The sequence below is a fragment of the Sinorhizobium medicae genome (assembly GCF_007827695.1).
Taxonomy (GTDB): domain Bacteria; phylum Pseudomonadota; class Alphaproteobacteria; order Rhizobiales; family Rhizobiaceae; genus Sinorhizobium; species Sinorhizobium medicae.
Genome location: NZ_VITA01000004.1, coordinates 282,945 through 398,287 on the forward strand (window position 1 = coordinate 282,945; position 115,343 = coordinate 398,287).

Here is a 115,343-nt window from a genome sequence, read left to right on the forward strand (position 1 = left end):
GCCGCCATGAAGCGCGAAGGCAAGCCGGTGATCATTCTCGGCGCCGGCGAGCCGGATTTCGACACGCCGGACCACGTGAAGCAAGCCGCCTCGGACGCGATCCATCGCGGCGAGACGAAATATACCGCACTCGACGGCACGCCGGAATTGAAGAAGGCGATACGCGAAAAATTCCAGCGTGAGAACGGGCTAGCCTACGAGCTCGACGAAATCACGGTTGCCACCGGCGCCAAACAGATCCTGTTCAATGCCATGATGGCGTCGCTCGATCCCGGCGACGAGGTGGTCATTCCGACGCCCTATTGGACCTCCTATTCGGATATCGTCCAGATCTGCGAGGGCAAGCCGATCCTGATTGCATGCGACGCATCTTCCGGCTTCCGCCTGACGGCGCAAAAGCTGGAAGCGGCGATCACGCCTCGGACGAGGTGGGTGCTCCTGAACTCGCCCTCGAACCCCTCCGGCGCCGCCTACAGCGCGGCCGACTACCGGCCTCTGCTCGACGTGCTGCTCAAGCACCCGCATGTCTGGCTGCTCGTCGATGATATGTACGAGCACATCGTCTATGACGCTTTCCGCTTCGTCACGCCGGCTCGGCTCGAGCCGGGCCTCAAGGATCGGACGCTCACCGTCAACGGCGTCTCGAAGGCCTATGCGATGACGGGCTGGCGGATCGGCTATGCCGGGGGCCCGCGCGCGCTCATCAAGGCGATGGCCGTCGTCCAGAGCCAGGCGACCTCCTGTCCCTCTTCGGTAAGCCAGGCGGCTTCGGTCGCGGCGCTCAACGGACCGCAGGACTTTCTGAAAGAACGGACCGAAAGCTTCCAACGCCGCCGCAATCTCGTGGTCAACGGGCTGAATGCGATCGAAGGGCTCGACTGCCGCGTTCCCGAAGGCGCCTTCTACACCTTCTCCGGCTGTGCCGGCGTGCTCGGCAGGGTGACGCCATCAGGCAAAAGGATCGAGTCGGACACGGACTTCTGCGCCTACCTTCTGGAAGACTCCCACGTCGCCGTCGTCCCGGGCTCGGCCTTCGGCCTCTCCCCTTATTTCCGCATCTCCTATGCGACCTCGGAGGCGGAACTGAAGGAAGCGCTTGAACGCATTTCGGCAGCATGCAAGCGGCTGTCATAAGTCTACACCGCGTTTAAGAGGACTCGGGCGGCGCGGCTCCTATCCGATGCCCGGTGACTTGAAACGACCCCTCATCCGGCCCGCCGGCCGGTTGAGGGGCATTCACACCCCGACTTCCATCAAAACGTCGGCGGCGTACAGGCGCTGATCACTTCGCACGGCACCGGCCCGACGCAGCGGAAGCGGTGCGGCCGCCGGCTCTCGAAATAATAGGCGTCCCCCGGACCGAGAATGCGTCGCTCGTCCTCGACAGTCACTTCCAGCCGCCCGGAAAGCACGATCCCGCCCTCCTCGCCCTCATGCACCAGCGGCACCTTGCCTGTGTCCGCGCCCGGCTGGTAGCACTCCTTCAGAATCTGCAGGCTGCGGCCGAACAGATTGTCGCCTATCTGACGATAGGAGATCGGCCCCTTGCCGATTTCCACCAGCTCCTCCGCCGCATAGAAGGCCTTGCGCGGCTTCTCCGGCTCGAAGGAGAAAAACTCCGCCAGCCCGATCGGGATACCGTCGAGGATTCGCTTCAAAGCACCGACCGAGGGGTTCGAGGAATTGGATTCGATCAGGGAGATGGTGGAGTTGGTCACCCCCGCCCGCTTGGCGAGTTCGCGCTGGGAGAGATTGTGCCTCAGTCGCACACGCCGCAACCGGTTGCCGATATCGACACTCATCGCAAACTCCGGTGTTGTCGTTGTTTGATATTTCGCAATTCTAGCAACGTCAATCATGTAAATACAATTACTTAGAGAACTCCAGAAAAGGACTTGTTCGGAAATTCAAATCATGGCGTCAATCAGCCAGTGACAGGAGGATGCCATGAACGCCCACAACAAGCCCAACGCTCCGGTTCTCGACAGCTACTGGATGCCCTTCACCGCGAACCGCCAGTTCAAGGCGGCACCCCGGCTGCTCGCCTCCGCGGAGGGCATGCACTACACCAGCGTCGACGGTCGGACGGTTCTCGATGGTACCGCCGGTCTCTGGTGCGTTAATGCCGGTCACGGCCGCCGGCAAATCGCCGCCGCCGTCGAGCGCCAGCTTTCGACCATGGACTTCGCGCCGTCCTTCCAGATGGGCCATCCGATCGCCTTCGACTTCGCCGAGCGGCTGGCAGAGATCGCGCCCGGCCCTGGGGGCGCCAAGCTCGACCGGGTCTTTTTCACCGGCTCGGGCTCGGAATCCGTCGACACGGCGCTCAAAATCGCGATCGCCTACCAGCGATCGATCGGCCAGGGCACCCGCACGCGGCTCATCGGCCGTGAGCGCGGCTATCATGGTGTCGGCTTCGGTGGCATTTCCGTCGGCGGCATTGTCAACAACCGCCGCGTCTTCCCGCAACTCCCGGGCTCCGACCATCTGCGTCACACCCATGACCCGGCGAAGAACGCTTTCGTCAAGGGACAGCCTGAGCATGGTGCCGAACTTGCCGACGATCTCGAAAGGCTCGTGGCGCTTCACGGCGCCGAGACGATCGCCGCCTGCATCGTCGAGCCCGTCGCCGGCTCGACCGGCGTGCTCATCCCGCCGAAGGGCTATCTCGAGCGTCTGCGCGCCATCTGCGACAAGCACGGAATCCTTCTGATTTTCGACGAGGTGATCACCGGCTTCGGCCGCCTCGGCGCGGCCTTCGCGACAGATTATTTCGGCGTCACGCCCGATCTCGTCACCGCTGCCAAGGGGCTTACCAATGGTGCGATCCCGATGGGCGCGGTGTTTGCGAGCCGCAAGGTGCACGACGCGCTGATGCACGGGCCGGAAGGTCAGATCGAACTCTTCCACGGCTACACCTATTCCGGTCATCCCGCCGCCTGCGCCGCGGGCATCGCCACGCTCGACATCTATCGTGACGAAGGCCTGATGACCCGCGCCGCCGAAATCGAGGGCGACTGGCATGAGGCGATGCATTCGCTCAAGGGCCTGCCGCACGTCAACGACATCCGCACCATTGGCCTCATCGCCGGTATCGAGCTCAATTCGCGTGACGGCGCGCCCGGCGCCCGCGCCTATGACGCCTTCGTCGATTGCTTCGAGCGCGGCCTGCTGATCCGCGTCACCGGCGACATCATCGCCTTCTCGCCGCCGCTGATCGCGGAGAAGAAGCATTTCGGCGAGATCGTGTCGATGCTCGCCGATGCTCTGAAACGGGTGAAATAGCGAGCCAGTGCTGTCAGGCTGCCCTCCCACCAGTCCAGTGGGAGGGGCAACCCCCGCCCGACACGCCATCCTCTCTCGAGGAAGCAAACTCAGCGGATCAACACTGCCCGCAGATCATTGACGTTTGTCCCGGTCGGGCCTGGTACGAAGAGGTCGCCGCTTGCCTTGAAGGCGGTCCAGGCATCGTGGCGGGTAAGGTGCAGGCGGGGATCCACGCCGGCACCCCGCATCCGAGCGATGCTCGCCCCGTCGGCGAAGGCACCGGCATTGTCCTCGGACCCGTCGATGCCATCCGTATCGGCAGCAAGCGCATCGATGCCATCGGCGCCGTCGATGTCGAGCGCCAGCGACAGGAGAAACTCGCTGTTGCGCCCGCCCCTGCCGTAATCCTTGCCGGAGATCGTCACGGTCGTTTCGCCGCCGGAAAGCAGCACCACGGGCCTGGCAAACGGATGGTTATGCAAGGCCACTTCGCGCGCCAGCGCCGCATGCATACGGCCGATGTCGCGCGCCTCGCCCTCGATCGCGTCCGAGAGGATCGCCGCCTCGATGCCGCTTTCCCGCGCCCTTGCCGCCGCCGCTTCCAGTGAAACACGCGCCGAAGCGATGACATGGACCTCGTTGCGGGCGAACACAGGATCGTCCGGGCTCGGCGCCCGTGCGGCATCGGCGGAGAGATGCGCCGCCACCCGCTCGGGCAGGGCCATTGCGTAGCGGGCGACGATTTCGCGCGCCTCTTCGAGGCTCGAGCGGTCCGGCACAGTCGGGCCGGAGGCGACGAAGGCGGGATTATCTCCCGGAACGTCGGAGACGACGAGGCTGACGACCCGCGCCGGCGCAGCGGCAAGCGCAAGCCGGCCGCCTTTGACACGCGAGACGTGCTTGCGCACCACATTCATGGCCGAGATCGGCGCGCCCGAGGCAAGGAGAGCCCTGTTGACGGCAATCTCGTCCTCCAGTGTCAAGCCGCCGGGCGGCGCCGGAAGCAGGGCCGAGCCGCCGCCGGAGATGAGCGCGACGACGAGATCGTCTGAAGTCAACCCCTCGACCATTTCGAGGAGTGCGGACGAAGCCGCGAGCCCCGCCTCATCCGGCACCGGATGGGCAGACTGAAAGACCTTGATCCGTTCGCATTTTTCAATCGGTCCGTGGCGGGCCACGACGGCTCCGTCAAGCGGCCCTTCCCAGAGCCGCTCGAAAGCGGCGGCCATCTGGCTTGCGGCCTTGCCGGCACCGACCACGATCGTCCGCCCTTTCGGCCGCGCCGGCAGATGCGCCCGGATCGCGGCGTAAGGATCGGCCGCGAGAACGGCCGCCTCGAAGAGGGAGATGAGGAAGGGACGCGGTTCGATCGAGGCCATGAAACAGTCCGGGATTTCGTGTTGGGGAGACGAAGCGCCACCATGCAGGCTGAACGCTTCCGTCGCAATGATCTTTCGAGGCGTCAGACTGTTGCGGTGCCAGATTGCCCCTCACCGAACCTCCGTCCGCGCCCGCGGCCGCATATCGTTGCGCTCGTGCTGGAAGACGGCAGGCGGCAGCGGCGGCAGGCTGCGGATAATGTCGGCCCCCTTCTCGCCCATCATAATCGTCGGGCCATTGGTATTGCAGGAAGGTACCCGCGGCATGACCGAACTGTCGCAGACACGCAGTCCGTCGATGCCGCGAACTTTGAGCTCCAGATCGACGACCGCCGAAGCATCGGTGCCCATCCTGCAGGTCCCGACAGGGTGGTGGTCGGTCTTGGCATTGGCACAGCCATAGTCGAAGAGCTGTTCCTCGGTCCGGATTTCGTCTCCCGGCAAGCGTTCAGCCAAGACAAAGGGCTTCAATGCCGCCTGCTGCATGATCTCGCGCGCGATTTTCAGGCCTTCCAGCGACATTTTGCGATCGTGCGGGTCCTCCCAATAGTTCGGGTCGATCAGCGGTGCGGCCGCCGGATCGGCGGAGGAGAGCCGCACGGTGCCGCGCGAACGCGGATGCAGATAGGCGGAGTTGAGCGTGACGCCGGCGTTCTTGAGCCGGGCGACGCCGGCCTCGATGCCCGAACCGAGACCGAGATGAAACTGGATGTCCGGCGAGCGGGCATTCGGATCGGCATACCAGAAGCCGCCGGTCTCGAAGAGCGACGAGGCCACCGGGCCGGAGCGGAAGAGCACATATTGCAGGCCGGCCCAGAAAGTGCGGTGCAGCCGGGCGACGCCGTCATAGGTGTGATCGCCGGTGCATTCGGCAATGACGAAGAGATCGAGGTGATCCTGGAGGTTCCCGCCAACGCCGGGGAGATCGTGCCGCACCTCGACGCCGACGGAGCGCAGATGATCGGCCGGGCCGATGCCGGACTGAAGGAGCAGCTTGGGCGAGCCGATCGCGCCGGAGGTGACCAGCACTTCCCGGTTCGCACGGATGATTTCGCTGCCTTTCCCCGTTACCACCTCTACACCGACCGCGCGTTTTCCTTCGAGGACGATGCGGGCTACGCGAGCGCCGGTGCGCACAATGAGGTTTTTCCGGTCCCTGACCGGAGAAAGGTAGGCCAGCGAAGCGGAGGAACGGCGGCGATCACGCTGGGTCAGTTGATAAAAGCCGACACCCGCCTGCTGCTTGCCGTTGAAATCGTGATTGTAGGGAATGCCGAGCTCCTGCCCCGCGCGGATATAGGCGTCGCAGATCGGCAGCGTCGAAACCGGCATGGAGACGCCGAGCGGCCCGCCATAGGCGTGATAATCGTCGGCGAAACGCTGGTTGTCTTCCGCGCGCTTGAAATAGGGCAGCACGCTGCGATAATCCCAGCCGGTGCAGCCATCCTCGCCAGCCCAGAGGTCGTAATCCGCCGCGTTGCCGCGCGTATAAAGCTGCGCATTGATCGAGGAACCGCCGCCGATCACCTTGGCCTGCGTATAGCGCAGCACCCTGCCCTTCATGTGCTTCTGCGGCACTGTGTGCCAGCCCCAGCTTGCGACTCCCTTCGTCATCTTGGCGAAACCGGCCGGCATGTGGAAAAGCGGGTTCCAATCGCCACCGCCTGCCTCGAGAAGCAGCACCTTGACGGCCGGGTCCTCGCTCAGGCGGTTTGCGAGAACGCAGCCCGCAGGACCTCCGCCGGTAATGATATAGTCATAGCTCATTCGCATCGTCCTCAAGTCAAGTGCCGCGTGTCGCCCCCAACCGGCTGCCGCCCTTTCCCGCGCGTCAGCCACGTCCCCTCTACCCGCGACCGGGGAGAAGGCTAATTCTCGGGTTGAACCCGAGGAGAGGGGAAAATCTCACAACCGGAGAGGGCAGTTTCACAGCCGACCGATCGATAAACCCCCATCAGCCTGGATGACCGAGCCGGTGGCGAAGCCGAATTTTCCGCTGGCGAGGCCCGCGACGATATCCCCGATGTCGCCGGGCTCCCCCCAGCGCCGCATAGGCACCAGCCCGTCCGCAATCAGCCCGTCATATTTGCTGGAAACGCCAGCCGTCATGTCGGAGCGGATGATGCCGGGGCGGACCTCGAAGACGGCGATGCCTGTCTCGGCGAGCCTCAGCGCCAAGCCCTGGCTGAAGGAGGCGAGCCCCGCCTTGCTCATGCAGTAGTCGAGCCGTTCGGGCGATGTCATCGCGGCGGAAACCGAGGTGATGTTGACGATCGAACGCGGCGATTGAGCCTCGCCCGCCAGCATGGCCTTCAGCACGACCTGCGTGAAAAACACCGTGCCGCGCAGATTGACGCCGATGATCGTGTCGAAGTTCTCCGGCTTCAGATCGAGAAAATCGCCGCGAACGACGGGAGCGATCCCGGCATTGTTGACGAGGCAGTCGATCCGGCCGAATTCGGCGACAACCGCATCTAAGGTCGCCTGATGGCCCGAAAGGTCGGCTAGGTCGGCGCGCTGGAAGATCACCCGGGCGCCGAGCATGCCAAGTTCGGCGATTACGGGAGCGACACCCTCCGCATCGCCGATGCCGGTGATGGCGATGTCGAAGCCGCTCACCGCGAGCGCCCGGGCAATGCCGAGCCCGATGCCTCGGCGGCCGCCGGTGACGATCGCGACGGGGCGTGCCTTCTCGGTCATGATCGCAGGTCCTGTTTCACGATATGGTCCGCAACGCGCAGCGCCTGGGCCGCGACCGTCAGCGCCGGATTGACGGCGGCCGAGGTCGGCAGGCAGCTGGCATCTACGACGAAGAGGTTCGGATGATCGAAGGCGCGGCAATAGACGTCGAGCGGCGCCTGTGCGGGATCGATGCCGATACGCACCGTGCCGCATTGATGCGACGGCGTCCGCTTGTCGAAGGCTCGCGCGACCACGATCGGGAAACAGGCTTTTTTGAGCACCGCCTTCAGCTTGGCGACGAGGTCGAGATGCGCCTGCCAATTCGTGCGTACCCATTTCAGCACGACACGCTCCCCATCGACCATCACGCGGCTTTCCGACGAAGGCAGATCCTCGCTCATGGCGTAGAAGTCGATGCCGCGCGCCGATACCTGGTTCAGGAGCCATTCCGGCAAGCCGGGCATGTTCGCCTTCAGGATCGCGCCGGAGATGCGGCCGAGGAGCTGAATATTGCCGAGCGGCGGCCCGCCCTGCCCGTCGGATAGATAGAAATCATTGAGACCGAAGGTCTTCTGATAAACCGAATCGTTGCGGTACCAGGGGCTGAGAGCAATGACGGCGCTCGAATTGTGGTTCATGAAATTGCGGCCGACCTGATCGGAACCGTTGGCAAGCCCCGACGCATTGCGGTCGTCCGCCGAGCGCAGAAGCAGGACTGCCGACTGAACCGCGCCTGCCGAGAGAACCACGAGCTTCGGCGAGATGCGGTGCTCCGTCCCATCCTTGACGTAGTGAACAGTCTCGATTGCCTTGCCGTCCGGCGCGGTTGCAAGCCGCGTCACCCGAGAGCCGGTCTGGAGGTGCACGTTCGGATGCTCGAGTGCTGTCGCCAGAGCTGCCGTCTCGGCATCCATCTTTCCGTCGAAGGCGTTCGGATGCGCGTCCCAGGGCGTCTTGCCTTTGGCGAGCCATCGGTCGATATCCACCCCGAGCGGCAGCGAATAGGGGTGCATCCCAACCTCCGCCAGGCGCTTGCGGACCTTGGCGATCGCCGGTTCGTCCGGCACCGGACCATGAGGGTAATCGCGCGAATGAACGGGCTCGGTCGGATCTTCGCCGAGCCGGCCCCGCACCTGATAGAGCTCTTCCGCCTTCGAATACCACGGTTCGAGCTCCTCATAGGGAAACGGCCAGGCGGGCGAAACACCGTCCAGATGCTGCATCTCCTCGAAATCCTCACGACGGTAGCGGGTGAGCACCGCCCCGTAGAATTTCGAATTGCCTCCGACATTGTAGTAATTCCCGGGATTGAAGCCGGGACCACCCTCTTCATACCAAGTTTCCTTCGGTCGGAAGTGGCCGCGCTGGAAGATCGCCCGCTGGTCGCGATTTACCGGCAGGTCCTCGATGTGGTGGCCGGCTTCGAGAATGAGGATCTCGGCGCCGGAGGCGGCGAGCCCGGCAGCAACCGTCGCGCCGCCGACGCCCGAACCGATGATGACGATGTCCGGTTGGCTCTTCATGCTCTGGCTCATGCGATCCGCTTCTCGCTTTCGGTGTCGAAGAACACCGCTTTGTCGAGATTGAAGGCGAGCCGCGCGGTCTGGCCGGGCGCGATGCGGGCATCGGCCCTGAGGCGCGCAATGATTTCCTTGCCGCCGAGCCGCGTGACGGCGAAGGTGTCCGATCCGGCTGGCTCCACCACCTCGATCAGGCATTCGCCTTCGGCTACGAATTTGGCATTGCGGTCGGCGCCGTCCGGATCCGTCAGGGCTTCCGGACGAATGCCGAAGATCACCTCTCTGCCGGCATAGGCCGAAAGCGCACCATTATGCGGCACGGCGAGTTTCAAGGGTTCGGCATTCGGCCTGGCGAGGGTCACCGCGACCTGCGAGTCCGCCGCCTCGATCCGCGCCTTGACGAGGTTCATCGCAGGCGAGCCCATAAAATCGGCGACGAACATGTTCGCCGGATCATTGTATATCTCCGCCGGGGTCCCGAACTGCTGCAGCACGCCGTCCTTCAGCACGGCGATCTTGGTCGCAAGCGTCATCGCCTCGATCTGGTCGTGCGTGACATAGACGATCGTCGTCTTCATGCGGTGATGCAGCCGCTTGATCTCGGTGCGCATATCGACGCGCAGCTTGGCGTCGAGGTTCGAAAGCGGCTCGTCGAACAGGAATACCTGCGGCTCGCGCACCAGCGCCCGGCCCATGGCGACGCGTTGGCGCTGGCCGCCGGAAAGCTGGCTCGGCTTGCGCTCGAGCAGATGACCGATCTGCAGCATGTCTGCGACCTGGCGGATCGCCTTCTCGCGCTCTTCCTTCGGCACGCCGCGGATCTCCATGCCGAAGGCGATGTTGCCGGCGACCGTCATATTCGGATAGAGCGCATAGGACTGGAACACCATGGCGATATCGCGCTTCGACGGATGCAGCCCCGCAACCGAGCGGCCGTTGATGGCGATATCACCCGAGGTGATCGGCTCCAGTCCGGCGATCGTGTTCAAAAGCGTGGACTTGCCGCAGCCGGAAGGGCCGACGAGTACCAGAAAACCGCCTTCGTCTATCTCCAGATTGATGTCCTTGAGGATTTCGAGAGCGCCGTAGGATTTGCGTAGATTGGTGATCTTCAGGAATGACATGGGCTTATCCTTTCACGGCGCCGGACATCAGCCCGCGGACGAAGTAGCGGCCGGATACGATGTAGACGATGAGCGTTGGCAGAGCGGCGAGGATCGCACCGGCGAAATGGACGTTGTATTCCTTGACGCCTGTCGACGAGCTCACGAGGTTGTTGAGCGCCACCGTCATGGGCGTCGAATAAGGACCGGAGAACGAGGCGCCGAACAGGAAATCGTTCCAGATATTGGTGAACTGCCAGATGACCGAGACGACGATGATCGGCCCCGAAGACGGCAGCAGGATCCGCCGGAAAATCTGGAAGAAGCTCGCACCATCGATCTGCGCCGCCCGCACGAGCTCGGTTGGAAAGGCCTCATAGTAGTTGCGGAAATAGAGCGTCGTGAAGCCGATGCCGTAGACCACATGGACGAGGATCAGACCCCAGATCGAACCGGCGATACCGAGGATACCGAGAATCCGCGCCATCGGGATCAGGACGATCTGGAACGGGATGAAGCAGGAAAGAAGCAGCATGCCGAAGACGATGTTGGCGCCGGGGAACCGCCACTTGGTCAGTACATAGCCGTTAAGCGCGCCGATTATCGTTGAGATCGCCACGGCCGGAACGACCATCAGGATCGAGTTGATGAAGAAGGGGCGAAGGCCCGTCGGCTCAACGCCGATCTGCGCCGTCGACCACGCGGAGAGCCACGGTTCGATGGTCCAGGTCCGGGGCAGGTTCAACATGCCGCCCTGACGGATCTCTTCGAGGGGCTTCAGGGAATTCACCACCATCACGTAAAGCGGCAGCAACGAATAGAGTGCGAAAAGGATCAGCGCCGAATAGATCAGCGCCCGCGTCAGGCGGTTGTGCGAGATGACGTTCTCGGGACTGGGAGCGCCCATCAGCCTTTTCCTCCCCGGATTTCGGAATAGAGATAGGGGACGATGATCGAGAAGATCATCACCAGCATGATGATCGCCGACGAGGCGCCGATCGCCATCTGGTTGCGGGTGAAGGTGTAGGAATACATGAAGGTCGCCGGGAGTTCGGTCGCCTGCCCAGGCCCGCCGCCGGTGAGCGCAATAATCAGGTCGTAGGCCTTGATGGCGAGATGGGCGAGAACGACGAAAGCGGAAAGAAAGACCGGTCGCATAAGCGGGATGATGATCCGCCGGTAGATCGTCGGCGTCGTCGCTCCGTCGATCTGTGCGGCCTTGATGATCTCGTTGTCGACGCCGCGCAGCCCCGCGAGGAACATAGCCATTATGAAGCCGGTGGACTGCCAGACGGCGGCGATCACGACGCAATAGATCGCGTAATTGCGGTCCTTGATCCAGTTGAAGGAGAAACTTTCCCAGCCCCAGAGGTGCATCGTGTTTTCAAGTCCGATGCCGGGATCGAGGAACCATTTCCACGCCGTGCCGGTGACGATGAAGGACAGCGCCATGGGGTAAAGATAAACCGGCCTCAGAAAACCTTCGGCCCGGATCTTCTGGTCGAGCAGGATCGCGAGCGCCAGACCCAATACCGAGCAGATGGCGATGTAGAGCGTCGCGAATATCGCAAGATTGCTGACGGCACGCCACCAATGCGGCAAGGCCCAAAGCCGGCTGTAGTTGCTTAAACCCACGAAATTGTAGGACGGCAGCATCTTGCTGTCCGTCACCGACAGGAAGCCCGTATAGGCTATGAAGCCGTAGACGAACACCAGGACTATGAGAAAGCTTGGGGCGAGCACGAGCTTGGGCAAAAGCTCCTGCAGCCGGCTGCGGCTGTCCATATTTTTACCACCTATGTTTCGCTTGTGGAGGGCTGCCCCTCATCCGCCTGCCGGCACCTTCTCCCCGCAGGCGGGGAGAAGGGAGATGCCGCACCACCTTCGTCCCCTCTCCCCCGCGGGCGGGGAGAGGGTCAGTCCTCGGGTAGAACCCGAGCAGAGGGGCCGCACGCCTTACTTCGCGCCTTCGACAGCAGCGACGAGTTCCGTGACTGCCTCCTCCGAGCTGAGTTCGCCGTTGAACTGGCGCGTGACCACGTCGTAGATCGCATTTTTGACAGACGCCGGATTGGCATGACCATGCGCCATGGATCCAAAGAGCGTGCCGTTGGTATTGGCTTCCGCGAGGTCCTTGATGCCCTTCTTGCCGCAGGCGTCGAAATCGGTATCGGGAACGTCGGTGCGGGCGGGAACAGACCCCTTGACGACATTGAACGCCGACTGGAAGGCCGGGCTCTCGATCGCCGTGGCCATCTGCAGCTGCGCCGGGACCTTGTCCTCGGAAACCTTGAACATTGCGAACTGGTCGGAGTTGAAGGTTACGGAGCCTTGAGTCCCCGGGTAGCGCATGCAGACGAAATCGGTGCCGGGCACCTTGTTCGCCTTCAGGAATTCGCCCTTCGCCCAGTCCCCCATGAACTGAAGGCCGGCCTTGTTCTCGATGACCATCGCCGAGGCGAGGTTCCAGTCGCGGCCGGAGAAGTTGTCGTCCACATAGGAGCGCAGCTTCGTCATCCGGTTAAAAGCTTCCTTCATCTTGTCGCCTCCGAGCGCTGCCGGATCGAGGTCGATGAAGGCCTGCTTGTAGAAGTCGGTGCCGAGCGAAAGAACCACAGCGTCGAAGATCGTGGCATCCTGCCAGGGCTGCCCGCCATGAGCGATCGGGGTGATGCCCTGCTCCTTGAACTTGTCGAGCAGTGCGATCAACTCTTCCCAGGTCGTCGGCTCCTTGGCGCCGGCCTTGTCGAGCGCGGCCTTGTTGATCCAGACCCAGTTCGTCGAGTGGACGTTCACCGGCGCGGCAATCCAGTGGCCGTCGAATTTCGAGAACTGCTGCAGGGCGGCGGGGATGACCTTGTCCCAGCCTTCTTTGGCGGCGACCTCGTCCAGATTGCCGAGTGCGCCTTCTTTTGCCCAATCGAGAATGTCGAAGCCGAGCATCTGCACGGCCGTCGGTGCATTGCCCGCTGTGACACGGGCACGAAGCACCGTCATGGCTTCGGTGCCGCCGCCGCCGGCGACCGGCATGTCGGTCCAGCTGATGCCTTTGCTCTCCAGATCCTTCTTAAGGACGTCGAGGGCCGCGGCTTCGCCGCCTGACGTCCACCAGTGCAATACTTCCACATTCTCGGCAGCGCGCGCGGCCGTAGCCGCCAGCATCAATGCTGCAACAGCAGTCGTCGTCATGAACTTGCGCATCGTATCCTCCCGTTTGCAAGTTACTGAGGCGGAACCTCCTCCGCCCTTCCTGGATCATGATGATTTCAGGTCGGAACGACATGAAATCATGACCGAGATCTTTCCAAAAGCAGTCCGCTCTTCATCATTCGCCTCGCTGTCTCAGCGCGGCATCCACCAGTTGGTCCTCTGGCCGATATGCATGTTGAGCGTCTTCGTTTCCGTATAATCCTCGACCGCATGGCGTCCGAGTTCGCGGCCGAGCCCCGATTGCCGGTAGCCGCCGAAGGGCAGCTCCGATGCGCCGTCCATGAAAGTATTCATCCAGATGGTCCCGGCGCGCACGCGCCGCCCGATCGTAAGGCAGGTGTCGAAATCACGGCTCCAGACACCGGCCGAAAGTCCGTAGTCGATCGAATTGGCGATGCGGATCGCCTCCTCCGTCGTTTCGAAAGTCAGCACAGAGAGAACCGGGCCGAAGACTTCCTCCCGCGCCACTGCCATTTCGGGTCTGACCGCAGAGAGGATGGTCGGAGCCATGAACTGCCCCATGCCGAGATCGAGCTCCATGCCACCATGGGTCACCCTCGCACCTTCGTTCGACGCCGACGAGACATAGCCGGCGATCTTCTGAAGATGCTGCGGGGTGATGATCGCGCCGACCTGCGTTTCAGGATCGAGCGGATCGCCCACCTTCACCTTTGCCGAAAGGCCGGCGATGCGCGCCGTCACCTCCTCGGCAATGTCGCGGTGAAGGATCAGCCGTGAGCCGGCATTGCAGCATTCGCCGGCATTGAAATAGGCACCAAAGACGGCCGCATCGATGAATTCATCCAGATTGGCGTCCGGAAAGACGATCTGCGGGTTCTTGCCGCCGAGTTCCAGCGAGACTTTTTTCAGGGTCTGCGCCGCATTCGCCATGGTCAGCCTGCCAATGCCGGTGGAGCCCGTGAAGGAGACCATGTCGACATGCGGGTGCGTCGTGAGCGGGGCGCCGGCCTCCGGTCCCGTGCCGACGATGATGTTCACGGCGCCTGCGGGCACGCCTGCAGCTTCCAGGATCTCGCCGAGCACCAGCGTCGAGGCGGAGGTGAGCTCCGACGGTTTCACCACGGTCGTGCAGCCGGCGGCGAGTGCAAAGGGGAGCTTCTGGCTTACGATCAGGAAAGGGAAATTCCAGGGCGTGATGATTGAAACGACACCGATCGGCTCGCGCAGCACCACGCCGAGCGTCCCCTCCCCGAGCGTGTTGTAGCTTTCGCCGGAGAGATCGCGGGCAAGTGCCGCAGCATAGCGCCAGATGTCGGCGGCACCGGCCAGTTCGCCTTTTGCCTGGCTGATCGGCTTGCCGGATTCGACCGCGTCGAGAAAGGCGAGTTCATCCGCGCGCGCCGCGACCATGTCGGCGACCTTGAGCAGGATCAGCGATCTCTCCGCGGCGGTCATGCGCGGCCATGGGCCCTGGTCGAAGGCGCGCCGCGCCGCGGCGATCGCCCGCTCGGCATCGACCTTCGTAGCGGCCTGATAGCGGCTGACGACGACGCCGTGCCCGGGTGCCACGCGCTCGATCGTCCGGCCCTCGGCGCTATCGACCCACTGGCCGTCGATCAGCATTCGGAATTCACGGACCTTGTATTCGCCGAGCGCCTTCGGCCTTACGAGTACCGTCATCACCATTCTCCCTTGAAGCATGCTTCGCGCTTTTCACTGAAAGCCGCCACGCCTTCCTTGAGATCGCCGGTCTTGGCGACGAGAATCGAACCCAGCGCTTCCACCGCCGCGCCCTTGTCCTCGCCGCTTGCCGAGGCGATCATCAGTTTCGATATTTCCAGTGCCGCGGGGCCGCGGCTGGCGATCCGCCTGCCATAATCAAGCGCTGCGTGCATGACCGTGCCGGTCTCGACGACGGCGTCGACCAGCCCTTCGGCCTCGGCTTGTGCCGCCGTGAACATCTCGCCGCCAAGCACCATGCGGCGGACGATCTGCGCGCCGAACCGGGCCACCAGGCGTTGCGTACCGGACCAGCCGGGAACCATGCCGAGGCTCGTCTCCGGCAGGCCGATCTTCACATGTTTTTCGGCCAGGCGAATATCCGCCGCCGCCGCCAGTTCCAGACCGCCGCCGAGCGCGTGGCCGTTGAGCGCAGCGACGACCGGCATGCGCAGCGTGGCGAGCCGCTCGAAAACACGGTGACCGAACCGAACCCAGTCATGGCCGAAGGAGGCTGGCTCCATGCCGCCCCAGGCCTTGATGTCGCCACCGGCGGAAAAGGCCTTGCCCTCGCCGGTAAGGATGATAACGCGCACGTCGCGTTTCGCCTCCACGGTATCGCAGGCTGCGCTGAGCGCTCTCAGCATGTCGATGTCGAAGGCATTGAGCTTTTCCGGCCGCGAAACCGTCAGGGTCGCGATCGGACCGTCGAAATCGAGACGGATTCGTTCGTCAGCCATCGACACCTCCCGCCAGCCGGCGCTGGCTTTTCATGGGCAGCGCCAGCCCGATAGGCGCTTCACCGAAGAGTGCCGAATCCATGAGCTTGAGTTTGTCGGAGACCATCAACGGAAATTCCGACTGGCGGAGAATATGCGTTTCGAGGTCGACGCCCGGGGCGATCTCAGTGAGAACGACACCCTCCGGCGTCAGCTTCATCACGCAACGCTCGGTCACATAGGTGATCTTCTGCCGCTGCTCGACGGCCCGGCGGCCGGAGAAGGTGACGTGTTCGACCTGATTTACCAGCTTCTTGAGCTTGCCTTCCCTGTGGATGACGAGCCGGCCATCGGAAACTGCGAGCTTGGCGCCGGCATTGAACATGCCGGAGAAGACGATCTTCTTCGCCCGCGCGGTGATGTCGACGAACCCGCCTGCTCCCGCCGTCACATGGGGGCGGAAGCTGAGTTGCGAAACATTGACGGAGCCGGTGCGGTCGATCTCCAGGAAGGAGAGCAGAGATGCATCGAAGCCCGCCCCCTGGAAATAGGTGAACTGATAGGGCGATGGCATGAAGGCGTCCGCATTCGAGGCGCAGCCGAAGGCGAAATCGAGGAGCGGCACACCGCCGACGGCACCCTGTTCGATGACCCAGGTCACGGCACCGTGCAGCCCTTCTTCGATGAGAATACGCGGGACGTTGGCGGAAATGCCGAAGCCTAGATTGACGGCACTGCCTGCTTCGAGTTCCTGCGCCACACGCCGCGCGATCACCTTTTGAATATTGAATTCCGGCAGTCGGAAACTGTCGAGCGGCCGAAAGATCTCGCCGGAAATGGCCGGGTCGTAAAGCGTCTGCGTCGTCTGCTTCTGATCGGGATCGACGACGACATAATCGACCAATACGCCCGGCACGCGCACGTCATGAGGCTTCAGCGAGCCTTCCTTGGCTAGTCGCTTCACCTGGGCAATGACGATGCCGCCATTGTTGCGGGCTGCGAGGGCCTGATCGAGCCCGCCGAGATAGGCACCCTCATGCTCATAGGTGAGATTGCCGCGTTCGTCCGCCGTCGTGGCCCGGATGATCGCCACCTGGGGCGCGATCGCCTTGAAATAAAGCCAATCCTCCCCCTCGAAGGCGATCTTCTGGACGACCGGTTCGGATGCTGCGGACGCGTTCATGGCGCAGCCTTCGCGCGAAGGGTCGACGAAAGTGTCGAGCCCGACCTTGGTCATTACGCCGGGACGCTTCGCCGCCGCCTCACGATGCATGTCGAAGAGAATGCCCGATGGGATGTTGTAGGCCGCCACCTCGTTCGCGCCGATCATCTGCCAGATCAGGGGCGGCTCGGCGCTCGATGGTCCGGAGGGATAGGAGCCGCCGATGATTTTCTTCAGCAGGCCCTTCCTGGCGATGTGGTCCACGCCCTTGATGCCGCTCATGTCGCCGGCGGCGATCGGATGCAGAGTCGTCAGGTCACGCGGGTGCCCGGTCGCCTCGAAACGCTCGCCGATCGCCTTCAGCATCAGGTCCGGGCAGCCAAGGCCGCTGGAGGAGGAAACCGAAACGATCGCCCCGTCGGGGATCAGACCGGCTGCTTGCGCAGGCGAGATGTGTTTGCCCGTCGTCATCGCGTCAGAGTCCCGTTTCGATCTCGACGGCCGCGCCAGTCGCCGCCGCTTTGACTACCGCCAGACCGGTGGCGAGCGACCAGACCCCATCCTCGCCGCTGGCCGACGGACGGCCCTGACCCTCGATCGCGGAATGGAAGGCGGAAAGCGCCGTCTCGTAGAGATTGCGATGGTCGAGCGGCAGCTCGCTCTCGCCTTCCTCATTGCGGAGCACGACCGTACCGACGGGTCGCTGCGTCATCACATTGCGGCCGATAAGCGATCCTGCGGTTCCATGCACTTCAAGCCCCGTCTCGGCATATTTCGTGGTGAAGGCGTCGTGGAACTGGGCAATGACGCCGGAACGGAAACGAAGCACACCCATGACGCCGTCCTCGAGCCCCTCCTTACCCATTCCGGCACTGTGGCTGATCGCGACGGCCTCGATCGGATCGTCGTCCAGCACGAAGCGCAGCGTATCGGCATCGTGGACCGTAATGTCGAGGATGACACCGCCTCCGGCCTCGGGCTTGTCGAGCCGCCACCCCTGCAGGTGCGGCGGCAGATGGACGGCATGGAATACCCGCGCTGCGATCGGCCTGCCGATCTTGCCCGCCGCGATCGCCTCCCGCATCGCCCGATGCGTGGCGGCATTGCGCAAGTGATGGTTCGTGCCGAGCACGACACCGGCCTCGCAGGCCTTGAGGACCATTTCGCAGCCGTCGTTGAGGCTCATCGCCAAGGGCTTCTCGCAGAGCACGTGCTTGCCGGCGCGGATTGCCGCAAGCGCCTGTCCGTGGTGAAGCTCATTTGTGGTCGAGATGTAGACGGCATCCACGTCCTGGTCGCCGACAAGCTCGTCCAGGCTCGTCACGGATCTTCCAATGCTGTTTTCCGCAGCGTAAGCCCGTCCCCGCTCCGCGCTCGAACTCATCACCGACACGACCTCGCCACCTGATGCGCGGATGGCGCCGATCACCCATTCACGCGCAATGGTGCTCGCACCGATCAATCCCCAGCGAATCATGACGAAATCTCCTTCATCCTGCGTCCGACGGCTGCGCCGCAGCTCTGGCGGATGGCGAGCCGTACCGGGCTGACGATCGCTTCCGGCTCGACACGGCCGCTATTGATCTGTTTCAGAAGCAGCTCCGCCGCCCGCTCGCCCATGCCCTGCGGATCGACAGAGACCGTGGTCAGCGCCGGCACCGCGGTTTTCGCTTCGATCACGTCGTCGAAACCGATCACCGCGAAGTCTTCGCCGGGCTCCAGCCGACGCGCGCGCAAGCCGTCGCAGACACCGAAGGCGACGGCATCGTTGAAGCAGAGCGCCGCGGTCGGCCGCTCCTTCAGCATCATCGCCTGCTCTATTGCCGTGACACCGCCGGCGCGAGACGGCGCCGAGCCGATGGTCAGAGTCTCGGAGGTATCCAGACCCGCCTCTTGCAAGGCATCGCGATAGCCGCGCATTCGCGCTTCGAAAACCGCTGTATCGGCAAAGCCGCCCAGGAAGGCCACGCGGCGATGGCCGCGCTCGACCAGATGCCGCACGGCGGCAACGGCGCCAGCGTGATTGTCTGATATCAGCGACGACACATCGGCTCCGGGAATGTCGCGCACGACGAGTACAACCGGAATCCCGGCGGCGCCGAGCGGTGCGAGATCGCCGACTTCCGTGCCGCGCGCCGGCGATATGATGAGGCCCGACACGCCGTGCTCGCGCATAGAGGCGATGACCTCACGCTGGCGCTCCAGCTTCTCGCTGGTATTGGCGAGAAACTGCACGAAGCCGGCGGACTGCACGACCTCGTCGACGCCGACCGCGAGCTCCGCAAAGAAACTGTTCGTGAGATCGTTGACGACGATGCCGATGATCTTCGATCTCGCCTGGCGCAGATTGGCGGCGCTGCGATTATAGACATAGCCAAGCTCGCGGATCGCCGCATTGACCTTTGCCCGCGTCGCTTCATTGACGAGCGGACTTCCCTGCAGGACGAGCGACACGGTCGATTTCGACACGCCGGCGGCACGCGCAATGTCGACAACCGTGACCCGCTCCTTTCCCATGGACATCCTCCAACTGGCTTTGCGCCTCTCGCATCCTTATTAATTGGATCGTTCCAATTTCGTCAAGAGGCCTGCTTTCATTTTTTTCTCAGCGTCTTGCCGGCGAGATCTGCCCCGAAAGAACCCCGCCATTGGTGTAAGGCGCTGAAATAACTAACCCCGCTGGATTATAATCCTTAAGGATCGCCCCAGCGCAAGTCGACCTGCCACTCCAAGCAATGAACTGGCCGTCACATTCAGTCTTGAAATTTGGAACGATCTAAATTATCCGATACGACGAAGCAGAGGAGGATCTCAATCCAATGACCAGCATTTTTCTTCCGTGCCAGGACGGCTCGCTCGAAGAATACCGGCTCCAGGGAATGCCTATCGCCCGTCCCGGCGCCGTTCCGGCGTTCAGCCGTATCGCCTATGCGGCTGCGCATGTCGTTTCCGATCCGCTCCGCGACGCAGACCCCTGGGGCAATCCTGCGATCGACTGGGAGGCGACGATGGCCTTCCGGCATCATCTGTGGGGCCTCGGCTTCAGGATTGCCGAAGCAATGGACACCGCGCAACGCGGGATGGGCCTTACATGGCCGGCGGCCCGGCAACTGATACGCCGCTCGCTCGCCGAAGCACGCAGCGTTCCGGGCGCCGATCTTGCCTGCGGCGCCGGCACCGACCATCTTGCGCCCGCGGACGCGCGATCCATCGAAGACGTCATTGCCGCCTATGAGCAGCAAATCGGCTTCGTCGAAGCCGAGGGCGGCCGTGCGATCATGATGGCGAGCCGGGCTCTGGCCCGCGTGGCGCGCTCCCCCGCCGACTACCGGCGTGTCTACGGCCACATCCTGTCCCAGACGAAAGAAAAGGTGATCCTGCACTGGCTGGGCGACATGTTCGACCCGCAGCTTCGAGGATATTGGGGCTCGGAAAACTTCGAGGAAGCGCTCGAAACCGTTCTGGCGATCATCGGCGAGAACAGCGCCATGGTTGAGGGCATCAAGATTTCACTGCTCGACAATGCCAAGGAACTGGCCCTGCGCAACCGGCTGCCCGAAGGCGTGCTTTGCTTCACCGGCGACGACTTCAACTATGCGGAACTGATCGAGGGAGACGGCACGAAATACAGTCACGCGCTGCTCGGCATATTCGATGCGGTCGCACCTTCGGCGTCGAAGGCGCTTGCGGCGCTCGCGAGCGGAGATCTCTCAACCTTCCGCGGCGTCATCGAACCGACAGTACCCCTGTCGCGCAAGATCTTCGAGGCGCCGACGCAATATTACAAGGCCGGCGTCGTCTTCCTCGCCTGGCTGAACGGTCATCAACGGCATTTCACCCTGCCCGCCGGCCTTCAGTCGGCTCGCGGATTGCTCCATTATGCCGATATTTTCCGCCTGGCAGATCAGGCCAATGTGCTCGACAAGCCGGAGCTGGCTGTTGCGCGGATGCGCAATCTGCTTGGGGTGCTGGGAGTGGAGCAGTCGTGAATCTGCTCCGATCGGCGGCCTCTTCTGGGTGAACTTTGCCCCTCCCGCTGCCGCGACCTTCTCCCCGCAAGCGGGGCGAAGGGACAAGCGGCACTCGCTTTGCCCCTAAACACCGGCCGTATACTCGGGGCGAACGGGCGTCGCGCGAGTCCCTTCTAAGCCGCAAGCCCCCTCTTGCCCAGCATCGCTTCAGGGCTCGGCAGCTTGCCGCGGAAAGCCTTGTAGGCGTCTTCCGGATCGACGGAGCCGCCGACCGAATAGATGTTGTCCTTCAATCTCGCCGCCGTCGCCGGGTCGAAGGGATCGCCGGTCTCCTCGAAGGCTGCAAAGGCGTCGGCGTCCAGCACCTCCGACCACATGTAGGAGTAATAGCCGGCCGAGTAACCGTCGCCGGAGAAGACATGCAGGAAATGCGGGCTGCGGTGGCGCATCACGATCGATTTGGGCAGGCCGATCTTATCCAGCGTCGCCTTCTCGAGCGCCATCGGATCGCCAACCCCTTCCGTCGTGTGATAGGCCATGTCGACGAGCGCCGAAGCGGTGAACTCGACGGTAGCGAAGCCTGAATTGAACGTCCTTGCCGCCAGCACCTTGTCGAGCAATGCCTGCGGCATGGGTTCACCGGTCCGGTAATGCACCGCATAGGTCCGCAGGACCTCCGGCACCGTCAGCCAATGTTCGTAAAGCTGCGACGGCAGTTCGACGAAATCACGTGCGACACCGGTGCCCGAAACGGACGGATAGGTGACGTTTGAAAGCATGCCGTGCAGCGCATGACCGAATTCGTGGAAGAGCGTGCGGGCGTCATCGATCGAGAGCAGAGCCGGCTTGCCTTCTGCGGGCTTCGCGAAGTTGCAGACATTGTAGACGATCGGGATCTCGCCGGTTTCGCCATTCTTGAGCGCCAGCCTGTGCTGCGACTGAAATGAGCTCATCCAGGCTCCGGAGCGCTTGGAGGGACGCGCGAAGTAATCGCCGAGGAAAAGCGCCGTAAGCTTGCCGGAGGCGTCGCGGATCTCGTAGACGCGCACATCGGGGTGATAGGCGGGAATGCCCTTCTTCTCGACTGCGGTGAGGCCGAAGAGGCGCTTGCCGATAGCGAAACAGGCATCGATGATCTTCTCGAGCTGCAGATAAGGTTTCAGTTCGCTTTCCGAAAAGCTGAACCTCTGCGCCCTGAGTTTTTCCGCATAGTGGCGCCAGTCCCAGGGCATGACCTCGTGGTTGCGGCCCTCTTCCGCGATCAGCCGGGCGAGGTCCGCCTCCTCTTCCCGGGCACGCGCCACGGCCTTTTCCCAAACCTGCATCAGCAGGCCGTTCACGGCGTCGGGAGTCTTCGCCATGGTGTTGTCGAGCTTCAGTGCCGCGTAGTTCTCGTAGCCGAGCAGCTCGGCCTTCTCCGCCCGCAGAGACAGCGTTTCGCCGATGATGCCGCGATTGTCGGTTTCGCCGCCATTTTCGCCGCGCGCCGCCCATGCCCTGAACGCCTGCTCACGCAACTCTCGTATTTCGGAGAAAGTCAGGAAAGGCTCGATAATCGAGCGAGACAGCGTGACCGCATACTTATCTTCCTCGCCGCGCTCGCGCGCCGCAGCCGCCATAGCATCACGCAGAAAATCAGGAATCCCTGCCAGTTCCTCTTCGCTCGACAGCAGCAGCGCCCAGGCCTTCTCGTCCGCGAGAACATTCTGGCCAAACCGCGCCCCGAGGCTGGCGAGCTTCTCGTTGATTGCCGCGAGGCGGTCCTGATCGGCCTTATCGAGCTTGGCACCCGACTTGACGAAGCTCTTCCAGTGCCGCTCCAGAACGCGCATGGCCTCGACATCGAGCCCGAGGTCTTCCCGGCGCTCCCATAGCGCGTCGATCCGGCTGAAGAGGGCTGGGTTTGTGCCGATTTTCGAATAATGACGCGACATCTTGGGCGCGATCTCGCGCTCCAGTGCCTGGATCGTTTCGTTCGTGTGGGCTCCCGCCTTGCTCCAGAAGAGCGCGGAGACGCGAGACAGCTCATCCCCGGCGATTTCCAGCGCCACGACGGTATTCCCGAAACTTGGGGGTTCCGCATTACGGGCGATAGCGTCGATCTCCGCCTCATGGGCGGCAAGCGCCGCATCGAAGGCAGGTCCGAAATCCTCGTCCCTTACCGCCTCGAACCGGGGCAGCCCCTCATGTCCGGTCCAGTTCACGAGGGCGGGGTTGAGCGAAGCGATGTCGTTCATCAAGTTTCCTTTCGAAGGCGGACGAGCGGCGGAGAACCGCAAGGCAGGCGCTTGAAGTGGTCGCTCGGAACAGGAGCGTCAAGCTTGCGCGGACAGAATTTCCGGCTGAGCGCAGTCATTCGAGCGCGGGAACACGATTCCGTCAAGCGCAAACGGGCAGACCTTCGAAGGCGCGGCGCGCACAAATCTTTCGCAAACGCAATTTCCCTCGATACGAAGTTGCGCTAAGAACGGCGCCTGCAGCACCGTGCGTCCCGTTGGACGCACGCAGGTCGCTGCAGCAGTTTTCCCGCTGGAAGGACTATCCATGACTGTGCGCAATCTCTTCCTTCTGCCCGGCGACGGCATCGGCCCGGAAGCCATGGCGGAAGTCCGCAAAATCATCGCTTACATGAATGCCGAGCGCGACGCGGGCTTCGTGACGGATGAGGGGCTTGTGGGTGGTTCCGCCTATGACGCTCACGGCGCTGCGATCTCCGAAGGGGACATGGCGAAGGCGCTTGCCGCCGACGCGGTGCTTTTCGGCGCCGTCGGCGGACCGAAATGGGATGCGGTGCCATATGAGGTGCGGCCGGAAGCCGGCCTCCTGCGCCTGCGCAAGGACCTCGAGCTTTTCGCCAACCTGCGGCCGGCCATCTGCTATCCGGCGCTGGCCAATGCGTCATCGTTGAAGCCGGAACTGGTGGAAGGCCTCGATATCCTCATCGTGCGCGAGCTGACGGGCGGCGTCTATTTCGGCGAGCCGAAGGAGATCGTCGATCTCGGCAACGGTCAGAAACGCGGCATCGATACGCAGGTCTACGACACCTATGAGATCGAGCGCATCGCCGGCGTCGCCTTCGAGCTTGCCCGCACCCGCAACAACCGCGTCTGCTCGATGGAAAAGCGCAATGTGATGAAATCGGGCGTCCTGTGGAACCAGGTCGTGACCGAGACGCACAAGGCGAAATATTCCGACGTTCAGCTCGAGCACATGCTGGCGGATGCGGGCGGGATGCAGCTCGTGCGGCAGCCCAAGCAGTTCGACGTGATCGTCACCGACAACCTCTTCGGCGACATGCTGTCCGACGTCGCCGCCATGCTGACCGGTTCGCTGGGCATGCTGCCATCCGCTTCTCTCGGAGCGCCCGACGCCAAGTCCGGCAAGCGCAAGGCGCTCTATGAACCGGTGCATGGCTCGGCACCCGACATCGCCGGCAAGGGCATCGCCAACCCGATCGCCATGATCGCCTCCTTCGCCATGTGCCTGCGCTACTCCTTCAACCTCGTGACGGAAGCCGACAATCTGGAGAAGGCGATCGCCAACGTTCTCGACCAGGGCATCCGCACCGGCGACATCATGGCGGACGGCTGCCGCCAGGTCGGTACCACCGAGATGGGCGAGGCGATCCTCGCCGAGTTCAAGACCCTTTCGGCCTGACGGCTGACCCGGTTAGGCCCGGATGAATGGCACCTCCGGCTTTGCCGGGGGTGCTTTGCGTTTTGCGGGGTCTTGATTTTACCGGCCGCGTCTTCACATCCATAAGGCGAAGGAAAGGAGCAAAATGAACCGTCCACTTTCACTGACCGCCTGGATCTGGCTGATGACCATCGTTCTCGTCGTCGCCTTCATGCCCTTCGATCCGCACCTTTCGCGATGGGCGCAAGCTCTGCCGGAGGAGATCATCGGCTTCAACCGCGCCATCACCGATGTCGGCACTTTTGCCTGGATGATATACACCTCTGCCACTCTGCTGCTGATCGCCTTCGTGATCAGGCGAGCTTCGGCGCGCGACACCCTGAGGCAGAGGGCGCGCGCCGCACGCAATCTCTCCGCATACTTCCTGCTGACGATCGGCACGGCGAGTGCGCTGGTGCACGGCTTGAAGTTTCTGATCGGCCGCGCCCGTCCCGAACTGCTTGCCGATTACGGTCCGTACAGCCTTACGCCCTTCACCGGCAACACGGTTTTCGAAAGCTTTCCGTCCGGCCATTCCACCGCCGCCGGGGCCTTCTTCGGCGCCTTCGCGATGGTGATGCCGCAGCTTCGGCCCCTTTTTCTGCTGCTGGCCCTGCTCGTAGGGATCTCGCGCGTCGTCGTCGGAGCGCATTATCCGAGCGATGTCGCCGCCGGCCTGCTGCTCGGGCTTTGGGTCGCACTGATGATGGCGTTCGTCTTCGCCCGGCAGGACTGGGTCTTCAAGCCGGGCCCATACGGCTGGCCGGTGCTGCGGCATGCGACGCCCGAGAGCAAATAAAAAGCCGGCGCGGAAGCCGCGCCGGAGTCAGGAGATATGTGGAGTAGCCAAGCGGCTCACTCCATCGTGTGGATATCCCGGTCCTTCGTTTCGGGCAGGAACAGAAGGCCGATGACCAGCGTGATGCCCGCAAATACGATCGGATACCACAGGCCGTAGTAGATATCGCCCTTGGCCGCGCTCATCGCGAAGGCCGTTGCCGGAAGCAGCCCACCGAACCAGCCATTGCCGATATGGTAAGGCAGCGACATGCCCGTGTAACGGATGCGTGTCGGGAAGAGCTCGACGAGCAGTGCCGCGATTGGGCCGTAGACCATGGTCACATAGATGACGAGCACGGTCAGCACGGCGATGATCACCGTCCAGTTGACGCGAGCCGGGTCGGCCACCATGGTGAAGGCGCCGCCCTTGTCTATAGAATAGACGGCCATTTCGGTGGCGCTGCCGACCTCTTCCTGCGTGAGCAGCTTGTCTGCAACGAGCTTGTCGGCCGGGACCATGGTCTTTTCGCCGGCGCGTACGGCAGCCGCGTCGAGTGCAAGCTCCGGATTAGCCGCGACGAAAGCGTCGAGCTTCGATTCCGGCACCTTGGCGGCTCCGCGCACCAGCGGATAGCCCGAGGACTGCAGTGCCATGTTGATCTGTTTGCCAAAGGCCGCTTCCTCGGCCTTTGCCTTGTCGCCGGCCGCGATCGCGTCATAGCTGGTGATCGTCGTTTCGCCGATCTTCACCGTCGCCGGCGTCCCTGCAGCCGCCGAGGTCACGACGTCGTAGGGAACGGAGTTCCTGGTCAGGAACGCGGTCGCTATATCGCACGACGTGGTGAACTTCGCCGTACCGGTCGGGTTGAACTGGAACTTGCAGTCGCCCGGAGCCGCGGTAACGGTTGCGCGGACGCTCTGCTGCGCTTCCGCAAGTGCGGGATTGCCGGCCCAGGTCAGCGCTTTGAACAGCGGGAAGTAGGTCAGCATGGCAAGCAGAAGGCCCGCCATGATGATCGGCTTACGGCCGATCTTGTCCGACAGCCAGCCGAAGAAGACGAAAAAGCCCGTGCCGAGCAGGAGCGAGGCGGCGACCATCAGGTTTGCCGACTGGCCGTCGACCTTTAGTATGCTCTGCAGGAAGAACAGCGCGTAGAATTGGCCGGAATACCAGACCACGGCCTGGCCGACGACAGCGCCGAAGAGAGCCAGAAGGGCGATCTTGGCGTTGCGCCAATGGCCGAATGCTTCCGTCAGCGGGGCCTTCGAACCCTTGCCTTCCTCCTTCATCTTCTTGAAGGCAGGCGATTCGTTCATCTTCAGGCGGATCCAGACGGAAACGCCAAGAAGCACGAAGGATAGGAGGAACGGTATGCGCCAGCCCCACTCGGCGAAGGCTTCCTTGCCAAGCATATATTGGACCAGAAGAATAACGACCAGCGAGAGGAAGAGACCGAGCGTCGCCGTCGTCTGAATCCACGACGTGAAATAACCGCGCCGGCCATGCGGCGCATGCTCTGCAACATAGGTTGCAGCACCGCCGTATTCACCGCCAAGCGCGAGGCCCTGCAGGAGTCGGAGCGCGATCAGGATGATCGGCGCAGCGATGCCGATCGAGGCCGCACCGGGCAGAACGCCGACGAGGAATGTCGACAGACCCATGATCAGGATCGTGACGAGGAACGTGTATTTGCGCCCGACGAGATCGCCCAGGCGGCCGAAAACCAGTGCGCCGAACGGCCGGACCAGGAAGCCGGCGGCGAAGGCGAGCAGCGCGAAGATGTTGCGCGTTGTCTCCGGATACTGGCTGAAGAAGGTTGCACCGATATAAACGGCAAGTGAGCCGTAAAGATAGAAATCGTACCATTCGAAGACGGTACCGAGCGACGAGGCGAAGATGACCTTCTTCTCCTCGCCGGTCATCGGGCCGGCTTTTGTGCCGCCCGCTGTCACGACGTTTGCCATTATGATATTCCTCCACTCCAAAATATATATTGGAGCGCCCATCTCCCGGTCCGGACATTCCTCCCTGAACGTCGGGGTCCCCTTTGACGCCCGGGCATGGTGCGCCTCGTATCAAGATGTCAGAAAAGAGGCGCGCGAGGCAGAGATGCTTTGGGCTTATGACTTTCGTCTAAGACGGTCGTCGTGCCGCCGCTCCTGATGGAGGCGGCTTGAGGACGCGACGGCGATGCGCACCGCTGAAGGCGTTAAGCAAATTCGAAGTGCCGGCGAAGCCCGCCCACGACCCGCGGCGACTTGACTCTTCCCGAAAAGCCGGTAAGAGCAGCGGCGAACGAGGAAACCGTCATGCGACCGATCGGTCCGTCCATCGCTGGGCTTCATCTGCCGGCCTGCATCGCCGGGCGGATCAGCCATTTCTCGCTCGCTAGCAAAACCACGGCCAAAACGACGACGAAAACCGTCTGACGTCTCTGGCCTCCGCTCTCTCCCCGGTACGGCCGGGGACAGGAACTTCGCGGTCGGACCGCGCGGTTTCACCCTCCACCCGATGAGGAGAGACAGAAAGAGAGCTTAGATCATGGGTTTCAAAATTGCTGTCGCAGGCGCCACCGGCAATGTCGGCCGGGAGATGCTGAACATTCTTTCCGAGCGCGGTTTCCCGGCGGATGAAGTGGTGGCGCTCGCCTCCTCGCGTTCGGTCGGCACCGAGGTTTCTTACGGCGACAAGACGCTGAGAGTCACGAATCTCGACACCTATGATTTTTCCGATACTGATATCTGCCTGATGTCGGCCGGCGGCGCCGTCTCGCAGAAATACTCGCCGAAGATCGGTCGGGAGGGCTGCGTCGTTATCGATAATTCCTCGGCCTGGCGCTATGACTCCGAGGTTCCGTTGATCGTGCCGGAGGTGAACGCGGATGCAATCTCGATGTTCTCCAAGAAGAACATCATCGCCAATCCGAATTGTTCGACGGCACAGCTCGTCGTCGCGCTGAAGCCGCTGCACGACCGCGCCAAGATCAAGCGCGTCGTCGTTTCCACCTATCAATCGGTTTCCGGCGCCGGCAAGGACGGCATGGACGAGCTCTTCAATCAGACGCGCGCCGTCTTCGTCGCCGATCCGATCGAGAGCAAGAAATTCACCAAGCGTATCGCCTTCAACGTCATCCCGCACATCGACGTTTTCATGGAGGATGGCTATACCAAGGAAGAATGGAAGGTTCTGGCCGAGACCAAGAAGATGCTCGACCCGAAGATCAAGGTGACCTGCACGGCCGTGCGCGTACCGGTCTTCATCGGCCATTCCGAATCGGTCAATATCGAATTCGAGAACGAGATCACTGCCGATGAAGCGCGCGAGATCCTGCGTGAAGCACCGGGTTGCCTCGTCGTCGACAAGCATGAGAACGGCGGCTATGTGACGCCTTACGAATGCGCCGGCGAGGACGCAACCTATATCTCGCGCATCCGCGAGGATGCGACCGTCGAAAACGGCCTGAACATATGGATCGTCTCCGACAACCTGCGCAAGGGCGCGGCGCTCAACGCGGTGCAGATCGCCGAGCTCCTGGTGAACCGTGGCCTGATCAAGCCGCGCAAGCAGGCGGCTTGACCGGCTTCGGCTGGCCTCGATTCTTAGCCCCGCCTTTCTCGCTACGGCGACAGGCGGGGTTTCGCAGTTCTTTCGGCAGGCGACGGATTCACGTGAAACCTCAGCCGGCAGCGGATATTTCGAAGGCATCACATTCGGGCAATCGACGGGGTATTTTATGCACAAGGTGAAGATCGCAGCAGCCGGCCTTGCGGCCCTTATCTCAATCGCAGTTCTCCCGGGATCCGCCAGCGCGGCTCAGTGCGGCAATGACGGGAGCGGTTTCTCGGCCTGGCTGTCGGAGTTTAAGCGCGAAGCCGCAGGGAACGGCATCAATCCTTCCGTTGTCGAGCAGGCGCTCGCCAACGTCTCCTACAGCAGAGCAACGATTCGCGCCGATCGCGGCCAGAAGAGCTTCAAGCTGTCGCTCGACCAGTTCATGCAGAAGCGCGGCGGCCAGGTCATCATTTCGCGTGGCAAGAAGTTGCGGGCGCAAAATGCCCGGCTCTTCCAGAGCATCGAGCAGCGCTACGGCGTCCCCGCCGGCCCGTTGATCGCCATCTGGGGCATGGAGACCGGCTTCGGCTCGTTCTTGGGCAAGGAGCACACGCTCTCGGCCGTCTCGACGCTCGCCTATGACTGCCGCCGTTCGGATTATTTCACCAACCAGCTTTACGCCGCCCTCCAGCTCGTCGAGCGCGGCGATCTCAGCCCGGCGGCCCGCGGGGCGGCCCACGGCGAAATCGGCCAGACCCAATTTCTCCCGGTGAACGTTCTGAAATACGGCGTGGACGGCGACGGCAACGGCCATGTCGACATGGTCCGCTCCAAGGCGGACGCGCTTGCCTCGACTGCAAATTTCCTGCGCGGACACGGCTGGCAGCCGGGCGGCGGCTATCAGCCGGGCCAGGTCAACTTCGCCGCCATTCAGGGCTGGAACGCTGCCAGCGTCTACCAGCAGGCGATCGCCATCATCGGCGCCGCAATAGATGGTGGCTGAAAACGAAGCTAGAAAGGGTGGGCGGTTTTCCACCCGCGGCCCGCTCTCGCTAGACTAGAGTCGGTCAGCCTTAAGCTGAATCGCCTGGGGATTCCCTTTTTGCTGCGATTGTCGTTCAAGATCATTGCTGGCGAGCAGGCCAGCAATGATGGCGCGACCTGTTCTCTGGATTTACGCCAGCGCGTCGCCGACGCATTGGCCGGAGGCATGACGGTGCGGGCGGCCGCGTTGCGCTTTGGAATATCCGCGGCGACGGCGGTGCGGATCGGCCAGCGCGAGCGGTCCGGCCGCGGTTTGGCGCCGGCCAAGATGGGTGGCCATGTCAAACCCATGCTGCGGGGCGCGGCGGCCGATGAGGTTCACCGCCGGCTGGCGGCCAAGCCTGATTGGATGGTGCGGGCGCTTGCCGCCGATCTGGGTAGCGAGCACCAACGCAACAGATGAGTTCCCAGGACGTTCCGAAATACTATGCTGTACGGCGGTTCCACCCTGCTTTTCCTAAGTGCCCCGACAGAAATCGCGAAGACACGAAAGGACGTGTCGCTCTTTTGCTCTTTCTCCGCCGGCCGGCGGAGAAACTCTGATTGCGTTGGGCCCGCCGTCTTCACGATCCGGGCCGGGAGAAATCCCCGGTTTTGGCATCCATAACCCAGAGCTCGCCGGTCGAAATATCGAACCACGCGCCGTGCAGGCGCAGTTTTCCTTTCGACTCGAGAATGTTGACGCAGGGGAATGTCCTGAGATTGGCGATCGAATTGCGGATCGAAACCCGCTCGAGAGCGCGCTGGCGTTCAGCCTGGGTCATGAGCTCGTTGCTCTGGATCTGTTCGGCGGCGGGCTTCAGCAGGTTCATCCAGCGGCCGATGAAATCGCCGGGGGAGAGGGGCTCCGCATCCGGGTCGAGTGCCGCCTTGATGCCGCCGCAGCGCCCGTGCCCCATGACGACGATATTGGTGACGCGCAGCGACTGGACTGCGAATTCGAGCGCGGCCGAAGTCGAATGATAATGCCCGTCCGGTTCGTATGGCGGCATCATGTTGGCGACGTTGCGCACGACGAAGAGTTCTCCCGGGCCGGCATCGAATATCGTTTCGGGTGCCGCACGGGAATCGCAACAGGCGATAACCATCGTCCTTGGTTTCTGGCCGCTCTCGGCAAGCGTCTTGTAACGCTGCTGCTGTTCGTTGAAGCGGCCGCTCATGAAGTTGCGGTAGCCGGTCAGAAGATGTTCCGGAAAGCCCTGTATATCCATCGGTAACCCCGTGTCATCCACTCGTTCATGCTGCATCTTCCGTGGTGCTCGTGTCTCTCATCGGAATTCGAGGAAACTTGCGGATAGCATGCCTGAGAGACGGTCAGGGAAGCATGAAGCGTCGAACTGTTACAGCGAGCTTGGCCCAGCGGGAAGGACGAAATGCGACCAGAAGGCAATTCTTCCGTGTCGACCGCTATTTCTTCCGCGCTTGGCTCGGATGCAGGAGGCGGCGCATCTGGACCATCGCCATCGGCGTCGCCAGGCTCGAAGCATCCTGCTCGAGCGTCAACTCATCGGCATCCCGTTTGCGGCTTCGCGCGATGATCTCATAGACGCTTGCGGTCGCCATCTGCAGCGCGCGCTCCTCCGGAAGCCCTTCGAGCAGTCGCGCCAGGAATACGGCGGAGAGCAGGTCGCCGGTGCCGTTCGGCGGGCTGTCGATCAGCCGGTGCTCGGCGAGCAGGGCATGCCGCCCGGAGAGGTAGAGATTGCCCGTGCCGCCGCTCATCATCGGGATCGCAGACGTCACGAGTACGCGCGAAGGACCGAGATCGACCGCCGCCTCGAGGAGGTCTGCATTCGTCTCGAGGGCGGCGCCTGCCAACCAGGAAAGTTCGAACCGGTTGGGTGTGGCGAGCGTCGCAAGCGGCATTAGCAGTTCGCGAATGGCGGTGGCGATCTCTACCGGGACGTAAAGGCCGCCCGCATCGCCGATGATCGGATCACAGGCATAGAAGAGGTCGGGATTACGTTCGCGCAGCGCCGCCACGAGTCGAGCGACGCCCGCCGCCTGCGCCGGGGATCCCATATAACCGGAAAGAACCGCGCGCACCTCTCCGATCCAGGGTGCACGGATGAGATCGTCGATGATCGACCGGAAGTCCGCGTCCGGCATGATCACCCGCGTCGACGGGCCGTGCCCGGGATGCCAGGGGAGAATGACCGTCGGCAATGCCCAGACCCGGTGCCCAAGCGTTTCCAGAGCGAAGACGGCCGCCCGGTTGCCGACTGCGCCCCGCACCACATGGCTGGAAATCACGATGATGGCACCGGGCGCGGCAGGCGATTCGGACATTGGAGGCCCCTTTTTTCCGTTCTGAATTGTGATCGCCCGGCCCTCACGGCCTGTCAACGGGCTCTCCCGAAGAGTGCCGGTGACATAAGCTTCGGCGATTTCTTGCGTTTCCGCCTTTTTTAGGAAATTTTCGCAAAATTGCCTTCGATTTAAATGGATTTAGGTGAAATCTTCGTGTTTTTCTCCGAAATCCGGCTCGGTTCTGCCGAAATCCGTCATAAAAACGGTCGCCAATGATCATGGTTCTGATAGGTTCATCTATCATCAGTGGAGAGCGGTTTGATGGGCGTGAAGTATAATCCGAAGCGGGATCGGCACATCGATGCGGCCCGGGCGGCAGGATCCAGATTTGGGGCCGAGACCCTGGCACCTGAAATCCTCTTCGGCGGCGCGAGCAACGACGATCTGGACCAGTACACGCCCGAAATGCTGGCACTCACCGCGGCCCATGCACGCAGCGAGCTCGCCCGCTGGGACGGCGGCAAGCCGCGGGTGTCGGTGGAGACGGTACCCGGCATTGCCCCTGGCGGCACCGAGGCCTCGATCATCGCGATCACCGAGCGCAACATGCCCTTCCTTTACGACTCGGTGATGGGAGAAGTGACGAGCACACACCGCGACATCCATCTGGCGATCCACCCGATCCTGGTGATGGAAGCCGGCCAGGCGGTGAAGCTGTTTGATCCCGACGAGGGGAGTAGACCCGAGCACCGCGTCAGCCACATCCAGATCCATTTGAGCAAGCTGACTCCGCTCGAGGAGCGATCGCTCAGCAAGCGGATTTCGGACGTCTTGGAGCAGGTCCACCAGGCGGTGCACGATTGGCCGGCGATGACCGCTCTGCTCGACCAGGCAATGCGGGAGCTGGAGGATTACAACGCGTCCCGCAAGAAGAGCGACCGCGACGAGGCACTGGCTTTCCTTCGCTGGCTAAGGGACAGCAACTTTACCTTCCTCGGCATGCGGGAATATACCTATTCCGGCAAGGGCGGAGAGGCGACGGTCGAACGCGGCAAGGGCAGGGGCCTCGGCATCCTGTCCAATCCGGACGTGCGGGTCCTCCGCCAGGGCAAGGACGCGGTGCTGACGACGCCGGAGATCCTCGCTTTTCTCGAGGGTCCCGACTTCCTGATCGTCACCAAGGCCAATGTGAAGTCGGTCGTGCACCGCCGTGCTCACATGGATTACATTGGCGTCAAACGCTTCGACGCTTCCGGTAACGTCATCGGAGAGTTGCGTATCGTCGGACTGTTCACCTCGACGGCTTACACCCGGCAGGCATCGGAAATTCCGCTGCTCAGACACAAGATCGAAAAGATCATCGATCACTTCGGCTACGATCCGCAGAGCCACTCCGGCAAGACGCTCGCGAATACGCTGGAGTCCTATCCACGCGACGATCTCTTCCAGATCGACATCGGCCTGCTTGCCGCCTTCTGCGAACAGATCAACGAGCTCGGCGATCGGCCGCGGGTGCGGGTGCTGCCGCGCATAGATCATTTCGACCGCTTCGTTTCCGTCATCGTCTTCGTGCCGCGCGAACAATATGACTCCGATGTCCGGGAGAAGCTCGGCGAATATCTGAAAACTGTCTATGACGGCCGCGTCTCGGCCTATTACCCCGCTTTCCCCGAAGGCGGGCTTGCGCGAGTACACTTCATCATCGGCCGCTCGGGCGGCAAGACGCCACGGGTTCCGCAGGCGAAGCTCGAAGAGGCGGTCCGCGCCATCGTCACCCGCTGGATCGATCGGTTCAACCTGCTCGCGCGCAAGGAAGGAACGGAAATTTCCGTCGGGGAGGCCTACCAGGCAGCCTTCACACCCGCAGAAGCCTATGCCGATCTCGCAGACATCTCGGCCTGCCGGGCCGACGACCCGATCCGCATCTCCTTCTACCATCGGCACCAGGAGAGGCCCGACACGCTGGAACTGAAGATCTTCCATGCCGACACGCCCGTTTCGCTGTCGCGCCGTGTGCCGCTTCTCGAAAATCTCGGCTTTCGCGTGATCAGCGAGCAGACCTACGACATCGGCGTGCGCACTCATGGGGACGAGCCCCGCGAGGTCGTGCTCCACGACATGGAACTGATCCACCGCGACGGGCACACACTCAACCTCGCCAAGATGGGTCCGAACCTGGAGGAGGCCTTCCTCGCTGCCTGGGACGGCGCGACGGAGGACGACAATTTCAACCGGCTGGTCATGCTGGCTGGGCTAACCGCCCGCGAGGTGACGGTGCTGCGTGCCTATGCCCGTTATCTGCGCCAGGCAGGCATCACCTATTCCCAGGGTTATATCGCCGATACCCTCAACAAATATCCGACGATCGCCGCCGACATCTTCCGGCTCTTCTCCACCCGTATGGATCCGACGACGGAGGTGAAGACGCGCACTAAGAAATGCAACGCCTTGCTGGCGGGGATCGAGGAGGCACTGTCAGCCGTGCCCAGCCTCGATGAGGACAGGATTCTGCGCCGATACGTCAACGCGGTCCAGTCGACGCTGCGGACGAATTACTTCCAGAAGGACGCGGACGGCCGGCCGCGCGCGGTTCTCGCCTTCAAGCTCGACCCGAAACAGCTCGACGGCCTGCCGGAGCCGCGGCCTTTCCGCGAAATCTTCGTCTATGGCACCGAAGTGGAAGGTGTCCATCTGCGCTTCGGCAAGGTGGCGCGCGGCGGCCTTCGCTGGTCGGACCGGGCACAGGATTACCGCACCGAAGTGCTCGGTCTGGTCAAGGCGCAGCAGGTGAAGAACGCCGTTATCGTGCCGGTCGGGGCCAAGGGCGGCTTCTATCCCAAGCAGCTGCCTGCCGGCGGCAGCCGCGACGAGATCTTCAAAGCGGGAACCGAGGCGTACAAGACCTACATCCGCACGCTTCTCTCGGTCACCGATAATATTGTCGGCCAGGAGGTTGTGCCTCCCGCGGATACGCTGCGGCTCGACGGCGACGACCCCTATTTCGTCGTCGCGGCCGACAAGGGGACAGCGACCTTCTCGGACACGGCGAATGCGCTCGCCCAGGAAGCGGACTTCTGGCTGGACGACGCCTTCGCGTCCGGCGGTTCCGCAGGCTATGACCACAAGAAAATGGGGATCACCGCCCGCGGGGCATGGGAAGCCGTCAAGCGGCACTTCCGCGAAATGGATGTCGACATCCAGACCACGCCTTTCACAGTCGCCGGCGTCGGCGACATGTCGGGCGACGTCTTCGGCAACGGCATGCTGCTGTCGGAAAAGATCCGCCTCATCGCCGCCTTCGATCACCGTGACATCTTCATTGACCCGAATCCGGATATCGATCTCTCCTTTGCCGAACGCAAGCGCATTTTCGCGCTGCCGCGCTCCAGCTGGCAGGATTATGACCGGAAGGCGCTCTCGCCCGGCGCCATGATCATTTCACGTTCGGAGAAGCTGGTGACGCTCACCCCGGAAGCGATGGCGGCGATCGGGATCGACAAGCCGAAGGCGACGCCGTTCGAGATCATGAGCACCATTCTGAAAAGCCCGGTCGACCTCCTCTGGTTCGGCGGCATCGGCACCTATGTCCGCGGCAGCGGCGAGACGGATGCGGAGGTCGGCGACCGCGCAAACGATGCGATCCGCATCACCGCGGAGGAGGTGCGGGCCCGGGTGATCGGCGAGGGGGCCAATCTCGGGGTCACGCAGAAAGGCCGTATCGGCTTTTCCCTCAATGGCGGGCGCTGCAACTCCGACGCCATCGACAATTCGGCCGGCGTCAATTCCTCCGACGTCGAGGTCAACATCAAGATCGCGCTCGCCTCTGCCATGCGCGACGGACGCCTGACCCGGCCGAAGCGCAACACGCTTCTGGCGTCGATGACGGACGAAGTCGGACATCTGGTGCTACGCAACAACTACCAGCAGTCGCTTGCGATTTCGCTCACCGAAATGCAGGGGCTCGCCAACCGCACGCCGCTCGCGCGGCTGATGGCGCGGCTCGGGGCCGACGGCCACCTCAACCGCAAGGTGGAGACGCTTCCGACCGATCAGGCAATGAGCGAGCGCTATCAGGCGGGCCGGCCGCTCACACGCCCGGAGATCGGCGTGCTGCTCTCCTATGCGAAACTGGTCCTGTTCGACGAACTGACCATCAGCGATCTTCCGGACGATCCCTATTTCACGGCGACGCTGGAGCGCTACTTCCCGGCAAAGATGCGCAAGACCTATGCCGGCGACATTCACGGGCACCGGCTGCGCCGCGAGATCATCGCCACTGTGCTCGTCAACGAAACGATAAACCGCGGCGGGCCCGCTTTCGCCTCGACGCTGACGGACGCCACCGGCTTCCTTTCCGCCGACGTCGTCAAGGCCGCGGTGCTGGCACTGGACGGTTTCGATCTGCCGCGCATCTATGCCGAGATTGACGCGCTCGACAACCGGATCGGCGGCATGATCCAGAACAGGCTCTATCAGGAGGTGGGACGCATCTTTGCCCTTGTCGCAGCGAGGGTGCTGCGCACCCGGGCCTCCGAGGGCTCCGTTGCGGAAGCGGTTGCGCGGCTGCGCGACGGCCTGCAGAAGCTGCGCGGCACCATGCGGGCGGCAATCTCCCGGGAGGGGGCCGAGGAAGCGCGTCAGAAGGCCGCGGGCTTCATTGAAAACGGCGTGCCGGCAAAGCTCGCCGAGGAAATCGCGGAGCTCTCGCTGATGACCCTCGTTCCGGAGATCATGCAGATCGCCATAGTGACCGGCGAGCCGCTGAACCGCACCGCCCAGGCCTATTTCACCGTCACCGAGAGCCTGAGGGTCAACCGCCTGCTTGCGGCCGCCGACCGGGTGCCTGCCACCGAGCAGTTCGAGGCAATGGCCTTGTCACGGGCCGTCGGCGATATCGGCACCGCGCGCCGCGACATCACAATCGCCGCGCTCGTCGAGTACAAGGGCGAACGGAATCCGGTCCTCGCCTGGCAGGACCGCGACCGGCAGCGTGTGGCGAGCGTCGGCGACCAGCTGAGGCTCCTGACCGAAAAGGGTGAAACGACGCTCGCCAAGGTGACAGTCGCAGCCGGCGTCCTCAGCGACCTTGCACGCGGCTGGACGAAATGACAAAGTCCCTGCGGCCGTAGTTCCCCGGAGGTTCGAATCCGCTTCCGGGCGAAGTTCGTTCTTCATTGCACAAGCCGCCCCGATCGATCGCGGCGGGCTTGTGCAAGCGGCGGGGAGGGAAGGCGTGGACATTGCGGCCGGGCGAATGGATGAGCGGCCAGGGACCTCGCGTCTCGGCATTGCGGGCTGGATGCTCTTCGACTGGGCCGCGCAACCCTTCTTCACCGTCATCACGACCTTCATCTTCGCACCCTATTTCGTTTCCAGGCTGACGGCCGACCCGGCACAGGGTCAGGCGGTCTGGGGGTATACGCTTACTGCCGCGGGGATCGTGATTGCCCTGCTTTCTCCCGTCCTCGGCGCTATCGCCGATGCGACCGGCCCGCGAAAACCGTGGATTGCCTTCTTCGCCGCAGTGAAGATCGCCTCGCTCGCCCTGCTCTGGTATGCGGCGCCCGGCTCAAGCCTGATCTACGCGGCGCTCCTTCTGGCGCTAGCCACGGTGGCCGCCGAATTCTCCATCGTCTTCAACGATTCCATGATGACGCGGCTCGTGAGCGAAAGGGAAGTGGGCCGTATCTCGAACATCGCCTGGGGGCTCGGCTATCTCGGCGGCATGATCGTGCTCATCGCGGTAGTCGTGCTCGTTGCCAGCGATCCGCAGACGGGAAAGACAGTGCTCGGGCTCGATCCCCTGTTCGGGCTCGATCCGGCAAAGGGCGAGGATGCCCGCATCACCGGCCCGATCTCCGCCATCTGGTATCTCATTTTCATCCTGCCCATGTTTTTCTTCACGCCGGATGCGATCCGGGCGACGATGACGATGGCAGAGGCAGCCGCGCGGGGGCTCGAGGAGCTGAGGGGAACGCTCAGCGAACTCAAGGAGAGGGCCGGCATATTGCGGTTCCTGATCGCCCGGATGATCTTCCAGGACGGCGTAAACGGCCTGCTCGCGCTCGGCGGCACCTTCGCTGCCGGCATGTTCGGCTGGCAGACGATGGAGCTCGGTGTTTACGGCATCATCCTCAACATCGTCGCAATCGCCGGCTGCCTCGTTGCGAGCTGGCTCGATGCCCATCTCGGCTCGAAGAAGATCGTGGTCGCAAGCCTCGTCTGTCTCACGATCGCCACCCTCGGCATCGTCTCGACCGGACCGGGCTTCACCCTCTTCGGACTCGCACCGCTGCCGAGCACGGATTCGGGCGGCCTGTTCGGCACCGCTGCCGAAAAGGCCTACATTGCCTATGGCCTGCTTGTCGGCATCGCCTTCGGCCCCGTCCAGGCCTCGTCTCGATCCTATCTCGCCCGCAGTGTATCGCCCGACGAAGCCGGGCGCTATTTCGGCCTCTATGCGCTTTCCGGCCGCGCGACGTCATTCCTGGCGCCCGCCTCGGTCGCCACCGTCACCTTGCTGACCGGCTCGGCCCGCATCGGCATGGTAGCGCTCGTCGCTTTCCTCGCCCTTGGACTCGTCCTTCTCCTGCGGACGCCCTATCCGGCTCATCGCCCGACGTGAGGGGGCCACAACCGAGGTTGTGGCATTTCGCCTGCAGCAGGATCAGAGGCGCCGCTCAGTGCCGGAAATGCCGCATCCCGGTGAAGACCATCGCGACATTGTGCTCGTCGGCCGCTGCGATCACCTCCTCGTCGCGCATGGAGCCGCCCGGCTGGATCACTGCGGTGGCCCCCGCAGCGATCGCGGACAGAAGGCCGTCAGCGAACGGCAGGAAGGCTTCCGAGGCAACCGCGGAGCCGCGTGTCAGAGGCTCGGCGAGACCGAGCGCCTTCGCCGCCTCTTCCGCCTTGATGGCAGCAATTCTCGCGGAATCGACCCGGCTCATCTGTCCGGCGCCGATACCCGCCGTCTGACCGCCTTTCGCGTAGACGACGGCATTCGACTTGACGTGCTTGGCCACCTTGAAGGCAAATTTCATGTCTTCGAGCTCCTGCGCCGTCGGCGTGCGCTTCGTGACCACCTTCAGTTCGATGTCTTCGATCATGCCGTCGTCGCGCGTCTGGACAAGAAGGCCCCCGGCCACCGTCTTTGCCGTCAGACCGGGCGTGCGCGGATCCGGCAGGCCGCCGGTCGCAAGCAGCCGCAGATTGGGCTTCCGGGCGATGATCGCTTTCGCCTCGTCGCTGACCGACGGGGCGATGATCACTTCGGTGAAGAGCTTCACGATCTCTTCGGCGGTCGCCGCGTCGAGTTCCTGATTAAGCGCGATAATGCCGCCGAAAGCGGAGGTCGAATCACAGGCAAGCGCCCGGCGATATGCTTCCGCGAGCGATGGCGCGGTCGCAACGCCGCAGGGGTTGGCATGCTTGATAATGGCGCAGGCAGGCGCCTTTTCCGGCAGGAATTCCGCCACCAGCTCGAAGGCGGCGTCGGTGTCGTTGATGTTGTTGTAGGAGAGCTGCTTGCCTTGGAGAAGCGCTGCAGTGGCGACCCCCGGCCGCTTGTCACCGGTCACATAGAAACCGGCCTTCTGATGCGGGTTTTCGCCGTAGCGCATCTCTTCCTTGAGCACCCCGCCGATGACGCGGTGGCGCGGCATGGGCGTGTCGAGTACCTCGGCGAACCAGTTGGAGATTGCCGCATCATAGGCCGCTGTGCGGGCATAGGCCTTGGCGGCCATTTTCTGGCGGAAGGCATAGCGCGTCGTGCCGCCCGCGATCTCCTCCAGCAGCAGCGGATAATCCGCCGGGTCGGTCACAACGGTCACATAGGCGTGGTTCTTGGCCGACGCCCGGATCATTGCGGGACCGCCAATGTCGATATTCTCGACCGTGGTCGGATAGTCGCCGCCCTTGGCGCGAACCTCCTCGAAGGGGTAGAGATTGATGACGGCGAGATCGATCGCTGTAATACCGTGTGCGCTCATCGCGCCGGCATGCTCCGCATCGTCGCGAATAGCCAGCAGACCGCCGTGAACGCCGGGATGAAGGGTTTTCACGCGACCGTCCATGATCTCCGGAAACCCCGTCAGCTCCGAAACGTCGCTGACGGGAAGGCCCGCATCGGCAAGCGCCTTGTGCGTCCCGCCGGTCGATACCAGCCGCACGCCCCTGTCATTGAGGTGGCGGGCGAGTTCGACGATGCCCGATTTGTCGGAGACCGAAAGGAGGGCGGTTTTGATCCGGACTTCGTCCGGGGCGGGAATTTTCTTGGAGGCGACAGCCATCGACCTTGCTCCTTTGGCAGCGCCGGACGCGTGAGGAGGAGGTTCCGGCGGTTGGGCTGGCTGCCCGTTAGCATAGCTTCATCCGGGAAGAAACCTTCGGCGTGTCGCAGAGCGTGGAATTGCCCGTCTGGACGGTTCCCGGCAGCGTCCATCATGCTGCCCGCGTGAAAGTCCACTGGATTTCGGGCTGGTCGCCGGCGGCGAAAGTCACCGTGATCTGCGACGAGGCGCGCACGCCGGAGGGATCGGCGAAGAAGATGTCCTCCTCCACGGCGAGCTTGCCGTCCCGACATGCGAAGAGCCAAGCCTCACCGTCGGGCGCCGTCAGGTATATTTCGCTCTCGCTGTGCCGGCGCATGCCGATCGCCGGATGAATGTGGAATCGGGCGATGGCGATCGAGCCGTCCTCCGGATCAGGGTCGCCGCCGTCCTCGAGCAACAGGCGGTCGCGACCGCGAATCAGCCGGCCTCCATTGAGTATTCCGATGTCACGCTCGTGGAGCAGTCCGAAGGGCGCAACATAGCCGTCATGGCTCGCCTTGACCGTCTCCATTCTGCCTGGCTCGTCCTTCCTCTCGACCGCGACGCGGGACGGCCCCCCGGCCACGATCGGACCGAGGAATCGCGACTGCGAGAAGCGGCAAGAGGATCTGTCGTTCAGGGTGACAGTGGAATGCGCTGCCGTGGTGCGCGCCATTTGCCGAAATCGATCGCCGGCGAATTTCGGCGCGCCGGAATTGATGACGAAGCGATTCCGGCCGGAGGACATCTCGAAAGAGAGACAGCCTGCATGGGCACTGCGCGACAGATCGACCGATAGTGGCCGCCCGGTGTCCACGATGACGACGGTTTCACCCAGCGACAGGCGTTCGTATTGCGCATGCGGAAGCGATCGGAAAGGTTCGCCAGCGGTCTCGTCATATCTGAGCACAGAGGCGAGCTCATGGGCAGCAACGGATGTCGCGCTGTTGAAAAGGGCGAGCTCGCCGCTTTGGTGACGGAAGAAGCGGAGCGCCGGATACATGCGGTCGATACAGGAAATCAGCTTCGAAGGCACGTCGTGTCCGAGATTGACATATGTCTGACGCAGCGGCAGCAGATCGAGCAGGAGCTCGAGCCCCGCCCGTGGATTGCGGGAGAAATGCGCTCCGTCCGGGAGGATCTGCCGTTCCAGCTCGAGATCGAGATTGCGGGACGCCCTGCGGATCGCCGAAGCCGTCGCCGGCATCGAGACGGAGGCCATCGCGAGCGCAAGGCGAACCCTCAGCCGTGCCTCTCCATCGGGCACGGTCCCGGCAACATGCCGGAGATGACGCACCTGGAGGGCCAGGCTCTTCAGGAATCGGCGATAAAAGCCATGCTCGGCATTGCGCAGCACGACCGGCGAGTGGGACAGCCAGGCGATGACGCGCTGTGCCACCACGTCCGCGTCCCACGAGATTTCACCGATAGTTCGGCCATGGCTCCCCATCCAGTCGTCGACAATCTGGCGCAGCCTGGCCGAGCCGGCTTCATCCTGGACTGCCCGCATGTGACGCAGCCAGCCGAAGGAATGGAGGCGGATCGCGAATTCGTAAGACGGCAGATCGATCTCGAAAGCCGACTCACCTTCGGTATCCAGAACCCGCCCGGCGAGCGGAAACCGGCCTGCGAGGATCTCCTCCGCAACGAATGGGTCTATTGCGCGAAGGTCCGTCGGCGCGACGATGAGGCGGACGGGCGTTGAGCCGGCATAGCGCTGCGCCGCGGTCCGGCCAAGCGAAAGCCGGCGCTCAAGCCGCCGTGTGCCTTCGCGCAGGTACAGATATAGGAACCTTGGTTTATTGGAAAGCGGCATCGGCGCCCGTAAGTTCCTCATGACTGCAAGACCTTCGAAGCGCAAAGCACCTAGCGGATTGCCTGGCGCAGCACCGTGCGTCTCCAGAAACGCAGAAAAGGTCGCTGTTGAGTGGCTGCAGACGCTTGAATCGGAATTGATTCGAAGGTCAAGCAGGAGACCGGAATCGTGCGGGAAAGATCATTAAATATTTATCAATCCTGAAGTCATTGATAGGCGGACCGCCTCAATGCGTCAATTGTCACGATCAAACCTGTCGACAAGCATCAGGCGTCGGCCCGGCGCAACACGGCCGCATAGAAACCATCCAGACCGCTGGCGAAAGGCGGTCCAAGGGACAGCATCGCCGGTGTCGTCCGGAATTCTCCGAGGGCGGTAATCGCCTGTTCGAGCCCAGGCCAGGCGGCCGCGTCGATCGGCACCCGCTCGCATCCGCCGTCGGCAACGACGCGCGCCACGACCTCCTCGCCCTCGCGCGGGTCGAGCGAACAGTTGGAAAAGACGAGAAGCCCTCCGGGCTTCACCAGGGTGAGTGCATGCCGCAGCAGCCGCTCTTGCAGCCCGGCAAGCTTCTCGACGTCATCAGGGCCTTTTGTCCAGAGCACATCGGGATGCCGCCGGGTGGTGCCGGTCGACGAGCAGGGGGCGTCGAGAAGGGCGGCGTCGAAGAGTTCTTCCGGCCGGAAATCGGCCATGTCGGCCTCCTTCGTCGCGCTCTCTAATCCAAGCCGCTCAAGGTTGGCCTTGAGTCGCCGGAGGCGGCTGGAAGACTGATCCAGCGCGATCACCTTTGCCCCTGCGAGAACGAGTTGCGCCGTCTTGCCGCCGGGCGCGGCACAAAGGTCGACCACCTTTCTGCCGGAAATATCTCCGAAGAGGCGCGCCGGAATGGAGGCAGCCGCATCCTGGACCCACCATCCGCCCTCCGAAAAACCGGGCAGAGACGGAATGGAGCCGTCAAAATCCTGAAGTCGAACGGAACCGGTCGGCAACACGGTGCCGTTGAGCCGGTCGGCCCAGGAAGCTGCATCGGATTTAACGGTGACATCGATGGCGGCGGGTACGAGCTGCGCGTCAGAGATGCGCTCCGCTTGATCGCGTCCGTAACAGGTGACGAGCCTGTCGAAGAACCAGCCCGGCATCGCCGGCACCTGTTGCAGACGTTCGAGAATCGCCTCCTTTTCACGCGAAAGCCGCCGCAGCACCGCATTGACAAGGCTGGCGAAACGGCGATTTCGCGGATCGGACTGGGCCTGTTCCACTGCGAGGTCGACGGCGGAATGATCCGGAACATCAAGATAGAGAATTTGTGCGGCAGCAACGGTCAGGACATGTTCGAGTGCCCGCGCACCCTCAGGCAATGGTGTCTGCAGCAGGGAATCGATCGCCGCGCGGATGCGTGGCAGATGGCGCAGTGCGGAGTTCAGAATGGCGCGCACCAGCGCGCGGTCGGCATCGTTCAACTCACGATAGACCGGGTTGCCCCGCTCCGGGTCCAGCATCCCGTCGAGCGGCGTTTTCCGGTCGACCACCGCCGCAAGGATCTTCGCCGCTGCCTGGCGGCTCTTCAAGCCCGGTTTGGCCGGGGCAAGCGCGCCGGCCTTGGGCCCTCCCAATCCGGGGCGCCTGTGTTCTCGGATTCGTTTCGGATGAGAATCGTTCTTGCTGTCTTCGGGCATCAGGACCAGGGGCCTTTCGGCGGTTCGGAACCACCGCGACCCCAGCCGGTTCTCGGGACAGAGCGCGATTTTCGCACCGCATTATCAGGCCGAACGGGTGCCGTCGACCCCGTGGACATCTCCCGGGCCATTCTCTCGAGGGCCACGACCCGGTTCTCGGTGTTGGGATGGGTCGAGAACAGATTGTCCATCCGCTCGCCCGAGAGGGGATTGATGATGAACATATGCGCGGTCGCAGGATTGCGCTCGGCATCGGGATTGTGAACGACATGCGCCGCTCCGGCGATCTTGCGGAGCGCCGAGGAAAGCCAGAGCGGGTTGCCGCAGATCTCCGCGCCGCGCCGGTCGGCGGAATATTCGCGGGTGCGGCTGATCGCCATCTGCACGAGCGCCGCCGCCAGCGGAGCGACGATCATCGCGATCAGCACGCCGATAAAGCCGAGCGGATTGTTGTTCTCGCGGTTTCCGCCGAAAAAGAAGGCAAAGTTGCCGAGCATGGAAATCGCACCGGCAAGCGTTGCCGTCATCGTCATCGTCAGGGTATCGCGGTACTGGATATGGGCAAGCTCGTGCGCCATCACCCCGGCGACCTCCTCGTAGGAGAGCGAATGCAGCAGTCCCGTCGAAGCGGCGACCGCGGCGTTTTCGGGATTGCGCCCGGTGGCGAATGCGTTCGGCTGGGGACTGTCGATGACATAGACGCGCGGCATCGGCAGGCCGGCATTCTTTGCGAGGTCACGCACGATGCCGTAATATTCCGGGGCGCTTCGCTCATCGACCTCCTGCGCCCGGTACATCCGCAGCACCATCCGATCGGAATTCCAATAGGAGAAGAAATTCATGCCCGCGGCAATGACGAGGGCGATCATCATGCCACCCCGGCCGCCGATCACATAGCCGACGGCCATGAACAGGACGGTCATGAAGGCTAGCAGCATTGCGGTGCGCATGAGATTCATGAATGAGCTCCAACCAGTTCGTGATCCGTTCCGCACTCTGTGGAAAGCCGCCTGCGGCCGCATCGCTCCATCAGCCCTGTGCGAGGGTTTCACGTGAATCAGCTTTTCCGCTTGCACGGAATGCCTATATGATGGGGATAAACCGCCAGCTCTTCAATATCGTTACGGAAACAGTGCCCGTATGCAGAACGACAACGACAATTCTCCCGACCATCCAAGACGTCCGCTGTCTCCCGCCGCGCTCCGCGCTCTGAAGGAGGCGGAGGAGAGACGGGGCGCCAAGGCGCCCAAGGAAATTCCTGCGGAAGTGGGCGGGCGCGGCGGCCTCGATCCGGCACGCTTCGGCGATTGGGAAATCAAGGGCAGAGCGATCGATTTCTGAGGCTTGCCTCGAAATTTAGTTTCGGATGCGAATCGGTCGAGCGCTTTGGCGTTGAGGCGCCGCGGGAGCCCCTCAATGCGCCGCGACCTTCTCCCCGCATGCGGGGAGAAGGAGAGGGTTAGAGTTAGGGTTAGGGACGAAGCGGAGCGCCCGTACCCAACTCACGTCAGGCGCGGTTCTGGCGATTGGCGATCAGGTCATCGACGACCGAGGGATCGGCCAGCGTCGAAGTGTCGCCAAGCGAACCGAAATCGTCCTCGGCGATCTTCCGAAGAATCCGGCGCATGATCTTGCCCGAACGCGTCTTGGGCAGGCCGGGCGCGAACTGGATCTTGTCCGGTGTCGCGATCGGTCCGATTTCCGAGCGTACGTGCTTGACGAGTGCCTGGCGCAGTTCGTCGTTGCCGACCTCGCCCGCCATCAGCGAGACATAGCAATAGATGCCCTGACCCTTGATCGAATGCGGATAGCCGACGACCGCGGCCTCGGAGACGAGCTGGTGCGAGACCAGCGCCGATTCAACCTCAGCCGTCCCTAGCCGGTGTCCCGAGACGTTGAGCACGTCATCGACGCGGCCGGTGATCCAGTAATAACCATCCTCGTCGCGGCGGCAGCCGTCTCCGGTGAAATACTTGCCCTTGTAGGTAGAAAAATACGTCTGGATAAAGCGTTCGTGATCGCCATAGACCGTCCGCATCTGACCGGGCCAGCTGTCGATGATGCAAAGGTTGCCGTCGGCCGCACCCTCGACGACATTGCCCTCGCCGTCGACGATCTGCGGCTGGACTCCGAAGAGCGGCCGCGTCGCGGAACCCGGTTTGAGGTCCGTAGCGCCGGGCAGCGGCGTGATCAGAATGCCGCCGGTTTCCGTCTGCCACCAGGTATCGACGACTGGACAACGCTCGTCGCCGACCACGTGATAGTACCATTCCCAGGCTTCCGGATTGATCGGCTCGCCGACGGTTCCGAGCAGGCGCAGCGACGAGCGCGAGGAGCGCTTGACGAAATCGTCGCCGGCGCCCATCAGCGACCGGATTGCCGTGGGTGCGGTATAGAAGATGTTGACCTTGTGCTTGTCCACGACTTCCCAGAACCGTCCCGCATCCGGAAAGTTCGGCACGCCCTCGAACATCAGGGTCGTCGCCGCATTGGCGAGCGGACCATAGACGATATAGGAGTGGCCGGTGACCCAGCCGACATCGGCCGTGCACCAGTAGATGTCGCCGTCCTGGTAGTCGAACACGTATTGATGCGTCATCGAGGCATAGACCAGATAGCCGCCGGTCGTATGCAGCACGCCCTTCGGCTTTCCGGTGGATCCCGAGGTATAGAGAATGAAGAGCGGGTCCTCGGCATTCATCCTTTCCGGGGGGCAATGCGGCTCCACTGCCGCAGTCTCCTGGTGGTACCAGAGATCGCGCTCCGGGGCCCATCCGACCTTGCCGCCGGTGCGGCGCACGACCAGAACCTTGCCGACCGTGACATTCTGCTTGGCGGCGATCCCCACGGCCGTATCGGTGTTCTCCTTCAGCGCCACGGGCTTGCCGCCACGCACGCCCTCGTCGCAGGTGATCACGAAGGTCGACTCGCAATCGACGATCCGGCCCGCCAGGGCCTCAGGCGAAAAGCCGCCGAATACGACCGAATGGACGGCGCCGATGCGGGTGCAGGCAAGCATGGCATAGGCCGCTTCGGGGATCATCGGCATGTATATTGTAACGCGGTCGCCCTTCTTGACGCCATGCTTTTTCAAGACGTTGGCAAGACGGCAAACCGTGTCGTAGAGCTCATTATAAGTGATCTTCTTGTCGAGATAGGGATTGTCTCCCTCCCAGATGATCGCCGTCTTGTCGCCATGCGCTTTCAGGTGGCGATCGATGCAGTTGTAGGAGACGTTAGTCAGCCCGTCTTCGAACCACTTGATCGAGACATCGCCCTCGAAGGTCGTATTCTTGACCTTGGTATAGGGCTCGAACCAATCGATTCGCTTGCCATGCTCGCCCCAGAACGTCTCCGGATCGGCAACGCTCTCCTGGTACCATTTCAGATAGGTCTCATTGTCGAGCAGCGTACGGTTCTTGGCCGCTTCCAGGACCGGGTAGGTCTTGACGTCCATATTTTCCTCCCTGCGTATTTCTGATCTGATCATGAGCGGAATGCACCAGAAACCGCGCGCAGTTTCCTCGTCCCGCTCCGGCCCGGCTCCCACCGTTCCTTTGCGACAATTCATAAGCAGGTCGCTTCCGGTCCGCAATTAGACAAAAGCACATTTGAAAGTGAAGAATTGCAATTTCGAGACAAGAACGGTATAGAACCGCCAATTCCCGGAAATCAGTGGTAGACTCCACGGCCCGCGACGCCGGCGCGGACGGACAAAAGGACTATATCCATGGCTCAGCAACTGCTTATGCCCAAGGCAACAGCCGTCTGGCTGGTTGACAACACCGCACTCTCGTTCGACCAGATCGCGCAGTTCTGCAAACTGCACCCGCTCGAGGTCAAGGCGATTGCCGACGGTGAATCGGCGCAGGGCATCAAGGGGCTCGATCCAATCGCAACTGGGCAGCTTTCGCGCGACGAGATCGCCCGCGGCGAGGCGAACTCCAATCACAAGCTCAAGCTTTCGGAGCCAAAGGTCCGCGTCCCGGACTCCAAGCGCAAGGGTCCGCGCTACACGCCGGTCTCAAAGCGCCAGGACCGCCCGAATGCCATCCTGTGGCTGGTTCGCAACCATCCAGAACTCAAGGATGCACAGATCTCGCGTCTGGTCGGAACGACGAAGGCGACAATCGAGCAGATTCGCGAGCGTACCCACTGGAACTCCGCCAACCTGACGCCGATGGACCCGGTGACGCTTGGCCTCTGCTCGCAGATCGACCTGGATCTCGAGGTCGAACGCGCTGCCAAGGGCCGCCCGCTTCCCTCGGCAGCCGAAACCGGCGCAACGCTCGAATCCGCACAGGAGACCGAAAAGCTCAGCTTCGGACAGGAGCGCGAAGAGGAGAAGGAAATCGACGCCGATGCCGTCTTCGCCAAGCTCAAGTCGCTGAAGTCGGACCGCAAGGACGACGAGGACGACGACTATTGATCGATTCGTCGGCGATGACGATTAAAGAACCCGGATCGCAGGAGCCGGGTTTTTTGTTGGCCTTCATCCACTTTAAACATCAATCCCCTTTTAAACACCAATCCCCTTCGCCCGCAGCACATCGGCTATTTCTTCCAGAATTGCTGGATCGTCGATCGTCGCCGGCATTTTCCAGGGTTGGCGATCAATGATCTTCTGGATCGTGGAGCGCAGGATCTTGCCGGACCGCGTCTTGGGGAGGCGCTTGACGCAAACCGCGGTCCTGAAGGCGGCTACCGGCCCGATGCGCTCGCGCACGAGAGCGATGACCTCCTTCTCTATTTCCGCTGTTTCACGGGAAACATTGGCGTTGACGACGAGGAAGCCTGCCGGAACCTGCCCTTTGAGGGAGTCAGCAATACCGATCACGGCACACTCCGCGACATCCGGATGGCTGGCGCAGACCTCTTCCATGGCGCCCGTCGACAGCCGATGTCCCGCCACATTGATGATGTCGTCGGTCCGCGCCATGATGAAGATGTAGCCGTCGTCGTCGACATAGCCGGCATCGGCCGTCTTGTAGAAGCCGGGATATTCTTCGAGATAGGCTGCATGAAAGCGGCGATCGGCATTCCAGAGCGTCGGCAGGCAGCCGGGCGGCAACGGCAGCTTGATCACGACATTGCCGAGCGTGCCGGATCCTACCGGATGGCCCGCGTCATCCACGACCTGTACGTCATAACCCGGAAGGGGAACCGCCGGCGAACCGTATTTCACCGGCAGGAGGCCAAGACCCAGCGGATTGCCGGCGACGGGCCAGCCTGTTTCCGTCTGCCACCAATGATCGATGACCGGGACCTTCAGCGCCCGTTCCGCCCAGCGGATCGTGTCCGGGTCGGCCCGCTCGCCCGCGAGGTAGAGCGCCCGAAATTTCGATAGGTCGTATCGCTGCACGTGATTTGCTTCCGGATCCTCCTTGCGGATCGCACGCAGTGCCGTCGGCGCGGTGAACGTGACGGCGACGCCGTGTTCGGAAATGACGCGCCAATAGGTTCCGGGGTCGGGTGTGCCGACCGGCTTTCCTTCGAAGAGGATCGATGTGGATCCGTTGAGGAGCGGACCATAGACGATATAGGAGTGGCCGACGACCCAGCCGATATCGGAAGCGGCCCAGAACACCTCGCCGGCATTCACGCCGAAAAAATGCTCCATCGACCATCTGAGCGCGACCATATGCCCGCCATTGTCACGCACAACGCCTTTCGGCTGTCCGGTCGTTCCGGAAGTATAGAGCACATAGAGCGGATCCGTCGAGGCGACGGAGGCGCAAGGTGCCTCCTCGCCTTTATCCTTGGCCTCCGCAAGCGCCTCGGCGAAGTCGATGTCGCGATCTTGAACCATGGCGGCATCGAGCATGCCGCGCTGGTAGATCAGGCAATGGGCGGGCTTGTGGGTTGCCGTTTCAATCGCCTGGTCGAGCAGAGGCTTGTAGGCCACGGTCCGCCCGGGCTCGAGCCCGCAGCTTGCGGAGACGACGAGTTTCGCCTGGCAGTCATCGATGCGGACGGCCAGCTCATTGGCGGCAAAACCGCCGAAAACGACGGAATGCACCGCGCCGATCCGCGCTGCCGCGAGCATGGCGATAGCGGCCTGCGGGATCATCGGCATGTAGATGATGATGCGATCGCCTTTGACTACGCCGAGCTCGTGGTAGATTGCAGCCATTGCCTTCACATCGGCTAGCAGGTCCGCATAGGAGATCTTCTCGGTCACGCCGGTGACGGGACTGTCATATATGAGGGCCGGTTGCTCGCCACGGCCAGCCTCGACATGCCGGTCTAGGCAATTGTGACAGGTGTTGGTCATGCCGTCCGGAAACCAGTGGCCATAGGTGCCGCCCTCCGGGTCGAAAACGCGCTCCGGCTGCTTGATCCAGTCGATCGCCGATGCGGCATCTGCCCAGAATCCCTGCGGATCAGCTTTCCACGCGGCGTACACTTCGCGATAGCGGCTCGCCATATCCCGTTCCTCCCACTCGCTCTTCCGGACAAAATTCCCGGCTCCTCCGCCTCGAAAGATAGGCGAACGGACGTAAACGGGAACCCCGACGAAAGGGTGAGGGGACAGGAGCTCAGCGCGCTCCGAAAATGGCGGAACCGACCCGCACGCTGGTAGCGCCGAAGGCGATCGCAGTCTCGAAATCACCGGACATGCCCATGGAGAGCCTGGAAAGGCCGCACTGGGAGGCGAGCTTTGCGAGCAGCGCAAAATGTGGCCCCGGGTTTTCGTCGAGCGGTGGAATGCACATGAGCCCTTCGATATCGAGGCCCAGTTCCTCGCGGCAGAAGGTGACGAAGGCACCGGTGCCTTCAGGGGCGATACCCGCTTTTTGCGGCTCAAGTCCGGTGTTCACCTGAACATAGAGGCGGATCTCCCGTTCCTGGCGCTTCATTTCGGCGGCGAGGGCGCGGGCGATCTTTTCCCGATCCACGGTCTCGATGACGTCGAAAAGCGCGACGGCATCGGCAGCCTTGTTGGATTGCAGCGGGCCGATCAGGTGCAGCTCGATGTCCGGCGTCCGGCCCTTCAGCGCCGGCCATTTCGATTGCGCCTCCTGCACACGATTCTCGCCGAACACGCGCTGCCCGGCGTCGATCACCGGGCCTATCGAGTCTGCGTCGAAGGTTTTGGAAACGGCGACCAGGCTGACGGCATTCTCCGATCGGTTTGCCGATTTCTCGCTCTTGCGAATCCGGCTCAGGACATCGTTCAACCGCTCTTCGACTTCCATCGCTATTCTCCTATGCAGATCGTCTCGACATCGTCGCCTTGCGGCTTATTGAATCTCGCGCTGCTTGCCAAGTCCGTGGGCAAGCGGAGCGGCTTGCCGGTTGGCCTTCGGCATCGTTCCGACTCCCGATCGGTTGCAGTTTAAGGCTGCGTGAGCCCTCAAAACTTGACGCTTGAGGCATTTCGTGGTGAAGGTCACCCAGCTATCACGCGCGGGCGCTCGCGCCCCGCAGAATTTCCGGAACATCGACAAAGACATGGCTACCGAACGATACAATCCGCGCGATGCCGAACCGCGCTGGCAGCAGCAATGGGAAGCGGGCAAGATCTTCGAGACGAAGAACGACGATCCGCGCGAGAAATATTACGTGCTGGAAATGTTCCCCTATCCGTCCGGACGGATTCACATGGGACATGTGCGCAATTACACGATGGGGGACGTGGTCGCCCGTTACAAGCGGGCGCGCGGCTTCAACGTACTCCACCCGATGGGCTGGGACGCTTTCGGCATGCCGGCGGAAAACGCCGCGATGGAGCGCGGCGTCCATCCGGCGAGCTGGACGTACCAGAACATCGCCTCGATGAAGGCGCAGCTCAAGGTCATGGGGCTTTCGCTCGACTGGAGCCGCGAATTCGCGACTTGCGATCCGGAATATTATCAGCGTCAGCAGCACCTCTTCCTCGATTTCCTGGAAAAGGGGCTGGTCTACCGCAAGCAGTCGAAGGTCAACTGGGACCCGGTCGACAACACCGTGCTTGCCAACGAGCAGGTGATCGACGGCCGCGGATGGCGCTCCGGCGCGCTCGTCGAACAGCGCGAGCTGACGCAATGGTTCTTCCGCATCACCGACTTCAGCCAGGATCTGCTCGACTCGCTCGATACGCTCGACGAGTGGCCGGAGAAGGTCCGGCTGATGCAGAAAAACTGGATCGGCCGCTCGGAAGGACTTTCGGTCCGGTGGGAGCTCGATCCGGCGACGGTTCCCGGCGAGGAGAAGGAGCTGACGGTCTATACGACACGGCCCGACACTCTCTTCGGCGCCTCCTTCCTGGCGATCTCCGCCGATCATCCGCTTGCCAGGGATGCTGCCGCGAAGAGCGCCGAGATCGAGGCATTCTGTGAGGAATGCCGTCGCGCCGGCACGTCGCTTGCCGCGCTCGAGACAGCGGAGAAGATGGGCATAGACACCGGAATTCGCGCGAGACATCCCTTCGATCCGGACTGGGAGCTCCCGGTCTACGTCGCCAATTTCGTGCTGATGGACTACGGCACGGGCGCCATCTTCGGCTGCCCTTCGGGCGATCAGCGCGACCTCGACTTCGCCCGCAAATACGGTCTCCCGGTCGTTCCGGTCGTCATGCCGAAGGACGCTGATCCTCAGACCTTCACCATCGGCGACGAAGCTTATGTCGGCGACGGCGTGATGATCAATTCCCGCTTCCTTGACGGGCTTTCGACGGAAGAAGCGTTCGAGACCATCGCTACCAGGCTCGAAAAGGATCTGCTGAACGGTACGCCCCGCGCGGAACGCAAAGTCAATTTCCGGCTGCGCGACTGGGGCATTTCCCGCCAGCGTTACTGGGGCTGCCCGATCCCGGTTATCCACTGCGACGACTGCGGGGTCGTGCCCGTTCCCAAGACGGACCTGCCGGTGACGCTGCCGCCGGACGTGACCTTCGACAAGCCCGGCAATCCGCTCGACCGCCATCCGACCTGGCGGCACGTCGCCTGCCCCCAATGCGGCAAGGATGCCCGCCGGGAGACGGACACGATGGACACTTTCGTGGATTCCTCCTGGTATTTTACCCGCTTCACGGCGCCTTGGGAGGATGGTCCGACCGACCCGAAGGCTGCCAATCACTGGCTGCCCGTCGACCAGTATATCGGCGGAATAGAGCACGCGATTCTCCACCTGCTCTATTCGCGCTTTTTCACGCGCGCGATGAAGGCGACCGGACATGTGGCGCTGGATGAGCCCTTCAAGGGCCTGTTCACGCAGGGGATGGTCGTTCACGAAACCTACAGCCGCGGCGAGGGCGCTCAGCGGGAATGGATTACGCCCGCCGAGATCCGCATCGAGGAAGCCGACGGCCAACGGCGCGCGGTCCACATTGAGACCAGCGAGGAGATCGCCATCGGCTCGATCGAGAAGATGTCGAAGTCGAAGAAGAACGTGGTCGACCCGGACGATATCATCGCCTCCTACGGCGCCGACACCGCCCGCTTCTTCGTGCTCTCCGATTCGCCGCCGGATCGCGACGTCATCTGGTCGGAGGCCGGGGTGGAAGGCGCCCATCGTTTCGTGCAACGCGTCTGGCGCCTGCTGAGCGAGGCCGCAGAGGGGCTGAGCGCCGCCGAGGCCGCGCCGGCAAGGGAAGGCGAGGGACTCGCTGTCTCCCAGGCGGCGCACCGCACGCTCAAGGCAGTAGAGGCCGACTATGACAAGCTCGCCTTCAATAAGGCGGTAGCGCGCATCTATGAGCTTGTGAACACATTGGCCGCACCGTTGGCACAGATTGCCGCCGGCAAGGCGGACCAGGCGCTCACAGCCGCCGTCAAAGACGCCGCCGGGATCCTGATCAGCCTGATCGCGCCGATGATGCCGCATCTTGCAGAGGAATGCTGGAGGGCGATCGGCGGCAAGGGCCTCATCGCCGAGAGGCCTTGGCCGAAGTTCGATGCGACGCTCGTCGTGGAGAACGAGATCACACTGCCGGTCCAGATCAATGGCAAGAAGCGCGCCGATTTGACAATCGCTCGCGACGCAGACCAGAGTGCGATCGAAAGTGCCGTGCTTGCGTTGGACGTCGTGAAAACTGCCCTCAACGGAAGCAATCCGAAGAAGATCATCGTTGTGCCTCAGAGGATCGTCAATGTCGTTGTCTGATTTAGCTGGCTTTCGTCGTCGGTCGCTGAGCTTTGTAGCCGGCGCATTGTCGCTCGCCGCTATCGGTGGCTGCCAGGTCAGGCCGCTTTATTCCGACGGTCCGACCGGCTCGGCTTCGACGGCGCTCGCCGCAATCGAAATTTCGGATGCCAACGACCGCGTCGAGCAAGAGGTCCGGAACGCTCTCGTCTTTCTAACCTCGCGTGGACAGGGCGAGCCGGTCAATCCGCAATACCATCTCGCGCTCAGCGTCTCGCACCGGACTATGGGCGTGCTGTACGAGAGCACGGATAACGACGATGACGACGACGATGCCGGAGCGGGCCGCGTCGTCGTAAAAGCCGATTACAATCTGACGAGAACAGCCACCGGCGAGACGGTGAAGGCGGGCAACCGCGCGGCCGTAGCGCTGGTCGACTTCCCCCAGCAGGAATTCGCCAAGATTCGCGCCATCCGCGATGGCGAGAATCGCGCCGCGAAGGAACTGGCGGAGATTATCGGCGCCGATCTCGCAGCCGCCCTCGGCCGCTGATCCGAACGTCAGATGAGCGAAATAAAGTCGCACGAGTTCGACAACTTTCTGCAGCGATCTGCGGCGGGCTACCGGCTTTTCCTGCTCTACGGTCCGGACCGAGGACTTGTGTCCGAACGCGCAACAGCGCTCGCCGAAACTTTCGGGATCCCTCTCGACGATCCTTTTGCCGTCGTCAAAATGGATGCCACGGGATTGCAGGGTGCCGGAAGCCTCCTTGACGAAGTGAATGCAATCGGCCTCTTCGGCGGCGAGAAACTGGTGTGGATGCGTGGCGCCTCCACGGAGAAGGCGCTCATCGACGCCCTGCAGTTTCTCGCGTCAGATCCCTCTGTCGGCGCCCGTCTCATCGTCGAAGCGGGAGATCTGAAGAAGGGAGCGGCGCTGAGGAAGGTTGGCGAGTCTTCCCGTTCCGTCGCCTCAATCGCCTGCTACAGCGACGACGCCCGTGGCCTGCAAGCCCTTATAGACAAAGAACTTTCCGATGCGGGCCTGCGCATCAGCCCGGCCGGGCGCGAGCGCCTCATGGACGCGCTCGGCGGCGACCGGATGGCCTCGCGCAACGAGCTTCGCAAGCTAGCTCTCTATTGTCTCGGCAAGGATATGGTCGACGAGGTCGACGTCCTTGGGATCGTGGGCGACGCCAGCGCCATCTCGGTGGACGATGCGGTCGATGCGGTGCTGAAGGGCGATCCTGACGCGCTGTTGCATGCTATGAAGAAAATAACCACGTCCAAGACGCCGCCGTTTCTCGTGCTTCAGGCTTGTCTCAGGCAGTTCCAGCAGCTCGACGTCATGCGCGCCGAAATGGATGCGAACCGCCAGCCTCCGGCCCAGGTGGTCGCGACCCTCGGGCGCGGCCTGCATTTCCGCCGCAAGCCGGTGGTCGAGGCGGCGTTGAAGCACTGGACCGCACCGGCGATCCGGCGCGAATTGAGCCGCCTGCAATCAACGATCTACCAAAGCCGCAGCCGCCAGAGCCTCGAGGAGAGCCTTGTGATACAGAATTTGCTGGCGATTACGATCCAGTCGGCTCGGCGCTGAGTTCCGGGACCCACCAACGCCGCCGCGCCACGCTTCAGCGCCGCTCGAGCAGCCTGCAGATCTCTTCCAGCTGATCGAGCGTCTTATACGTGATCTTGAGGTGGCCACCACTGGCCTTGTGGTTGACGGTCACCTCGAGGCCGAGACTATCCGACAAGGTCCGCTCCAAGGCCAGTGTATCGGCGTCCTTCTCATCGCGCTGGCGCGCTTTCGCATAATTGGGATCGTTCTGCGACCTTATGTCGTTCTGCGCCAACCTCTCGACTTCGCGGACCGAAAGTCCCTTTGCCACCACTGCGCGCGCCAATGCGACCGGGTCGGAGGTGGGTATGAGCGCACGGGCATGGCCGGCGGAGAGGCTGCCGTCGGACAGCATATCGCGGACTGGCTCCGGCAGTTTTAGCAGGCGCAGGCTGTTCGCAACATGGCTCCGGCTCTTGCCGATGATATCGCCGAGATCGTTCTGCGTGTATCCATGCTCCGCGATCAGCTGTTCGTAGCCAAGCGCCTCTTCGAGGGGATTGAGGTCGGACCGCTGGACATTCTCGACAATCGCAATCTCAAGCGCCGTCCTGTCGTCCACATCGCGCACGATAACAGGTATTTCGGTGAAGCCTGCAAGCTGCGCCGCCCTCCAGCGCCGTTCGCCTGCAATAATTTCATAGCGGTCGGACCCAATCGTGCGGACGACGACTGGCTGGACGATCCCGTGCTGACGGATCGAGCTTGCGAGGTCCTGGAGCTCAGCCTCGTCAAACTGCCGCCGAGGGTTACGAGGATTGCGGGAAACGAACTCTATCGGGATACGCCGGTCCGCGCTGACCGGAGAGACGGGAGCACTGCCGGTTTGCAACGGCTGGTCCATTTCCCCGATTAACGCTGCTAGGCCACGACCAAGACGTCGCTTGGAGCTGTCATCGTTCATCTGACACCTGATTAATTACGGTTCCGAAACGGTCAGGCAGCCTTCCGCTGCCTCTCGCGTTGAATCACTTCCGAGGCAAGCTGCAGATAGGCCTGACTTCCGGCGCACTTCAGATCATACAAGATGGCCGGTTTGCCATAGGATGGCGCCTCGGACACCCGAACGTTGCGGGGGATCAGGGTATGATAAACCTTATCCCCCAGATGAAGGCGAACGTCGCTGACTACCTGTTGCGCCAGGTTGTTGCGCGAGTCGAACATGGTCAGAACGATGCCCTGAATATCAAGCGCAGGGTTCACCGTTCGACGAACCTGATCGACCGTCTCCAGCAGCTGGCTTAATCCTTCCAAGGCGAAAAATTCGCATTGGAGGGGGACGAGAACCGAATGCGCCGCAGCCATCGCGTTCATCGTCAAAAGATTAAAGGATGGTGGGCAGTCAACCAGAATATAGGAGTAGGCGAGTGCTTCCGCCGAACCCAAGGCCTTGCGCAACCGGAACACCCGATCCGACTCCTTGGCGATTTCCATCTCGACGCCGAGCAGATCCATCGTGGATGGAACAATGGACAGGTTCGGCACGGCCGTGTCCTGCGCGATCTCGGCGATGGAATGCGTGCCCATCATAAGCTCATAGGAGGAAAGGTGGCGCGCGCGCCGCTGTATACCAAGCCCGGTGCTGGCGTTACCCTGCGGATCAAGATCGACAATAAGAACTTTCTCGCCAATAGCGGCCAAGGCCGTCGCAAGATTAATTGCAGTGGTCGTCTTGCCGACGCCACCTTTCTGGTTGGCAATGGTGATGATCCGGTTCTTTGGGCCAAACATGTTTCGCTCGCCTATCACTTCGTCCGACGTGAAAGATTTGCGACCTCGAGCACGACTGAATCCGGCTCGACGACACTTGCGTGTTTTACCAGATCGAATTGAAAGCGGCTAACGGCTTTATCGATTTCAAGTTGATAATCCCGCCCTTTATGAAAAAACGCGATGGTTCGGGATGCTTCGACTGTCATCCAGGGTGCGCAATATTCCAGTAACTGGCTTAAATCGGAGAGCGCACGCGCCGATATGGCGTCGCAAGTGGGAATTTCAGCGGGCGCCTCTTCGATTCGAATCGGATGGACGGTCCCCCTTGCAGCGGTCTCGCGAAGCGCGACTCGCAGAAAGGCGGCTTTCTTGTTGTTGCTTTCGACCAAATGCACCCAGCCAGACTCTGTCTCGGAGAGGCAAATCGCAGTGATCACACCTGGGAAGCCGCCGCCGCTTCCGAGATCGACCCAGGTCTTGGGCGCAGGGGAGAGTTGAAAAAGCTGAATGCTATCGAGAATATGGCGGCGCCATAGATCGTCCAATGTGGAAGGGGCGACGAGGTTGATCGACCGCGCCCACTTCTGGAAGAGCGAAGCGAAGTGTTCCAGTTTCTCGACGGTTTCACGTGAAACACGCAATCCGTTCAGCGCTCGATTGAGACTCGTTTGCATTGCAGAACTCAACCCCCTACACGCTTCGAACGGCGGTCTTCTCGTCGCAGCCATGACAGGATCAGTGAAATGGCCGCGGGTGTCACGCCGTCGACCTTCATCGCCTGGGAAAGGTTGCGCGGCTTCTGCTGCGCGAGCTTCTGCTTCAGCTCATTCGAAAGCCCAGGCAGCGATTCGTAATCAAAAGCCTCGGGAATGGCTGTACTCTCTTCTCTCTGTACTCCGATGATGTCGGCGGCCTGCCGTTCCATATAGACAGCATAGGCCGCATCAATCTCCAACGCGGCGGCAACATCAGTCGCAATGGCCTGAAGCTCCGGCCAAAGCGGCCTCAGACCCTCGATCGATTGATCCGGATAGGAGAGAATCTCGAATGCCGTGCGGCGCTGCCCGTCCTGATTAAGCTTCAAGCCGAAACGCTTGCCTTCATTCGGTGTCACTGAAAGCGATTGCAGGAGCGTGCGACCGGCCTCATAGGCAGACTTCCACTGTTGAAAGCGGGTTAGGCGAGCATTGCCAACGCATCCGAGTTCGATACCAACAGGCGTAAGTCGCATGTCGGCGTTGTCCGCCCGCAGGGACAGCCGGTATTCAGCACGGGACGTGAACATGCGATACGGCTCAGCTATTCCTCTTGAAGTTAGGTCATCGATCATCACCCCGATATAGGAGTCGGTTCGGCTGAAGAAGAACGGAGCGCGTTCAGCTGCACGGAGCGCGGCATTCAGACCGGCGACGAGACCTTGCGCGCCAGCTTCCTCATAGCCGGTCGTGCCATTGATCTGTCCTGCAAGAAACAGCCCCGGCATCCTACGCACGCCGAGAGACGGTTCAAGTTCCCTAGGGTCTACATGATCATACTCGATGGCATAGCCCGGCTGAAGTATCGTGACCTGTTCAAGTCCTGGGATGGTCCGAATGAAGGCATCCTGCACATCCTCCGGGAGAGAAGTCGAAATCCCGTTCGGATAGACGGTGTCATCGTCCAACCCCTCCGGCTCCAGGAAAATCTGGTGCCCGTCCCTTTCACCGAAACGAACAATCTTGTCCTCAATCGAAGGACAGTATCGGGGGCCCACACCTTCAATTTGACCCGAGTACATCGCCGAACGGTGAATGTTGTCGGCGATAATCTTGTGCGTCGCATCCGTCGTCCGGGTCACCCCGCAGTCAATCTGACGGTTGACGATCGCGTCGGTCATGAATGAGAAGGGCACCGGATTTTCGTCGGGACCCTGACGCCCGACACGGCCCCAATCGATGGTACGTCCATCCAGGCGTGCCGGCGTGCCGGTCTTCAAGCGGCCAAGCTGCAGGCCGAAACGTGCCAGCGTTTCTGAAAGGCCGACGGACGGCTGCTCACCGACGCGACCGGCCGGCATTTTCCGATCACCTATATGGATAAGCCCTCTGAGGAATGTACCTGTTGTGAGGACTACGGATGCTGCCCGGAAGCTTCGTCCGTCCTTCATCACTGCCCCACAAACAACCCCGTCCTCCGTCTGCAGGTCAAACGCATCGCCCTCAGCGACGTCGAGATTCTCGATCGAAGCAATCTCACGCTGCATCGCCTCACGATATAGTTTTCTGTCAGCCTGCGTGCGTGGCCCCCGGACCGCAGGTCCCTTGCGTCGATTGAGCAGCCTAAACTGGATGCCGGCTGCGTCAGCAACGCGCCCCATAAGGCCATCGAGAGCATCAATCTCGCGGACAAGGTGTCCCTTGCCTAATCCGCCGATGGCGGGGTTGCAGGACATGACCCCGATCGTATCTTTCTTATGCGTGATCAGCAGCGTGCGCGCGCCGAGCCGAGCCGACGCCGCTGCGGCCTCACAACCCGCATGGCCTCCGCCAATTACGATGACATCATAATCCGCCATAGTATCGCTCCGAATTTACGCACATTTTGATCAAAAGTTCCATATCTTCGACTGGACGTTTCACGTGAAACGGCTCAATGACTCGCCTGCGTTGTATTCGCTCTCACAGGTAATAGTCTATTTTCCGATGCAGAACTCCGAGAATATCACGTCTAAAAGTTTCTCTACATCGACGCGTCCTGTTATTCTGCCCAGCGCGTCACCGGCTTGCCGTAGCTGTTCAGCCTGAAGTTCGAGCTCTCTGGCCTCCATGCTACGCACCAGCGCTGCGCCGGCCTGCCGCAAGCAATCGACATGACGCCTCCGCGATGGCATGGACAGGGCCGTATTGCCCGCCAGATCAGGGAGATGTGCCTGAAGCATAGCCAGCAACTTATCCATACCCTCGCCGGTTCTGGTCGAGAGAAACACGTCCGCCTCGGAAGTCTTCCAACGCGGCATCGGCCGATCAACTTTGGTAGCGACGCGTATAACCGGGACACTCTTTCCCGGCTGCCATTCGTCCAAGCGGAAATCACTCGGCTTTTCCGATAGCAGGAGCACAAGATCGGCATCGGCGATAACCTGGCGGGCACGCCGAATCCCTTCCCGCTCAACCACTTCATCCGTTTCGCGCAGGCCTGCCGTGTCGAAGAGCTTGACTGAGAATCCGGCTAACGAAAGGTCGACAGACAGAACATCCCGTGTCGTGCCGGCAATCTCCGTAACGATAGCTATATCCCTTTGCGCCAAAGCGTTGAGCAGGCTGGACTTGCCGGCATTGGGTTCGCCGGCAATAACGATTTTGAGCCCGTCACGAATGATCTCGGCGACACCAGCGCGGGCGATGTGCTCATCTATCTCTTCTCGCAGCCTGCCGATATCGGTCCAGATCGCCGCACTGACGGAACCCGGAATATCGTCCTCGTCGGCGAAATCGAGCTCCGCCTCGATCATGGCCCGTGCATGGGTCAGGCGTCGGGCCCAGCCCGCGTAAAGAGCCGACTGGCCTCCTCCGGACTGCTCAACCGCAAGTCGCCGCTGCATCTCCGTCTCGGCCGCAATCAGATCCGCCAGTCCCTCCACTTCGACCAGATCCAGCTTGCCGTTCTGAAAAGCTCGCCGCGCAAATTCTCCCGCTTCCGCATGCCTCAGCCCATCCATCGCGGCCAGCTCGTCCAGAATGGCACTCACCACGGCTCTTCCGCCGTGAACCTGCAACTCGCAGCAATCCTCACCTGTGAAAGAGGCCGGACCGGGGAAGTAGAGGACGAGGCCGCTGTCCAGGATGTCACTGTTTCGAGTCCGAATCGTTCTCAAGGTCGCAACACGCGCCGGCGGCAGTGGGCCACACAATCGCGCCAGGGCGTCGGCTGTTGCCGGACCACTGACGCGGATCAATGCGACCCCAGCCGGTGGCGAGCCGCTCGACAGCGCGTAGATCGTATCGGTGAATTGCATCGCTTACCGGTTCATCAATGGCGAACGGCGCTAAGCCGCAGGCCGGGCCTGCCGTCTCGGCTTCGTCAATATCGGAATCGGGCGTAGCCGGCAGGATGCGCGGTCACTGTACCTGCGAATTCCTCGGCATTTTCGGCCGTGAAGTTGGGCCTTATGCACGCGGCCGGATTGAAAATCAAGTACCGCGGTGCCTGCTATCGGGCCGCGTTTCACGTGAATCATTCGATGTGCCGAAACTGGCGGCAAGCAGGAAGCAAAGAAACCACGAGATCCGGGCGCAATCGCTCTTGCTTCGTCTCCCCGCCGTAATGGGGAGAGGTACCGGCAGGCGGCAAAAGCTGCCGCCTGTGGTTCATGCGCCGCTGTGGGGGCTTAAACCGCTCTCCCGCGGCTATGTATTCATCGAGTCGAAGAAGTCGCCGTTCGTCTTCGTCTGCTTGAGCTTGTCGATGAGGAATTCGATCGCATCGGTCGTCCCCATCGGCGCGAGAATGCGGCGAAGAACGAAGATCTTCTGCAGGTCCTGACGCGGGACCAGGAGATCTTCCTTACGCGTGCCGGATTTGAGAATATCCATTGACGGGAAGATGCGCTTGTCTGCCACCTTGCGGTCCAGAACGATTTCCGAGTTGCCGGTGCCCTTGAACTCTTCGAAGATCACTTCATCCATTCGGCTGCCGGTGTCGATCAGCGCCGTCGCAATGATCGTCAGCGACCCGCCTTCCTCGATGTTACGAGCCGCGCCGAAGAAGCGCTTGGGGCGCTGCAGCGCATTGGCGTCGACACCACCGGTCAGGACCTTGCCCGATGAGGGAACGACTGTGTTGTATGCGCGGCCGAGACGAGTGATCGAATCGAGCAGGATCACCACATCGCGCCCATGTTCCACGAGGCGCTTTGCCTTCTCGATCACCATTTCCGCGACCTGTACGTGGCGTGTTGCCGGCTCGTCGAAGGTCGAGGATACCACCTCGCCCTTGACCGAACGCTGCATGTCCGTGACTTCCTCCGGCCGCTCGTCGATCAGGAGGACGATCAGATAGCACTCCGGGTGATTCGCCGTGATCGAATGCGCGATATTCTGCAGAAGAACCGTTTTACCGGTACGAGGCGGCGCAACGATCAAGCCACGCTGGCCTTTGCCGAGCGGCGCGACCAGATCTATGACACGTGCCGACAGGTCCTTGGAGGTCGGGACCTCGAGTTCCATCTTGAAGCGCTCGTTCGGATAGAGCGGCGTCAGGTTGTCGAAGTGCACCTTGTGGCGGATCTTCTCCGGATCGTCGAAATTGATCGTGTTGACCTTCAGCAGTGCGAAATAGCGCTCGCCTTCCTTGGGTCCGCGGATCGGACCCTCGACCGTGTCGCCGGTCTTCAGCGAGAAGCGGCGGATCTGGGAAGGCGAAATGTAGATATCGTCCGGGCCTGGAAGATAATTCGCATTCGCCGAGCGCAGGAAGCCAAATCCGTCCTGCAGGACCTCGACGACACCCTCGCCGATGATCTCGATCTCCTGCTGAGCCAGCATTTTGAGGATCGCGAACATCAGCTCCTGCTTGCGCATCGTGCTGGCATTCTCCACCTCGAGCTCTTCGGCAAGGGCCAGAAGGTCGGTCGGAGTCTTGTTCTTAAGTTCTTGAAGCTTCATTTCAGCCATGAAGGGTCCGTGCTTGATCTGGGATTGGGAGCCGGCGCGATTTGTAAGGGAGCTGCAAGGGGGAAGAGGCAGGCTCTAAAACTTCGTCACTGGCCAAGGGGAGAAGGAGATGAGGGAAAATAGCGATTCACGTGAAACGCCGCAAGGGGTCGCTCCAAATTAGCTGCAACTATTGCAGCTGCGAATCGATTGAATTCAAAATGGCTTCACGACAACGAGGATGACAATGACGATCATCAGCAGGGTCGGGGCCTCGTTCATCAGCCTCCAGTAGCGGGCATCCCGGCGATTCTCGTCTCGCTGGAAGACTTTGACTGCGCGGCTGAAATGCACATGTACCATGGTCAGCAGAAAAACGCAGAAAATCTTCGCATGGAGCCACCCCCCGTGAAAACCGTAAACGCCCCAGGCGAGGTAAAGACCAAGCACCCAGGAGATCATCATTGCCGGGTTCATGATGACCTTGAGCAACCGCTGTTCCATCATCTTGAAGGTCTCCGACTGCTCCGATCCCGGTGCGGCGTCGGTGTGGTAGATGAAGAGGCGCGGCATGTAGAGAAGGGCCGCCATCCATGAGATCACCGCGATGACGTGAAGCGCCTTGATCCAAAGATAGAAATCGTCCGGCTGCCAAGCGAAGAGGCCGATCAGCAAGGCCGTAAAGGCGGAAAGCGCGATAGCAGCCCGAAACCGCGCCCGTCTGCCGGGGCCGCGGTCGGTTTGACGTTCGCCTCTCATCGGCGTCCTCGGACGCGAGACACAAGCGCGGCGACATGCTCCGGATCCGCGTCCGGCGTGATGCCGTGGCCCAGATTGAAGATCAGCGGCCCTTGCCCGAGGACGTCCAGGATACGGTCGATTCCATGCTCCAGCGCCGCGCCACCGGCCACGACCCGCACCGGATCGAGATTGCCCTGAACCGGCCCGTCCTTCTGCAGCTCCGCTGCGAAGGAGAGCGGCACCGACCAATCGAGGCCGATTGCGTCCGCGCCGGTCGCTTGCCGATAGTTCTTCAACAGGATGCCGGCGCCTTTCGCAAAGGCGATGATTTTCGCCGAAGGCCGGCGGGACCGGACCGAGGCGATGATCCGCCGGACAGGCTCCACCGCGTAACGTTGGAATTCTTCCTCGCCGAGCACACCGGCCCAGGAGTCGAAGATTTGCACCGCATCCGCACCGCGATCGATCTGTTCGACCAGGTAGTCGGCGGAAATATCGGCAAGCAGCGCCAGAAGCCGTTCAAAGGCCTTGGGATGACGATAGGCGAAGAGGCGCGCCGGCGCCTGGTCTGGCGTCCCGCGACCGGCGATCATATAGGTCGCCACGGTCCAGGGCGCCCCGCAAAAGCCGAGCAGCGTGATTTCCGCCGCCAATTCGCCCCTGAGTCGAGAGACCGTCTCGAAGACCGGGGCAAGGTGCTCGATGACGCCTGTCTGGCTCAGCTGCGCTATACCGTCCTCGTCGATCGGATCCATCCGCGGTCCCTGCCCCTCTTCGAAGCGAACATTTCGATTGAGTGCATCGGGAACGACCAGAATATCGGAGAAGAGGATCGCGGCATCGAAGCCGTAGCGGCGGATCGGCTGCAATGTCACTTCGACTGCAAGCTCGGGTGTGTAGCAGAGGTCGAGGAAGCTTCCGGCCTTTATCCGGGTTGCCCTGTATTCGGGGAGGTAGCGTCCAGCCTGCCGCATCAGCCAGATGGGGGGAGGCGTGAGCGATCTCCCGTTCAAAACCTCTAGCACTTTGCGATGCGTTCCGCTCACTTGCCGCTTCCTAATATAAAAATAAAACTGAATTTATAAGGTTTCTATTTCTTAGAGTCGGTGAGTATCAAGGATTAAAATCGATCCTCGTTCCATCCAGTCCGCCTCGATCGCCGGCAATCGGCCGGGAGAGATTCCAGGCAGATCACGGCCCAAGCGGGGAAAATTTGGGAAAACGCGGTAAAGTCAGAGACTTGCCAAAGGCCAGCAGCTTGCGCTTCCTGTGAATGGGGAGTCGATCGCGTGACAATTTGTCTTGGCGATGAGTCTTTTCCACATGCAAGGGAAAGCGATTTCCTGCGGGGGTCCGATTGTGAACAACTCGGCACTTTTCCACTTGCCTGATGGCAGGCGGCGCCGTTAGCTGTTTTTGTCCCGCCCTATCAACAGACCGCGGAGAATTGCGTGGAAAACCGAAAAAACTACTTCCACCTGCATCTTATCTCCGATTCGACTGGCGAGACCCTGATCGCCGCGGGACGTGCGGCGGCCGCACAATTTCAATCCTCCCACGCGCTGGAACATGTCTACCCGCTGATCCGAAACCGGAAGCAGCTGATGCAGGTCATGGAAGCGGTTGACGGCGCCCCGGGCATCGTCCTTTACACGATCGTCGACCGAGAGCTTGCCGGCCTCATCGATCAAAGGTGCCGTGAGATCGGCGTCCCTTGCGTCTCGGTGCTCGACCCGATCATCGAGCTTTTTCAATCCTATCTCGGTTCGCCTTCGCGCCGCCGCTCTGGCGCGCAGCACGTGATGGATGCCGAGTATTTTGCGCGCATAGAGGCTCTGAACTTCACGATGGATCATGACGACGGCCAGATCCCCGCCGATTTCGACGAGGCGGATGTGGTGCTCGTGGGCGTGAGCCGCACGTCGAAGACGCCGACGAGCATCTATCTGGCCAATCGCGGCATAAAGACGGCCAATATCCCGATCGTGCCGGGCGTGTCCCTGCCGGAGGGGCTGCTGACCGCGACGAAGCCGCTGATCGTCGGCCTCATTGCATCCGCCGAGCGGCTGTCCCAGGTGCGCCAGCACCGGGTGCTCGGAACGACGCAGAGTTTCCACGGAGAAGATTATACGGACCGGGCTGCGATCGCCGAGGAGTTGAAATATGCCCGCTCGCTATGCGCGCGCAACAACTGGCCGCTGATCGATGTGACGCGCCGTTCGATCGAAGAGACGGCCGCAGCGATCGTTGCCCTGCGGCCGCGGCTCAGATAGAGCGAAGCGGAAGGAATACAGCTCCAGGATTGCGGACAGAAACCGGAACGGAAAACATGAGACCCTCGCTCGTATTGGCATCGGCCAGTCCCTTCCGCCGCACTCTGCTCGTCAATGCGGGACTTTCGTTCGAGGCCCGGGCGGCTGAAATTGACGAGCGTGCACTCGAGCAGCCGCTCGAATCGTCGGGCGCGTCGCCGGCCGATGTGGCGCTTGTGCTTGCCGAGGCAAAGGCGAAGGATGTCGCGCGACATTTTCCGGGGGCTCTCGTGATCGGCTCCGATCAGACGATGTCGCTTGGAAGCCGGGTCTATCACAAGCCCCGGGATTTGGCGGAAGCCGCCGAACATCTCCTGTCGCTCTCGGGCAAGACGCACAGCCTCAACAGTGCGGTGGTGCTCATTCGCGATGACGCGGTTGTCTGGCGGCATGTTTCCACTGCAAGCATGACGGTGCGGCGGCTGAGACAGGGCTTCATCGATCGGCATCTCGAACGCGTGGGCGCCAAGGCGCTGACAAGCGTCGGCGCCTATCAGCTTGAAGGTGAGGGCATCCAGCTGTTCGAGAGGATAGATGGCGATTACTTCACCATCCTCGGACTGCCGATGCTGCCGCTCCTGTCCAGACTTCGCGAAATGGGTGCGATCGATGCGTGATTCACGTGAAACATTTGTTAACCATGCCTTCGTCGCGGGCTATCCGGTGAAGCATTCGCGCTCGCCGCTCATTCATGGCTACTGGCTGAAGCGCTTCGGAATTCAGGGAAGCTACCGTGCCCACGAGGTCACGTCCGACGCCTTCCCGGATTTCATGCGGCAGATCAAGGAGGGAACCGCCGGCTTCTGCGGCGGCAATGTCACGATTCCGCATAAAGAGGCCGCCTTTCGGCTGTCCGACCGGCCGGACGAATTGAGCGCCGAACTGGGGGCCGCCAACACGCTCTGGCTCGAGAATGGGACCATCCGCGCGACGAACACCGATGGTCGCGGTTTCGTTGCCAATCTCGATGAGCGCGCCAAAGGCTGGGACCGCATCTCGGCCGCGGTCATTCTCGGCGCCGGCGGTGCCAGCCGTGCGGTGATCCAGGCAATCCGCGACCGCGGGGTGAAGGCGATCCATGTGGTGAACCGCACGCCCGAGCGGGCGAGGGAACTCGCGGATCGCTTCGGTAGCGCGGTGCACGCGCATTCCATGGCCGCGCTTCCAGAAGTTCTTTCCGGCGCCGGGCTTTTCGTGAACACGACGTCACTCGGAATGGATGGCGAGCCTGCGCCGGCGATCGACTTTTCGAAGCTGGCGCGGGACGCCGTCGTGACTGATATCGTCTATGTGCCGTTGAAGACGCCGCTGCTTCGGCAGGCCGAAGAACAGGGCTTTCGCGTTGTCGATGGACTTGGCATGCTCCTCCACCAGGCGGCGCCCGGATTCGAAAAATGGTTCGGCCTCAGGCCGGTCGTCGACGAAGCGCTCAGAGAGATCATCATCAGCGATATGGACAAGCACGCATGATCATCGTCGGCCTTACCGGTTCCATCGGGATGGGGAAATCGACCGCAGCAGGGATGTTCCGGGAACTGGGCGTGCCGGTCAACGATGCCGACGAAGTGGTGCACCAGCTATATCGCGGGGAAGCGGTGGAGCCGATCGAAGCCGCCTTTCCGGGCGTCGCGAAGGACGGCACCATCGACCGGTCGGAGCTTTCGCAGCGGCTTGTCGCGGCTCCCGAGCGCCTTGCCGAATTGGAGCAAATCGTCCATCCCTTGGTGCGTGCCAGAGAGCAGGAATTCCTCGCGCGTTGCAAGGCAGCCGGCTCTCCTTTCGTGGTTCTCGACATTCCGCTGCTCTTCGAGACCAAGGCCGAGACACGCGTCGACCGCGTCATAGTCGTGACCTGCGATCCCGAGATGCAGAAAGAACGCGTCTTGAAACGCCCGGGAATGACGGCCGAAAAATTCGCGATGATTCTCAAGCGGCAGGTGCCGGACAGCGAGAAACGCAGCCGTGCGGACTATGTCGTCGATACCAGCGACAGCTTCGATGTCACACGGCAGCAGATCCGCGCGATCGTCGACGATTTGAGGGCGAATTAGCCGTTCGCCGCGGAAAGGTGCTCGTATCAACGGTGCAAAGCCTTCGCCGCAACTTCAATTGACGGTCGAATGACACTAAGAATGGAAAACAGCTTCGGGTGATTCGCTCCGAAACATCGTCTACAGGGCTCCCGCATGCGTGAAATCATCTTCGATACGGAAACGACCGGTCTCGACAACCGCGAGGACCGGGTCATCGAGATCGGCGGAATCGAGCTCGAGAATCAGTTTCCGACGGGGCGCACGATCCATATCTATATCAATCCGGGCGATCGCAAGGTTCATCCGGAAGCGCTCGCCGTCCACGGCATTACGGATGATTTCCTGAAGGACAAGCCGTCCTTCGCCGAGATAGCACAGGAAATCGTCGATTTCTTCGGCGATGCCCGCTGGGTCGCCCACAACGCGACCTTCGATATGGGCTTCATCAATGCGGAGTTTGAGCGGCTCGGTCTGCCGCCGGTTGGCAGCGACAGGGTGATCGACACGCTATCCCTTGCCCGGCGCAAGCACCCGATGGGGCCGAATTCGCTCGATGCGCTCTGCCGCCGCTACGGTATCGACAACTCCCATCGAACCAGGCACGGGGCGCTGCTCGACTCCGAACTCCTCGCCGAAGTCTATATTGAGATGATCGGGGGGCGCCAGGCGGCGCTGGGTCTCGTGATGACGGAGACGGGTGGACGGTCGCTCGAAGCCGACGACGGGCCGGTTATCATCGTCGGGAGGGAGCGGCCTTTGCGGCCACGGCTGACGGAGGCCGAAATCGCTGCTCATGCGGCGCTCGTCTCGAAGATCGGCGCAAATGCAATATGGGCAAAATTCAGCGAAGCTGAAGATATCCTGAGATCGGAAGCCGTTTAGCGCCTACGGCGCCGTGCAGACGCACAAAGGCCGCTGTAGCACCTTGATCTACTGCCCGTGGCAAAACGGTGGAGCACCGTTCCTATTTGCGAACTGGTTGTGCGGGCACGATACAAAAAACCCGGCTCGCTGAGCCGGGTTTTGCGGATATTTCAAAGCGGTCAGTTAGCCGTATCGTTGGTGTTAGCGACCTGCGCGCGCACCTTTTCCTCTGCCATGCGCTGGGCAAACATCTGCGCGAAATCGATGGGGTCGATCATCAGGGGCGGGAAGCCGCCATTGCGGGTGGCATCGGCTACGATCTGGCGCGCGAAGGGAAACAGCAGGCGCGGGCACTCGATGAAGAGCAGCGGCAGCATGTGTTCCTGCGGGAAGCCGGCGACACGGAAGACGCCGCCATAGGCGAGCTCGACGTTGAACAGCATCTTGTCGCCGTCCTTCGCCTGGGCGCTCAGCGACAGGACGACATCGAAATCATTCTCCGCAAGCGGATTGGCGTTGACGTTGACATTGATGTTGATCGCCGGAGAGCGGTCGCGGGCCTGGAGCGAGCGGGGTGCGCCGGGGTTCTCGAAGGAGAGGTCCTTGACATACTGGGCCAGGATGTTGAGCGACGGGCTTGGCTGTTGGGCACTGCCGTTGCCGTTGGATGCGGAATCAGTCGTCATAAGAGTTTCCTCGGACTTCGAAATGGTGAGGCCATCTAGCATCTCGGACTTTGGCTTACAACCCTCGTGGCCCGGCTCCGAGGCAAGGCGATTTAGCGAGACAGACGGTTCGTCGGTGGCTCTGGCCCGTCCTCGTCCTTCTTCTTGCGCGAGAATTCGTCCTCCTCGAGATCAATGATCAGCGGCCCGCGGCGGTCCTCCCGCCGAGGTCCCGAAGATCCGGGGTCAGTGGAGTGGGGACCAGAGGATTGAGGATTGGAGGATCCGTATCCGGGGGCGCTGCTCAATATCGTTATCCGGCTGCGCAGAAAGGCAGCGACGGCGCGACGGACCGGGGGCAGGAAGATGAAGACGCCGAGAATGTCGCTGATGAAGCCCGGCACGATCAAAAGAATTGCGGCGATGAACACCAGCACGCCTCCGAGGACGTCGAGCCCGGGATCAATGCCCGTTCGGGCCGCTTCCTGCACGCGCCGGAGTACGCTGAATCCTTGGATGCGCAGGAGCATGATGCCGGCGATGGCGCTTAAGAAAACAAGGAGAAGTGTCATCGCCACGCCGATTTCGCGTCCGACGGCAACGAAGCCGGCGATTTCGGCGAGCGGCAGCCCGAGAATGAGGAGCGGGATCAGGAAACGCATCGTCCGTGCTCGCAAGAAGGTGAGTGCAATTATCCGGTCTCCGGTTTATGGGTGCGACATCGTCGTTTGAATGGTCTATCCTTCCAGACTATATGGAACAGTACGAGAAATTCTAACAGCGGTTCCGGGTGGAAATGGGCTCTTTTGATTTCATCACATTTTTTTTCCTGATCGCTGCCGTGGTCATTTTCCTGCAATTGCGTAGCGTACTTGGTCGCAGGACCGGCAGCGAGCGGCCTCCTTTCGATCCATATTCCTCACGGGATATCGCTCAGGGTCCGGAGGCCAAGGATAACGGCAAGGTCGTTCAGCTTCCTCGACGCGACGGCGCGGCCGAAGACGAGTCCCGGTATGCCGAGATCGAAACGGTCGCCAAAGCCGGGACCCCGCTCAACGCCCAGCTGAGGGCCGTTACGGATGCGGATCCCAATTTCAATCCGGTCGAATTCCTCAACGGTGCGAAGATGGCCTACGAGATGATCGTCATGGCCTTTGCCGATGGCGATCGCAAAACGCTTAAGGGATTGCTGTCGCGCGAAGTCTATGAGGGCTTCGAGGCCGCGATCGCGGAGCGCGAGAACAAGGGCGAAGTCGTCAAGTCGACTTTCGTCGGCATAGACAAGGCCGACATCGTGCATGCGGAGATCAAGGACAGCGAGGAAAATATCACGGTCAGGATCATCAGCCAGCTTATTTCCGCAACCTACGACAAGCAGGGAAAGCTGGTCGATGGGGACGCCGAATCGGTTGCCGAAGTGAACGATCTGTGGACCTTCTCGCGTGACATCCGTTCACGCGACCCGAACTGGAAGCTGATCGCTACCGAATCTGAAAACTGACCGGGAAGCGGGCGGCCATGGCTTTTGATCTCGAGCCGGTCTCCTTTTCGGAGCTGCCAGGCTGGTTTGCGGACGACCCGGCGCCGGTGATCGCTTCACTTCGCCGCTGTCACCGGCATGTAACGACGGTGAAGCCGTATAAGACCGGTTCGCTCGGGCTTTCGGTGGAGGACATGTTGCCGGCCTTCGAGGCGGCGGGTGGGGATTTCGCCAATGCGGCGGCCGCACGTGCTTTTTTCGAGGCCTGGTTCGTTCCGTTTCGTATCCGCCCGAAAGGGAAACGGGCGGGCTTCGTCACCGCCTTCTACGAGCCCGAGATCGAAGTCCGGGAAGAGCCGGATGCGAATTTCCGCTTTCCATTATACCGGCGCCCCTCCGACCTCGTCGATATAAACGACGCAAACCGGCCGGAGGGGATGGACCCCTATTTCGCTTTCGGATGCCTTCGTGACGGCAGGATCGAAGAATATCCGGATCGCTGCGCCATCGAAGAGGGCTTTCTCGCCGGGCGCGGGCTGGAGATCGCCTATGCCCGCTCCAAGGTCGACGTCTTTTTCGTCCATGTGCAGGGGGCAGCCCGGCTGAACTATCCGGACGGGTCGCGTCGGCGCATCACCTATGCCGCAAAAACCGGGCATCGCTTCACCGCGATCGGCAAACTGTTGATCGAGCGTGGAGAGATCGACGCCGCCACCGTGTCGATGGCCAGTATTCGTGAATGGCTCGCGGCCCATCCGGACAGGACGGATGAGGTTCTTCGGCATAACCGGTCCTTCATCTTTTTCCGCGAGGCGCCGGTCGAGAAAGATGATCTCGGCCCCGTCGCTGCTGCCAAGGTGCCGCTCGAGCCGGGCCGGTCGCTTGCGGTGGACCGACTCATCCACACTTTCGGCGTTCCTTTTTACATCGCGAGCGAGACGCTGACCCATCTCGACGGAGGAAATTCCTTCGGCCGCCTGATGCTCGCGCTGGACACCGGCTCTGCCATTGTCGGCCCGGCCCGTGGCGATATTTTCACCGGTTCCGGCGACGCGGCGGGGGATCTCGCCGGTTCCGTGCGCAACGAAGCAGACTTCTTCATTCTCGTGCCCCTTGCGGCCGCGGCCCGATATCGCCGGCAGTCCAGTCATGGCTAGGGAAAAGAAACTCTCCGCCGAGGACCGGATTCTCTGGGGGAAGGTGGCGCGCTCGGCGCGCCCGATGCCCGGGCGGCTGGATGATCTCGAGGAACTGCTCGGCGGGGCGGCGGAAATCAAGGCCGTGCCTGGTCCGGAGGCGGACTCCTCGAGCGCCCCCGAGAAGATCGACAGAGGCTTTTCGATCAGCCGGGAGAAAATGGAACAGCGCCCGCATCATCCGCTGGAGCGGCCGGTCAAACGCAAGCTCGCTAAGGGCAGGTTGACGCTGGAGGCCCGTATCGACCTTCACGGCATGATCCAGAGCGAGGCGCACGGCCTGCTGCTGCAGTTCCTCCTCAGAGCGCGGGAGCGCGGTATGCGTCATGTCCTTGTCATAACCGGCAAGGGCACATCCCTTGGCAGCGACGGCGCCTTGAAGCGCGCGGTGCCGTTCTGGTTTTCGCTGCCGGAGTTCCGGCCGTTGATTTCGTCCTACGAACCGGCAGCGCGCAATCATGGCGGCGAGGGGGCGTTGTATGTGCGGCTGGCGCGGGCGAAGGAAGCGCGTCATGACCCCATTCGGTGAGGCCGTACGGGAGCTCCGGCGGCGCAAGGGCGTGACGCAGAAGGAGATGGCGGCGGCCATCGGGGTTTCGCCGGCCTACCTCTCGGCTCTCGAACATGGCAAGCGGGGCGCGCCGAGCTTCGATTTCCTCCAGCGCGTTGCCGGCTATTTCAACGTGATCTGGGACGAGGCCGACGAACTTTTCCGGATCGCGCATATTTCAGACCCGAAAGTGGTGCTCGACACCTCCGGTCTGCCGCCCGGTCATACCGCCTTCGCCAATCGTTTGAGCGGGCAGATTCGCAGCCTCTCGGCGGAGACGATCCGGGCACTGGAAGATGTTTTGGAAAAAGCCACATTTCCTGATAAGGACAGGGGATGAAAGCCCATCCCGGCGGCAATTTTTGCGTTCGGGATTTGGAACCGACGGACAAATTTCCTATAGTCCGCGAGGCATCTCGCGCTGTGATTCGCAATGGATCACGACGTCCGAAACCTGGAAAGACCTGAGCTCGAATGACCGAAATTTCTGAGACCGAAGCCGGCGCAATCGCCGAATATGGTGCCGATTCCATCAAGGTGCTGAAAGGCCTCGATGCCGTACGCAAGCGCCCGGGCATGTATATCGGCGACACCGACGACGGCTCAGGTTTGCACCACATGGTCTACGAAGTCGTGGACAACGCGATCGACGAGGCTTTGGCAGGGCACGCGGATCTGGTTACGGTGACGCTCAACCCCGACGGCTCCGTAACCGTGACCGACAACGGCCGCGGTATACCGACCGACATTCACAGGGAAGAGGGCGTCTCGGCGGCGGAAGTCATCATGACGCAGCTTCATGCCGGCGGGAAATTCGACCAGAATTCCTACAAGGTCTCCGGCGGTCTGCACGGCGTCGGCGTTTCGGTCGTCAACGCCCTTTCCGTGTCGCTGAAGCTCAAGATTCGCCGTTCGGGCAAGATCCACGAAATGAGCTTCACCCACGGCGTTGCCGACGGGCCGCTCAAAGTGACGGGCGACGCCGGCAGCGACACCGGGACGGAGGTGACCTTCACGCCGAGCGAACAGACCTTTTCGAACATCGAATTCGAGTTCGCCAGGCTCGAGCATCGCCTGCGCGAACTCGCCTTCCTGAATTCCGGCGTCCGCATCGTGCTGACCGACAAGCGTCATTCTGACATCAGGCGTGAGGAACTGATGTATGACGGTGGCCTCGAGGCCTTCGTCGCCTATCTCGACCGGGCGAAGAAACCGCTCGTGCAGAAGCCGGTCTCGATTAGAGGCGAGAAGGACGGCATCACCGTAGAGGTGGCCATGTGGTGGAACGACAGCTATCACGAGAACATGCTGTGCTTCACCAACAACATTCCGCAGCGTGACGGCGGCACGCATATGGCCGGCTTCCGTGCCGCGCTCACGCGTCAGATCACCTCCTATGCCGACAGTTCCGGCGTCACCAAGAAGGAGAAGGTGTCGCTCACGGGCGACGATTGCCGAGAGGGCCTGACGGCTGTGCTGTCGGTTAAGGTCCCCGATCCCAAGTTCTCTTCGCAGACCAAGGACAAATTGGTGTCCTCCGAAGTCCGCCCGGTCGTCGAGAGCCTGGTCAACGAGGCCCTGGGCGTCTGGCTTGAAGAACATCCTTCCGACGCCAAGATTCTCGTGGGAAAGGTCGTCGAGGCCGCGGCCGCGCGCGAAGCGGCGCGCAAGGCGCGCGAACTGACGCGCCGGAAGGGTGCGCTCGACATCTCCTCGCTTCCCGGCAAGCTCGCCGATTGCTCGGAACGCGACCCGGCCAAGTCGGAACTCTTCCTGGTGGAGGGCGACTCGGCGGGCGGCTCCGCCAAACAGGGCCGCTCGCGCGAAAGCCAGGCGATCCTGCCGCTGCGAGGCAAGATCCTCAACGTCGAGCGCGCGCGTTTCGACAAGATGCTGTCGAGCCAGGAAATCGGCACGCTGATCACCGCGCTCGGCACGTCGATCGGCCCGGACGAGTTCAATGCCGACAAGCTGCGCTATCACAAGATCATCATCATGACGGATGCCGACGTCGACGGCGCTCACATCCGCACGCTGCTGCTCACCTTCTTCTTCCGGCAGATGCCGGTGCTGATCGAGCGCGGCCACCTCTACATCGCCCAGCCGCCGCTCTATAAGGTGGCACGCGGCAAGTCCGTCCAGTATCTCAAGGATGAGAAGGCGCTCGAAGACTACCTGATCAATATGGGCCTGGAGGAGGCTTCCCTCGAACTCGCTTCGGGCGAGGTGCGTGCCGGTCAGGATCTTCGCGAAGTCATCAACGACGCGCTCCGGCTGCGGTCGCTGATGGATGGGCTCCACTCCCGCTACAACCGCTCCGTCGTGGAGCAGGCTGCGATTGCCGGAGCGCTCAATGTGGAACTGAACGGCCAACGCAACGAATATCAGCAGATCGCCGCTGAAGTCGCCCGCCGGCTTGACGTCATCGCCGAGGAGACCGAGCGCGGCTGGGCGGCAGAGGTGACCGCCGAGGGCGGCCTGAAGCTGGAGCGCATGGTGCGCGGCGTCAAGGAAGCGGCTGTGCTCGACATGGCGCTGATCGGCTCGTCCGATGCCCGGCATATCGACCAGCTCAAGAGCCGGTTGAAGGAAGTCTACGGCGCACCGCCGATGCTGCGCCGCCGCGACGGAACGCAGGAGATCAGCGGCCCGCGCGCTCTTCTGGACGCGATCTTCGCCGCCGGCCGCAAGGGTCTTACCATGCAGCGCTACAAGGGCCTCGGCGAAATGAACGCCGAGCAGTTGTGGGAAACGACGCTCGATCCGAACGTTCGCTCGCTGCTGCAGGTCAAGGTAAACGACGCTACGGATGCGGACGGTCTGTTCTCGCGCCTGATGGGCGACGAAGTGGAACCGCGGCGCGACTTCATCCAGGAAAACGCGCTGAGCGTCGCCAACCTCGATATCTGACATCTGATTCCAGCAAGCGGCTGCATAGCTTCGAAAGAGCAGGGCGGATCTCCGTCCTGCTTTTTCGTCGCTACGGCTCATTCGCCCTTGAAGTGCCCTTCGAAGACGAATTCGCTGAAAGGCCGGCGCTGGCTTGGTTTCTCGCGTTCGCGCAGGTCGTCCGGCAGGGTCGAGGGATCGGCGATGCGGCCGATCGCAACGGCTGCCTCTACCCGGTAATGCTCCGGCACGCCCAGCACCTGTATCGCCTTTTCCCTGTCGACGCCCGCCATAGCATGGGCATGCCAGCCGGAAAGCTGCGTCTGCAGCGCGAGTGCGAACCAGGCCGCTCCGGTATCGAAGGCGTGCGTATAGGCCGGCCGCACTTCGCCGGTCGACGTGGTTCTGTGGGTTTTCGAAAGGATGATGACCAATGCGGAGGCGTTCTTTGCCCAGCGTTGGTTGCCTTCGTCGAGGGTCGACAGCAGGCGAGCGAAGTGCCCGGTGCCTCGACGGGCATAGACGAAGCGCCAAGGCTGGAGATTGCTGGCCGAAGGGGCCCAACGCGCCGCTTCGAAAAGCGCGAGCAGATCCTTTTCGCCTATCTCCTCGCCGGTGAAGGCTCGCGGTGACCAGCGCTCCAGAAAGATCGAGTGTATGGGGTGATCGGCTTTTCTATGGTTGATTTCTGTCACGAACGAACATCCTTATTTCTCTAAAGCACCGCGCCGAGCTCCATTGTCGGGGCTCTGTATCGGCATATGGCATTGCCATCCGTGCGCATGAGTTCAGCATAAGCGGAAAGGACCGGTAAACGGCATATACATAATTGTCGAACCGGCAAAAAAAGTTGTATAACTTCTGTAGATTTTTTTGAGGAAGGACGCGCCATGAATTTGAAAGACCCGTCGCTGTTTCGCCAGGCCGCTCTTGTGGGCGAAACCTGGATCGAAGCCGATCCGAAAAACGCGATCGAGGTGAACAACCCTGCGACCGGTGAAATCATCGGCCATGTTCCGAAGCTCGGCGCCGCCGAGACGAAGGCCGCGATCGAGACTGCGGCACGGGTACAGAAGGAATGGGCCGCGAGGACCGCCAAGGAGCGTTCGGCGGTGCTGCGCCGTTGGTTCGAGCTGATGATCGAGAACAAGGACGATCTCGGCCGAATATTGACGAGCGAGCAGGGCAAGCCGCTTGCGGAGGCGACCGGAGAGATCGTTTACGGCGCCAGCTTCATCGAGTGGTTTGCGGAAGAAGCGCGTCGCATCTATGGCGATCTCGTTCCAGGCCATCAGAAAGACAAGCGCATTCTGGTGATGAAGCAGCCGATCGGCGTCGTTGCGGCGATCACGCCCTGGAACTTCCCGAACGCAATGATCACCCGCAAGGCCGGCCCCGCCTTTGCCGCCGGCTGCGCCATGGTCCTGAAACCGGCTGCACAGACGCCGTTCTCGGCCATTGCCATTGCCGTGCTCGCCGAGCGCGCGGGCATGCCGAAAGGGCTCTTCAGTGTCATCACCGGCTCGGCGCGGGAGATCGGCGCCGAGATGACGTCGAACCCGACCGTCCGCAAACTGACCTTTACCGGCTCTACCGAAGTCGGCGCGGAGCTGTATCGCCAGAGCGCCGCCACGATCAAGAAGCTTGGACTGGAACTCGGCGGCAACGCCCCCTTCATCGTCTTCGATGACGCCGATCTCGATGCGGCGGTAGAAGGCGCTCTCATCGCCAAGTTCCGCAACAACGGGCAGACCTGCGTCTGCGCAAATCGCATCTATGTGCAGGAGGGCGTCTACGACGCCTTTTCCAGGAAGCTTGCCGCGGCCGTCGGCAAACTCACGACCGGCAACGGTATGGAAGACGGCGTCATCCTCGGTCCGCTGATAGACCAGCCGGCACTTGCCAAGGTCGAGGAGCATGTGGCCGACGCGCTGGCGAAAGGCGCGCGCGTGATCGAGGGCGGCCGGCGCCATGCGCTCGGCGGTACCTTCTACGAGGCGACGGTCCTTGCGGACGTCACCCAGGAGATGGCGGTCGCACGCGAGGAAACCTTCGGTCCGGTGGCGCCGCTCTTTCGTTTCAGGGACGAGTCGGACGTCATCCAACAGGCCAACGACACGGAATTCGGTCTTGCCTCCTATTTCTACGCCAAGGATCTCGCCCGCGTCTTCCGGGTCGCGGAAGCGCTGGAATACGGCATGGTCGGCGTCAATACCGGTCTTATCTCGACTGCGGAAGCACCCTTTGGCGGCGTCAAACTCTCGGGGCTTGGCCGCGAGGGCTCGCGTTACGGCCTCGAGGAGTTCACCGAGATCAAATATGTCTGCCTCGGCGGTATCGCCTGAGGTTGCCTGCCCATCAAAGCCAAGCCGGCCGGAAAGTTCTGGCCGGCTTTTTCTTTTGTCGGTAAGAGGTTACGAACTCACGTTTTTGCCGGCGGATTACGGCAGACGGACTCGGACGCGAAGAGGAGAGCAATCGATGCCCGCCCCGAAAAATACCTTCAAAGCGGCGCTCCGCGAAAACCGCTTCCAACTCGGTCTCTGGGTGGCGCTCGCCAGTCCCTATGCTGCCGAAGTGGTGGCCGGCAGTGGATATGACTGGCTGCTGATCGATGGCGAGCATGCGCCGAACGACCTTCCGATGCTGGCGGCGCAGTATCGCGCCATTGCGGGCGGGGGCAGCCATCCGATCGTGCGCCTGCCGGTCGGCGACGCGGTCATGATCAAGCAGATCCTCGATGCCGGCGTTCAGACCGTGCTGATCCCGATGGTCGACGATGTCGAGCAGGCGCGCCAGCTCGTGCGCGCTGTCCGCTATCCGCCTCACGGCATTCGAGGCGTCGGTGCCGCACTGGGGCGGGCCACGAATTTCAGCCGGATCGGCGACTATCTTGAGAACGCCAATGACGAGATCTGCCTGCTTCTGCAGATAGAGAGCCGGGCAGGGCTCGAGGCGATCGACGCCATTGCCGCGCTTGACGGCGTCGACGGCCTGTTCGTCGGCCCGGCAGATCTTGCCGCTGATATGGGTTATCTCGGCAACCCCGGCCATCCGGAGGTGCGAACCGCGATCATCGACGCTTTTGAGCGCATTCGGCAGGCGGGCAAGGCGCGCGGCATCATGACCCTCGATCCGGCCCAGGCGCGCGATTATCGCGACCTCGGTGCCGATTTCATGGCCATCGGCACCGACGTGACGCTGCTCGTCAGCGCCTCGGAGCGGCTGCGCCTGGAGTTCCTTGGAGAAGCTGGACCGGCCCGGCGCGAAGCCGGCTACTGATCACGGGATCGATTGCAGCAGTGTCTCCCGCGCCGACTTCAGATGCCGCCGGCAGGCCTGCTCGGCCGACATGGGATCCCGCGACTGCAGCGCAGCGATATAGTCGAGATGCTCTTCGAGCGCACGGGCGTTGCGCTCGCGCGCATTCGCCTTGTTCCACTGGTAATGATAGTGGAAGACGATGGCGATGACATCGTAGAAGTCGATGATGAAGCGGTTGCTCGACGACTTGTGCACCAGCAGGTGGAGGCGTTCGTCGAGTTCGGAAAATTCCCCGTAACGCTCGTCGATGGCGGCGAGGATCTCGCGGTGCACCGCCTCGATCGTCCTCAGTTCCTCCCAGGCCGGATCCTCTTCGGGAAGGGAGACGAATCGGGCGGCCGAACGCAGCTCGAACATCTCCCTCACTTCCGTCAGTTCGAGCGCGAACTCGCGCGTGAACCCTTTCAGGACCCAATGACTGTTCGGCCGCTTCTCGATCAGGCCGAACCGGCTGAAGCGGATCAGGAATTCGCGAACGCTGGTGGTCCCCGTGCCGATCTCGCGCGCAAGCTCCAGTTCGTTGATCTGCATGCCGGGCTCGGCGCCGCCCGCAAGAATCCGGCGCATAAAGCTGCGCTCGATCCTCTCGGCGAGTGAATCGGTCTCCTCGCTCGGAAAATAGTCCGAGGGCTCAGGGTTTCGGAGCACTGTCTTGCTGCGCTTGTCCCAGGCAATCAGGCTCAGTTCCTCGCAGCGCGTCAGTATGGCGCGAACGGTCGTACGGCTGACGCCGAGCGCCTGGCCCAGCTCCGGTTCGGAAGGAAGAGTGGCGGTCTCTGCGAACAGCTCGAGGCAGCGGTTGAAAGCATCCTTGAATACGGTGTTCTGCTTCGCCATGGCTGGGTCTGTCCCGTTTCGGGTTGGTCGTGAAGGCAGTCGAAGCTTTCGTTCGGCAACGACCCGCCAGAGCCATAATAGCCATTGACGAACTTCTGTCTATTGTAGATAAAAGACAGAAGTGATGCCCGCCCAGATTGGGGAAACGTTCGGGAGGAGTTTGATTTGCCCGCACCGTCATCGATTCTTCTTTCAACTGACGACAACGTCGTCGTCGCCACCGCGGCGATCGCGCCGGGTGACAGGCTGGTCGGCGAAGTATCCGCAGTCGCGCGGATAGAGCCGGGCCACAAGGCCGCGGTCCGCGCGATCGAGGCAGGCGAGGCCGTGGTAAAATATGGTCAGGCAATCGGCCGTGCCACCTCGCCCATTGCCCCTGGCGAACACGTCCATTCGCATAACCTCGCCTTCGATCAGGGTCGGCTGGCCATTGGCGCTCCCGTTCCGCCGGAGGCTGCGAGCGAGGCCGACAGGACGCGCACATTCCTCGGCTACCGCCGGGCGGACGGGCGTGCGGCTACGCGCAACTATATCGGCATCGTCGCCAGCGTGAACTGTTCCACCACGGTCTGTCGCGCAATCGCCGATGAGGCGAACCGGCGCGTCCTGCCCAAGTATGAAGGCATCGACGGCTTCGTTCCGATCGTCCATGACCAGGGATGCGGCATGTCGTCCACCGGCGACGGAATGAAGAACCTGCACAGGACGCTCGCCGGCTATGCGCGCCACGCGAATTTCGGCGGCGTGCTGATGGTGGGGCTCGGTTGCGAGGTCAATCAGCTGACGCTCTACGGCCAGAGCGGAGCGGGGGCCGAGAAACGGCATTTCAACATTCAGGAGGCTGGCGGTTCGCGCCGCTCGGTGGAACGCGCCCTCGGCATTCTCGAGGAGATCGCGAAGGAGGTAGCGACAGCCCGGCGTGTGCCGATCCCGGTCAGCGAAATCATCGTCGGCCTGCAATGCGGTGGTTCGGACGGTCTGTCGGGCATCACCGCCAACCCGGCGCTCGGTGCGGCGGTCGATATACTTGCCGGCGCCGGCGGCACCGCCATCCTCTCCGAAACCTCCGAGATCTACGGGGCCGAGCATCTGCTGCGCAGCCGCGCGGTCAACGAGGCGGTCGCGGTCAAGCTGGACGGGCTGATCGCTTGGTGGGAAGATTATGTGGCGATGCATGGCGCATCGCTCGACAATAATCCTTCGCCGGGTAACAAGAGGGGCGGTTTGACGACGATCCTCGAAAAATCGCTGGGTGCCGTCGCCAAGGGCGGCCGATCGCCTTTGACGGCCGTTTATAATTACGCGGAACGCGTGACGGAGCCCGGCCTGGTTTTCATGGACACGCCCGGCTACGATCCGGTCTCGGCAACCGGCCAGGTCGCCGGCGGCGCCAACGTCATCGCGTTCACGACCGGACGCGGCAGCTGTTTCGGGTGTCGGCCGGCGCCATCGATCAAGCTCACCAGCAACACGGCGCTTTATCAGGCGATGGAAGAGGACATGGACATTGACTGCGGCATCATCGCATCGGGAGAAGCCACGATTGCAGGCATGGGCCGGGGGATCTTCGATCTGATCATAGAGACCGCCTCGGGCCGCAAGACCAAGAGCGAGCTTTTCGGCTACGGCGACAACGAGTTCGTGCCATGGCACCTGGGGGCAACGCTTTAGGCGGGGAGATGCGGGGCAGCACCAGGCGTATTAAGGGCGCAATCCTTGGAGGAGGAGGCAAGGGATGCAGACGAGAAGGATCGGACGGACCGCGCTTGCGGTGACCGAATACAGTTTCGGCACCGCCGGACTGGGAGGTCTCTACCGCGAATGCACCCGTGAAGCGGCAATGGCGACGCTCGACGCCGCCTGGGAAGCAGGGATCCGCTATTTCGACACCGCGCCGTTCTACGGGCTCGGCCTTGCCGAGCGGCGCGTCGGCGATTTCCTGCGCGACAAGCCGCGTAACAGCTTCGTGCTGTCGACGAAGGTCGGCCGCCTGCTTCATCCGGTGCCGGAGGACAAGGTTCCGGATTACACCTACGTCAAGCCGTTGAATTTCGACATCACCTATGACTACGGCTACGACGCAATCATGCGCTCGGTCGAAGTGAGCTATGCCCGCCTCGGCCTCAACCGCATCGACATCCTCTATGTCCATGACATCGGCGGCTACACGCACGGAGCGGCGAAAAACAACGTTTATCTGGAGCAGCTGCTGGATTCCGGTCTGAAGGCGCTCGAAGAGCTGAAATCCAGCGGAGTCATCTCGGCCTACGGTCTCGGCGTAAACGAGGTGCCGGTCTGCCTCGATGTCATGCGTCAAGCTGAAATCGACTGCATCCTGCTTGCCGGTCGCTACACGCTCCTCGACCGCTCCGCGGTCGCCGATCTGCTGCCGCTCTGCGCGAAGAAGGGAACCTCGCTGGTCGTGGGCGGTGTCTTCAACTCCGGCATTCTCGCAACCGGTCCGGTCGAGGGAGCACATTTCGATTACATGCCGGCGACGGAGGAGGTGCGCGCCAAGGTCGCGGCGATGGAGCGCATCGCCGAGAAGCGCGGCACGCCGCTCGCCGCGCAGGCCATGCAGTTTCCGCTGGCCCGGCCGGAAGTCGCCTCCGTCCTGCTCGGAACCGCAAAACCGGCCAGCCTCAAACGAAACATGGAGCTGCTGCGCTTCGAAATCGCGCCCGACGATTACGCCGCCTTCGAGCCTCACACGCTTGTTGCGCCCGAACTCGGGCCGGAGGCGGTAAGGGCCTGATCCCCGACGCCTTCGTGGAGAGACGTTCATTTCATAAGCACCGGACCGCATGCACCTGGCGGTCCGTCTCGATAAACGGAACGAGGTGTGATTTAAGAGGAGAACCCTGATGAGCATAGCCAAGCGCATTCTTTCCCGCCGGGCCTTCAATGCCCTGGCCGGCGCCGCATTCGTTGCAGCAATGATGCCTGCGACCTCTTTCGCGCAGGACGTCACGATTCCGATCATCGTCAAGGACACCACGTCCTTCTATTGGCAGATCGTCCTTGCGGGCGCGCGCGCCGCCGGCAAGGACCTCGGCGTCAATGTGCCGGAACTCGGAGCCCAGTCGGAAGCGGACATCAACGGCCAGATCACCATCCTCGAAAACGCCGTCGCGAGTGCCCCGGCAGCAGTTGTGATCGCTCCGACGGAGTTCAAGGCACTCGGCAAGCCTGTCGACGAGGCCGCCAAATCGGTTCCGGTGATCGGCATCGATTCAGGCGCCGATTCCAAGGCGTTCACCTCGTTCCTGACGACCGACAATGTCCAAGGCGGGCGCATCGCCGCCGACGGCCTCGCGGCTGCAATCAAGGAGGCGACCGGAAAGGAAGAGGGTGAAATCGCGATCATCACCAGCCTGCCGGGCGTCGGCTCGCTCGATCAGCGCCGCGAAGGTTTTCTCGATCAGATCAAGACGAAATATCCCGGTCTGAAAGTCGTCGCCGACAAATATGCCGACGGTCAGGCAACGACCGGTCTCAATATCATGACCGACCTGATCACAGCCAACCCCAACCTCGTCGGCGTTTTCGCATCCAATCTGATCATGGCGCAGGGCGTCGGCCAGGCGATCGCCGAGAACAAGCTCGGCGACGAGATCAAGGTGATAGGTTTCGACAGCGACGAAAAGACGGTGGGTTTCCTCAAGGAGGGCGTGCTGGCCGGCCTCGTCGTCCAGGATCCCTATCGCATGGGCTATGACGGCGTGAAGACGGCCTTGGCAGTCTCCAAGGGCGAGAAGGTCGAAGCCAATGTCGACACCGGCGCGAACCTGGTCACCAAGGCCAATATGAGCGAGCCGAAGATCGACGCGCTCTTGAACCCGAAGGTCAACTGACGAAAAGGAAATGCGCGGCGCTGTACGGCAGAGTCGCGCTTTCTTCCGCAATTCAAGAAACTCCGCAACGGCCGGGAGGGCCGGCCGCTGTGATCCGGAGTGGAGGAGACTGCGATGATAGGGCTTCAAGAGGTCAGCCATCGCCATGACGATCAGGTGAGGGCGGCAGGCAGCCATCCCGTTCCGAAGGGTGAGCCCATTCTGGAGCTGCGCGGCCTGCAGAAAAACTACGGTGCGGTAGAGGCGCTGAAACCCGCGAACATGACCTTCCTCTCGGGCGAGGTACACGCGATCGTCGGCGAGAATGGAGCCGGCAAATCGACGCTCATCAAGCTCCTGACCGGGGTCATTGCCCGCAGTGCCGGAGAGGTCCGCTGGTGCGGTGAAACGGTCGAGCTCGCCACGCCCAACGAGGCGATCGCGCGCGGCATCAACGCGGTTCATCAGGAGGTGGTTCTATGCCCCCATTTGAGCGTTGCGGCGAACATGTTCCTGGGCGACGAGATGAGCCGGCGCGGGGTGATGCGCAAGCGTGCGATGACCGATGCGGCCCAGGGCGTGCTCGACGACCTCGGTTTCAATCTTCCGGCAAATGCCGAACTAGGCAGCCTGACGATCGGCCAGCAGCAGCTGGTCGCAACCGCGCGGGCGGCGATGCGCGGCACGCAGTTTCTCATCTTCGACGAGCCAACCGCCTATCTCACACGACAGGAGTCCGCCCAGCTGTTCCGCCTCATTCGCCGGCTGCAGAGCGAAGGCGTGACGATCGTTTATATCAGCCACCGGTTGGAAGAAGTGTTCGAGCTCGCCGACCGGGTTTCGGTGCTGCGCGACGGCACGCATGTCGGCACGCGCGCAATTTCCGAGACGAACGAAACCGAACTGATCGCCCTGATGATCAACCGTTCGATCGAGCAGATCTATCACAAGGAGCATTTCGAACGGGGCGAAACGATCGTCGAGACGCGCGGCCTGTCCGGCCCCGGTTTTCGCGAGATATCGCTTTCGGTCAGGGCCGGTGAAATCGTCGGTCTCTACGGTCTGATCGGCGCCGGCCGGAGCGAATTCGCACTCGGCCTTTACGGGCGCAATCCGGTGAGTGGCGGAGAGATATTCTGGCAGGGCCGCAAGACCGCCATAGCCAACGAGCGGGATGCGATGGAACTCGGGATCGCGCTGGCGCCGGAGAGCCGGCGCGACCAGGGCTTGTGCCTCAACCTGCCGATCGGCCTCAACATCAACTTGCCCGTTTTCAAGAGGCTGACACGCGGCTTGACGATTAACCGCGCCGAGGAGGCCTCCAATGCCGACCGTCAGATCAGAGACCTAAATATCAAGACGCCGTCGCGGCGCGTGCTCGCCTCCGCCATGTCCGGAGGCAACCAGCAGAAGATCGTGATCGGCAGATGGCTGAGCCATGGCGCAAAGCTCTTCATCTTCGATGAGCCGACCGTCGGTGTCGACGTCGGCACCAAGGCGGAAATCTACCGGCTCTTTGCGCGGCTTCTGGAGAATGGTGCGGGGATCATCCTGATCTCCTCCTATCTGCCGGAGGTCTATGAGCTTGCCGACCGTCTGCACGTGTTCAGGCAGGGGCGGCTTGTGGCGAGCCACGATTACCGTGGCGCTAGCCATGAGGAAGTACTCGCGCAGGCGATCAATGCCTGATCGGCCCGAGGAAAACCACAGCAGGGGAGGAAAACTATGAGTGTGGAAACCGTCGAAAGCGCGGGACCGAGGCCGAAGAAAGGCGTCAGCATCCTGTTCGGCCTGACGCTTCTGGGATTGCTGCTTGCTCTCTGGCTGGCTTTGGGTGTATCGACCCAGGCTTTCTGGACGCCGAACAACATCAGCAACCTTCTGCGCCAGGGCGCGATGACCGCTATTCTCGCCGTCGGCCAGACCTTCGTCATCATTACCGCGGGAATCGACCTGTCGGTCGGCGCTGTGGTCGGTTTTACCAGCGTTATCGTCGCCTGGCTGCTCGCGGCAGGCGTTCCGCTCTGGCTCGCGATCATCGCGACGCTGGCGATCGGGGTGCTGATCGGCGCCTTTCATGCCTTCGGCATCGTTCGCATGGGGCTGCCGCCCTTCATCATCACGCTGGCGACGCTGACATCGCTTCGCGGCATAGGTCTCCTGATCACCAATGGCTCGACGATCTCGATCACCCACGATGCCTTCACCACGTTCTCGCGCGCCGATTTCCTCGGAGTTCCCAGTCTTTTCTGGATGGTGATCGTCGTTGCCATTCCGGCTTTCGTCTTTCTGCATCTGAGCCGCTTCGGGCGCTATCTTTTCGCGGTCGGCTCCAATCGCGAGGCGGCGCGCCTCTCCGGCGTCAACGTCGACCGTACGATCTATCTCGCCTACATCCTGTCATCGACCTGCGCCGCCTTTGTCGGGTTGCTGCTCGCCTCGCGCATCGGCATCGGCAACGCCACGCAAGCCGAAGGATGGGAGCTGCAGGCGATCGCGTCCTCGGTCATCGGCGGCACGAGCCTTTTTGGTGCCGTCGGCTCGGTTCACGGCCCCCTTCTCGGCGCCTTCATTCTCGCCACGATCAACAACGGCGCCAACCTCCTGAACGTCAACTCCTTCTGGCAGCGCATCATCACGGGCCTGCTGATCATCGTCATCGTCTATTTCGACCAGTTGCGGCGGCGGGGCGCGCGATGATGGCCGCCCGCCCGCACCCGGCCGCAAGCAAACTTCGGAGCACCACGTGAAAGCCGTCCTATGTTCAGAGCCGGGCCACATCGCCCTTGTCGCCCGCGATGCGCCTGAGGCACCGCCGCCCGGCTCGGTGCGCCTTGCCGTCAGCCGCGTCGGCATCTGCGGCACCGATTATCATATCTTCGAGGGCAAGCACCCCTTTCTCGAATATCCGCGCGTGATGGGCCACGAAATCTCGGCGAGAGTGATCGAGGGCGGTCCCGGCACCCGGCTCACGCCGGGAACGCTCGTCGTCGTCAACCCCTATCTCTCCTGCGGAACTTGCAGCGCCTGCCGCAAAGGCAAGCCGAACTGCTGCACGGCGATCCGCGTTCTCGGCGTCCACACCGACGGCGCGTTCTGTGAAGAAATAGTCATGCCCGAACAGAACCTTTATCCGGCTGATGGCCTGTCGCCCGAAGCCGCCGCCGCCGTCGAGTTCCTGGCCATCGGCGCGCACGCCGTCCGGCGTTCGGCGGTAGGCAAAGACGTCCGTTCGCTGGTGATCGGTGCCGGGCCGATCGGACTTGGTACGGCCGTCTTTTCCCGGATCGCCGGTCATGACGTCAGGCTGCTCGACACGAGCGTGGAGCGACTGGCCTTCGCCGCCGAAAAGCTCGGCTTCTCCCCTGGCATCCTCGCGGGTGACGATGCGGCGCTTGCGCAGGCAACCGGCGGGGATGGTTTCGACGTCGTCTTCGACGCCACCGGCAGCGCCCGGTCCATGGAACGGGCATTTGCCCACGTCGCCCATGGCGGAACGCTGGTCTTCGTCAGCGTGGTCAAGGAAGAGATCCGCTTCTCGGATCCCGAATTCCACAAGCGGGAAATGACGCTTGTCGCAAGCCGCAACGCCACGCGCGAGGATTTCGATCACGTCATTCAGTCGCTTTCGGCGGGGCTCGTTCCGATCGAGGCGCTCGTCACACACCGCACAACGCTTGAGGACCTCGCCCATGACCTTCCGCGCTGGGCCCATGATAAGACGGGGCTCGTCAAGGCAGTAGTCGCGGTAAGCGCCTGCTAGCCAGGCCGTCGCCATCGGCACCTGCTTGCCGCCGCATGCAGGGCGTCGATTTTGTCCGGCCATAGATCGAAGGGTAAAGGTATAGACTTAACTTTCCGGGAGCTTGTCCGGCCACTGTTGCGCAGCGTGCAGGACACGAAGGATGTGGACTGTCGTTTTGGCCACGGCATAGCCAGCGATATAAGGCGTGCCGGTAATCACAAGCTCGCGAGTCCCGGCAACCCTGCCGGGACGGTCACTTTCCGGAAATTCCCGCAGACGGCGTACAGCGGCCGCGATCCGTTCAGCGACTGCGGCGGAGGGATTATCGGCCGATGTGCGTGAAAATGCCGTCGCGGTCGAGGAGCGCGAAGGCGGACCATACGAGATCACGAGTTCTGGTTGCCCGCCTTGTGGCGTGCCGCCGCACGCGGCTCCGCGAAATGCGCCTCTGCCTCGTGATCTGGAACATCGGGTCGGGTATCGTTCAGCGCCTGCAGCACTTTAGCCCTGAACCAGGCGTCATGGGCCTCGCTGCCCGTCACCAGCTCGAGCGGCAGCACGCCTTCATTGGCGGTTCGGGTGAGCAGGATCCGCACGACGTCGGAGACCGTCAGCCCCATGCTTTCGAGCACGGCGGATGCACGATCCCGGACTCCGGCATTGATACGGGTCTGAACCAGAGCATTCGCGGCCATTATCGCCTCCTTTCATCGATCTAAATGTAATGCAATGAATGCTCAATGCCAGTCTTCTACAGGCCGCAGATGCGGCACGCATGCCCGATGAAGGACGTAAAACACGGTTACTTGTTGCGCTGCACAAGAATGGTGCTAGTCTGGCAGCGATTGCGGAAATCACGATGGACAACCGCAAGCGTCGGACTGGGAGCGGCGTTGTCTTTGATCTGAAACAAGGGGTACGCGCCCATGTTCTACCAGTTTTACGAGTTGAACCATGCAATGATGGCTCCGTGGCGCACTGCGGCTGACGCCATGCGGCTGGCCTTCAGCAATCCGATGAATCCGGTCTCGCATACGTATTTTGGCCGAGCCGCCGCCGCAGGGCTGGAGGTGTTCGAGCGCGCCACCCGCCGCTACGGAAAGCCGGAATTCGGATTACCGGAAACCGAGATCGACGGCCAGCCCGTGGCGGTGCGCGAAAGAATCGTCTGGCGTCAGCCGTTCTGCAACCTCATACACTTCGAACGCAGGCTCCCCAAGGACCGCGCTCCCGATCCCAAAGTGCTTATCGTCGCGCCGATGTCCGGCCATTATGCCACGCTCCTGCGCGGAACCGTGGCGGCAATGCTGCCCCATTCCGACGTCTATATCACCGATTGGATCGATGCCCGAATGGTCCCGTTGAGCGAGGGAACCTTCGATCTCGACGACTATATCGACTACGTCATTCAGATGCTGCACTTTCTGGGACCGGATGCGCATGTGATCGGCGTGTGCCAGCCGGCCGTTCCGGTCCTGGCGGCCGTCGCGCTGATGGAGGCGGAGGATGATCCGCTAACGCCCTCGACGATGACACTGATGGGCGGTCCGATCGACACGCGCATCAACCCGACGGCGGTCAACCAGCTGGCGAAGGAGCGGCCGCTCGACTGGTTCCGCGACAATGTCCTCATGCCGGTGCCATGGCCTCAGCCCGGTTTCATGCGGCTGGTCTATCCGGGTTTCCTCCAGCTCTCCGGTTTCATGTCGATGAACCTCGACCGGCACTTGATGGCCCACAAGGAGTTCTTCGCTCATCTGGTGAAGAACGACGGGGATGCCGCCGACAAGCACCGCGAATTCTACGACGAGTATCTCGCGGTGATGGACCTCACCGCGGAGTTCTACCTGCAGACGGTGCAAGTCGTCTTCATGCAGCACGCGCTGCCTAAGGGCGAGATGATGCACCGGGGCAAGCGCGTCGATCCTGCGTCGATCCGCCGGGTGGCGCTGTTGACCGTCGAGGGTGAGAACGACGACATCTCCGGCCTCGGCCAGACCGAGGCAGCGCAGACGATCTGTAACAGCATTCCGGATCATATGCGGCAGCACTACATGCAGCCCGACGTCGGACATTATGGCGTGTTCAATGGATCGCGCTTCCGTCGCGAGATCGCACCGCGCATCGTGGCGTTCCAGCGGCAGCATTCGCGCCATGCGAAGCCGGTCAAACAGCTCATCAAGGGCGGCAAGTCGGCCTGAGGCGCCGGCGAAGACCTTTGATCTGCCGGGCAGACTATCTTTTCAAGGTGTTGTGCATTCGTTTTGACGCAGCAAAGTCAGGGGGTTGTCCGATTCCTCGATGCGATGTCTTGCGCATGGACGGTGGGTTTCCCACATCGTTTTCATCGGGCCGCGAAGGGCGGCCCACTGACTGCGAGGAATCCTGAATATGAACCAATCTGCACTGATCCGTCCGGACTGGACGCCTGCGACCATTGCATTGATGGTGCTGGGTTTCGTTGTGTTCTGGCCGCTGGGCCTGGCAATGCTTGCCTATATTCTCTTCGGCGACAAGCTGCGGGCCTTCAAGAAGGACGCCAACGAAGGAGTCGATCGCATGTGTGCCGGCTTCAAGCGAACCAATTGGGGTCAACGGACACATCATCGCACCGGCAATGTCGCTTTCGACGACTGGCGGACTGCGGAACTATCCCGTCTCGACGAAGAGCGCCGCAAGCTTGACGAGATGCGCGAGGAATTCGACGGTTATGTGCGCGAGCTCCGCCGCGCAAAGGACCAGGAGGAATTCGACCGCTTCATGCGCGAGCGCAAGAGCGGCCGCCCAGGTCCGGAAGCCGGCTTCGAATCGAGCTGATCGATAAGTCGGAGGGGTGGAACCGCATGGCGCCATCCCGTCATGATCCGGCGTTTCATGTGAAACGCCGGATTGCCTATGTCTACCTGCCAACGTGCCCGCGAATCGGTTAAAACGGCCCCATGTTCTCATCTCTCAAGCGGCGCCGTGTCAGAGGACCGTCACTTGATGTCGTTCGTGACATCGAGGTCGCCGGCAAGGTCCTTCCCCTGACCATTCGGGAAAATGCGCGCGCGACGCGGATGACGCTTCGCATCGAGCCCGGTGGCAGGGCGCTGAAGCTCACCGTGCCGGAAGGTCTGCCGGAGCGTGAGGTCAGCGCCTTTCTCACCCGCCATCAGGGCTGGTTGATGACCAAGCTTGCCCGCTTTTCCGGCGAGAGCGAGATCGAGGATGGCGGCAGCATCCTCATCCGGGGCATTGCTCATCGCATCGAGAGGACCGGCCGCCTGCGCGGTTTGACCGAGGCGGTCGTCATCGACGACGAGGCAGTGCTGAAAGTAGGCGGCGCCGAGGAGCACCTGCGCCGGCGGATTGCCGATTACCTGAAGAAGGAGGCGCGCGGCGAGCTCGAGCGTCTCGTCGCCATTTATACCGGCAGGTTGGGGCGCAAGGCGCGCTCCATCAGCCTGAAAGACACCCGAAGCCGCTGGGGGTCCTGTTCCGCCCAAGGCGATTTGAGCTTCTCCTGGCGTATCGCCATGGCGCCACCGAAGGTGATCTCCTATCTGGCGGCGCACGAAGTCGCCCATCTTCAGGAGATGAATCACGGGCCGGGCTTCTGGGCGCTGTGCGAAGGCCTTTGCCCTGAAACGAAAGACGCCAAGCACTGGCTGAAGCGCAACGGCACCATGCTGCATGCGATCGATTTCAGCTAGGTGAGGGCATCCTTGTGCCGCCAGGCGGACGAGGAGGCGCCCGCATGGTTCGTCGAAAAACGCCGGGTGCCCGCCGCCGCATTCTTCCTAACAATAGCCACGGCAACGCAACGGTTTTGCTCGACTCTGGCGGCATTTCATGCAAGGTCGCTTTCCATGAAAACGGAAGTGAAGATTTGCGGCTTGAAGACGGCCGAGGCCCTGCAACGTGCCGTTGCGCTCGGTGCTTCCCACACGGGTTTTATCTTCTTTCCCAAGAGCCCACGCAATATCGAGCCGGATGACGCCGGCCGTCTTGCCGAGCTCGCCCGAGGAAGGGCGAAGATCGTCGCGGTCACTGTCGATGCGGATAATGACGATCTCGACGAAATCGTTTCGGCGCTTCATCCCGAGGTGCTGCAGCTTCATGGTTCTGAGAATCCGGAGCGCGTGCTTGCGATCAAGGCTCTTTACGGCCTTCCCGTCATCAAGGCGCTCCCGATCCGCGAGGCTTCCGACCTGGAGCGGATCGCGCCCTATATCGGGATCGCCGATCGTTTTCTCCTGGATGCGAAGCCGCCGGCTGGTTCCGACCTGCCGGGTGGAAACGGGGTTTCTTTCGACTGGAGACTCCTCGACGCGCTTGACGCGAACGTCGATTACATGCTTTCCGGTGGATTGAATGCGAGCAATGTCGAAGACGCGCTTGCGCTGACCGGCGCGCGCGCCATCGATACCTCCTCCGGGGTCGAAAGCGCACCGGGCATCAAGGATCTGACGCTCATGGATGCGTTTTTCGAGGCGATTCGCCGAGCGGAAGCTTAAGCCACGATCAGGGAGCAAGACGTGAATCAGCCGCCTAAACCGAATTCCTTCAGATCCGGACCCGATGAAGAGGGCCGTTTCGGCATATTCGGTGGCCGCTTCGTCGCCGAGACGCTGATGCCGCTGATCCTCGACCTCCAGGACGAATGGGCGAGGGCAAAGAATGATCCGGCTTTCAAGGCGGAGCTGGAAAATCTCGGCAGGCATTATATCGGCCGGCCGAGCCCGCTCTATTTCGCCGAGCGCCTGACGGCCGAACTCGGCGGCGCGAAGATCTACTTCAAGCGCGAGGAGCTCAATCACACGGGCTCCCATAAGATCAATAACTGCATCGGCCAGATCCTGCTTGCCAAGCGCATGGGCAAGACCCGCATCATCGCCGAGACCGGCGCCGGCCAGCATGGTGTGGCATCGGCCACCGTGGCGGCGCGTTTCGGGCTGCCTTGCGTCGTCTATATGGGGGCGACAGACGTGGAGCGGCAGGCACCGAACGTCTTCCGCATGAAGCTTCTCGGCGCCGAGGTGAAGCCGGTGACTGCGGGTCACGGCACCCTCAAGGACGCCATGAACGAGGCGCTGCGGGACTGGGTGACCAATGTCGACAGCACCTATTACCTGATCGGCACGGCCGCCGGCCCGCATCCCTATCCGGAGATGGTACGCGACTTCCAGGCGGTCATCGGCGAGGAAGCCAAGCAGCAGATGCTCGAAGCCGAAGGCCGGCTTCCGGACCTCGTGGTTGCAGCGGTCGGCGGTGGGTCAAATGCGATAGGCATCTTCCATCCATTCCTGGATGACGAGGGCGTCAGGATCGTCGGCGTTGAAGCCGGTGGCAAGGGCCTGGACGGCGATGAGCATTGCGCCTCTCTCACAGCCGGCTCGCCGGGCGTGCTGCATGGCAACCGCACTTATCTGCTCCAGGACGGTGACGGCCAGATCAAGGAAGGCCACTCGATTTCGGCCGGGCTCGATTACCCGGGGATCGGACCGGAGCATGCCTGGCTGAACGATATCGGCCGCGTCGAATATGTGCCGATCATGGATCATGAGGCGCTGGAGGCGTTTCAGATCCTGACGCGGCTCGAAGGCATCATTCCGGCGCTCGAGCCGTCCCACGCGCTTGCCGAAGTCATCAAGCGTGCGCCGAAAATGGGGAAGGACGAGATCATCCTGATGAATCTCTCCGGTCGCGGCGACAAGGACATCTTCACCGTCGGCAAAATTCTCGGTATGGGGCAATAACGAACATGACCGCACGCATGGAGCAAAGGTTCGCCGATGTGGCGGCTGAAGGGCGCCCGGTTCTCGTGACCTATTTCATGGGCGGCGACCCGGATTTCGACACGTCGCTCGCGATCATGAAGGCGCTGCAGCAGGCCGGCGCCGATATCATCGAACTCGGCGTCCCCTTTTCCGACCCGATGGCCGATGGACCGGCGATCCAGCTCGCCGGTCAGCGTGCGCTCAAGGCCGGGCAGACGCTTGCCAAGACGCTGGAGCTTGCCCGGCGTTTCCGGGCCGACGATCAGCGTACCCCCATCGTGCTGATGGGCTACTACAATCCCATCTACATCTACGGCGTCGAGCGGTTTTTGACGGACGCGCTCGAGGCCGGCGTCGACGGCATGATCGTCGTCGACCTGCCGCCGGAAATGGACGACGAACTCTGCATTCCGGCGCTCGCGAAGGGCATCAGCTTCATCCGCCTGGCTACACCGACGACGGATGACCGGCGTCTGCCCAAAGTCCTCGAAAATACGTCCGGTTTCGTGTATTACGTGTCGATGACCGGTATCACCGGCTCGGCGCTGCCGGATACGTCGCTGATTGCCGGTGCCGTGGCGCGCATCAAGGCACATACCTCCTTGCCGGTCTGCGTCGGTTTCGGGGTGAAGACGGCGGATCATGCACGCGCCATTGGTGCAACCGCCGATGGCGTCGTCGTCGGCACGGCCATCGTCAATCAGATCGCGTCGAGTTTGACGGAAGAGGGCCGCGCAACGGAAGCGACGGTTCCGGGTGTCGAAGCGCTCGTCAGAGGGCTTGCGGCCGGCGTACGGGCGGCACGACTCGCCGCAGCCGAATAATTGCCCATATTGACGCGCAAAAGCCGAAGGAAAATCTTCAGGAGAATGCTTAATTGAACTGGATCACAAACTACGTTCGGCCGAAGATCAATTCGATGCTCGGTCGCAGGGAAGTTCCGGAGAACCTCTGGATCAAGTGCCCTGAAACGGGCGAGATGGTGTTCCATCGCGATCTCGAAGAGAACAAATGGGTCATCCCGCAATCCGGTTTTCATATGAAGATGCCGGCGAAGGCCCGCCTTAAGGATCTCTTCGACGGCGGTATTTACGAGGCGTTTCCGCAGCCGAAGGTGGCGCAGGACCCGCTCAAGTTCCGCGATTCAAAGAAATACTCCGATCGCCTGCGCGACAGCCGTACCAAGACCGAGCTCGAGGACACGATCGTTGCCGGCCTCGGCCAGGTGCAGGGGATCAAGCTCGTCGCGGTCGCTCATGAGTTCAACTTCATAGGCGGATCACTCGGCATTGCCGCGGGCGAAGCGATCGTGAAGGCTTTCGAGCGGGCAATTGCCGAGAAGTGCCCGCTGGTCATGTTCCCGGCTTCTGGCGGCGCTCGCATGCAGGAAGGCATCCTGTCGCTGATGCAGCTGCCGCGCACGACCGTCGCGGTGAACATGCTCAAGGAGGCGGGTCTTCCCTATATCGTCGTCCTGACGAATCCGACCACCGGTGGCGTCACGGCGTCCTATGCGATGCTGGGTGATGTCCACCTGGCTGAGCCTGGCGCGGAGATCGGCTTCGCCGGAAAGCGGGTGATCGAGCAGACGCTGCGGGAAAAGCTCCCCGAGGGCTTCCAGACTTCCGAGTATCTGATGGAGCACGGCATGGTCGACATGGTCGTCAAACGCCACGATATCCCGGAGACGCTCGCCCGCGTGCTCAACATTCTCATGAAAAAGCCGGCCAAGGCGATCAAACGGGATACCGCTACCGAGCTTGCGCCGCTGCCCGTGGCCGCGAGCGCCTAGAGCACGCCAGCAAACTGTGCACCGTTTCCGCCCTGGAGTGCTTGATTTAAAGTGTGAGATCCGGATGCGCGCCTGCGCGCGCATCCCATCTGTCCTCATCCTGCTCCGGCGGGGTCGTTTTCGGGGCTACCATCATGACGGCGACTGAGGTCAGCGAGGCGGCGCGGGAGATCGAGAAGCTTCTCGCCCTCCACCCGAAAGGATTCGACCTCTCGCTCGACAGGATCACGCGGCTGCTCGCCGCTCTCGGCAATCCACAAGAGCGCCTGCCCCCGGTCATTCACGTCGCGGGGACGAACGGCAAGGGCTCGGTCACGGCCTTCTGCCGTTCGATTCTGGAGGCTGCGGGCCTGAGCGTCCACGTTCACACATCGCCGCATCTGGTGAACTGGCACGAGCGCTACCGCCTGGGCGTCAAGGACGGCAAGGGCGCTTTGGTCAGCGACCCTGTGCTCGCAGACGCCGTGCGGCGCGTCGCAGAAGCGAATGGCGGCCAGAAGATTACCGTCTTTGAAATCCTGACCGCCGTCACTTTCCTTCTTTTCGCGGAGCATCCGGCCGATGTCGCGATCATAGAAGTCGGTCTCGGCGGCCGATATGACGCGACCAATGTCATCGCTCGGCCGGCGGTCTCGGTGATCATGCCCATTTCGCTCGACCATCAGGCATATCTCGGCGATCGAGTCGAACTGATCGCTGCGGAAAAGGCCGGGATCATGAAGCGCGGCTGCCCGGTGGTGATCGGCCATCAGGAGGAAGAAAGCGCACGCGAGGTGCTGATCGAGACAGCCGAACGCCTTGGCTGCCCCACATCCGTGTACGGGCAGGATTTCATGGCGCATGAGGAGTTTGGCAGGCTGATCTTCCAGGACGAGAACGGCCTGGCCGATTTGCCGTTGCCCCGCCTGCCGGGCAGGCATCAATATGCCAATGCCGCTGCTGCCATCCGCGCCGTACGGGCAGCCGGCTTCGATGTTCCGGAGCCAGCGATCGAGAAGGGACTGGCCGGCGTCGAGTGGCCAGGGCGGCTGCAGCGTCTCGCGGGCGGCAGGCTTTCGCATTTCGGCCCGCCGGGCGCCGAGATCTGGATCGACGGCGGGCATAATCCCGGTGCCGGCCATGTCATCGCCGAGGCGATGGCCACCTTCGAGGAGCGTGACCCGAGGCCGCTCTTTCTGATCATCGGGATGATCAACACCAAGGATCCGATCGGTTATTTCAAGGCTTTTCTCGACCTGACCGAACAGGTCTTCACCGTGCCTGTTCACGGTTCCGATGCAGGGCTGGACCCTCTGGCGCTCGCTGCGGACGCGGCCGCTGCCGGGCTCGAGGCCAATGCCGCTTCCTCGGTCGCCGAAGCGCTGGGCCAGATCGCCGAGCTCACGGACGAGGACCCGGTGCCACCGCGTGTGCTGATCGGCGGATCGCTCTATCTGGTGGGCGACGTGCTGGCGGAGAACGGTACGCCGCCGCGATAGGTTCTACCTGACAATCGCCCTCCCTCCGTTCACAGGAAGATATGCGGATGAGCGCGCCCTGGTCTTATCATGTGCGCCTGCCCGAAAGAAAAAGCCCGGCCAAGCCGGGCTTCGTACGCCTGCGTTCAGGTTCCGGCGGGTTTAAGCTACCGCGTTCGAAATCCAGGAGCTGAGTGCCGTCTTAGGTGCGGCTCCGACCTTGATGTCGGCGACTTCGCCGCCCTTGAACATGGCAAGCGTCGGAATCGAGCGTACGCCATACTGCGCCGCGAGCTCGGGGTTTTCGTCGATGTTGAGCTTGACGACCTTGACCTTGCCGGCAAGCTCGGTGGAGATTTCTTCGAGGCTGGGTGCAATCATCTTGCACGGCCCGCACCATTCTGCCCAGAAGTCGACGACGACCGGTTCGGCCGAGTTCAGAACTTCTTTCTGGAAATTGGAAGTATCGACTTTCACAGTAGCCATCGGGTGCTCCTTCGGAATGGCAGTGTCCAGATGTTGTGTCTCATGTGAGGCATCGCCACTGGATTTTCAATATCGGGTATCTCACTTTGTCGCGAGCGCTTCAAGACTCCTGTCCAGCATCGCCTCGGAAAGAACCCGGATCGCCGGACCTTCCGTGAAGATCAGCACGCATCGGAAACGCTTGCCGGGATAAAGTGGTTTCAAGAGTTCGCGATAGATCGCAAGCTGGTTCCTGTAGACCGGCGCTATGTCTTCGGCCGAGGCGGGAATCTCGCGATTGGTCTTGTAGTCGGCGATCGTCACAGTGTCGCCGGAGACGGCCAGGCGGTCGATCCGGCCCGATACGGCAAATTCGCGGGGCCCGAGTTTCAGCGTCCCCATCACGGAAACCTCTGCCCGGCTGTGTTCACCGAAGAGCGGCTGCAGCTCCGCATGGCCGAGCACGTCCATAACGGTGGCGGCGAGTGCAAGCCGTTCCGCCTCGGGCCATCGCGGCACGGAACGGGCGAGGTAGCGCTCAGCCGCGGCCGTACGTTCCACGGCATCGATGGAGGGAAGCACCTGCAACAGCCGGTGCAGGATCGCACCGCGCAGCATTGAGAACTTCGGCGCGTTCTTGCCGGTGAAGAGCGCCGAGCCGACGATTGACGAGCCGTCCGGCTCGTCAATCGCGATGGCCGTACCGGATGGGGCAAGCGGTCGCGGAAGCCGCCGCGGGGGGGGCGGCGCCGTGAACAGCGCCCTCGGCAGACCGGCTTTGGCCTGTTCAGGCTCTCCAGAGGCGCCGTCGGCTGCCGGAAGGTCGCGCGGCACATGCGTCTCGCGCCAGGCAAGGCCCTGCCATTCCTCACCTGCGGCGCGGAAAAGCCTCGGCGTCGCGCGGCCCATGAGGTCCTGCGCCAGCGTTCCCTGTACCATCGAATGCCAGGTATCGACATTCTGCCGCTGGCCGCGATAGCCGCAGACGATCAGGCGGTCGGCTGCGCGCGTCATGCCGACATAGAGGAGGCGCCTATATTCCTCCTCCGCAAGCATCTTCAGTCGCTCGTTATCGTCGGCGATGAGCGAGTTCGGCGCCGAGCCCGGCGCACGCCAGACCGGAACGGTGAGCAGGGTTTGATCGGCTTGCGGTTTCTCCAGGAAGCGCAAGTCCGAAACCTGCTGGCGGACGAAGGCTTCTCCGCCGCCATCGACGAGGAAGACGACCGGTGCCTCCAGGCCCTTTGCGGCATGCACCGTCATGACGCGCACCTCGTCGCGTTCCTTGTCCTGCTCGCGCTTGACCGTCGGCGCTTCGATCTCCAGCGTCGAGATAAAAGCCTGCAGGCCAGGCAGGCCGCTCCTTTCGTGATCAAGGGCGAAGGTCAGGAACTCGTCCAGGATATCGCTGACCTCGCTGCCGAGCCGCGCCAGGAAGGCACGCCGGCCGCCATGGGCGCCGAGAATGCGGGCATAGAAATCGTGCGGCGATAGCTCCCGCGAAAGGGTGGAAAAGGCGGCAAGCTTCCGCACCGTTGCATTGTAACGGCTCGTCTCCTCCACGCCCGCCTGCTGCAGCCGGTGCCAGAGACTTTCGCCTTCGTTCCTGCGCGCGGCGAGTTCGAAGACATCGTCTTCGCAAAGATTGACGAGCGGGCTTTTGAAGAGTGCCGCCAATGACAGATCATCCTCGGGCAGAAGCACGAACCGGCCGAGCGCGATCAGGTCCTGCACGGCGATATGGCTCGTCAGAACCAGCCGGTCCGCACCGGCGACCGGAATATTGCCCCGCCGCTTGAGCGCGCGCATCAGCGCATTGACGAAGGCATCGCGCTTGCGGACCAGCACGATGACGTCACCCGGCCGCATGGCTCGGCGCACGCCTTTCTCGATCACGGTCTCCTTGCCGATCCAATCTTCGAGGACGGCTGCAATGCGCCGGGCAAGGATGTTCACCGGCGCGCGCTCGGGGGTGGCGTCAAATGGAGCGGTCCAGTCCTCGTCCGAAGCCGCCGGCTCGGGCGCGATCACCTCCCAGAGGTCGACGGCGCCGGGTTGCCCGATCCGGTTCGAGGCATGAACGATCGCCTCATCCCTGGCGCTCAGGCCTCTCGCATTTCCGATGTTTGCAAACACGGTGTCGACGGCGGAGAGCACGTCAACCGTCGAGCGGAAGGAAAGCTGCAGGCGGATCGGGCTGAAGCGCTTGTTGCCCGCGCGCACCCGTCGCTCGGTCAGCGTACGCTCGCGCGAGAAGCGTTCCGGCCGCGCGCCCTGGAAAGAATAGATAGACTGCTTCTCGTCGCCGACTGCAAAAATCGTGCGGTCGTCCGCACGCGCCGTATCGCCGGCGAAGAAATCCGCCGCCAGCGACTGGATGATCGTCCATTGCGCCGGGCTCGTATCCTGTGCTTCGTCGACGAGGATGTGGTCTATTCCCTGATCCAGCTTGTAGTGTACCCAGGCTCCGACGTCGCTTCTCGCAAGCAATGCCGCCGTGCGGTTGATCAGGTCTTCGAAATCGAGCTGGCTGCGCGCCTTCTTGAGCGACTCGTAGTCGCGGTTGAGCCTTTCGGCGAGGACGAGGGCGGCGCGGGTCGCCTCATACATTCTGACGATGCTCAGACGGTCCACGCAGGCAAGCAGATGGCTGCGTGCCTCTTCGATAAGGCTCTCGAGATGCGGTGCTTCACGACGCATGGCTGCGTTCAGAAAGGCCGAATCCGCCTTCGGCTTGCCACCGCCATTGAGGAAGGTTTCAAGCAGGCGGTCGTAGCGTGCCGCCGGATCCCCGATGGCACGGACGGTCCGAAAGCCTTCTGCGATGGCCGTAGGTTTGGTGCCGCCAAGGCGTGACGCAAGACCGATATAGTCGACTAGGGCGGCGCCATTGAGGCCTGCGAGCGGCCAGGCTGCGGCCATGATGGCCTCGGGCGTATCGCCGGGGTTGAGGTCGAGGGCCGCGCGCAGATGCGTGTCCAGGCCGCCGCGACCCGAGACGCGGTCCAGAAAGGCCTGGATCTGCGCCCGATTGGCGACGATCGCCGCGAGCAGCTTTTCGAGCCCGGTGTCGTCCGCGAGTTCGAGGACCGTTGCGAAGGCCGCCGCCAACTCCCTGTCGTTTGCCGCCGCCGTGGCGGTTAGGAGAGCCCTGCGCGCATCGGCAAGCAGGACCGCGGCGGCTCGATCGTCGAGAACGGAAAAATGCCCGGCGACATTGGCCTCCAGCGGGAACTGGTGCAGGAGGGCCTCGCAAAAGGCATGAATGGTCTGGATCTTCAGGCCGCCCGGCGTTTCCAGGGCCCGCGCAAACAACCGGCGCGCCTCCTGGATCTTGCCGGTGGCCGGTCGCTTGCCTTCGATCGCCTCGATCCGTTTTTCGAGCGCAGCATCGTCGAGGGTCGCCCATTCGGCGAGCTTCTCGAACACACGGTTGGACATCTCGGAGGCGGCTGCCTTCGTATAGGTCAGGCATAGGATGGCAGATGGCCGGCAACCCGCGAGCAGCAGCCGGATGACGCGTTGCGTGAGCACATGGGTCTTGCCGGAGCCCGCATTGGCTGAAACCCAAGCGGAGCGCGCGGGATCGGAGGCGAGCGCCTGCCGTTCCGTCGTCCAGTCGAGCCATCCTTCCGGGGTTCTCTCCTCCGGTCCGGTCGCATCACTCCTCATCATCGTCCTCGCCATCCGCGGTTGCCCATTCGGCGACGCGTGCCAGATGATCGTATTCCCCGCCGTAATCGCGCTGCTTTTGGACGATCAGCCGCGAGGCGAAGCCGTGTCTGCCGCTGACGAGGGCAGCGAGCAGCTTCCTGAGTTCGGCGAGTGCCTCGTCCGCCAATTGTTCGGTGGATTTCGTCTCCTTCGAGCGGGCGCCTTCATTGTTGACGGTGTCGACGGCGAAGCGGGCGCCCGGCTTCAATCGAACGTAGCGCAGCGAATGCGGCCTGGCCGCGCCCACCGTATGGAATGCCCCGGCCCTGAGCGCCGCCGCCTCGAGGGCAAGTTGCGGGTCTAAAAGAGCCCGCGCCTCCTTCGGCGAGGGGCTCGATCCGGTTTTGTAGTCGATGATGTCGATCGTTCCATCCGTAAGCCGATCCAGCCGGTCGGCGATGCCGGTCAGCCGGATGTCGGCGGTGCCGAGATCCATAGCTGCCGGGACCTCGGTGAAGGATCGTGAAACGCCGCGCCGGCGCTCCCGTTCCCAGCCGAGAAACGCCCTTCCGACCGCCTGGAAGCGCGGCCGCCAGATTGTGTCGATATGCGCAGGTAGTTTCTCCTCGTCGAAGGCCTCGTCGGTGAGCCGGATCATCGCCTCCTCGCCCTCCCGCGATGCAGGGTCGAAGCCGCCCTTCACAAAGCGTTCGACGATCCGGTGATAGAGCTGGCCGCGTTCGGCCGCACCGGGATCGCGGTTGAAGGGATCGATCGGCTCCAGCCGCAGGATCCGCCGCGCGTAGACGGCGTAGGGGTCGCGGCGAAGGCGCGTTATTTCGCTGAAAGAATATTTGCGCGGCTGCAGTTCCGCCGGGGGCTTCGGCTCCGGACGCTCCGACAGTGGCTGACGCTCGCCGTAGTCGAGAATGCGCATCCAGTGAAGATAGTTCGCGCCATTGGCCCTTAACTGCTTCGTCAGCCTCTCGCCGCCGAGCGCCTGCAGGCGTTGCAGCCATCTGGACGCCACCGTCGGCGCCGAGCCTTGACGCATGGAACGCGAGAAGATCAGCTTGCGCGTCCCGCACGCCATCTGGAAATCATGCGCGAGCTGACCGATACGCCGCTCCGGCGGCTCCAGTCCGATGCCCGCCTTCATCGTCCTTGAAAGAAACGGATCGTTCGATGTCTGTCGGGGCCAGGTCCCCTCGTTCATCCCGCCAAGCACGACGAGGTCCACGCTTTGCAGGCGCGATTCGAGTGCGCCGAAAATGAACACGCGGGGGTGGCGCATGGATCGCGGCTTGACCGCTTCGCTTGCGGCAAGCGCCTCGAGAATATCGCACCATTGCGCCCCATCGGACTCCATCTGGCCGTCGGTTTCCATGATGCCTCTGAGCAGCGTCGACAATGTTTCGCCGGCTTCCGATGCCCAAAGATCGCCGAGGCTGCCCCGCTCGTCGACGGCGACGGCTTCCAATGCTCGCCCCGTGCGCTCGGCCCAATCGGAAAGCGAAAGAACGGTCGAGCGATGACGGCCGATCTCCGCGTCGGCAGAGAGGGTACTGGCCAGAGGTTCGACGGCCGTCGCTATCCGGCGGGCGAGCGCCCGTGCCAGCGCAATGTCGTCCAGGCCGATACCGTTTCTCCAGGGCGGCGGGTGGCGCTCGGCCTGATGCTTGGCAAGCGCCTTGTCGAGGACCGGTTCCAAGGCCGATATGTCGACCACGTCCGTGCCGCCGCGCAGGGCGACAAGCTCCAATACGTCCGCAGCGCGGCGCGCATCTTTCGCGGAGCCGCCGAAGCGAGCCAGCGGATGCTTGAGAAGTGCCACCAGAGCAACGGGATCATCCGGCCTGAGCGTCGCTTCCAGCATCAGCCGGGCAAGCGTACCCGCAGCCGTCGCGGAGAGCGGAATTCCGGCGGAATCGTCCGCCTCTATACCGAAGCGGGCGAGCTCGGCACCGACGCGACGCGCAAGGTCGCGATCGGGCGTGATGAGCGCCGCCTGGCTCTCCTCGTCGCCCTCGAGGGCGAGGCGGAGCGCAATCGCGATGGCGGTTGCCTCTTCGCGTTCGTTCGCCGCCTCGATCAGCGCCACGCCCGCAAAGGCGGAGAAGAGCCGCCCCGGCTCGAAACTCAGGCGTGCCTGCATCCAGACGTTCGTCGCGTCGGCCGGCAACAGCGCCCGCGACAGGACTGCGCTCCGGCAATCGAGGTCGTCGGGAGCGGAGGCGAGGGCAGGCACATCGTCGCGTTCGATACCCATGCGCCTTAGCAGGCGGTGGAATCCATACTGCGGATGGGTACGGCTTGCCGGGTTCCTTGAGAAGGCTCCAGCGCCGTCCGCCTCGCCGGCAATCAGCTGCCACTCCGCATTGCTCATCGTCCCGTCGAGCCCTGGAAGCACGATCGTACCGTGCGGCAAAGCCTTCACCGCAGCGATCAGGGCGGCCGTTGCCGGGATCGAGCCGGTCGAGCCGGCGATGATGATAGGTCCGGTCACTTTTCCGGCAGCGATGCGCTGGGTTTCGGCCTTCAGCACGGCATTGCGGTGGCGCGCGGGCGAGGAGTGCTTGAGCTCCGCCAGCCGCTCCGGCCAATAGGTCCGGGCTATCTTGAGGAAGGCGAGCGTCAGTTGCCACCAGAGCGCATGTTCGCCGCCATCGAGCCCGTCAAGCGCATCCCAATCGAGTTCCTCTGTCTCGATCGCGTCGATGAGTTCGGCTAGGTTTCGCGCGAGCCAGATAGCGTCGGCGGGGCTCGCCGGTGCGATCAGCGGACTTTCGGCATGAATGTCGAGGACCACCTGCGGCAGACGGTTGCGCCAGGCGAGAATGAGGCGGCCGAGCTCTATGAGCCTGGCCGTTCCGGAAAGCGGCGGCGCAAGGTCGAGAATCGCCGGCAATTGCGTGTCGAAGAAGCCGCTGTCGTCATCGGTCTCACCGAGCGCGCGGATCACCGGGAGGATCGCCGAACGGCCGCCGAGCAGGTCGACGAATTCCGAGCGCAGCACCCGGGCGGAGCGCCGGGTCGGCGCGAAAATCGTGACGCCGGCGAGCGCCAGCGGCTCGGTTGGATCGTAGCGGAAGCCGGCCGTCAGTTTGCCGTCGCATAGCTTTTCCGCCAGCGTCCTCAGAAAGGGCAGGCCAGCGGGAATCGTGAAGACGTTCGGATGTCCGGACACTTCATCCCTCCGGACGGAAGCGGCAGATCGCAGCCTCGGCCTCTGCAATGGCTCCAGGCGTGCCGACGGTCATCCAGTGGCCTTCCAGCAACAGACCGAAAAGACGACCCCTGGCGATCGCCCGGTCGAAATAGATATTGAGGTTGAACGCCTCGTCCGGAGCATCGGCAAGCAGCGCGGAGTCCATGGCGATCGCGCCGGCATAGACGACGGGATTGTTCATTCCTTCTTCATATCGCGTCAGCCGACCGTCGTCCGACAGCGAGAAGTCTTTTTTTCCATTGTGCCCGGTCGTATCCTGGAGTCTTACGCACAGCAGCGCCATGTCCATGCGCTCGGGGTCGAAACAAGCCGCGAGCCTCTGCAGATTGCTCGGTTGCCCCGGCTCCTCGGCCACCCAGAAGAGGTCGGCGTTCATAACGAGAACCGGCCCGCCCTCCAGCAGCTTCAGACCTTTCGCAAGCCCGCCGCCGGAATTCATCAGAGCCTCGCGCTCGTCCGAAATCAGGATGTGCGGCACCTCGCGCCGGCTGAGATGATCCTCCATCTGGTCGGCGAAATGATGGACGTTCACGACGGCCTGGGTCACGCCCGCCGCTGCAAGCAGATCCAGCACATAGTCGATCATCGGCTTGCCTTCTATCCTGACGAGAGGTTTTGGCAGCGTGTCGGTGACCGGCCGCAGGCGAGTGCCCAGTCCGGCCGCAAGCACCATGGCGTTGGTGATGGGCATCGTATCCTAACGGTTCGCTGATTCGGGAGCGAGGATTCCAGTCTTAATGCACCATTCGCGCAAGGGTGTCAGCACCTGATGGGAGAGCGCGTGCTCGAGATAGGCGAAGGTCCGCGGCATGTGCTTCATATAGCCGGGCTTTCCGTCGCGCTCCTTGAGCCGAACCCACAGGCCGGCAAGCTTGCAATTGCGCTGGGCGGCCATCAGATGCCAGTCGCGCAGAAAGGCCGCTTCGTCGAAAGAATCCGAAGCGCGGCGGTCTGCCGCGTAGGCGGTCAGCATCCGCCTGGCGAGATCGGGCTCGACGGTCACGCGCGCATCCTGCACCAGCGAAGCCACATCATAGGCCGTCGGCCCGATCATCGCGTCCTGGAAATCGATGATGCCAATGCGATCGAAGCCAGATTTTTCCGGGCGCCAGATGATATTCGGCGAATGGAAATCGCGCAGAAGAAGGTTCCTCTCCGCCGAAGCGAGAACGTCGATCAGGCCCTCCCAGACGGCAAAATACTCCTGCCGCTCCTCCTCGGAAGCGGGCCGTCCACGTCTCCACGGGAGATACCAATCGATGAGAAGGCTTATTTCGATCCTGATCGCCGTCCGGTCGAAATCGGGGATGCGATGAACGGTGCCGTCGCCGATCTCTACATCGCGCTCGGCCGGCTCTGCATGGAGTCGTGCGAGAAGGCGCACGCTTTCCAGATAGCGCTCCGCGACGGGACGGCCATACGCGTCGAGAATGCCTTCGGAGCCCAGATCCTCGATGAGCAGCAGACCCCGCTCAAGGTCGCGCGCGTAGATTGCCGGTGCCGCGAAGCCGCGCTTCCGCAGAAACGCCGAGATTGCGACGAAGGGAACGACGTCCTCGGCGATATGGGCGAGCTGCTGGTAATACTTGCCGTTCTGAAGGATCGGCCCCGGCTTGTGTCTCGGCGCGTCCATCAGGATCTTCGCCGGCTCACCGTCCCTGCCATCGATGCGTTCATACGCGCGGATCGAAGCATCGCCGCTAAGGTGACGGCGCCGCACGCCGGGGTAGCCTTCACCGGTGAGGAACGTTCGAATGGCAAGGGAACGAACGATCCGATCGAAGGCAGCTTCCGGAGCGGTGACGTTTACGCGCCGCCCGTCGCCTTCATGCGAGAGGGTCAGGGTGATCCGGACAGCCGGGAGCGCCTCCTCGGCCCTGTCAGGCCATTCGACCAGACAGATGCCTTCAGTGAGCGCCTCGTCGAAACCGAGTTCGTCCAGCTCGGAGGCGTCCGCAAGGCGGTAGAGATCGAAATGCGCGACCGGTATCCTGAGATCGTAGCTTTGGACCAGGGTGAAGGTGGGGCTCGGCACTTCCAGCGCTTCGTCGTCGGCCATTGCCCGGATGAAGGCTCTTGCGAACGTCGACTTTCCCGCGCCGAGGTCGCCGGAGAGCGCGACGCAATCGCCGGCTTTCAGCGCCAATGCGAGGTCCTCGCCGAATTCGTTGGTGGCGGCCTCGTCCGTCAGCAGGCATTCTAGCGACTTCATTTATCACATCTATTCCGCCGCAATGACCTTCGGCGCTTGAGCGGAGGGAATGCGGCAGGTGACTTCGGTGCCCTCACCCTCCTTGCTGCGGATCGACACGTTGCCGTGGTGAAGGCTGACGAAGCTCTCGACGATGGAGAGGCCCAGACCGGCGCCGCCGCGTTGGCCGTAGCTTTCGAAGCGGTTGAAGACGGTGTTGAGCACGTCCTGCGGGATGCCCGGCCCGGTGTCGGTGACGGAAAAGGCAAAGTCGCTCCCCTCGCGCCAGCATTTGAGCTCGATCGTGCTCCCGTCGGGCGCGAAATTCGCGGCATTGGTCAGTAGCTTTATGAAAATCTGCTTTAGCCGTTGCTGATCGGCGGTGATTCGGCCGAGATTGTCGGGTGCATCGGTTCGAAGCGACACGCCGCTCTCCACCAGGCGATCGCCCATCTGCTGGGTCACGTCGTCGATGAGGTCGATGAGGTTCACCTCGGCCAGCTCGAGCTCGACGATACCGGCATCGACGGTCGCGAGATCGAGAATGTCGTTGACGATCGTCAGAAGCAGCGACGAAGAGGTGGCGATGTGATCGACATATTCCGCCTGGCGCTCGTTGAGTTCGCCGAAGACCGGCGTTTTCAGAAGGTCGGCGAAACCGATGATGTTCGTCAGCGGCGAGCGCAGCTCGTAGGAAACATGGTGCACGAAATCGTTCTTCAGCGCGTCCGCCTTGCGCAGCGCTTCGTTCTTCTCGGTCAGCGCACGCTCGACGCGGACGCTGTCGGTGATATTGACGAAGGTCAGCATCGTCTGGGCGTTCGGAAGCGGAATGACCGCGTAATCAAGGATCAGCCCGGTGCGCAGTTCCAGGATCCCGCGGCTCGACGGCCGCTCATCATCGAAGCTGGTGATGATATGGGCGAAGCGCTTCCAGCCGTCCTGCTGGTCATAGGAAGCAAGGCACGCCTGCTCGATCGCTCGTATATGGGTGCCGGGCTGGGCCTCGGTCTCGTTGATGCCCCAGATCGCCCGGAAGGCCGGGTTCGACAACCGTATGCGGCCGTCCGGTCCGAAAACGGCGACGCCCTCGGCGAGATGATCGATCGTTTCGCCCTGGACCTGGACCAGCGTGTTATACCGCGTTTCGAGGTCGACCTTCTCCGTCAGGTTCTCGAAGACCCAGGTGGCGCCGCCCTGCGGCCGTGCGGTCGCGAAAACGCGCAGCGTCTGGCCGTTCGGCAGGTGCCAGAGATCGGTCTGGGTGTCGAGCGCCTGATAGACGGAAAGCGCATTCGCCTTCCATTGTTTCCAATTGAGCTGCTCCGGCAGCTTGCCGCCGTCGCGCAGGCGGTCGAACATCTCGCCATTGTCCGGCTTACGCTCGAGGAATCCCATATCCAGATCCCAAAGCCGCTGGAATGCCTGATTGTAGAACTGCAGGCGCTGGTTGCCGTCGAAGATCGCCACCGGCGTTGCCAGGTGCTCGAGCGTTTCGGCATGGCTCTTGAGCGTCCTGGCCAGTTCCTCGCGCACCGCTTCGATACCGGAGACGTCGATCGCGATGCCAGCCGAGCCGGCCGGCGTGCGGGCGTCCACGACGTCGAAGAACGTCCTGTTGCCCCTCACAACTGTGGAAACCTTGTCGCGGAACGGCGTCTGCAGGGTCGCGACCGCCCTGATCCGGTCGCGAGCCGCCGTCGCGAGCAGCTCCCTCTCTTCGGCGACCGCAAGGCTCGCACTCGGGGTTTCCACCGCCTTGGCATAGGCGGCGTTGACCCATTCGAGCCTGCCGTCTCCTGCGCGCTGCCAGGCGGGAAGGTCGACCGCGTCGAGCAGCGTCCGGAATGTTGAAAGGGACGCGTGCAGCTGGTCGCGTTCGAGCTTCAGTTCGGCGAGCTCTGCCCTGAGATTGTTGAGCGCGATGAAGCGAACGAAGGCCCGCCCGCCCGACACGCGGCCCTGAGCCTCGAGGACCTCGTTGCGCTGGGTCTCGAGCACGAGGTCGAAGCTTTGCGCCTGGGCGCGCAGAGCCTCGATCGCTTTTTCGAGCTGCCCCGCCGAATGCGGCTTGACCCAGCGGCCGAAGGCGAGAAAGTCGCGGTCGTCCTGTGGTGCGCCGGTCTCCACCGGGAGATGCCCCAGGAACTCGGCTCGATCTGCGAGCCCGTCCCAGATCACGATACGCCTGTTCTTGTCGGCGATTAGCGCCTGAAAGCGGGAAATATGCTGGTTCGCGTCGGACAGGCTGGAGCGAAGATCGCGGTTCTCGGCCTCTATGTTTCCGCGCTGGCGGATGAGCCAGATCGCCGAAATCATGGCGGCGGAAATGACCCCGATAAGCACGGAGAAGGTGACGACCTCGGGGGTGCCGAATATGCTTCTGGCCGGGCCGGCGGCCTGAGCAGCGGCATCGCTTGCCGTGAGCAGTACCGTCCCCGCAAGGAGCCGCCTTATGAGTCTCGGCGCCCCCTGCCGTTTTGCAGAAGTCCTGGATAGATGTGTTTTCACGGCGCCGTCCCCGTTCGTCCGGAAATTGCCGGCGACCTTGCGCCCCCGCGCGCCGGAACCCGTTCAAAGGTCCCTGTCAGTTCCGATTCCATCTCCGGTCTGTCTCCGTCTGTTTGCCGCCTGTCCGACAAGACATCCCATTTCGATCGTGCCGCCGGCCGGAAAGTCCGTACCGGCATTACGAATCGATAAGTTAACCATACTTCTTTGACGATTCGGCTGAAAGTGTGCGGCCCAAAAAAGCGGCCGCGATCTCTTGTCAAGATCGCGGCCACAACATGTTGTGGATTGCCCGGGTAAGGATTAGTACCGGTAGTGTTCGGCCTTGAACGGACCCTGCGCCTTCACGCCGATATAGGCGGCCTGTTCCTCCGAAAGCTCGGTCAGCTTCGCGCCGAGTTTGGCGAGATGCAGTCGCGCCACCTTCTCGTCGAGCTGCTTCGGCAGCACGTAAACCTCGTTCTTGTAGTTCTCGCCCTTCGTGAAGAGCTCGATCTGCGCCAGAACCTGGTTGGAGAAGGAAGCCGACATGACGAAGGACGGATGTCCGGTGGCGTTGCCGAGGTTGAGCAGACGGCCTTCCGAAAGCAGGATGATGCGATTGCCCTTCGGGAACTCGATGAGATCGACCTGCGGCTTGACGTTTGTCCACTTCAGGTTACGGAGCGCCGATACCTGGATCTCGTTGTCGAAGTGACCGATATTGCCGACGATCGCCATGTCCTTCATCGCGCGCATGTGCTCGATGCGGATGACGTCCTTGTTGCCGGTCGTGGTGATGAAGATGTCCGCTGATGATACGACGTCTTCGAGCTGAACGACTTCGTAGCCGTCCATGGCCGCCTGGAGGGCGCAGATCGGGTCCACTTCAGTGACCTTGACGCGTGCGCCGGCGCCGCTGAGCGAAGCGGCCGAGCCCTTGCCGACGTCGCCGTAGCCGCAGACCACCGCGACCTTGCCGGCCATCATCACGTCGGTACCGCGGCGGATGCCGTCGACGAGCGATTCCTTACAGCCGTATTTGTTGTCGAACTTGGACTTGGTGACGCTGTCGTTGACGTTGATCGCCGGGAAGGGCAGCAGGCCCTTGGCCTGGAGCTGGTACAGGCGGTTGACGCCGGTCGTCGTCTCTTCCGTCACGCCTTTGATCGCGTCGCGCTGCTTGGTGAACCAGCCGGGCGTCGCGGCGAGGCGCTTCTTGATCTGTGCGAAAAGGATCTCTTCCTCTTCGGAGCCCGGATTGATCAGAATGTTCTCGCCTGCCTCGGCGCGGGCGCCGAGCAGGATATACATGGTCGCGTCGCCGCCGTCGTCGAGGATCATGTTCGAGACGCCGCCATCGGCCCACTGGAAGATCTTGTCGGTATAGGTCCAGTATTCCTCGAGCGTCTCACCCTTGACGGCGAAAACGGGAACGCCGCTCGCGGCGATCGCGGCTGCGGCGTGGTCCTGTGTCGAGAAGATGTTGCACGACGCCCAACGCACTTCGGCACCGAGAGCGACCAGCGTCTCGATCAGCACCGCGGTCTGGATCGTCATGTGGAGCGAGCCGGTGATGCGTGCGCCCTTCAGCGGCTTCGATGCACCGAACTCCTCACGGCAGGCCATCAGACCAGGCATTTCCGTTTCTGCGATGGCAATTTCCTTGCGGCCGAAATCGGCAAGTCCGATGTCGGCGACGATATAGTCCTGATTTGCGCTCATGAAGTTCTCCAGGCTTATCCTAGGACCGCGCGGCCCCATGGCCGTTCGGCGGCGTGACAATGCCTCCCGCGGTTGCGGGCAGCGTGGCTTCGGTCTATCAGGAATTCCCGGAGAGGGCAATAAACATATAAAGACGTCTTTATACGTTTATATCGCTCATATGTCCTCGCCAAACTTGTCGCGGACCAGCGCGTCGAGCGCGTTGAGCGCCTCTTCCGCCTGAGCGCCGCTGGCGGTCACAAAAACCGTGCAGCCGGTGCTGGCCGCCAGCATCATCAGCCCCATGATCGAGGTCCCGCCGACGGTCATGCCGTCTTTCGACACGGTGATCTCCGCATCATAAGCTTCGACGGTTTGAACGAATTTCGCCGAGGCACGCGCATGCAGTCCGCGCTTGTTGACGATAAGCAGTTCACGCGTGAGCGCCGCGTCCGAAAGGTGGTCCATCATTTTCCACTCAGAACGCGGCTGGCGACGTTGATGTATTTGCGCCCGGCCTCGGAGGCTTCCACAAGCGCCTTGTCCATATCGCTTTCGCCGCGCACGCCTGCGAGCTTGATGAGCATCGGCAGGTTGACGCCGGCAATCACCTCGACGCTGCCGCCGCGCATCACCGAGATGGCAAGGTTGGAAGGGGTGCCGCCGAACATGTCCGTCAGGATAATGACGCCGTTGCCTTCATCGACCTTCTCGACGGCATCGAGAATGTCCTGACGCCGCTGATCCATGTCGTCCTCGGGGCCTATGCAGACCGTCTCGATTGCTTTTTGCGGACCGACGACGTGCTCCAAGGCATGCCGAAATTCATCCGCCAGCTTGCCATGAGTGACAAGCACAAGTCCGATCATGGGAATCTTTGCTCCAACTGCATATGCAACTCGTTGATGGCCAGATATCGCAATGCAGCAATTTCGTCCACCTGTTGGGGGCGTCATCTTGGCAAGGAAAAGGCGAAGTGCAAGTCCAAAATGCCGAAAAAGCAGTCGCACTGCCTTTTGATAAGGCTTAAGTCCTACACCATGCTCTCGATTTCAGGTCGATTCTTCCTGTAGCGTGCAGATGCCAGCAGAGCGATGAGCGCATCGACTGGCGAAAGCGGTCCGTCGATGGGAAGGCGCAGCAGCGGCAGATTTCGCCCGACCTCGAGTCTCAGCTCTTCCTTCGGCGGCAGGCGAGGATTGAAGGGCGCCTTGACGGGCATGATCGCCCAGTCGAGAACACAGGCGGAGACGGTGCCGACTTCCACTATCCCGGACCCGCGGACCTCGATCAGACCGCGGATGGCGGCGGGACAACGAGCGACGATGCGGCCGTGTTCGAGCGTCAGATCGACCCGGTCGTCGGCGACGAGCGCGGCGAAGCGGCCCCGCCGCGTCACTTCCGAAACACAGGAAAGTGCGAGTGCCGACTTGCCCAATCCGGAAGGCCCGGTGATCAGCAGCCCGGTCGTGCCGAGAACGATAGCCGTTCCGTGCACATTGCATACGGGCGTATTCACGGGTGCGGCTCGGCTGGCAGTGAGAGAATGAAGCGGGCGCCGCTGACATGGCCGTCCTTGCCCGTAATGTTCTCGGCCCTCAACGTTCCGCCATGCGCCTCGGCAATCTGGCGCGAAATCGAAAGGCCAAGCCCCGAGTTCTGGCCGAAGTCCTCGCCTTCCGGCCGGTCGGTGTAGAAGCGCTCGAAGATGCGGTCGATGTCCTCCGCCTGGATGCCGGGACCGTTATCTTCGACGTAAACGAGACAGCGCGACCGCGAGCGGGTCAGCCGAACGATGATGCGGCCGTTCTGTTCGGGAACGAAGGAGCGGGCGTTTTCGATCAGGTTCGTGATGATCTGGCCGATGCGCAGGTCGTGACCGCTGACGATGAAGCTCGCGCGCGGATTGTCCTTACGGTCGACGACGAAGTCGAGCAGAACCGGCTTCTTGCTGCCTCGGATCTGCCGGGAAATTTCGACAAGGTCGCCCAGGAGTTTTTCGAGGTCAACTTTCTTCGCGTCGGCGCGGGCAAGCTCCGCATCCAAGCGCGAAGCATCGGAAATATCGCTTATCAGCCGGTCGAGACGCCGAACGTCGTGCTGAATGACGTCCATCAGTCGTTTCTTCGATTCCTCGTTACGCGCAAGCGGCAGGGTTTCGACGGCGCTGCGAAGCGAGGTCAATGGATTCTTGAGCTCATGGCTCACATCGGCCGCGAAGTTCTCGATCGCGGCGATCCGGTCGTAGAGCGCCGTCGTCATTTCCCGGAGCGCCACGGAAAGATTGCCGATCTCGTCCTGGCGGGACGAGAAATCCGGAATCTCCTCCCGTTCCTTGGCGCCGCCGCGGCGCACGCGGATGGCCGCAGCCGAAAGGCGCCGCAGCGGATTGGCGATCGTCGAGGAGAGAAGCAGCGAAAGGATGACGTTGACGAGCGCCGCCACGCCGAAGACGCGGATAATCGCCAGCCGTTCGGCGTGGACGATCTTGTCGATATCGCCGGCCTGTGTCGAGAGGAGGAGCACGCCGAGCACCGCGCGGAAGCGCTGCACGGGAACGGCCACGGAAACGATCAGTTCGCCCTTCTCGGTCACCCGCACGACCGCGCCGCGCACGCCCGTCAGGGCATTCATGACTTCCGGATAAATCGAGCCATTGCCCCCGGGGGGCTCCTTGTAGAGCGGCAGGTCGCCCGGCTGCAGCAGCCGGTTGAACCAGGTACCGAATTCATCGGCGAGACTCGGACTTTCCGGATCGACCGGCGGCAGGTCGAACCGGAGCACCTGGCCGCCGCTATAGAGGTGGCGGGAATCGAGCAGCAGGTCGGCATCGGCGTCGAACAGGCGCGCTCGGGTGCGCGTCGGCGAGATCAGCCGCCTCAAGACCGGTGCCACGCGCTCCTGGATGATCGGGAATTCGAGGTCTTCGTCGCTCGGCAGCGGCGTGATGCTTTCGCCGGCTTGCAGTTCGAGCAGCTTTTCCGGATCGATGGTAATCGAATTGGTATCGACCGATGCGGAGGCGGAAATGGCGCCGGCGATAATTTCGCCCTGAGTCAGGAGGCTCTCGACCCGCGCGTCGATCAGGCCCTCCCTGAACTGGTTGAGATACATGATCCCGCCGACGAGGACCACGAGCGCCACCAGGTTGAAGAAGACGATGCGCCGCGTAAGGCTCGAAAAGACGGCATTGCCGAACAGGCGGCGGATCAGCGTAAAGGGATGCGCCCATCGTCGCTGCCCACGCAGCATCGATGTCCGTCCTTCAGCTTCTTCGATATCGCCCTGCAAGACTTCCACCAAGTCTCCCGCTCCCGCGCCGCGGCCTTCACTGCCGCATTCGCGTGTTTCCGCGATGCCCTACGCCAGCCGGAGCCGCCGCGCAAGCGCTGGCGAAGGTGATGCGTGCCACGTCCCCGTCTGCAGTCCGCTGCTTCGCTTCTCAGGCTGACTCGCGGAAGCGGTAGCCGACGCCGTAGAGGGTTTCGATCATGTCGAAGTCGTTGTCGACCATCTTGAACTTCTTGCGGAGCCGCTTGATGTGGCTGTCGATCGTCCGGTCGTCGACATAGACCTGTTCGTCATAGGCAGCATCCATGAGGGCATCGCGGCTCTTCACCACGCCGGGGCGCTGCGCCAGGGCGTGCAGGATCAGGAATTCCGTGACCGTCAGCGTGACGGATTCGTTTTTCCAGGTGCAGGTATGCCGCTCCTGATCCATGACCAACTGTCCGCGCTCCAGCGAGCGGGAGGGCGTGTCGGCGTTTTTCACCGGACCCGGCCCGCCGGCGGCAGCCTCCCGGTTGGCCGCGCGACGCAGGATCGCCTTGACGCGCTCCACCAGGAGGCGCTGAGAGAAGGGTTTGGTGATGAAGTCGTCGGCACCCATCTTGAGACCGAACAGCTCGTCTATCTCTTCATCCTTCGACGTGAGAAAGATGACGGGCAGGTCGGATTTCTGCCTCAGGCGCCGCAAAAGCTCCATGCCGTCCATACGGGGCATCTTGATATCGAAGATGGCCAGGTGAGGCGGGCGCGCCACCAGACCCTCGAGCGCCGATGCGCCATCCGTATAGGTCTCGACCTTATAGCCTTCGGCCTCCAGGGCGATAGACACGGATGTCAGGATGTTGCGGTCGTCATCGACAAGCGCGATGGTCTGCATCTTATTCTACTCCGTTTTCGGGCCGGGTTGCCGGTATGCTTCAAGCCACGCTTCGAGAATCGCGGCAACCGCGAGTCACGGCGCGTTACTTGAGTATAAAGGTGGAACAAATTGTGGCGAAGTGCAAAAGCACCTGCTCATCTTCATCGGTAGACGGACTCCCAGGTAGCTTCTCCAAAGGCGCAATTCAACCGATTAAAAAATGCATAATTTTCTTTAAATCGATTAATATACTGATATCATTGCCGTTTTAGAAACGCCTATCTTGTCTTAGATCTGCCTTGCCGGTATGTTCCAACGAAATTCAACGCCAATGGCCAAACACGAAGGAAGCTTGACCATGGAAGAGCTTGGCAGCCGCAACCCCTCTATAGGACTGGAATCGATCGGATTTTCTGACCTTTCGGTCGTCCGGTACAACTTCGAGGCGGCGCAGCTTTACGAAGAAGCTCTGGCCCATGGTGAAGCCGAATTGACGGCCCATGGCGCGCTTTGCGCCCGTACCGGCCAGCACACAGGTCGCTCCCCAAAGGACAAATACGTCGTGCGCGACGCCAACACGGCCGACCAGATCTGGTGGGACAACAACAGTGCCATCTCGCCGGAGAACTTCGACCGGCTGCGTCAGGACATGCTCGCGCATGCAAAAGGCATGTCGCTCTACGTGCAGGATCTCGTCGGCGGTGCCGACCCCGAGAATGCGCTGCCCACGCGCGTCGTCACGGAGTTCGCCTGGCATTCACTGTTCATCCGCAATCTATTGATCCGCCCCGAGCGTGAGGCACTCTCGTCTTTCCAGCCAATGCTGACGATCATCGATCTGCCGAGCTTCAAGGCCAGTCCTGAGCGCCACGGCTGCCGCAGCGAAACGGTCATTGCTTGCGATCTGACCAACGGTCTGGTGCTGATCGGCGGCACCTCCTATGCGGGGGAGATGAAGAAGTCTGTCTTCACCGTGCTCAACTACCTGTTGCCCAGGAAATCGGTGATGCCGATGCACTGCTCGGCCAATGTCGGCCCTGCCGGCGACACCGCCATCTTCTTCGGGCTCTCCGGCACCGGCAAAACGACGCTTTCGGCTGATCCGAACCGCACTCTGATCGGTGACGACGAGCACGGCTGGGGCGAAAAGGGCGT

The 115,343-nt window shown here is 62.3% G+C and carries 92 protein-coding genes and 1 pseudogene (2 of these 93 cut by a window edge); 42 read left to right on the plus strand and 51 right to left on the minus strand.

The genetic code is table 11. The annotated features are described in order from the left end of the window. A protein-coding gene (locus FB009_RS09045) for a pyridoxal phosphate-dependent aminotransferase (RefSeq protein WP_012067365.1) crosses the window boundary here: on the plus strand, positions 1-1,134 show its 3' portion. 99 nt of this gene lie to the left of the window's left edge; only the last 1,134 of its 1,233 coding nucleotides appear in the window; the start codon falls outside the window, past its left edge; the stop codon is at positions 1,132-1,134. Between the two features lie 119 nt (positions 1,135-1,253). Here FB009_RS09045 and FB009_RS09050 read toward each other — a convergent pair whose 3' ends face one another. Then, positions 1,254-1,802 carry a cupin domain-containing protein gene (locus tag FB009_RS09050; protein ID WP_012067366.1) on the minus strand — a complete coding sequence of 183 codons (549 nt, stop codon included), beginning with the start codon at positions 1,800-1,802 and terminating at the stop codon, positions 1,254-1,256. Positions 1,803-1,947: 145 nt separating this feature from the next. Between FB009_RS09050 and FB009_RS09055 the strand changes: the two genes are divergently transcribed. Next, entirely contained in the window at positions 1,948-3,285 is a 1,338-nt protein-coding gene (locus tag FB009_RS09055) for an aspartate aminotransferase family protein (RefSeq protein ID WP_012067367.1), read from the plus strand. 89 nt (positions 3,286-3,374) lie between these two features. On the opposite strand, the gene FB009_RS09060 is transcribed toward FB009_RS09055, so the two are convergent. From FB009_RS09060 to FB009_RS09120, 13 genes are all read right to left on the minus strand, one after another. Then, entirely contained in the window at positions 3,375-4,646 is a 1,272-nt protein-coding gene (locus FB009_RS09060; protein WP_012067368.1) for a glycerate kinase type-2 family protein, read from the minus strand. Positions 4,647-4,757: 111 nt separating this feature from the next. Continuing rightward, positions 4,758-6,413 (minus strand): GMC family oxidoreductase, encoded by a 1,656-nt coding sequence (locus tag FB009_RS09065; protein WP_012067369.1) that lies wholly within the window; start codon positions 6,411-6,413, stop codon positions 4,758-4,760. Between the two features lie 159 nt (positions 6,414-6,572). Beyond that, on the minus strand, positions 6,573-7,346 hold the full coding sequence (locus tag FB009_RS09070; RefSeq protein ID WP_012067370.1) for a 3-ketoacyl-ACP reductase: 774 nt from the start codon (positions 7,344-7,346) through the stop codon (positions 6,573-6,575). Beyond that, positions 7,343-8,863 carry a GMC oxidoreductase gene (locus FB009_RS09075; protein ID WP_127580941.1) on the minus strand — a complete coding sequence of 507 codons (1,521 nt, stop codon included), beginning with the start codon at positions 8,861-8,863 and terminating at the stop codon, positions 7,343-7,345. The genes FB009_RS09070 and FB009_RS09075 overlap by 4 nt, the downstream gene beginning before the upstream one ends. Next, positions 8,860-9,972 carry an ABC transporter ATP-binding protein gene (locus tag FB009_RS09080; protein ID WP_012067372.1) on the minus strand — a complete coding sequence of 371 codons (1,113 nt, stop codon included), beginning with the start codon at positions 9,970-9,972 and terminating at the stop codon, positions 8,860-8,862. Before FB009_RS09080 ends, FB009_RS09075 begins: the two co-directional genes overlap by 4 nt. A 4-nt stretch (positions 9,973-9,976) precedes the next feature. Then, a complete protein-coding gene (locus FB009_RS09085) occupies positions 9,977-10,858 on the minus strand; it encodes a carbohydrate ABC transporter permease (RefSeq protein WP_012067373.1) in 882 nt (293 codons plus the stop codon). Continuing rightward, positions 10,858-11,736 carry a carbohydrate ABC transporter permease gene (locus FB009_RS09090; RefSeq protein WP_012067374.1) on the minus strand — a complete coding sequence of 293 codons (879 nt, stop codon included), beginning with the start codon at positions 11,734-11,736 and terminating at the stop codon, positions 10,858-10,860. The genes FB009_RS09085 and FB009_RS09090 overlap by 1 nt, the downstream gene beginning before the upstream one ends. 171 nt (positions 11,737-11,907) lie before the next feature. Next, on the minus strand, positions 11,908-13,152 hold the full coding sequence (locus tag FB009_RS09095) for an ABC transporter substrate-binding protein (RefSeq protein WP_012067375.1): 1,245 nt from the start codon (positions 13,150-13,152) through the stop codon (positions 11,908-11,910). 141 nt (positions 13,153-13,293) lie between these two features. After that, positions 13,294-14,802 (minus strand): aldehyde dehydrogenase family protein, encoded by a 1,509-nt coding sequence (locus tag FB009_RS09100; protein ID WP_012067376.1) that lies wholly within the window; start codon positions 14,800-14,802, stop codon positions 13,294-13,296. After that, a complete protein-coding gene (locus FB009_RS09105; protein WP_012067377.1) occupies positions 14,802-15,581 on the minus strand; it encodes an enoyl-CoA hydratase/isomerase family protein in 780 nt (259 codons plus the stop codon). Before FB009_RS09105 ends, FB009_RS09100 begins: the two co-directional genes overlap by 1 nt. Further along, positions 15,574-17,193, minus strand: a complete 1,620-nt coding sequence (locus FB009_RS09110) for an acyl CoA:acetate/3-ketoacid CoA transferase (protein ID WP_012067378.1) — start codon at positions 17,191-17,193, stop codon at positions 15,574-15,576. The genes FB009_RS09105 and FB009_RS09110 overlap by 8 nt, the downstream gene beginning before the upstream one ends. A gap of 4 nt (positions 17,194-17,197) precedes the next feature. Beyond that, positions 17,198-18,199, minus strand: a complete 1,002-nt coding sequence (locus tag FB009_RS09115) for a 1,5-anhydro-D-fructose reductase (RefSeq protein ID WP_012067379.1) — start codon at positions 18,197-18,199, stop codon at positions 17,198-17,200. Continuing rightward, the gene (locus FB009_RS09120) at positions 18,196-19,239 is read right to left on the minus strand and encodes a LacI family DNA-binding transcriptional regulator (protein WP_012067380.1); all 1,044 of its coding nucleotides are present in this window, start codon (positions 19,237-19,239) and stop codon (positions 18,196-18,198) included. Before FB009_RS09120 ends, FB009_RS09115 begins: the two co-directional genes overlap by 4 nt. A 302-nt stretch (positions 19,240-19,541) precedes the next feature. Between FB009_RS09120 and FB009_RS09125 the strand changes: the two genes are divergently transcribed. After that, the gene (locus FB009_RS09125; RefSeq protein ID WP_127580938.1) at positions 19,542-20,711 is read left to right on the plus strand and encodes a dihydrodipicolinate synthase family protein; all 1,170 of its coding nucleotides are present in this window, start codon (positions 19,542-19,544) and stop codon (positions 20,709-20,711) included. A gap of 155 nt (positions 20,712-20,866) precedes the next feature. Here the strand turns inward: FB009_RS09125 and FB009_RS09130 are convergent, their stop codons facing one another. Continuing rightward, entirely contained in the window at positions 20,867-22,930 is a 2,064-nt protein-coding gene (locus FB009_RS09130) for a M3 family metallopeptidase (protein ID WP_012067382.1), read from the minus strand. A gap of 307 nt (positions 22,931-23,237) precedes the next feature. Between FB009_RS09130 and leuB the strand changes: the two genes are divergently transcribed. Together leuB and FB009_RS09140 are read left to right on the plus strand one after the other, a co-directional pair. After that, positions 23,238-24,350: a 3-isopropylmalate dehydrogenase gene (leuB, locus tag FB009_RS09135; RefSeq protein ID WP_012067383.1), complete on the plus strand. Its 1,113-nt coding sequence runs from the start codon at positions 23,238-23,240 to the stop codon at positions 24,348-24,350. A 124-nt stretch (positions 24,351-24,474) separates the two neighbouring features. Continuing rightward, positions 24,475-25,167 (plus strand): phosphatase PAP2 family protein, encoded by a 693-nt coding sequence (locus tag FB009_RS09140; RefSeq protein ID WP_012067384.1) that lies wholly within the window; start codon positions 24,475-24,477, stop codon positions 25,165-25,167. Between the two features lie 56 nt (positions 25,168-25,223). Here the strand turns inward: FB009_RS09140 and FB009_RS09145 are convergent, their stop codons facing one another. Next, the gene (locus tag FB009_RS09145) at positions 25,224-27,113 is read right to left on the minus strand and encodes an MFS transporter (protein WP_012067385.1); all 1,890 of its coding nucleotides are present in this window, start codon (positions 27,111-27,113) and stop codon (positions 25,224-25,226) included. A gap of 577 nt (positions 27,114-27,690) precedes the next feature. Between FB009_RS09145 and FB009_RS09155 the strand changes: the two genes are divergently transcribed. The 3 genes from FB009_RS09155 (at position 27,691) to FB009_RS33120 (ending at position 30,148) form a co-directional block, all read left to right on the plus strand. After that, positions 27,691-28,725 carry an aspartate-semialdehyde dehydrogenase gene (locus tag FB009_RS09155; RefSeq protein ID WP_012067387.1) on the plus strand — a complete coding sequence of 345 codons (1,035 nt, stop codon included), beginning with the start codon at positions 27,691-27,693 and terminating at the stop codon, positions 28,723-28,725. A 157-nt stretch (positions 28,726-28,882) separates the two neighbouring features. After that, positions 28,883-29,704, plus strand: coding sequence for a lytic murein transglycosylase (locus tag FB009_RS09160; RefSeq protein ID WP_012067388.1), 822 nt, complete (start codon positions 28,883-28,885; stop codon positions 29,702-29,704). A 99-nt stretch (positions 29,705-29,803) separates the two neighbouring features. Further along, entirely contained in the window at positions 29,804-30,148 is a 345-nt protein-coding gene (locus FB009_RS33120) for a hypothetical protein (RefSeq protein ID WP_012067389.1), read from the plus strand. Positions 30,149-30,308: 160 nt separating this feature from the next. On the opposite strand, the gene FB009_RS09170 is transcribed toward FB009_RS33120, so the two are convergent. Both FB009_RS09170 and pdxY read right to left on the minus strand, forming a co-directional pair. Beyond that, positions 30,309-30,992, minus strand: coding sequence for a carbonic anhydrase (locus FB009_RS09170; RefSeq protein ID WP_024310912.1), 684 nt, complete (start codon positions 30,990-30,992; stop codon positions 30,309-30,311). A gap of 160 nt (positions 30,993-31,152) precedes the next feature. Next, a complete protein-coding gene (gene pdxY / locus FB009_RS09175) occupies positions 31,153-32,034 on the minus strand; it encodes a pyridoxal kinase PdxY (protein WP_012067391.1) in 882 nt (293 codons plus the stop codon). Positions 32,035-32,316: 282 nt separating this feature from the next. Here pdxY and FB009_RS09180 point away from each other — a divergent pair, with 282 nt between their 5' ends. Then, the gene (locus FB009_RS09180) at positions 32,317-37,104 is read left to right on the plus strand and encodes an NAD-glutamate dehydrogenase (protein WP_012067392.1); all 4,788 of its coding nucleotides are present in this window, start codon (positions 32,317-32,319) and stop codon (positions 37,102-37,104) included. A 124-nt stretch (positions 37,105-37,228) separates the two neighbouring features. Next, positions 37,229-38,620: an MFS transporter gene (locus tag FB009_RS09185; RefSeq protein WP_018209216.1), complete on the plus strand. Its 1,392-nt coding sequence runs from the start codon at positions 37,229-37,231 to the stop codon at positions 38,618-38,620. A gap of 55 nt (positions 38,621-38,675) precedes the next feature. Here FB009_RS09185 and purH read toward each other — a convergent pair whose 3' ends face one another. The 4 genes from purH to htpX form a co-directional block, all read right to left on the minus strand. Beyond that, the gene (purH, locus tag FB009_RS09190) at positions 38,676-40,286 is read right to left on the minus strand and encodes a bifunctional phosphoribosylaminoimidazolecarboxamide formyltransferase/IMP cyclohydrolase (RefSeq protein ID WP_012067394.1); all 1,611 of its coding nucleotides are present in this window, start codon (positions 40,284-40,286) and stop codon (positions 38,676-38,678) included. A 151-nt stretch (positions 40,287-40,437) separates the two neighbouring features. Next, entirely contained in the window at positions 40,438-42,123 is a 1,686-nt protein-coding gene (locus FB009_RS09195) for a heparinase II/III family protein (protein ID WP_024310915.1), read from the minus strand. A 266-nt stretch (positions 42,124-42,389) separates the two neighbouring features. Continuing rightward, entirely contained in the window at positions 42,390-43,802 is a 1,413-nt protein-coding gene (locus FB009_RS09200) for an RsmB/NOP family class I SAM-dependent RNA methyltransferase (protein WP_012067396.1), read from the minus strand. Further along, the gene (gene htpX / locus FB009_RS09205) at positions 43,802-44,761 is read right to left on the minus strand and encodes a zinc metalloprotease HtpX (RefSeq protein ID WP_012067397.1); all 960 of its coding nucleotides are present in this window, start codon (positions 44,759-44,761) and stop codon (positions 43,802-43,804) included. The genes FB009_RS09200 and htpX overlap by 1 nt, the downstream gene beginning before the upstream one ends. 181 nt (positions 44,762-44,942) lie before the next feature. Between htpX and FB009_RS09210 the strand changes: the two genes are divergently transcribed. After that, positions 44,943-45,143, plus strand: coding sequence for a DUF1674 domain-containing protein (locus FB009_RS09210; protein ID WP_012067398.1), 201 nt, complete (start codon positions 44,943-44,945; stop codon positions 45,141-45,143). Positions 45,144-45,309: 166 nt separating this feature from the next. Here the strand turns inward: FB009_RS09210 and acs are convergent, their stop codons facing one another. Continuing rightward, entirely contained in the window at positions 45,310-47,259 is a 1,950-nt protein-coding gene (gene acs / locus FB009_RS09215) for an acetate--CoA ligase (RefSeq protein WP_145161562.1), read from the minus strand. A 273-nt stretch (positions 47,260-47,532) separates the two neighbouring features. On the opposite strand from acs, the gene FB009_RS09220 reads away from it, so the two are divergent. Beyond that, positions 47,533-48,231 carry a DUF1013 domain-containing protein gene (locus FB009_RS09220; protein ID WP_012067400.1) on the plus strand — a complete coding sequence of 233 codons (699 nt, stop codon included), beginning with the start codon at positions 47,533-47,535 and terminating at the stop codon, positions 48,229-48,231. Positions 48,232-48,321: 90 nt separating this feature from the next. Here FB009_RS09220 and FB009_RS09225 read toward each other — a convergent pair whose 3' ends face one another. Together FB009_RS09225 and FB009_RS09230 are read right to left on the minus strand one after the other, a co-directional pair. Continuing rightward, positions 48,322-50,229, minus strand: coding sequence for an AMP-binding protein (locus FB009_RS09225; RefSeq protein ID WP_012067401.1), 1,908 nt, complete (start codon positions 50,227-50,229; stop codon positions 48,322-48,324). 112 nt (positions 50,230-50,341) lie between these two features. Further along, the gene (locus FB009_RS09230) at positions 50,342-51,001 is read right to left on the minus strand and encodes a YggS family pyridoxal phosphate-dependent enzyme (RefSeq protein WP_012067402.1); all 660 of its coding nucleotides are present in this window, start codon (positions 50,999-51,001) and stop codon (positions 50,342-50,344) included. 256 nt (positions 51,002-51,257) lie between these two features. Here FB009_RS09230 and leuS point away from each other — a divergent pair, with 256 nt between their 5' ends. Genes leuS through holA form a run of 3 tightly spaced genes read left to right on the plus strand, consistent with a single transcriptional unit; the run spans position 51,258 to position 55,464 of the window. Beyond that, positions 51,258-53,888: a leucine--tRNA ligase gene (gene leuS, locus FB009_RS09235; RefSeq protein ID WP_012067403.1), complete on the plus strand. Its 2,631-nt coding sequence runs from the start codon at positions 51,258-51,260 to the stop codon at positions 53,886-53,888. Further along, on the plus strand, positions 53,875-54,420 hold the full coding sequence (locus FB009_RS09240; protein WP_012067404.1) for an LPS assembly lipoprotein LptE: 546 nt from the start codon (positions 53,875-53,877) through the stop codon (positions 54,418-54,420). The genes leuS and FB009_RS09240 overlap by 14 nt, the downstream gene beginning before the upstream one ends. A gap of 12 nt (positions 54,421-54,432) precedes the next feature. Further along, the gene (gene holA, locus FB009_RS09245) at positions 54,433-55,464 is read left to right on the plus strand and encodes a DNA polymerase III subunit delta (RefSeq protein WP_145161565.1); all 1,032 of its coding nucleotides are present in this window, start codon (positions 54,433-54,435) and stop codon (positions 55,462-55,464) included. Between the two features lie 34 nt (positions 55,465-55,498). Here holA and FB009_RS09250 read toward each other — a convergent pair whose 3' ends face one another. From FB009_RS09250 to hemE, 8 genes are all read right to left on the minus strand, one after another. After that, on the minus strand, positions 55,499-56,389 hold the full coding sequence (locus tag FB009_RS09250) for a ParB/RepB/Spo0J family partition protein (RefSeq protein WP_012067406.1): 891 nt from the start codon (positions 56,387-56,389) through the stop codon (positions 55,499-55,501). Between the two features lie 32 nt (positions 56,390-56,421). After that, positions 56,422-57,216, minus strand: a complete 795-nt coding sequence (locus FB009_RS09255) for a ParA family protein (RefSeq protein WP_012067407.1) — start codon at positions 57,214-57,216, stop codon at positions 56,422-56,424. Between the two features lie 14 nt (positions 57,217-57,230). Then, a complete protein-coding gene (gene rsmG, locus FB009_RS09260) occupies positions 57,231-57,872 on the minus strand; it encodes a 16S rRNA (guanine(527)-N(7))-methyltransferase RsmG (RefSeq protein ID WP_012067408.1) in 642 nt (213 codons plus the stop codon). An 8-nt stretch (positions 57,873-57,880) separates the two neighbouring features. Next, entirely contained in the window at positions 57,881-59,752 is a 1,872-nt protein-coding gene (mnmG, locus tag FB009_RS09265) for a tRNA uridine-5-carboxymethylaminomethyl(34) synthesis enzyme MnmG (protein ID WP_012067409.1), read from the minus strand. A 117-nt stretch (positions 59,753-59,869) separates the two neighbouring features. Then, positions 59,870-61,192 (minus strand): tRNA uridine-5-carboxymethylaminomethyl(34) synthesis GTPase MnmE, encoded by a 1,323-nt coding sequence (mnmE, locus tag FB009_RS09270; RefSeq protein ID WP_012067410.1) that lies wholly within the window; start codon positions 61,190-61,192, stop codon positions 59,870-59,872. A gap of 391 nt (positions 61,193-61,583) precedes the next feature. Beyond that, a complete protein-coding gene (gene rho, locus FB009_RS09275; protein ID WP_012067411.1) occupies positions 61,584-62,849 on the minus strand; it encodes a transcription termination factor Rho in 1,266 nt (421 codons plus the stop codon). Between the two features lie 195 nt (positions 62,850-63,044). Continuing rightward, positions 63,045-63,587: a protoporphyrinogen oxidase HemJ gene (gene hemJ, locus FB009_RS09280; protein WP_012067412.1), complete on the minus strand. Its 543-nt coding sequence runs from the start codon at positions 63,585-63,587 to the stop codon at positions 63,045-63,047. After that, a complete protein-coding gene (hemE, locus tag FB009_RS09285) occupies positions 63,584-64,615 on the minus strand; it encodes a uroporphyrinogen decarboxylase (RefSeq protein WP_012067413.1) in 1,032 nt (343 codons plus the stop codon). The genes hemJ and hemE overlap by 4 nt, the downstream gene beginning before the upstream one ends. Positions 64,616-65,020: 405 nt before the next feature. On the opposite strand from hemE, the gene FB009_RS09290 reads away from it, so the two are divergent. The 5 genes from FB009_RS09290 (at position 65,021) to dnaQ (ending at position 68,796) form a co-directional block, all read left to right on the plus strand. Continuing rightward, the gene (locus tag FB009_RS09290; RefSeq protein WP_012067414.1) at positions 65,021-65,842 is read left to right on the plus strand and encodes a pyruvate, water dikinase regulatory protein; all 822 of its coding nucleotides are present in this window, start codon (positions 65,021-65,023) and stop codon (positions 65,840-65,842) included. Between the two features lie 56 nt (positions 65,843-65,898). Further along, positions 65,899-66,498 carry a Maf-like protein gene (locus FB009_RS09295; protein WP_012067415.1) on the plus strand — a complete coding sequence of 200 codons (600 nt, stop codon included), beginning with the start codon at positions 65,899-65,901 and terminating at the stop codon, positions 66,496-66,498. Then, positions 66,491-67,351 carry a shikimate dehydrogenase gene (locus FB009_RS09300; protein WP_012067416.1) on the plus strand — a complete coding sequence of 287 codons (861 nt, stop codon included), beginning with the start codon at positions 66,491-66,493 and terminating at the stop codon, positions 67,349-67,351. Before FB009_RS09295 ends, FB009_RS09300 begins: the two co-directional genes overlap by 8 nt. Then, positions 67,348-67,932: a dephospho-CoA kinase gene (coaE, locus tag FB009_RS09305; RefSeq protein ID WP_012067417.1), complete on the plus strand. Its 585-nt coding sequence runs from the start codon at positions 67,348-67,350 to the stop codon at positions 67,930-67,932. Before FB009_RS09300 ends, coaE begins: the two co-directional genes overlap by 4 nt. A 135-nt stretch (positions 67,933-68,067) precedes the next feature. Further along, complete coding sequence (gene dnaQ / locus FB009_RS09310; RefSeq protein WP_012067418.1) at positions 68,068-68,796, plus strand: DNA polymerase III subunit epsilon; 729 nt, start codon at positions 68,068-68,070, stop codon at positions 68,794-68,796. 161 nt (positions 68,797-68,957) lie between these two features. On the opposite strand, the gene secB is transcribed toward dnaQ, so the two are convergent. Continuing rightward, positions 68,958-69,464, minus strand: coding sequence for a protein-export chaperone SecB (gene secB, locus FB009_RS09315; protein ID WP_012067419.1), 507 nt, complete (start codon positions 69,462-69,464; stop codon positions 68,958-68,960). A 92-nt stretch (positions 69,465-69,556) separates the two neighbouring features. Further along, positions 69,557-70,105, minus strand: coding sequence for an FxsA family protein (locus tag FB009_RS09320; RefSeq protein ID WP_012067420.1), 549 nt, complete (start codon positions 70,103-70,105; stop codon positions 69,557-69,559). Positions 70,106-70,239: 134 nt separating this feature from the next. On the opposite strand from FB009_RS09320, the gene FB009_RS09325 reads away from it, so the two are divergent. The 5 genes from FB009_RS09325 to gyrB all read left to right on the plus strand — a co-directional run bounded on the left by FB009_RS09325 (position 70,240) and on the right by gyrB (position 75,579). Continuing rightward, on the plus strand, positions 70,240-70,944 hold the full coding sequence (locus FB009_RS09325; RefSeq protein ID WP_012067421.1) for a Tim44/TimA family putative adaptor protein: 705 nt from the start codon (positions 70,240-70,242) through the stop codon (positions 70,942-70,944). A 17-nt stretch (positions 70,945-70,961) separates the two neighbouring features. After that, complete coding sequence (mltA, locus tag FB009_RS09330; RefSeq protein WP_012067422.1) at positions 70,962-72,080, plus strand: murein transglycosylase A; 1,119 nt, start codon at positions 70,962-70,964, stop codon at positions 72,078-72,080. After that, positions 72,073-72,648 carry a Smr/MutS family protein gene (locus FB009_RS09335; RefSeq protein WP_018209202.1) on the plus strand — a complete coding sequence of 192 codons (576 nt, stop codon included), beginning with the start codon at positions 72,073-72,075 and terminating at the stop codon, positions 72,646-72,648. The genes mltA and FB009_RS09335 overlap by 8 nt, the downstream gene beginning before the upstream one ends. Beyond that, positions 72,632-73,009: a helix-turn-helix domain-containing protein gene (locus FB009_RS09340; RefSeq protein WP_012067424.1), complete on the plus strand. Its 378-nt coding sequence runs from the start codon at positions 72,632-72,634 to the stop codon at positions 73,007-73,009. Before FB009_RS09335 ends, FB009_RS09340 begins: the two co-directional genes overlap by 17 nt. Before the next feature lie 134 nt (positions 73,010-73,143). After that, positions 73,144-75,579: a DNA topoisomerase (ATP-hydrolyzing) subunit B gene (gyrB, locus tag FB009_RS09345; RefSeq protein WP_012067425.1), complete on the plus strand. Its 2,436-nt coding sequence runs from the start codon at positions 73,144-73,146 to the stop codon at positions 75,577-75,579. A 77-nt stretch (positions 75,580-75,656) separates the two neighbouring features. Here the strand turns inward: gyrB and FB009_RS09350 are convergent, their stop codons facing one another. Then, on the minus strand, positions 75,657-76,253 hold the full coding sequence (locus FB009_RS09350; protein WP_012067426.1) for a nitroreductase family protein: 597 nt from the start codon (positions 76,251-76,253) through the stop codon (positions 75,657-75,659). Between the two features lie 195 nt (positions 76,254-76,448). Here FB009_RS09350 and gabD point away from each other — a divergent pair, with 195 nt between their 5' ends. Together gabD and hpaI are read left to right on the plus strand one after the other, a co-directional pair. Beyond that, on the plus strand, positions 76,449-77,903 hold the full coding sequence (gene gabD / locus FB009_RS09355; RefSeq protein WP_012067427.1) for an NADP-dependent succinate-semialdehyde dehydrogenase: 1,455 nt from the start codon (positions 76,449-76,451) through the stop codon (positions 77,901-77,903). A gap of 136 nt (positions 77,904-78,039) precedes the next feature. Next, complete coding sequence (hpaI, locus tag FB009_RS09360) at positions 78,040-78,840, plus strand: 4-hydroxy-2-oxoheptanedioate aldolase (RefSeq protein ID WP_012067428.1); 801 nt, start codon at positions 78,040-78,042, stop codon at positions 78,838-78,840. Here hpaI and FB009_RS09365 read toward each other — a convergent pair whose 3' ends face one another. Next, entirely contained in the window at positions 78,841-79,719 is an 879-nt protein-coding gene (locus FB009_RS09365) for a GntR family transcriptional regulator (RefSeq protein ID WP_012067429.1), read from the minus strand. Positions 79,720-79,884: 165 nt separating this feature from the next. On the opposite strand from FB009_RS09365, the gene FB009_RS09370 reads away from it, so the two are divergent. From FB009_RS09370 to FB009_RS09395, 6 genes are all read left to right on the plus strand, one after another. Further along, positions 79,885-81,390 carry a UxaA family hydrolase gene (locus FB009_RS09370; protein ID WP_012067430.1) on the plus strand — a complete coding sequence of 502 codons (1,506 nt, stop codon included), beginning with the start codon at positions 79,885-79,887 and terminating at the stop codon, positions 81,388-81,390. A gap of 64 nt (positions 81,391-81,454) precedes the next feature. Beyond that, positions 81,455-82,474: an aldo/keto reductase gene (locus FB009_RS09375; RefSeq protein WP_012067431.1), complete on the plus strand. Its 1,020-nt coding sequence runs from the start codon at positions 81,455-81,457 to the stop codon at positions 82,472-82,474. 109 nt (positions 82,475-82,583) lie between these two features. Further along, entirely contained in the window at positions 82,584-83,573 is a 990-nt protein-coding gene (locus FB009_RS09380) for an ABC transporter substrate-binding protein (RefSeq protein WP_145161568.1), read from the plus strand. Positions 83,574-83,687: 114 nt separating this feature from the next. Next, positions 83,688-85,241, plus strand: coding sequence for a sugar ABC transporter ATP-binding protein (locus tag FB009_RS09385; protein ID WP_012067433.1), 1,554 nt, complete (start codon positions 83,688-83,690; stop codon positions 85,239-85,241). A 36-nt stretch (positions 85,242-85,277) separates the two neighbouring features. Further along, a complete protein-coding gene (locus tag FB009_RS09390) occupies positions 85,278-86,252 on the plus strand; it encodes an ABC transporter permease (RefSeq protein ID WP_012067434.1) in 975 nt (324 codons plus the stop codon). Between the two features lie 46 nt (positions 86,253-86,298). Then, the gene (locus tag FB009_RS09395) at positions 86,299-87,315 is read left to right on the plus strand and encodes a zinc-binding alcohol dehydrogenase family protein (protein WP_012067435.1); all 1,017 of its coding nucleotides are present in this window, start codon (positions 86,299-86,301) and stop codon (positions 87,313-87,315) included. Between the two features lie 87 nt (positions 87,316-87,402). Here FB009_RS09395 and FB009_RS09400 read toward each other — a convergent pair. Continuing rightward, positions 87,403-87,724 (minus strand): annotated as a pseudogene (locus FB009_RS09400) (type II toxin-antitoxin system RelE/ParE family toxin). Continuing rightward, a complete protein-coding gene (locus FB009_RS09405; RefSeq protein WP_012067437.1) occupies positions 87,684-87,992 on the minus strand; it encodes a type II toxin-antitoxin system RelB/DinJ family antitoxin in 309 nt (102 codons plus the stop codon). Before FB009_RS09405 ends, FB009_RS09400 begins: the two are co-directional and overlap by 41 nt. 231 nt (positions 87,993-88,223) lie before the next feature. On the opposite strand from FB009_RS09405, the gene phaZ reads away from it, so the two are divergent. The 8 genes from phaZ (at position 88,224) to FB009_RS09445 (ending at position 96,329) form a co-directional block, all read left to right on the plus strand. Continuing rightward, entirely contained in the window at positions 88,224-89,498 is a 1,275-nt protein-coding gene (gene phaZ / locus FB009_RS09410; RefSeq protein ID WP_012067438.1) for a polyhydroxyalkanoate depolymerase, read from the plus strand. Positions 89,499-89,688: 190 nt separating this feature from the next. Continuing rightward, a complete protein-coding gene (locus tag FB009_RS09415) occupies positions 89,689-90,114 on the plus strand; it encodes a DUF2852 domain-containing protein (protein WP_012067439.1) in 426 nt (141 codons plus the stop codon). A gap of 122 nt (positions 90,115-90,236) precedes the next feature. Next, positions 90,237-90,992, plus strand: a complete 756-nt coding sequence (locus FB009_RS09420) for a M48 family metallopeptidase (protein ID WP_012067440.1) — start codon at positions 90,237-90,239, stop codon at positions 90,990-90,992. Positions 90,993-91,148: 156 nt separating this feature from the next. Continuing rightward, a complete protein-coding gene (locus tag FB009_RS09425) occupies positions 91,149-91,796 on the plus strand; it encodes a phosphoribosylanthranilate isomerase (protein ID WP_012067441.1) in 648 nt (215 codons plus the stop codon). Between the two features lie 21 nt (positions 91,797-91,817). After that, on the plus strand, positions 91,818-93,038 hold the full coding sequence (gene trpB / locus FB009_RS09430; protein WP_018013125.1) for a tryptophan synthase subunit beta: 1,221 nt from the start codon (positions 91,818-91,820) through the stop codon (positions 93,036-93,038). A gap of 5 nt (positions 93,039-93,043) precedes the next feature. Beyond that, the gene (trpA, locus tag FB009_RS09435) at positions 93,044-93,883 is read left to right on the plus strand and encodes a tryptophan synthase subunit alpha (RefSeq protein ID WP_012067443.1); all 840 of its coding nucleotides are present in this window, start codon (positions 93,044-93,046) and stop codon (positions 93,881-93,883) included. 53 nt (positions 93,884-93,936) lie between these two features. Next, the gene (accD, locus tag FB009_RS09440; RefSeq protein ID WP_012067444.1) at positions 93,937-94,851 is read left to right on the plus strand and encodes an acetyl-CoA carboxylase, carboxyltransferase subunit beta; all 915 of its coding nucleotides are present in this window, start codon (positions 93,937-93,939) and stop codon (positions 94,849-94,851) included. Positions 94,852-94,985: 134 nt separating this feature from the next. Beyond that, positions 94,986-96,329 (plus strand): bifunctional folylpolyglutamate synthase/dihydrofolate synthase, encoded by a 1,344-nt coding sequence (locus FB009_RS09445; protein WP_012067445.1) that lies wholly within the window; start codon positions 94,986-94,988, stop codon positions 96,327-96,329. 141 nt (positions 96,330-96,470) lie between these two features. Here FB009_RS09445 and trxA read toward each other — a convergent pair whose 3' ends face one another. The 12 genes from trxA to chvI form a co-directional block, all read right to left on the minus strand. Beyond that, the gene (gene trxA, locus FB009_RS09450) at positions 96,471-96,794 is read right to left on the minus strand and encodes a thioredoxin (protein WP_012067446.1); all 324 of its coding nucleotides are present in this window, start codon (positions 96,792-96,794) and stop codon (positions 96,471-96,473) included. A gap of 81 nt (positions 96,795-96,875) precedes the next feature. After that, positions 96,876-100,445, minus strand: a complete 3,570-nt coding sequence (addA, locus tag FB009_RS09455; protein WP_012067447.1) for a double-strand break repair helicase AddA — start codon at positions 100,443-100,445, stop codon at positions 96,876-96,878. Then, a complete protein-coding gene (gene addB / locus FB009_RS09460) occupies positions 100,435-103,614 on the minus strand; it encodes a double-strand break repair protein AddB (RefSeq protein WP_102045022.1) in 3,180 nt (1,059 codons plus the stop codon). Before addB ends, addA begins: the two co-directional genes overlap by 11 nt. A gap of 1 nt (position 103,615) precedes the next feature. Next, positions 103,616-104,347: a nucleotidyltransferase family protein gene (locus FB009_RS09465; protein ID WP_012067449.1), complete on the minus strand. Its 732-nt coding sequence runs from the start codon at positions 104,345-104,347 to the stop codon at positions 103,616-103,618. Between the two features lie 6 nt (positions 104,348-104,353). Continuing rightward, positions 104,354-105,868: a bifunctional tRNA (adenosine(37)-N6)-threonylcarbamoyltransferase complex ATPase subunit type 1 TsaE/phosphotransferase gene (locus tag FB009_RS09470; protein ID WP_012067450.1), complete on the minus strand. Its 1,515-nt coding sequence runs from the start codon at positions 105,866-105,868 to the stop codon at positions 104,354-104,356. A gap of 9 nt (positions 105,869-105,877) precedes the next feature. Further along, positions 105,878-108,358 carry a PAS domain-containing sensor histidine kinase gene (locus FB009_RS09475; protein WP_012067451.1) on the minus strand — a complete coding sequence of 827 codons (2,481 nt, stop codon included), beginning with the start codon at positions 108,356-108,358 and terminating at the stop codon, positions 105,878-105,880. A 303-nt stretch (positions 108,359-108,661) separates the two neighbouring features. After that, positions 108,662-110,062: an adenosylhomocysteinase gene (gene ahcY, locus FB009_RS09480; RefSeq protein ID WP_012067452.1), complete on the minus strand. Its 1,401-nt coding sequence runs from the start codon at positions 110,060-110,062 to the stop codon at positions 108,662-108,664. A gap of 156 nt (positions 110,063-110,218) precedes the next feature. Next, on the minus strand, positions 110,219-110,512 hold the full coding sequence (locus tag FB009_RS09485; protein WP_012067453.1) for an HPr family phosphocarrier protein: 294 nt from the start codon (positions 110,510-110,512) through the stop codon (positions 110,219-110,221). Further along, entirely contained in the window at positions 110,509-110,910 is a 402-nt protein-coding gene (locus FB009_RS09490; protein WP_012067454.1) for a PTS sugar transporter subunit IIA, read from the minus strand. The genes FB009_RS09485 and FB009_RS09490 overlap by 4 nt, the downstream gene beginning before the upstream one ends. 164 nt (positions 110,911-111,074) lie before the next feature. Next, the gene (locus tag FB009_RS09495) at positions 111,075-111,560 is read right to left on the minus strand and encodes an HPr kinase/phosphorylase (RefSeq protein WP_012067455.1); all 486 of its coding nucleotides are present in this window, start codon (positions 111,558-111,560) and stop codon (positions 111,075-111,077) included. Then, positions 111,557-113,344 (minus strand): two-component system sensor histidine kinase ChvG, encoded by a 1,788-nt coding sequence (gene chvG / locus FB009_RS09500; protein WP_024310924.1) that lies wholly within the window; start codon positions 113,342-113,344, stop codon positions 111,557-111,559. The genes FB009_RS09495 and chvG overlap by 4 nt, the downstream gene beginning before the upstream one ends. A 139-nt stretch (positions 113,345-113,483) precedes the next feature. Beyond that, the gene (gene chvI, locus FB009_RS09505) at positions 113,484-114,206 is read right to left on the minus strand and encodes a two-component system response regulator ChvI (protein WP_012067457.1); all 723 of its coding nucleotides are present in this window, start codon (positions 114,204-114,206) and stop codon (positions 113,484-113,486) included. A 340-nt stretch (positions 114,207-114,546) separates the two neighbouring features. Here chvI and FB009_RS09510 point away from each other — a divergent pair, with 340 nt between their 5' ends. After that, positions 114,547-115,343: the 5' end (the start) of a phosphoenolpyruvate carboxykinase gene (locus FB009_RS09510; RefSeq protein WP_012067458.1), read on the plus strand. It continues 814 nt past the right edge of the window; only the first 797 of its 1,611 coding nucleotides appear in the window; it begins with the start codon at positions 114,547-114,549; the stop codon falls past the right edge of the window.

Coding starts and splice junctions, on each gene's coding strand:
- FB009_RS09105 (WP_012067377.1), bottom strand. CDS start 15,581: ATGGCTGACGAACGAATCCGTCTCGATTTCGACGGTCCGATCGCGACC.
- FB009_RS09145 (WP_012067385.1), bottom strand. CDS start 27,113: ATGGCAAACGTCGTGACAGCGGGCGGCACAAAAGCCGGCCCGATGACC.
- FB009_RS09465 (WP_012067449.1), bottom strand. CDS start 104,347: ATGCCCATCACCAACGCCATGGTGCTTGCGGCCGGACTGGGCACTCGC.
- hemJ (WP_012067412.1), bottom strand. CDS start 63,587: ATGAGAGGCGAACGTCAAACCGACCGCGGCCCCGGCAGACGGGCGCGG.
- trpA (WP_012067443.1), top strand. CDS start 93,044: ATGACCGCACGCATGGAGCAAAGGTTCGCCGATGTGGCGGCTGAAGGG.
- FB009_RS09415 (WP_012067439.1), top strand. CDS start 89,689: ATGAACCAATCTGCACTGATCCGTCCGGACTGGACGCCTGCGACCATT.
- FB009_RS09075 (WP_127580941.1), bottom strand. CDS start 8,863: ATGAGCCAGAGCATGAAGAGCCAACCGGACATCGTCATCATCGGTTCG.
- mnmE (WP_012067410.1), bottom strand. CDS start 61,192: ATGCAATTCACCGATACGATCTACGCGCTGTCGAGCGGCTCGCCACCG.
- FB009_RS09130 (WP_012067382.1), bottom strand. CDS start 22,930: ATGAACGACATCGCTTCGCTCAACCCCGCCCTCGTGAACTGGACCGGA.
- chvI (WP_012067457.1), bottom strand. CDS start 114,206: ATGCAGACCATCGCGCTTGTCGATGACGACCGCAACATCCTGACATCC.
- FB009_RS09255 (WP_012067407.1), bottom strand. CDS start 57,216: ATGTTTGGCCCAAAGAACCGGATCATCACCATTGCCAACCAGAAAGGT.
- mltA (WP_012067422.1), top strand. CDS start 70,962: ATGGCTTTTGATCTCGAGCCGGTCTCCTTTTCGGAGCTGCCAGGCTGG.
- gyrB (WP_012067425.1), top strand. CDS start 73,144: ATGACCGAAATTTCTGAGACCGAAGCCGGCGCAATCGCCGAATATGGT.
- FB009_RS09230 (WP_012067402.1), bottom strand. CDS start 51,001: ATGGAAGTCGAAGAGCGGTTGAACGATGTCCTGAGCCGGATTCGCAAG.
- pdxY (WP_012067391.1), bottom strand. CDS start 32,034: ATGTCCGAATCGCCTGCCGCGCCCGGTGCCATCATCGTGATTTCCAGC.
- FB009_RS09340 (WP_012067424.1), top strand. CDS start 72,632: ATGACCCCATTCGGTGAGGCCGTACGGGAGCTCCGGCGGCGCAAGGGC.
- FB009_RS09155 (WP_012067387.1), top strand. CDS start 27,691: ATGGGTTTCAAAATTGCTGTCGCAGGCGCCACCGGCAATGTCGGCCGG.
- leuS (WP_012067403.1), top strand. CDS start 51,258: ATGGCTACCGAACGATACAATCCGCGCGATGCCGAACCGCGCTGGCAG.
- coaE (WP_012067417.1), top strand. CDS start 67,348: ATGATCATCGTCGGCCTTACCGGTTCCATCGGGATGGGGAAATCGACC.
- FB009_RS09250 (WP_012067406.1), bottom strand. CDS start 56,389: ATGAACGATGACAGCTCCAAGCGACGTCTTGGTCGTGGCCTAGCAGCG.
- FB009_RS09240 (WP_012067404.1), top strand. CDS start 53,875: ATGTCGTTGTCTGATTTAGCTGGCTTTCGTCGTCGGTCGCTGAGCTTT.
- FB009_RS09070 (WP_012067370.1), bottom strand. CDS start 7,346: ATGACCGAGAAGGCACGCCCCGTCGCGATCGTCACCGGCGGCCGCCGA.
- FB009_RS09220 (WP_012067400.1), top strand. CDS start 47,533: ATGGCTCAGCAACTGCTTATGCCCAAGGCAACAGCCGTCTGGCTGGTT.
- phaZ (WP_012067438.1), top strand. CDS start 88,224: ATGTTCTACCAGTTTTACGAGTTGAACCATGCAATGATGGCTCCGTGG.
- FB009_RS09320 (WP_012067420.1), bottom strand. CDS start 70,105: ATGCGTTTCCTGATCCCGCTCCTCATTCTCGGGCTGCCGCTCGCCGAA.
- dnaQ (WP_012067418.1), top strand. CDS start 68,068: ATGCGTGAAATCATCTTCGATACGGAAACGACCGGTCTCGACAACCGC.
- FB009_RS09050 (WP_012067366.1), bottom strand. CDS start 1,802: ATGAGTGTCGATATCGGCAACCGGTTGCGGCGTGTGCGACTGAGGCAC.
- FB009_RS09060 (WP_012067368.1), bottom strand. CDS start 4,646: ATGGCCTCGATCGAACCGCGTCCCTTCCTCATCTCCCTCTTCGAGGCG.
- mnmG (WP_012067409.1), bottom strand. CDS start 59,752: ATGGCGGATTATGATGTCATCGTAATTGGCGGAGGCCATGCGGGTTGT.
- FB009_RS09125 (WP_127580938.1), top strand. CDS start 19,542: ATGACCAGCATTTTTCTTCCGTGCCAGGACGGCTCGCTCGAAGAATAC.
- FB009_RS09080 (WP_012067372.1), bottom strand. CDS start 9,972: ATGTCATTCCTGAAGATCACCAATCTACGCAAATCCTACGGCGCTCTC.
- FB009_RS09405 (WP_012067437.1), bottom strand. CDS start 87,992: ATGGCCGCGAATGCTCTGGTTCAGACCCGTATCAATGCCGGAGTCCGG.
- purH (WP_012067394.1), bottom strand. CDS start 40,286: ATGGCTGTCGCCTCCAAGAAAATTCCCGCCCCGGACGAAGTCCGGATC.
- hpaI (WP_012067428.1), top strand. CDS start 78,040: ATGCCCGCCCCGAAAAATACCTTCAAAGCGGCGCTCCGCGAAAACCGC.
- FB009_RS09445 (WP_012067445.1), top strand. CDS start 94,986: ATGACGGCGACTGAGGTCAGCGAGGCGGCGCGGGAGATCGAGAAGCTT.
- FB009_RS09490 (WP_012067454.1), bottom strand. CDS start 110,910: ATGATCGGACTTGTGCTTGTCACTCATGGCAAGCTGGCGGATGAATTT.
- ahcY (WP_012067452.1), bottom strand. CDS start 110,062: ATGAGCGCAAATCAGGACTATATCGTCGCCGACATCGGACTTGCCGAT.
- FB009_RS09335 (WP_018209202.1), top strand. CDS start 72,073: ATGGCTAGGGAAAAGAAACTCTCCGCCGAGGACCGGATTCTCTGGGGG.
- FB009_RS09085 (WP_012067373.1), bottom strand. CDS start 10,858: ATGGGCGCTCCCAGTCCCGAGAACGTCATCTCGCACAACCGCCTGACG.
- rho (WP_012067411.1), bottom strand. CDS start 62,849: ATGGCTGAAATGAAGCTTCAAGAACTTAAGAACAAGACTCCGACCGAC.
- trxA (WP_012067446.1), bottom strand. CDS start 96,794: ATGGCTACTGTGAAAGTCGATACTTCCAATTTCCAGAAAGAAGTTCTG.
- FB009_RS09325 (WP_012067421.1), top strand. CDS start 70,240: ATGGGCTCTTTTGATTTCATCACATTTTTTTTCCTGATCGCTGCCGTG.
- FB009_RS09090 (WP_012067374.1), bottom strand. CDS start 11,736: ATGGACAGCCGCAGCCGGCTGCAGGAGCTTTTGCCCAAGCTCGTGCTC.
- FB009_RS09295 (WP_012067415.1), top strand. CDS start 65,899: ATGAGACCCTCGCTCGTATTGGCATCGGCCAGTCCCTTCCGCCGCACT.
- secB (WP_012067419.1), bottom strand. CDS start 69,464: ATGACGACTGATTCCGCATCCAACGGCAACGGCAGTGCCCAACAGCCA.
- addA (WP_012067447.1), bottom strand. CDS start 100,445: ATGAGGAGTGATGCGACCGGACCGGAGGAGAGAACCCCGGAAGGATGG.
- htpX (WP_012067397.1), bottom strand. CDS start 44,761: ATGAATCTCATGCGCACCGCAATGCTGCTAGCCTTCATGACCGTCCTG.
- FB009_RS09385 (WP_012067433.1), top strand. CDS start 83,688: ATGATAGGGCTTCAAGAGGTCAGCCATCGCCATGACGATCAGGTGAGG.
- FB009_RS09095 (WP_012067375.1), bottom strand. CDS start 13,152: ATGCGCAAGTTCATGACGACGACTGCTGTTGCAGCATTGATGCTGGCG.
- acs (WP_145161562.1), bottom strand. CDS start 47,259: ATGGACGTCAAGACCTACCCGGTCCTGGAAGCGGCCAAGAACCGTACG.
- FB009_RS09420 (WP_012067440.1), top strand. CDS start 90,237: ATGTTCTCATCTCTCAAGCGGCGCCGTGTCAGAGGACCGTCACTTGAT.
- FB009_RS09065 (WP_012067369.1), bottom strand. CDS start 6,413: ATGAGCTATGACTATATCATTACCGGCGGAGGTCCTGCGGGCTGCGTT.
- FB009_RS09365 (WP_012067429.1), bottom strand. CDS start 79,719: ATGGCGAAGCAGAACACCGTATTCAAGGATGCTTTCAACCGCTGCCTC.
- FB009_RS09180 (WP_012067392.1), top strand. CDS start 32,317: ATGGGCGTGAAGTATAATCCGAAGCGGGATCGGCACATCGATGCGGCC.
- FB009_RS09485 (WP_012067453.1), bottom strand. CDS start 110,512: ATGATGGACCACCTTTCGGACGCGGCGCTCACGCGTGAACTGCTTATC.
- gabD (WP_012067427.1), top strand. CDS start 76,449: ATGAATTTGAAAGACCCGTCGCTGTTTCGCCAGGCCGCTCTTGTGGGC.
- holA (WP_145161565.1), top strand. CDS start 54,433: ATGAGCGAAATAAAGTCGCACGAGTTCGACAACTTTCTGCAGCGATCT.
- FB009_RS09110 (WP_012067378.1), bottom strand. CDS start 17,193: ATGACGACGGGCAAACACATCTCGCCTGCGCAAGCAGCCGGTCTGATC.
- FB009_RS09170 (WP_024310912.1), bottom strand. CDS start 30,992: ATGCAGCATGAACGAGTGGATGACACGGGGTTACCGATGGATATACAG.
- FB009_RS09195 (WP_024310915.1), bottom strand. CDS start 42,123: ATGCCGCTTTCCAATAAACCAAGGTTCCTATATCTGTACCTGCGCGAA.
- FB009_RS09225 (WP_012067401.1), bottom strand. CDS start 50,229: ATGGCGAGCCGCTATCGCGAAGTGTACGCCGCGTGGAAAGCTGATCCG.
- FB009_RS09300 (WP_012067416.1), top strand. CDS start 66,491: ATGCGTGATTCACGTGAAACATTTGTTAACCATGCCTTCGTCGCGGGC.
- rsmG (WP_012067408.1), bottom strand. CDS start 57,872: ATGCAAACGAGTCTCAATCGAGCGCTGAACGGATTGCGTGTTTCACGT.
- FB009_RS09100 (WP_012067376.1), bottom strand. CDS start 14,802: ATGACGGTACTCGTAAGGCCGAAGGCGCTCGGCGAATACAAGGTCCGT.
- FB009_RS09160 (WP_012067388.1), top strand. CDS start 28,883: ATGCACAAGGTGAAGATCGCAGCAGCCGGCCTTGCGGCCCTTATCTCA.
- FB009_RS09380 (WP_145161568.1), top strand. CDS start 82,584: ATGAGCATAGCCAAGCGCATTCTTTCCCGCCGGGCCTTCAATGCCCTG.
- FB009_RS09140 (WP_012067384.1), top strand. CDS start 24,475: ATGAACCGTCCACTTTCACTGACCGCCTGGATCTGGCTGATGACCATC.
- leuB (WP_012067383.1), top strand. CDS start 23,238: ATGACTGTGCGCAATCTCTTCCTTCTGCCCGGCGACGGCATCGGCCCG.
- FB009_RS09200 (WP_012067396.1), bottom strand. CDS start 43,802: ATGCCCGAAGACAGCAAGAACGATTCTCATCCGAAACGAATCCGAGAA.
- FB009_RS09120 (WP_012067380.1), bottom strand. CDS start 19,239: ATGGGAAAGGAGCGGGTCACGGTTGTCGACATTGCGCGTGCCGCCGGC.
- FB009_RS09375 (WP_012067431.1), top strand. CDS start 81,455: ATGCAGACGAGAAGGATCGGACGGACCGCGCTTGCGGTGACCGAATAC.
- FB009_RS09055 (WP_012067367.1), top strand. CDS start 1,948: ATGAACGCCCACAACAAGCCCAACGCTCCGGTTCTCGACAGCTACTGG.
- FB009_RS09210 (WP_012067398.1), top strand. CDS start 44,943: ATGCAGAACGACAACGACAATTCTCCCGACCATCCAAGACGTCCGCTG.
- FB009_RS09390 (WP_012067434.1), top strand. CDS start 85,278: ATGAGTGTGGAAACCGTCGAAAGCGCGGGACCGAGGCCGAAGAAAGGC.
- FB009_RS09470 (WP_012067450.1), bottom strand. CDS start 105,868: ATGAAGTCGCTAGAATGCCTGCTGACGGACGAGGCCGCCACCAACGAA.
- FB009_RS09425 (WP_012067441.1), top strand. CDS start 91,149: ATGAAAACGGAAGTGAAGATTTGCGGCTTGAAGACGGCCGAGGCCCTG.
- FB009_RS09115 (WP_012067379.1), bottom strand. CDS start 18,199: ATGATTCGCTGGGGATTGATCGGTGCGAGCACCATTGCGCGTGAATGG.